Raw genomic sequence first — 112,486 nt, forward strand, 5'->3', positions numbered from 1 at the left:
TCGCGCGGCGGCACTTCCAAAAACAACGGCCGGCCGACGCGCGCGCGTTCGCACACGCCTTGCGTCAAGGCCGAGGCGTCGGCGCCTAAGACGGGCTCGAGCGCTTGTTCGAGCGGACAGCCAGGTTTGATGTCGTCGAGCACGTCGCGCTGTTCGGATCCTGCGCGGTCGATGATCGGCATGCCGGTGGGGCCGATCGCGGCGTCGAACGTGCGCGCGCGCAGATCGCCGACGATGACGTTGGCGGCCCATTCGTCCCAATCGGGCGGCTGGTTTTCGTGCGGACGCATGCCCCAGCGCACCAGCAGACGCCGGACAACGCAAGGTGTCGTCGATGCAGAATTGGCAGCGCCAATGCGCGGCGTTGCCTTGTGGCCTTCGGGCATAGGAATGGCCCCCCTTGGCCAAGCCGATCCGGAAAGCCCCCCTTCCGACAATCGACCTTATCCACAATCTAGCACAAATCAGCGCTGCTTGCGCTTTGTATTTGCACCGAAAACACGCTTGAACACGGTATCGACATGCTTGGTGTGGTAACCGAGGTCGAACAGCGCGTCGATTTGCTTGTGCGACAATTTAGCGGCCACGCGCGAGTCGGCTTTCAGCGACGCGGCGAAGTCGCCGCCGGCACGCCATATCGCCATCGCGGTCGCCTGCACAATTTGGTACGCGTCTTCGCGCGCCACACCGGCTTGCGTGAGGGCCAGCATCACGCGCTGCGAATGCACGAGGCCGCCGAGCGCGTCGAGATTGGCCTTCATGCGCTCGGGATAGATCGTCCATTTCTCGACGAGGCCGGCCGCGCGATGCAGCGCGAAATCGAGCGCGATCGTCGCGTCGGGTCCGAACACGCGCTCGACCGCCGAATGGGAGATGTCGCGCTCGTGCCACAGCGCCACGTTCTCGAGGGCGGGGGCCACGGCCGCGCGCACGATGCGCGACAGGCCCGTGAGATTTTCCGACAGCACCGGATTGCGCTTGTGCGGCATGGCCGACGAGCCCTTCTGGCCGGGGCTGAAAAACTCCTCGGCCTCGCGCACTTCGGTGCGCTGCAGATGGCGCACTTCGATCGCCAAACGCTCGATGGAAGCCGCGACGACGCCGAGCACGGCGAAAAACATCGCGTGCCGGTCGCGCGGGATCACCTGCGTCGAGACGGTCTCGGGCGTCAGCCCCATCTTCTTCGCGACATAGGCTTCGACGAACGGGTCGATGTTGGCGTAGGTGCCGACGGCCCCCGAAATGGCGCAGGTCGCGATTTCCGCGCGCGCCTGCACGAGGCGGCTGCGCGCGCGCGCGAACTCCGCATAGAAGCCCGCAAGCTTGAGCCCGAAGGTCGTGGGCTCGGCGTGGATCGCGTGGCTGCGGCCGATGGTCGGCGTGTATTTGTGCTCGAGTGCCCGCTTCTTGAGGGCCGCAAGCAGCCGGTCGAGCCCTTCGAGCAGCAGGTCGCTCGCGCGCGCGAGCTGCACGGCGAGCGTGGTGTCGAGCACATCGGACGATGTCATGCCCTGGTGCACGAACCGTGCGGAAGGGCCGACATGCTCCGCGAGGTTCGTCAGAAACGCGATGACGTCGTGTTTGGTTTCGCGCTCGATCTCGTCGATGCGCGCGATTTCCCATTTGCCCTTCTTCCAGATTTCTTTGGCCGCCTTCTTGGGCACGATGCCGAGTTCGGCCTGCGCGTCGCACGCATGGGCTTCGATTTCGAACCAGATGCGAAAGCGCGCTTCGGGCTCCCAGATGGCGGTCATTTGCGGGCGGGAATAGCGCGGAATCATGGGGCCTCGTGTCGGTCGGATGCAAAGAAGACAGAGGTTTAGGCGAGGTGCAGGTCTGCGGCAAGGGGCAGATGTGCGACCTGATTCAGCCGCCGATCCAGTCGACGATCGCGGCGATTGTCTGGGCCTCGATGCCGTTGAAACCGTGATAGGCAAAAGCTTCGCACGGATCGCCCTGCGTTATCCCGCCGTCCATCGCCATCAGCGCTTTGCGCGGGGCGGACGACACGCGCGCGAGCGTGGATTCGGCCGCGGCGAAATCGCAGATGCGGCACGCATCGCGACGATGGTGCACAAACAAAGTCGGCACGTCGATCCGATCGAGCGCCATCGCCGGTACGGCACGCGAGCGGTCGTCGCTGAAGATCGTCGATGTGAGCACGATGCCGTCGGCTCCGCCTTCCGTGCGGCGCATTTGCGTTGCGACATAGGCGACCGACTGCGTGCCGCGGCTTGTCCCCACCAGCCAGACTGGCAGGTTGGGGGCACGCGCGCGCAGCCACGCCATCGTGGCTTTGATGTCGGCGACATGCGCGTCCGTCTGCCGCACGCCGCCCAAATATGGAGCTGTCTGGCGATCCGAGGGGGCGTCGAACGCGACGGTCCAAAAGCCAGCCTTGGCGAATGCGGCACGTGTGCGGATCAGGAAATTGCCTCTGCCGCTCGTCAGGCTGCCGTCCGGTGCGATCGCCAAAATGCCGTTGCCGCCCGCGAACAGCAACAATATGCCGCGCGCGTCGCCCGGCGGCGGCGTGATCTCGACGCGGACATGCACGCCCGGGCGCGTCGGAATATCGGCGATGTTGGGAAGGGCCGATTGGGCGAAGGCGGGGGCTACCGCGAGCAGCGCCCAGATCGACAAAGCGAGGCGTTTGAGCATGGCACGCCTCGCGTTGGGCCGCGTCAGACGGTCGGCACGGTCGTGCCGATCAGGCTGTCGCGGCCCACGATTGCGGCAAGCTGTTCTTCGCTCCACCCGTCGGTGCCCGCCGGGCGTTTGGGCAGAACGAGATAGCGCATGTCGGCCGTCGAATCGACGACGCGGATTTCCACATTGTCGGGCAGATGCGTGCCAAATTCGGCCAGCACCTTGCGCGGCTCGAGCACGGCGCGCGCACGGTAGGCGCTCGATTTGTACCAAGCCGGCGGCACGCCGATGATCGCTTTGGGATAGCAGCTGCACAAGGTGCACACGACCATATGATGGAGCGTGTCGGTGTTCTCGAGGGCCACGACGATGGCCGTGTTCGACGTATCCACGCCGAACTCTTCGGCCGCCTTGCGCGCATCGGCAAGCAGGCGTGCTTTGAAAGCGGGATCGGTCCAGGCGCGCGCGACGATCTTGGCGCCGATGGCCGGCGAGCGGCTGTCCATCAGTTCGATCTGCGCGCGGATTTCGTCGGCCGTCAGCACGCCCTTGGCGATCAGCAATTCGCGCACCGCACGCTCGAGGCGGCGATATTCGGGCCGCGGCTCGTGCGCATGCACCGCATCGTGCGCATGGTCGTGATCGTGCCCGACATGGATATGGTCGTGATGGTCGCCGCTCATGGGGCCCCCTCGAGCCAGGATTCGTAGATGTCGGCGGTCAGGGTTTCGCGGCCCTGCACCGTGCCCGGAAACAGTTCCGCGCGCTCGAACCGCACCATGTAGAGGGCGAGTTTCGGCTGCCCGTCGCCGCCGGTCGCAAGCGTCTCGGGATTGCCGAAGCTGCCGAGCGCGCGCTCGACAGTCCCCACGGCCCCGCGCACGAAATGCGGCGTGCGCACATGCACTTTGCGGCCGGCAGCTTCGGGCCAGTCGTTGCGCACGCGCACGCGGGCACCCGGCGCGAAGCTCATTGTTCTTCGTCCGCCTGCTTGAGTTCGGCGAGCTTCAGCACGAGTTCTTCTTCGCCGATCACGTCTTTTTCGACCATCACGTTGGCGACCGCCTGGATCCATTTTTCGTAGTAGGCGAGATCGTCGTAGATGTCGGCAGGCAGGGACTCGATCGCGTTGCGCAGTTCGTCCGTGCGCATGAGGCGGCGGCTCGGATGGTTCAGGAGATTGACGAGCGCGTCGACCTGCTTGTCGAACTGCGACAATTCATGGTCGGTGCGGTCGATGGGCTGCGTCGCAAACGGTGCGACGCCGCCCATGTCGTGGTGCGATCGCGAAGGATGATTCATGAAAGAGAGTTTAGCGCCGCGCGTTTGCCAAGCCAAGAGCGGGTTGGAGCGGCGCCGCGTCCGTGGACGGGCCTGGACCAAAACGTGCGCAGGCGCGCAAGCCGCCTTGCGCGCGGTTCGCGACGACGAGGTCGCCGCCATGGGCGCGCGCAATTTCGCGCGAGATGGAAAGACCCAGACCCGTCCCAACGGGCCGCGCAGTGGCGATGTTCGGATCGCCGAACGGCTCCATCATCGTTTCGAGCTGATCGGCGGCAATGCCCGGACCTCGGTCGGCGACGCAAAGCTCGATCGCGCCTTCGAGGCTTCTCAGATGTACGTCGATCGTGCCGCCAGTCGGGCTGTGACGCACGGCATTGCTGAGTAGGTTGACGGCGACCTGAACAAACCGCATGCGGTCGAATTGTCCCACGAGCGGTTCGTTCGGCAGATCGCATGCGACGACGAGTTCCTTGCGGTCGGTCGCGTCGCGCACGATGGCGAGTGCGTCCCCAAGGGCTGCGTTCGCGTCGGCTTCGGCGATTTCCAGAGCCGCTGGATCGAGTTCGATGCGCGACATGTCGAGCAGGGTTGCGACGAGGCGGTCGAGATGCTTGGCCGAGCGCAAGACGAGATCGAGGCTTTCTTTGGAATCGTCCGAGACCGTTCCCTTGTAGCCGAGGCGCACCATTTCGGTGAAACCGATCATGGCATTGAGCGGCGTGCGCAGCTCGTGGCTGAGATTGGCCAGAAGTTTGGTTTTGCTGCGGTTCGCGCGTTCGGACTGGCGCATGGCGGTTTGGGCACGTTCGACCGAGGCTCGGAGTTCGCGAATAAGGCCGAGCCGCATGCGGTTTTCGCGTTCCACGAGGTAGCCGGTCGTCGCAAGAAGCGCCAGGGCGAGCCCGGCCGCGCCGATGGCCAAATACGCGTGCATGCGCGCCTCTTCGAGCAACGGACTGCGGTTTGCGCCAGCGGACACGAACACTGGAAATGCAGGATTGTTGCGCCACGCCCCGATCCTGGTCTCGCCATCGAAGGGCGAGACGGCCTTGAATGTGCCGCTCTCGCGCGCCGGATCGCGCTGCCTGATCGGCGGCAGCGCATCGTAGCGGACGCCGATCCGCACGTTGTCGTCTGTCGATGCCGCCAGCAGAACCCCGTCGTTGCGCCACAGACGCGCCGTGGCGCCGAGCGTGGCGAGCCGAGGGGCGAGCGCTTGCTTTAGTAGCGGCAGCGGAACGCCGACGGCGACGACGGCGATACGATTGCCGTCGATATCGAAGATCGATCGCGCGACCGGGATCAGGGTCGTCTTGAAAACCGCCGATTCGAATGGCGTACCGAGAACGTAGTCGGGCGCGTCGGGTTCACCCAGACGCCGAAAATAGTCGAGCGCGCTCAAATCACGCCCCAGCCCCTGGCGCGAGCCGCCGGTGAATTCGACGATGCCCCAGTTGTTCTGCACGACGACGCCCAAGACGACCGGATTGCGCAAAAGTGCTCTGTCGATCGTCGCATTGAGCGCGCGGTCGGCGTCCGCGCGCATTTCGCTGCCGCCCAATCTCACTTCCGTTTGCACGGCGATCGTGTCGAGCGTCTGCCGGGCACCCTCGAGCACGATTTGGATCTGGCGGTTGACGTGCAGGGCTTCGAGTTCGACTTGCTGGACGCTGAGGCTCTCGGCTTCGCCGAATTTGTTGCGCACATTCCAGTAGGTCCCGAGCACGATCAGCAACGCCAGAAGCGCGCGCATTGCGAAAGTTCCCCACCGCGTTTTGGGGCGGCCTATGCGGCCGAATTCGCTCTCGCTTCGCTGCTTGTCTGCGCTTCTGTCGTTCTGTCGAACCGGATTCTCTGTGCGCATTTTTTCTCGTTTTGGGCGGGCACGATGCAAGGACACGGTGCGGCGTTCTCCCCTTATATGCGCAGTATTGTTATTATGTTTATAACAAATTATTAACCGCGCAGTCAGATCAGCCCCAGGCTTTTGAAGCTGCTGTGACCGTTGCGGCCGATCACGAGATGGTCGTGGACCGCCACGCCGATCGCGGCGAGCGCTTTGGCGATGTCCTTCGTTATCGCAATGTCGGCCGGACTAGGCTTGGGATCGCCCGACGGGTGGTTGTGGACCAGGATGACGGCACTCGCCGACAGCTCGAGGCAGCGTTTGGCGACCTCGCGCGGATAGACGGGTGCGTGGTCGATCGTGCCGACTTGGTGCACCTCGTCGTGCACGAGCTGGTTTTTGCGGTCGAGGAACAGCAGCCGGAAGTGCTCTTTCTTGGCGCGCGCCATGTCGGCGCGGCAATAGTCGATGAGCTTGTTCCAGCTCGACAGGACGGGCTCTTCCATCGCCTCCTGGCGCGCCAAGCGTACGGCGGCCTCGCGCACAGCCAGCAGCGTGTCGATCGCGACCTCGCCGAGGCCGTCGATGCGCGTTAGCGCCGCGCGCTCGGCCGAAAGCACGTCGGCATAGCCGCCGAAGCGGTCGATCAGCGTTTTGGCGAGCGGCTTCACGTCGCGGCGCGGGATTGCGGCGAACAGCAGCAGTTCGAGGAGTTCATAGTCGTTGAGCGAAGCGGCCCCAGCGCGCCGGAAACGCTCGCGCAGGCGCTGGCGATGGCCGTGATAATGTGGCGCCCGGTCGTCGTCGTCCGGTTCGGCCTGCTCGCCCGGCACGCTCAGATCGCGTAGGGCGGCTTGTCGAGGCCGCGCGGCGAGGTGGTGAAAATCTCGTAGCCGGTTTGCGTCACGCCGATCGAGTGTTCGAACTGCGCCGACAGCGAGCGGTCTTTGGTCACGGCCGTCCAGCCGTCGGACAGCACCTTCACGCGCCAGTCGCCGGCATTGATCATCGGTTCGATCGTGAAGAACATGCCGGACACAAGCTTGAGCCCGGTTCCGGCCTTGCCGTAATGCAAGACCGAGGGCGCGTCGTGGAACACGCGGCCGAGCCCGTGGCCGCAGAAATCGCGCACGACCGAGAAGCGCTGGGCTTCGGCGTGGCGCTGGATCGCCGCTCCGATGTCGCCAAGCGTCGCACCTGGGCGCACGACGGCAATGCCCGCCATCATCGCCTCGTAGGTCGTGTCGATGAGTTTGCGCGCCTTGATGCCGACCTCGCCCACCAGAAACATGCGGCTCGTGTCGCCGTACCAGCCGTCGAGGATCGTCGTCACGTCGAGATTGACGATGTCGCCGTCTTCGAGCTGCTTGTCGCCTGGAATGCCGTGGCATACGACATGGTTCACCGACGTGCAGATCGATTTAGGGAAGCCCTTGTAGCCGAGCGGCGCGCAGATCGCACCGTGGCCGACGATGAATTCGTGGCACAGACGGTCGAGCTCGCCCGTGGTGATGCCCGGCTTTACGAAGGGCGCGATGTAGTCGAGCGTTTCGGCCGCCAAGCGGCCGGCCTTGCGCATGCCCTCGAAATCGGCAGCTGTGTGGCGCTTCACCGCACGGCCCTCGGAATCGATCAGCGGGGCGGCATCGACCAGCGATGCGGTATCTGAAATCTCGTCCATATTCGGCAATTTAGACTTTCGCCCCAGGCTGCACAAGCCGGGCTGCCGCAAAGGGGTCGCCGCCGGCGGCATAGTCGGCGGCGGCGTCCGGGTTTTCCTGCAGGATTGCGAGCGCCAACAGCAATTCGAGCGTTTCGGCGCTCATTCCGTGCGCGTTGAGCGCCTGGCCTAGACCCGCCAAGGTCGCATCGCCGAGCGACACGGGCTCGATCGGGATCGGCCGGTTCGGATCGACCGGCTCGTCGCGCACGCCCTCGTAGCGGCGCTGGCAGTAGGCGGCGTCGCGCGAATAGACGGCGCGGCAGCGATTGGGGCGCACTTCGTAGATGGCGCAGCCCGAAGCTTCCAGAAACGGGCAGGGCGTGCGCGCGGCCCGGCGCGCCTCGGCATCGAGCCCGAGCAGATCTGGAAGCAGGGCACGCAACCGCGTTTCGAGGGCGGTTCCGGCGATGAATTCTTGGACCGCGAGCGCTTCGGCCCCGAGGATCGCCACGTGTTGATGGCAGCACCAGTTGCAGCCGGCTTTGCAGGCGATGGCCCCCTCGGCCTCCACGTCGGCGCGCTCGTTGGCCCACGCACGGTCGAACATCGTGTGTGCCGCACGCGCGGCCGCAGCCGCGGCGGTGGGCGTATGGTTGCCCGCCAATGCGTCTTCCGCGCGGAACCGGGCGGCGAGGAGGGCTGCTTGCATCGTGCTTTGTGCCATGGCGGTCCTCGTTCTATTGTCCGCTCGCCGCCTTTTGGCAAGCAGGATTCGCGAAAGCAGCCCCGATATGGACCAACCGAGCCCCACCGCCTGCATCCTCGTCGTCGGCAACGAGATACTCTCGGGCCGCACGAAGGACACCAATTCGGGCTGGCTCGCCGAGCGCCTGACCACGCTCGGCATCCGCCTGCGCGAGATCCGCACGATCCCGGACGTGGCGGAAACGATCGTCGCGGTCGTCAACGAGGTACGCGCCAAATACACCTACGTGTTCACGAGCGGCGGTATCGGTCCGACGCACGACGACATTACGGCCGAATGCATCGCCAAAGCCTTCGGCGTGCCGTGGGAGCTGAATCTGGAGGCGCGCGCCATTCTGCGCAGCAACTACGCGTCGGACGACGACCTCACGCCCGCCCGCCTGCGCATGGCGACGTTGCCGCGCGGGGCCGCATTGATCGCCAACCCCGTCAGCAAGGCGCCGGGCTTCCGCATGGAAAACGTCTACACGATGGCGGGCGTGCCGCGCGTGCTGCATGCGATGTTCGACGGTATCGCGGGCGAACTCGTCGGCGGGCCCGTGCTGCTCGCCCACAGCGTGGTCGGCAACGTCGCCGAGGGGCGCATCGCCGACGGTCTTGCGGCCCTGCAGGCGCGCCATCCCGATCTCGATATCGGCTCCTATCCCAACGTTCGGCCCGACGGCAGTTTCCGCAACGCCGTTGTGCTGCGCGGCCCCGACCGTGCAAGATTGGCGACGGTCGCGCGCGAAGTCGTATCCCTCATCGAAGGGCTCGGCGGTACGGCCAGCGACGAGCCGCCGCTGTTATGACCTTGTCGCTCCGTCCCGGCTTGGCGGAATTGGTAGACGCAACGGACTTAAAATCCGTGGATCTTTCGATCGTACCGGTTCAAGTCCGGTAGCCGGGACCAACTTATCGCGGTGCACCGGCGTTCTTTGCGAATCTGGCTCGTGTGCTAGCGTAGTTTATCGGATTCGCGGGATGGCGCGCTCGGCGCTGCGGCAGGCAAAACGGATTTGGGCACACGAAGATGGGCTATCAGGGCTTCAATATGGCTTACGTACCGATGCTGAGCGAAGTCGCCTACGACTATCGCCCGCCCGACGCAGGCTGTTTCGTCTACGGTGCGGACACACCGTGGGGCCGGCTCGAGGTTGAAGTGACGGTGACCGACAGCGGCATCTACGCGGTCGAAGTGTTCCACACGCAAGACGGCGCTGCGCGCGCGCCGTTCCGCCCGGCCCTCGACGATGCTTACCATTGGTCCACGCTACATCCCGAGCAGGCGGCCTTGTTCGCCGCGACCGTGGCGGCGCGCTATCTCGAACAGCGCGCGACCGGCGAGGCGACGATGGATTTGGGCCAGCTGCAGCAATTGCTCGCCAAAATCGTCGGGCGCTAGACGGTCCGTCTTCCGGTCAAATCGTAGGCGTCGGCCGAGGCGATCGCGACTTTGACGATCTCGCCCACGCGCACGTCTTTGGCACCGCGGATCGTGACTTTGCCGTCGATCTCGGGCGCGTCGGCCTTCGAGCGGCCGATCGCGTTCTTGCCGTCGATGCTGTCGACCAGCACGTCGATCGTGCGCCCGACATAGCGCTTGAGGCGCTTGGCGCTGATCTTCTGCTGGGCGGCCATCAGGCGATGCCAGCGCTCTTCTTTGACCGCCTCGGGCACGGGGTTCGCAAGTTCGTTGGCGGCGGCACCGGCAACGGGCTCGTATTTGAAGCAGCCCACGCGGTCGAGTTCGGCTTCTTCGAGCCAGTCGAGCAGGAATTCGAAATCGGCCTCGGTCTCGCCGGGGAAACCCACGATGAAGGTCGAGCGAACGGTCATGTCGGGCACTTGGCGGCGCCAATCCTGGATGCGCTCGAGCACGCGTTCCTGGTTGGCGGGTCGGCGCATTGCTTTGAGCACGTTCGGTGCCGCGTGTTGGAACGGAATGTCGAGATAGGGCAGGATTTTGCCTGCCGCCATCAGCGGGATCACGTCGTCCACATGCGGATAGGGATAGACGTAGTGCAGGCGCACCCACACGCCGAGTTCGCCCAAGGCCTCGCAAAGATCGGTCATGTGCGCGCGCACCGGGCGTTTGCGCCACGGGCTCGTCGCGTGTTTGATGTCAACGCCGTAGGCCGACGTGTCTTGGCTGATCACGAGGAGCTCGCGCACGCCCGCAAGTGCGAGACGCTCGGCCTCGATCATCACGTCGCCTGCAGGCCGGCTCGCGAGTTTGCCGCGCATCGACGGGATGATGCAGAAGCTGCAGCTGTGGTTGCAGCCTTCCGAGATTTTGAGATAGGCGAAATGGCGCGGCGTGAGTTTGATGCCGTGTACGGGCACGAGATCGACATACGGGTTGTGACGCGGCGGTACCGCTTCGTGTACGGCGTTCACGACCGCTTCGTACTGGTGCGGGCCGCTCACCGACAGCACCTTGGGGTGCGTCTTGCGGATGAGGTCGCTTTCCGCACCCAGGCACCCAGTCACGATCACGCGGCCGTTTTCGGCCAGAGCTTCGCCGATCGCGTCGAGCGACTCCTGGCGGGCTGAATCGAGAAAGCCGCAGGTATTGACGATCACCGCGTCGGCGCCGTCGTAGGTCGGGGCGATTTCGTAGCCCTCGGCGCGCAGCTTGGTCAAAATGCGTTCGGAATCGACCAAGGCTTTCGGGCAGCCGAGGCTGACGATGCCAATGCGCGGGGCCGCGTTCGCGGATGCCTTTTTGGCGGAGGAGCGGGCGGGAGCGGAGGTTGGGGCCATTGCGGCGCCGTTATAGGGTGTTGCGCGCGCTTGCGCCAGTGCTGCCCTCAAGCGGCGCTTTAGCCGCTCGCTTCGGCGCGCGCGGGCGGCCGGTTGGCTTCTTCGTCGGTCGGCATTGCCGGCGGCGGGGCTTCTTCTTCCGACACGAAGTCTTTGCCGATGATCGCGCGCTCGGTCGGCGCGTTGCGCAGGCGCGTTTCGGTCCAGATCTCGACCAGTTCGGCGCGCCGCCGGTCGAACTGGATCGCGGTCAGTTTCTGGCGCGCCACGGCAATGCGCTCGCCAAGCCACGGGCACATCACGGCGATCGCGTAGCCGCCGAAGCTTGCCCCCAATGCGATCGCCCAGGACCTGAGTTCGGTGTGCACCGGGCGCTGCGGGTCGAACAGGCCGCCCGTGACGATGGGGGCGATCGCCGCGACCGTCACGGTCGCCGCCGCCCAGCTCAAAAACAGCCGTTCGGGATGGCGGATCGCAAACGGGATCGCAGCCGGCAGCAGGGCGCCGCCGATGAAGATCAACAGGGCCGGATGCACGAGCACGATCGCGAGCAGGATCATGCCGACGATGCCGGCGATCGCGGCGATCAGCGCCCACAGCAGCAAGCGGCGGGTCAGCGGGGTCTTGGGCTCGTTCATCGGGCGCTTAGTTCGACGAACATCATGACGATGAGCCCGCCCATGCACGCGATCGACAACAGCCCGTACGCCGCCTCGAGGCCGCGGTCGCGGCCCATGCGCTTGGCGCGCGCAAGCAGGCCTTCGCGGTCGGACAAGGCGGCGTCGAGCGCATCGAACTCCTGCTTGGCCTCGGCGAAGGCGCGCGCGTCGGCGGCGCGGATGTCTTCGTCCATCACGAGATCGAACATCTCCGACACGTCGCCGCTGCTGGCCTTCTGCACGATCTGCGCGCGCAGCTTCTCGCGCGTCTCGGGATGGTGGATGTCCTCGATGACCGTGTCGGCCATGCGCAGGCACACTTTGGCGAGATTGGGGAAGGCCTTGCCGTCGCAATCCTGCTGGAAGCGGCCCGCAACGCGCAGCACCGAGGGTGCGGCGGTCTTGGTCGGTTGGTTGAGCTTGTGCCAATGCTGGATGGCGCGGTCGGAGATCGCGGCGCGCGCGCCGAAAAAGCCGACCATGTGGCGGTCGAGCTTCGGCGCTTCGGGATCGCTGCAGGCTTTTTCGATGGGTTCGGCGAGATCGATATGGGTGCGCGCCCATTTTCCGGCCACGGCCGGCGACAGGCACGGCGCATCTGGGTTGAGCTTGTAGAGGGCGGCTTCCAGCGTGTCGCCGAAGCGCTCGTAGCTCTTTTCGATTTCCTGCAGGCGCTTGGTTTCGATGTCGACGAGGCCGAAGACGGCGGCCGTGCGCATCCACAGCGACACGAGCTTCGCGCCCAGCAATTCGCAGAATTCCTGGCGCCGCGGCGGATCGTTGATGATCTGCTGAAGCAAATGGCCGGCACCGGCCGGGAAAAAGGACAGCGACTTGTAGCGAATGGGGCCCGACGGATCGAGACGCATGATCGCTTTCGACAGTTCGACAGCCGCATCCGGCGCATCGTCGCTGCTCGATCGGCGCAACGCTGTGGCGGCGGTCGGTGCGGTGGGGACGGTCCCGACCGTCGAATTGTCCGCGATCCATTTGTCGATCGCGCCTTCGCGCACCAGCCGCATGCCTTCGGTCTGGTTGCTGAAAAGGGCCTGGGCAATTTCGCGCGCCGTGTCGCACTCGACGCTGCCGACCATGAAGGTCATGCGGCGGCGGCCGAGATTGGGGCGCTGGGTCTGGTCGGGGCGCCGACCGCTTGCCCATTCGCTGAGTTTCTGCAGGTCCCAGCGCAGGCGCACGTCGTCTTCGGTGAGGCCTGTGATCATGTCGATCATGTCGCGCGGGATCGAGGCAGTGTCGAGGAGGGCGGCTTGCGAACTGTAGCGCAGTCGACGCTGGATGATTTCGGCGTCCTCAGCACCTTCGCCCGGCATCTTGCCCGAGGCGAGCGCATAGATCGTGAGCCCAAGTGCGAACAGATCGTCGGCCGGGCCGGGCGAACCTTTGGACTCGCGCTTGGCAAGCGCCCGTTCGATCGTCTCGAATACGGACGGCTGGTCGTAGCCGGGCGGGCACAAGGTCGCAGGCCCAAGCGTGAACAGGGTCTGCTTCGTGTCCATCGAGAAGATGTTGTCGGGCCGGATGCTGCCATGCGCCTGGCCTGCGTCGAACAACGCCCCCAACGCCGCGATCGCGGGCCGGATCAAATTGGTGGTCAGGAGCTTGGCATTGTACGCGCCCCACATTCGGCGCGGCGGCGCGGGCGCTATCGGCTGTTCGTAGACGAAGCCGTAATGGTCGGGCTTGCCCGGCAGCGGCAAAGCATCGTGGTGGAGCAGCTTGAGCAGCCCCGCCCGGTCGATGGATTGCGAGCGGCGCGCCGCCTCGATGCGCACGCCCGGTGCCGGCGCGCAAATATAGGCCATCAGCGGCATGTCGGGATGGTCGACATGGCGTGCAGCAAAGCACGGCGCCCAAGCGCGCGAATAGTCGAGCAGCGGTTGGTCGAGCCGGATTTGGTAGTCGCTGCCGAAAGGCAGCAACATGTTCAGCGTCGAGCGCGGCGTGCTGGCAAAAACATCGGTCACTTAAACGGAAACCCTCTGGTCAGGGCGACGCCAATCTCTATGTTAGCTTTCTTGCTCGCACTATCAAGCCGGTCTTGCAAGAGATCGCCGTACCGCACACGCGTGTATGACGATTTTTCGGCTATGCGTGTGATTTTCGCTTCGTTTTTCGCGAAATGGAAATGGATTAGACAAGGCACGCGTGTGGTTGTTTTAGGGATTGCTGCCTGGAACAGTACCGGGCGGCAACGAAGCTGCGTGTTCGGCGATGGCGCCGGCTGTTGCGATCCAGATATCGGCCCGGTGCTTGGCGATATGCGCAAGTGCCCGGCGCAGATGGCGCAGGCGGTAGGGCTGGCCCACCAGATAGGGGTGCAAGGCGATCCCCATGACGAGCGGCATGGCCTTCGCCTGGGCCAGCATTTCGTCGAAATTGTCGATAATCATGTCAGCGAAGGCGTCGCCGCCGATTTTGCGCCCGACGATCATCGGTATGTCGTTGAGTTCCTGCGGGTAGGGCAGGGCCAAGATGCGGCCTTTGCGCGTACGCATCCACACCGGCTGGTCGTCCATGCACCAATCGAGCAGATAGCGGTAGCCTGCCTCCTGCAGCAGGTCGGGCGTGTGCGGGCTTTCGCTGATCCAGGGGCCAAGCCAGCCTGCGGGCGATTTGCCCGTCTGGCGGGCGAGGATTTCGGTTGCCTCGGCGATCAGGGCCGCCTCGGCTTCCGGCGCCAATGTGCCTTGGCGTTCGGCATTGCTGCGCCCGTGGCCGACGATTTCGTCGCCGCGAGCTGCAAAAGCGCGCATCAAGTCGGGTGCGTAGTCGTACATCGTGCTGTTGGCGAGCACCGAACAGGGCAGCGACAATTCGTCGAAAAGTTCGCGCATGCGCCAGGCGCCGACCCTGTTGCCGTAGTCGCGCCAGGCGAAATTCAGGATATCCGGCTGCGGGCCGCCGGGAGCAAGCTCGGCCCCGAGCCCCTCGCCGAACGCAAAATGTTCGAGATTGAGACCGAGATAGACGGCAAGGCGCGTGCCGTTGGGCCAATCGTAGACCGGGCGGCCGACGATGGGCTGGTAGTCGTAGCGCCCGTGTGTGGCGAGTTTCATGGGCCGCACAATAGGCAAAGCGAGTGTCCGCCGCCAAGCGTCCTGCGGCGTTTCAGGCCGGGAAAATGAAAAGGCCCCGACGCAGGGGGGGGTGCGTCGGGGCCGAAGGCTATCCGACCCAGGGGGGGGAGGGGCGGATACCAATGGCGAGCGGGGGGGTGCTCAACCATGAGCTAGCAAATGGGGTCGGTCCTCGAAATCGCAAGAGGGAGCCGCAACAAATTTTGAAAAAAGATAGCTAATATACATAGACTCAGTGTGATTCATAGATAGCCCAGCCAGGTGCGGCCGCATCGCTCGATAGCCGTTTGAGGTGTCGGGCAACGCCATAGAGGTCCCAGACGGCTTGGCATGCCTCGAAGCTCATTGAGCCGTCGCCTCCCCAAACCATGTAGTGGCTGCCGGCCGGCAGATGGCGCAATGCGGCGTCGACCCGCCGTGTCCAGAACGCGAGCGGCGTCTCCGGGGTTTGCGACAGCGGCTGCCAGCGATTGGCCATCAGCGAATGCACGAGCTGGTCGTCGATCGTATATTCGTCGAGACCGCGCGTCGGCGGATTGACGGCGGCGAAAAGCGGGGCATTGAACTTGATCCGGGGGGCGACGTCTTTCATGTCGGCGCAGAACAGTTTGGCCTTTGCCGGCCCGATCGCGTCGATGGCGGCGTTGAGATCGCGGACAAGCTGGCCGACCACCGCGGCCGGGCGGCGCGCGCGTGCCAGGTAAGGCCGCCAATCGGGATCGCGCAGCTTTTTGAGCTGGGCCGCATCGTGGCTGTAGAGGATCTCGAACCCGTCCTCGACCGAGCGCGCAAACCCGAGAGCCCAGCGCACGGCGAGATATTGCAGCCCGGCGCGTTCGGCAGCGGGGACCCGTGCGTGGTAGAGCCGGTCGAAGACGGCGCAAACCGGTTCGATCAGATAGTCGCAAGCGAAATGGAAAGTCGGCACGTGCGGGTGGAGGGCGGGACGCGCCGCCGCCAGCAGGGCTGCAACGCGGGCCGGATCGATCCGGCGCCCGCCGAACAGGAACTGCGCGGCCAGATGCGAGCGCGGCGCAAAATCGTTGACCGCCAAGCGGCGCACACCGCGTGCGGCAAACACCGTCGGCATCAGGCACGAGCCGGCCGTGAAATCGACCATGGCGAGGTCTTTCCACCGTGCTTGCGGCAATATGCGGGCATAGGCATCGACGATTTCGGGCACCCAATCGGCGATGGTGCCGTCGAGCGGCAGCATGGCGCGGCGCAGGATGGCGAGCGTTTTGGCGTTCATGGTTGGCGTTGCGACCCTGCAAGGAGAATGGCGGCAAGGGCAATGCCGCCGAAGAAACCGCCCAGATGCGCGACCCAGGCAATGGAACTGCCGTCCGTGCCGGGAAAGCCGAGAATGCCGAACAGCACCGTCGGGATCGCCCACATGGCGGCGGCCCCCAACAGCCAGCCGGGGCTGCCGCCATTGCCCTGGCGCATTGCCACGAGCACGCATCCGACTAGCCCCGAAATACCGCCCGACGCCCCGATCATCGGCTCGATGCTGTCGGCGTAGATCGCGAAATGGGCACCCGCCGCGATGGCGCCGCTCAACAGATAGAGCGACAGCATCGACGCCACCCCGAAGCGGCGCTCCACGCCCGACCCGAAGGCCGCCAGCATGACCATGTTGATCGCCAGATGCACCCAGTCGCCGTGCAGGAACATGTAGCTGAGCGGCGAGACGATTCCCGACAGTCCGAGAGCTGCATCGCCGGAGAATCGTGCCGGCGTGAAGCCGAAGGCGTCGTTTGCAAGCCACACTGTGCGCGATTCGAACAGGCGCAAGGCCCCGAAGATGCCGACATTGACCACGATCAATGCAAGCGTGAGCGGCGGCAGGTTAATTGCTGGTTCGCGTTGGCTGGTGGGCATTCGACCCGTTCGGAAGCAAGACTCGTAAGCCACGTTATATAGAGGGTTCCGTGCGCCCGGTCTTGCGCGTCGTGCGACGGGGCCTAGCGCTTCGACGGCAAAATAGGGCAATGTCGCGCCGGGCAAGGGGGCCCCGTACAAGGTTATGAGCAGCACTTCAAACGGCGCCGACTCACCCGACAAGCGCATTCTGGCTTTGGCCGTCGGCGCCATCGGCGTGGTGTTCGGCGATATTGGCACCTCGCCCCTCTACACGATGCGCGAGGCGTTCACCGGGCCGCATCCGATGACGCCGACATTGCCGCATGTGCTGGGCGTGCTGTCGCTGATCTTCTGGGCGCAGGTGATCGTCGTGACGATCAAATACGTCCTATACATCCTGCGCGCCGACAATCGCGGCGAGGGCGGCATGTTTGCGCTGATGGCGCTGGCCAGCAAGGCCGCCCCTGCGGGCGTGCATCGCGGCATCCCGATCGTGGCGGCGGGCCTGTTCGGGGCGGCCCTGTTCTTCGGCGATGCGATCATTACGCCGGCGATCTCGGTTCTGTCGGCGGTCGAGGGCCTCAAGGTTGCGGCACCTGAGTTCGGAAAATACGTCGTGCCGATCGCTTGCGTCATTCTGCTGGCGCTGTTCATGGTGCAAAGCAGCGGGACCGCGCGCATCGGCGCGTTTTTCGGGCCGGTCACGATCGTGTGGTTTGCGGTGCTGGCAATTCTGGGCGTCGTGTCGCTGGTGCAAACGCCCGGCGTGCTGGCAGCGCTCAATCCCTATTACGGGCTGGCGTTTTTGTGGAGCGACGGGTGGCGCGGCTTTCTGGTGCTGGGCGCCGTGTTTCTGGCGCTGACGGGGGCCGAGGCGCTTTATGCCGATATCGGGCATTTCGGCAAGCGGCCGATCCGGTTGGCGTGGTTGGGCTTTGTGCAGCCGGCCTTGGTGCTGAATTATTTCGGCCAGGGCGCTTTGCTCATGCGCAATCCTGCGGCTGCCGAAAATCCGTTCTATCTGATGGTGCCCGATTGGATGCTGCTGCCGACCGTGCTGCTGGCGACTGCGGCAACCGTGATTGCGTCGCAGGCCGTCATTACGGGGGCGTTTTCGCTGGCGCGCCAGGCGGTGCAGCTGGGCTATCTGCCGCGCATGGAGATCCGCCACACATCCGAAACCGAGATCGGCCAGATCTACATTCCGCGCGTCAACTGGATCTTGTGCGTTTGCGTGCTGGCGCTGGTGGTCACGTTCCAGTCGTCGAGCAATCTTGCCGCCGCCTACGGCGTGTCGGTGTCGGGCGAGATGTGCGTGGCGACGCTGATCGCCTATGTCGTGGCGCGCCATGTGTGGGGCTGGTCGCGGCTGCGGGCAGGGACGGTGACGGTGATCCTGCTGACGATCGATCTGTCGTTTTTCTTGGCCAATGTCGTCAAGATCGCCGACGGCGGCTGGCTGCCGCTGGTGGTCGGGGCTTGCCTCTATGCGATCTTCACGACCTGGAAGCGCGGCCGACGCATCCTGGTCGAGCGTCTGCACGAAAGCACCGTGCCGCTGGAGCCGTTCATTGCGCGCCTCAAAGACGGCAATCCGCCGCGCGTGGCGGGTACAGCCGTGTTCATGACCGGCACGCGCGACGGCGTGCCGTATGCGCTTTTGCACAATCTCAAACACAACAAAGTGCTGCACGACCGTGTGGTGCTGTTGACGGTCGTAACCGAACCCATCCCGCGGGTGGCCGAAAAAGACCGCATCCGTCTGGAGCCGCTTGAAAAGAATTTCTGGCGCCTGGTACTGCGCTACGGCTTCATGGAAATGCCCAACATCCCGCGCGTGCTGCGCCAGGCCGGTGCGACCGGGTTCAAGATCGAGATGATGGAAACCTCGTTCTTCTTCGGACGCGAGAACCTCGTGTCAAAAAGCAAGCCGCTGATGCCGCGCTGGCGCGAAAAGCTGTTTATAGCGCTGTCGAAGAATGCCTACAGTGCGACCGCGTTCTTCCGCATCCCGTCCAACCGAGTCGTCGAACTGGGCACGCAAGTGGAGATCTAGGCTATGGACCATCCTGCGACGGTCGATCCCAAGCAGCTGTTCCCGTTCGGCCATTCCCAGCGCCACACGGTGTTCCTGAAGCCGCTGCTCGACGAAATCGACCCGCCGCGTGCCAACATCTCGGTCGGCGACTATAGCTACTATTCGGATTTCGACGACGCGACGCAGTTTTTCCTGCGCAATGTGCGCTACGACTTCGCGCGCAGCAAAGCGCGCCTGGACATCGGCAAGTTCTGCGCTTTTGCGCACGACACCACCTTCGTGATGTCCGACGCCAACCACGCGATCGTAGGGCCGTCCACCTTTCCGTTCCCGATCTTCGGCGGGACGTGGGCTAAAGCCCTGTCGCCGGACGAAACGCCGTGGGCCAACAAGGGCAATACCAAGATCGGCAACGACGTGTGGTGCGGCTACAAGAGTACGATCATGCCGGGGGTAACGGTCGGCAGTGGGGCCATCGTGGCCGCCAACGCCGTCGTCAGCCGCGACGTGCCGGCTTACGCAATGGTGGCCGGCAACCCGGCTCGGGTCGTCAAGATGCGCTTCGACGATGCCACGGTGGCGAAGCTCCTTGCGCTCGCCTGGTGGGACTGGCCGGCGGCCAAAATCGCTGCCGCTGTGCCCGTTCTCGTCAAAGGCGATGTCGCCGCACTGGCGGCTTTGGCACCCTAAAGAGTTGCCGAATGCGCTGATGCCTGCTTGCCACGAGTCCACAAAAGCCGCCGGTTTTTCGGGCAATGGTGGAAAGTGACAAAAAAACGGGCGAAGTATCAGAATCAATTATCCATATAACCCATTGATTCAAAACGACCGTTAAAAATTCGATAAGTTTTTCGGGGGGGGTGAAGAAAAACGACTCCCACCCGCCGACGGCCTATGTTATCCCCAAACCGACTGCAATAAACCGAAACAATGATTCCGGCGGATTGGCAAAAGATGATCGAACTTCTTGTTGCCGTGGCAGTGGCCTCGCAAAGCCCCGATATGGGCCAGCGGGCGGACTCGCAAACGACGTCGTTCGCGGTTTCCGCCGAGACCGCTGCCGAAAACATCGTTGTTCTCGACAGCAACTTCCTGCTCGATCCGTCGTTGCCGTTCGTCTTCCTGCCAAACGCGCCGACGGCGGCGCCTGCGGCATCTGCCGGTGCCACGACCGGCCCCGAAGACGATCTCGAATTGCTGGCCGCGCGCGAGGCCGACAGTGCGAACCAAGCACCGCAATGGCAGAGCCGTCCCAAGGCGGCAACAAGCTTTGGGGCTGGCGCCAATCTGCGCAATGTGGCCGTCAATATCGCGCGCGCCAACACGCGCCTCAAGGTCGGCCAGCGCCAGATGACTCTCGAAATCTACCGCCCCGACACGGCCGGTGCACGGCCGGCGGTGCTGCTGCTGCACGGGGCCTCGGGCATGGGCAACGGCGCTTTCTACCGGGGGGCCGCCGAAGCTTTCGCCGAAGCGGGCTACGTCGTTTATCTCCCGCACTATCTGGGCGACCGCAACCGCAACCGGCCGCGCGGCCGCGCTCTGATCGCCGAGTTCGAACAGCAGCACGACGCGGTGCGCGCGACGCTCGATGCGATGGCTAAGGATCCGCGCGTCGACGAGGCGCGCTTGGCGGCTTTCGGTTTCTCGCTGGGCGGGTTCCAGGCATTGGGCCTGTCGAGCCGCGATGCGCGTGTGGCCGCCGTCGTCAATATGGGCGGCGGCATGCCCGGCAACGTCGCGGGTACCACCACGCGTCTGGCGCCGACATTGGTCATCCACGGCCAACGCGACCGCACGGTCCCGGTTGCCCGCGCCCTCCAGACGCGCGACATGCTGAAGCGCCTGTCGGTGCCGCACGAGATGGCGCTGTTTGCCGACCAGCAGCATTTCTTCCAAGGCGCGGCAAGCCGCACGGCCATCGAACGGTCGATCGCGTTCTTCGATCGCCAGATGCGCCCGGCCGTCTCGATCGGCACGGCCGACCTTCTCCAGGGGCGTTAATCCCCCCTGTTGCCGAAGCGCTAGCCTTCCCGAAAATCGCGCGGGCCCGCCTTTTTCTTTAACCGGACCATGCTAGATTGACGGCATGGGGATGTTCCGACTGGGTTTTATCGGCATTGCGGCCGGTCTTTTGTGGACGCTGCCGGGGGCCGCCGCCGTCCAAGGCGATCTGCGCCCAGTGCTGCGCGCGACCCTTGCCGCCTACGCCCCCACCGCGACCGAGACCGCTTCGATCGCCGAACGCCAGCGCCAAAGCCTGCTGGGGTTCTACGATGCGCGCGGCTTCGCCCCCATTTGGCTTGCCGACAATGCGCCTGCTGCCCGCGTCGGCCGCCTGATCGAACTGCTCAAAAGCGCGGACCGCCACGGCCTGTCGGCGATCGACTACAATGTCGCGGAACTCGAGCTGCTGCTGCACGCGGCCGACGCGCAGACCCTGGCACGGCTCGAATTCGCGCTGAGCCAGGCGGCCTTGCGCTACGCGGCCGATCTCTTGGGCGCGCGCGTGGCGTCGGTCGAATTGCCGGCCGACGTCAAGATCGCGCCGCGCCCGCTCGACGCCGAGCGGATCTTGCGCGAGCTTGCCCGCAGCGACGATCCGGCTGGCCCGCTCGAGGCGCTCGCCCCCGCCGATCCGGCTTACGTCCAACTGCGCGACTGGCTGGCCCAATACCGCGCCATCAAAGCGCGCGGCGGCTGGCGCAACATCGCGAGCGGCCCCACGCTCGACCCCGGCATGAGCGATCCGAGGGTTCCGGCCTTGCGCCGACGCCTGGCAATCACCGACGCAGCACCCGCAGAGCCGGCCGACGCGGATGCTGGCGAAATTTTCGACATCGATCTGGTTGCGGCCCTGATGCGCTTCCAGGCCCGCCACGGCCTGGCGCCGGACGGGCGGTTGGGGCGCCGCACGCTTGCCGCCCTCAACCGCTCGGTCGATGCGCGCATCGTGCAGATCGTCGCCAATCTCGACCGGCTGCGCGCCCGGCCCGCGGCCGAGGCGAATTTCATCGAGGTCAACGTGCCGGGCTTCAGCTTGCGCGCCGTCGAAGCGGGCGAGACCCGCCTCGAGATGCCCGTCGTCGTGGGCCGCGAAGCGCGCGCAACGCCGATCTTCTCGAGCCGCGTGACCGAGGTGATCTTCAACCCGAGCTGGACCGTGCCCGTCAAGCTCGTGCGCGAAGATCTGCTGCCGCGCCTGCGCGCCAATCCGCAGGCCTTGGTCGATCTCGGCTTCCGCTTCTATCGCGGTTCGGGCGACGAGCGCGTCGAGGTCGATCCGCGCAAGGTCGATTGGCGCAAGGTGAGCCCGCGCGCCGTGCCCTATTGGGTGCGCCAAGATCCGGGGCCCAAAAACGCGCTGGGCCAGGTCCGCCTGACTCTGCCCAACATCTACGACGTGTTCCTGCACGATACGCCCGATCGCCATTATTTCGCCCGCGCCGAACGCGCTTTGTCGTCGGGTTGCGTGCGGCTCGAGCGCCCCATCGACCTTGCCGAATGGGTTTTGCGCAACACGCCGGGCTGGACGCGCGAGGCGATCGAGGCGGCGGATGCCGACGCCGTCACCAAAAACGTTCAAGTGCGCCGGCCGATCCCGCTGCACTTCGTGTATTTCACGGCCTTCGTGCAGGATGGCGAGCTGCATCTGCGCGAAGACATCTACGGCGTGGATGCGCGCTTTGTGGCCGGCATCGAGCGGCGCCCGGTCGCCGACCTGCGCCTGCCGCGCGAAGGGGCGGCACCGCCCGCCACCCTCGCCCCGTGACGCCTTGCCCCTAAAACGGGCTTTTTGTCAGCCTCTTAAGCAGTTGTTTCAGATTGTTTCTTTGGGCTTGCCTTCGGCGGCTTGGCTGTGCATTCTGCGCATAACAGCTATGTGACGAACTCAATTACCAGGGAAGCAAGCCCCCCGCATGACCGATCCGAAGACCGTTCCGACGCGCCGGGGCTTTTTGCTTTTTGCCGGCGTTGCCGCCGCCAGCACGCTGCTGCCGCCTTCCCCGAGCTGGGCCAACGCAAAAACGGCAAGCGTCCCGCCGCCGCCGCGCCCGGCCCCGCGTCCGGCCACCTCGGCCGCCGGTCCTGCCGTCGGCACACGGCCCGCCGGAACACGCAGCCTGCGCATCCAGGTCGTCAATACGGGTGAACGCTGGGAAGGTGTTTACTGGCGCGACGGCGTTTATGTGCCCGAGGCTACACGCCGTCTCGATGCGTTGCTGCGCGACTTTCGCGCCGGCAAGGTCGCCCAGATGGATCCCAAGCTCTACGACCAATTGTGGGAACTGCACACGCGGTTGGGCTCGAGCGAGCCGTGGCGCGTGATCTCGGCCTACCGCTCGCCGCAGACCAATGCGGCCGCGCGCCGCACCCATCGCGGGGTGGCGCGCAACTCGTTCCACATCCAAGCCAAGGCTTTGGACGTGGATCTCACCGACCGCTCGGTCCGCGCCATCCGCGAGGCCGCGATCGGCCTGCAGGCGGGCGGGGTGGGGCAGTATCCGCGCAGCGACTTCGTCCATATCGACACCGGCCCCGTGCGCAGCTGGGGCTGAGTCTCCTCGACCGCCAACGCCGACGTTACGCAACATCCGCGCGACATAAGCGCGACATCGATGCGCCACTCGCGCGACATGTACGCAACATTTTCCGACTATTCGACTTTAGCTTTACGACTTAACTTATTGAATTTAAATGACAGTAATTTTCGTACGCAACCGAATCGCACGGAAAATCCCGTGTGCGCCGGGGCCGCGCCGGCGGTCGTTTCTCTTTTCACCATGTCAAACAGCGCCAAGCCCATTCTCATGAATGGTCTTATGAAGATAATATAACCTATAAAGAACTTAATTGGAACAATCTCTGGAGCGATCTCTGCGTGGCGTTTCGAAAGCGCCGCCGGAGCCGACGGTTTCGGCGTCCGTTTTGTCGAAGCTCGGCAATTGACGGCGGGGGCGCAGCTTCAGGCGGCGGGTTCGACCTTCAGCGACGCGGGCTCCACGGTCTTGAAGAAGCCCGACACGGTGGTGCCGTCGGCGGCGAGCGGCAGGATCAGGCGCGTATAGCCGTGGCGGTTGCCGTCGATCGTCACGTAGTCGCGGCGCGCGAGGCTCGGCTGCTTGGCGTCGGCGATGCGCACGAGGCTGTCGTAGACGATCGCGGCGTCGGTTTCGTTGAAGAAACCGCGCAAGCCGCGCCCGCTGTCCTTGAAGGTCGAGTGTTCGCCCACATAGAGGCCGGCCATGCGCACGCGCACGTCGCGAGCCGCCGGCAGATAGTCGAGCATCATCGTGTAGGGCAGCGTTTCGGCCGGGACGAGCCCGATATCGAGCGAGGCCGGCAGCCGGTCGCCCGCGCACGCCGCTTGCCAAACCCGGTAGCAGGCGGCGAGCACCGGATAGGCGTCGATCTCCGCCAGCGGCAATTCGACGTAACGCCCCAATTCGCGGATGGGCATCTGTTCACTCATTTCTCGGTACTCCCCAGCAACCGCCGACTTGCCAACAAACGCCTGGTCGAACTCAAACGCGGCCTGTCCATGAAGTCGGACAGGTCGCTCTTGCGCCACGCGAACCGGCCTGCGTCGAACGGCAGACGCACGGCCAAAAGACGCTGCATTTCGTCGAGCTCCTGGTCGTTCGGTCCGTTCGTCTGGCCGCGCGCTTCTTCCAGGCGCTCGCGCAGCGGTTCGAAATCGAGCAGGAAAGTGCGCAAGGCCGCCATTTTCGGCCACAGGCGCGCATGAAAATCGCCGATATTGCCGAATGCCCGCAGCGGATCGGCCGCGACCGCGTCGAGCTCGATCGCGATGGCCGACGACCATACCAGCGCTTCGCGCAAGCCCAACGCGATGGCGCGCGCACGCTCGCTGCGCCAGGCGTTTTGGCGCGCGGCGGCGATCTTGGCGATCGCACCCACATCCTGCTGCAGATCGACGATGCTGCGGCACAGCCGCTCGACGCGCGCGATATCGACCGCGACCGCAACGATGTCGTCGGCGACAAGGCCGAGCTTGCGCGGATTGGCGTAGGCGCCGACCCAATCGACCAAGGCTTCGAGCGCTTCATCCATCGAGTCCGCAGCCGACTGCAGCGCGCTGTCGGCCGGCAGGCCTCGAAACGGCAGCGGCGGGCCGCCGACGGCCGTCCCGATGCGCCGCACGGCGCGCACCACAAGATGCGGCTTGGGGTCCCACGAGGGCCGCCCGTCCACGGCTTCGCTCGGCAGTTTCTGGCCCGCTTTGAGCGTGCGGCAATAGCGCAGGGCCGTGGGCACAAGCGTGAGCAGCCGCGCGTCGCGCGAGCGGGCGGGCACTTCGAACAAGGCCGCAACATGGCCGAGATCGACGCTGGTTTTGGCCTCGCCGAGATCGATGCGGAACACGATTTTGCGGTAGTCGTCGACCGCAAAAAACGCATCGCCGCGCGCAAGGGCAGGCATTTCGAAACCGAAGATCAAGGACACGGAGCTATCTCTGCCTAGGGTTCGCCGGACGCGGGCACGAAAAGCAACCCGCGCGGAGAATTAGGACGCTGGTGCGCCGCCGTCCAGGGGGCGGGCGCGAAATTGCGACGCAAAATGGGAGGGGGCGGTGGCTTGCCCAGTTATGTCGATGCGGCAAACGGGTCGATTAGTTGGAGGACGAGCCCGTCGAAGTCCCTCGCGTTGCGGGTCGCGATCGGCATCCCGTGGACCATCGCAATGGCGGGGATGTAGCCATCATTGCTTGAGATTGGCTTGCGAAGCGTGCGGCGCGTAGAACTCTTCAGAGGCTTGATACGCGTAGCTCAGTCATTCAAGCATTTGCTGCGTGCGAATTGGATCGTCGATCAAGATTGTCTCTGGGCGTCCAACATGAAGATAGCTGATGACACTTGAAACAGCGATCGCCGACTCCAAATCCTTCAAAATACTCACGCGATCTAAGCCAGTGTTCGCCAGTGTGTCCACCACAACAGCGAAGGGATCTGAGACTCCACTATTGATCGCCATATTTCCGTCATTGTGAACGCTTATATAAGTAGCGTGTGTTATTTTTTCTTGCTTCTCAAGTAGGCGCAAAAAGTCGGTAAGTAACTGCATACGAATCATGCCAGACACAATCTCTAGCCATGTCAGCGCACGATCGAAAAACTTGATAGCAGGAGCGATGAAATCCGCGAGACGGTAAATCAGGCGTGCAGCAAACACTGCCGCGTCGTTTGCATGCAGCGGAAACACTGATGCAAGAACTGCGCGGGCCCCAATAGCAAGAAAACCATTAGCAATTGTAGCGTGATTTCGGTCGGCTGCATGAGTATCACATGCGCTTAAGATAACGATTGGAGGCATACGGGCGATTCTGCCTCGCAGGGTCCATACATTGATGGGCTCCTCTTGGAGATACAGTACTGCGGAAGAATCTTCGGCATGAGCTCCGTGGCCGTCGAACATGACAACTTGGCCATCGAACGCATTTATGGCGGCAACAAACTCCATTTCATTGGCCACTTCGACGAAATCTATACGTATCGTGTCTCTCCATGCCTGACTGAAAGACTCGAGTGCGACCTCGAACACTCGCTTAATTGGATCGTCACGTTTAAGGGCGCCTATAATCAAGATGTGATGGAGGTCGGCGGGTGTGAGTCTTAAGTGAGCGCGCGGCCCAACTGTTTCGATAAAAAGATTTCCTGGCGTTACAGGGATGCGGCAGACGTCTTTACGAATCAGGAGTGGCAGGCCGTCGACATCAAGCCATTCGAGGTGAGCATCGGCTACGATCCGCACTCCAGTTTCGGATCGGCGGACAAGATCGACAAATTCAGGTGGAACAGCATCGGCGAGTCGCTTCTGCACTGCGCGGAAGCCCAGCAACCGCTTACGGGACCTTGCTTCGCGCGCGCGATGCTGCTGCGCGAAGCTGCGAACCTGACCAGCACTCCGGTTGATATCGTTAGGTAGGCGAACGACCGCCGAAAAGTCCGACACTGCAAGAGCGCTAACTGCTTCGGTTCCAAGCTGAAGCTCTTGCGAGCGGATCAGCAGTAGCGGATGCGGGCGCGGCGGCACCTTAGGTCCATCTTCCTTGTCTTGCGGGCCTAAACTAAATACTGCTTTGATTTGCGATTTGTTCTTGAATTCAAAGCCGTAACCCTCCTGCCGGCGCAATGCCTCGAGTGTTTGTTCGAAGCCTTTTCTTTCGACCTGGTTGAGCTTTGCAGGCAGGGGCATTTGGAAGATGTGCGGGTAGATCGACGGCGCAAAAAGGTTCAGGTCGATCGTTTGTCGGAACGTTCGGAAGATGTCGCGGTTGCCAACCGCTCGGCGTTCTTCAAGGACGCTGTTTGCGGTTTGAACGATTTGATCTATGTAGGGTTGTTTGCCTCGGTTGATATTCTCGAATGGGCCGTAGACCAATTCGCAATATCCTGCCGAAGCGAGGACCGAAACGTTTGGAGCAACGCTGTTATGTCCGCCAACTTGGTACCCAATCTTGCGGTCCGTGGGTTCAATCCACGAACTCAACATTGCTTTTACAGTCTCAATATCTTTCGGAGTGATGGTTTCGGGAAGCTTATCGCAGCGGGTTAAGAATACTTTTCGCAATGTTTCCGGGTTTAGATCCTTCATACAAATCTCGCCGTCCCGCTCGGCAACTATGACCGGAGGGACTCTGCACGACGCGGACCACTCGAAGTATTCTTTTGCATCTTCTTCGGGGCTTACTAGGATCACGTTGAATGGCACCATCGGAGGCGGTTGCAACGAGCGAACTGCCCGGGGCGACTGACAGTACCAATTCACAGGATTGATCCCTGCGATTCGTCGGGTTCGCAGTGTTTTTTGACCATTCTTTGTGAGATCATAAATCGTAGAAGGAAGCATCGAAGCAACGCGTAACCTCCCGTTATGACGACAAAGACTTGGCGCAAAACCTTGAGTAACCGATGCTTCCTCGGGTGCGCTATCGGATACAGTGATGACAAAATAAATTCGAAGATCAAGCAGATATGTTTCGCCGTCAGGCGGCACGACATCTGCTTTCAGGCCCGGTGGCACGAATGCGGTTTGTTTTTCGGTCATTGACTTTGAACTGGCCAAAATATTTGTCTATAAACTTTAGGTTATCAACTTTCTTGAAACACTGCACGTAGTTTCTGACAAGCTGCCGCAGGCGGGATATTTGAGCTCTCGGAACAGAATATTGGATTACATTAGTTCGGCCTTATTTGTGTCAGCCGCCCTCACGGTGCAGCCAACACCGCCGCACATTGTGCCGGGAGTTTCGGGCGCGGCGGGGCGGACTGGCGCGGGCGGGGCGTTGCCGGGGCCGCCGTCGCCGCCTTACGGCGTTCTTCGGCGTCGGCGAACCACCAGTCGAGTGTGGCGTCGCAACCGTCGCCTTGTGGGATGGCGGCTTGGGGTTGGCAATTCGGGCTGCCGGTGGGGCAGGCGAGGCGCACGTGGAAATGTTCGTTGTGGCCTACCCACGGGCGCAGTTTGCGCAGCCAGCCGCGTTCGGCCGGGGGCAGGGTTTCGCACAGGTGCTTTTTGATCGCGTAATGCACGAGTACGCGGTCCACGTTGGCGGGGGCTGCCGCCATCTGCAGCAGGCGCACATGTTCGGGGCGGAATTGGGCGGGCTCGATGCGTTTCTCGTCGGCCGTGACCAAGCGCACGATCTCGATGATTTCGCGTTGGCTCGCCGGCAACTGCGGTTTCGGATTCAGGTTGAACCAAATATCGACGTCGGTGCCGTTCTGGTGCGAGGCGTGGCCGTCGCGCATCGGGCCGCCGCGCGGCTGCGACAGGTCGCCGACATAAAACGGTGCGAGCCCGGCAGCCTGGGCGCGCGCACCGAGATCGCGAACGTAAGAAACGGTCTGCGGATGGCTCCAATTGCGGTTGCGCGACAGGCGCACGGCTTGATAGCCCGGCCCGTCTGGCGGCAAGGCTTGCGCACCCGCAATGCAGCCATTGGCAGGGCCGCCGAAAATCTCGGTGGGTCCGCGCGTCGGCAATTTGGGCTCGTGCCATTCTTTGGCCGCCAGCGGGGCCGCCCAGGCGAGGGCCGCCAGAAATGCGGCGAGGCGAAAGCTAGGCCGCATCCGCCTGTTCCAACGCTTCGGCTGCAAGCATCCAGCGCGCTTCGGCGGCTTCGAGGATGGAAGCATGCGCCTTCTGGCGCTTGGCAAGCTCGGCGGCTTTGCGCGGATCGTTGTAGGTGGCGGGCAAGGTTGCTTCGCGCTCGAGCTTTTTGCTTTCTTCGGTCGCACGCGCGAGGGCGTCTTCGGCCGCCTTCAGCTCTTTTTTGAGGGCGGCGAGATTCTCAGGCGGCGCTTTGGCGGCGGGTGCGGCGGCCTTTGGCTTTTCGGCCGCTTGGCGTTGCGCGCGCCGTTCGGCCAACGCGAGCGACCGGTATTCGTCGAGATCGCCCTCGAACGGTGTCACCTTGCCGTTGGCGACGAGCCACAGCCGGTCGCAGGTGAGTTCGAGCAGGCTCCAATCGTGCGTGACGAGAATGACTGTGCCCGCGAATTCGTTGATCGCCGTCACAAGCCGCTCGCGGCTCGCCATGTCGAGATGGTTCGTGGGCTCGTCGAGGATCAGCAATTGGGGCGCGTGCGCGGTCGCAAGCGCAAACGCCAGGCGCGCTTTTTCCCCGCCCGACAGCACGTCGGCTTTCACGTCGGCCTTGTTGCCCGAAAAGCCGAAGCGGCCGAGGCGCGCGCGCAGCGCTTCGGGCTTGGCGGTCGGCATGGCGTCGCCGAGCAGCTGGAAGGGCGAGCGGTTCGGGTCGATGTCTTCGATCTGGTGCTGCGCGAAAAACCCGGTCTGGAGTTTGCTGGCACGCGTGGTGCCGCCGGTCATCGGCTGCAGGCGGCCCGCGAACAATTTCGCGAGCGTGGATTTGCCGTTGCCGTTGGCCCCCAACAGGCCGATGCGGTCTTCGGGATCGAGCCGCAGATCCACGTTGGTGAGCACGGGCTTGCCCGGCGTGTAGCCAACCGATGCGCGGTCGAAGGTGACCAGCGGCGGTTTCGGCAGTTCGACCTCGGGGAATTCGAAGCGCACGGCGTCTTCGTCTTTCTCGACGAAGACGGGCGTGAGCTTTGCCAACGCCTTGAGGCGCGACTGCGCTTGGCGCGCTTTGGACGCCTTGGCGCGGAAGCGATCGACGAAGGCTTGCATGTGCTTGCGCTGGGCATCGACCTTGGAAGCCATCGCGGCCTGGAGGGCGAGGCGCTCCTGGCGCAGCACTTCGAAACGGTCGTAGTCGCCCGTGTAGAGCGTCATCTTGCGGCTGTCGAGATGCAGGATGTGCGTGCACACGGCGTTGAGCAGGCGGCGGTCGTGGCTCACGACCATCAGCGTGCCGGGCCAGCGCTGCAGATAGTCTTCGAGCCACAAGGCGCTCTCGAGATCGAGATGGTTCGTGGGCTCGTCGAGCAGCAGAATATCGGGGCGCGCGAACAGCACGGCGGCAAGGGCCACGCGCATGCGCCAGCCGCCCGAAAATTCGGAGAGCGCGCGGTCCTGCATTGCCGCATCGAAGCCGAGGCCCGCGAGGATCGAGGCCGCGCGGGGCACGGCCGTGTAGGCGTCGATCTCGGCCAGCCGCATATGGATGTCGGCAATACGTTCGCCGTCTTCGGTGGTCTCTTCCTCGGCGAGCAGCGAGGCGCGCTCTTCGTCGGCCGCGAGCACGGCTTCGAGCGGGGTCGTGGTGCCGCCGGGGGCTTCCTGTGCGACAAAGCCCACGCGCGCGCGTTTGGGCATCGAGATGCTGCCGCGATCGGGTGCGATCCGGCCCAGAATCGCGTCGAGCAGCGTGGATTTGCCGGCCCCGTTGCGGCCGATGAGGCCCACACGGCGGCCTTCGGGCACAAGGGCGCTGGCGTCTTCGAGGAGCGTGAGGCCGCCGATGCGCAGCGTGAGGTTTTCGATCGCGATCATGGGGCTTCCCTCTAGCAGATCGGGCGCGTAACGTCGCGTGCCATGACGCAAAAAATCGATGAGGCGGGGCTCGCCGCCCGCTACCACGCAATGGTCGGCATCGCCCGCGCGGCGGGCGATCTGCAGCGCCGCTATTTCGCCGACCGCGCGACGCTCGCCACGAGCTTCAAAGGCCCGCAAGACTATCTGACCGTGGCCGACGGGGCCGTCGAGCGGCTGGTCGTGGCCTCCTTGCAAGGTGCTTTCCCCGGCGACGGCGTTTTGGGCGAGGAAGGCGGGGGCAGTCACGATCCGTCGGCCCTCTGGGTCATCGATCCCATCGACGGCACGGCGAATTTCGCCAACGGAATCGCGCATTTCTGCATTTCGATCGCGTTCGTGGCGCAAGGCCGCGAGGAGATGGGGGCCATCTACGATCCCATAAGGGGCGACATGTTTTTGGCGCGCCGCGGCTTCGGTGCCACCTGCAACGGCCGGCCGATGAAGACGACGAAGATCGACGATCCCGCGCGCGCGCAGATCGAGCTTGGCTGGTCGAACCGGCGGCCGATGGCGGCTTATACGGCGGCCCTCGAAAAACTCGTAGCGGCCGGTGCGTCGTTTCGCCGCGCAGGCTCGGGCGCTTTGGGTCTCGCTTACGTGGCCGACGGCCGCAGCGACGGCTATGCGGAACTGCACATCAATTCGTGGGATTGCCTTGCGGGCCTGCTGATGGTGCGCGAGGCGGGCGGGCGCACGAACGATTTTCTCGGCATGGGCGGGCTGATCGAGGGGGCACCCGTGCTCGCGGCCGGGCCCGGCCTTTACGATGCGATCGGGCGCCTCGTCGGCCTCGACGACGTTCCGTCGCTCTAGTCTTCGATGCTGCGCATCGGACATGCCGGGCACGGCGAACGGCCGCTCGAAACCGCTGCCTTGCTCGACCGCTTGGCCGAGGCCGAGGGCACAAACGTGCTCGTGCTGCAGCTCGATGCAGGCGACGTCGAGCGCGCCCTTGGCGATCTTCTCGTGCCGCTCCTGTCCAAGCGCGTGCGGCTCGTCGTCGAAGTGCCGGACGGCGATCCGATCGCCGTCGCAAATGCGCTGACGGGGCTTGCCGCACGGCTCGGCAAACGGCGGCCGCGCGTGGGCGTGCTCGAGGGCCACAATCTGTTGGCCACGCAATTGCCGGCGGTCCTCGTGGCTTTGCGCTGCGACCCGCCGCCGCCGCCGGGTTTTGCGCTGGCGACGGCTGAAGTCGAGCTTGGCAGCGAACCGCTGTTGGGGCTCATCGCCAAAGGATCCGAGATTTTGGTGACGGGCACGGTCGCGGCCTCGTGCGTCGCGATCGCGTTTGCGCGCCATGTGCATCGTTGGCAGGCCGGCGATTTCGACCGGCTCGCGGCGGCGGCTTGCGTCGGGCGCATTTTGCGCAGCGGTGCGGCCGCCGTGGGCGGCGATCTCGACGAGACGGTGCCGCTTTCGGGCCTGCCATATGCCGACATCGCACCCGACGGGGGCGTGCGCTTCATTGCGACGCATGCGGGGCCCGTGCGCGTGGCGGGGCTCGCGTTGGCGTTGCTCGACGGGCTTGCGGCACCCGCGCAATGGATCGAGCCCGACGTGACGGTCGATCTCGGCAATGCCGTTCTGCACGGGCCGCAGCTCGAAGGTGTCGTGGGCGGGCCTGCGGCCAATTGGGTTGCGGGGCGCTTCGTGTTCGAAGGCGGCTTCGAGGGGGCGGCCGAGATCGCCTATGGCGGCGGTGGGGCGGCCGCACGCGGGCTTGCGGCGGCGCGCGAACTCGAAACGCGGCTCGCCGCGTTGCCGGGCGATGCGCGCGCGCGCGTCGAGATCGTCGGCTTCGATGCAGCGGCCAAAGCGGCGGGCGAGCAGGTGCGCGATTTGGCCGTCGCACCGGGCCGCGACGTGCGCGTGCGGCTTGCGGTGCGCGGCGAAACGGGGGCTCAAGTGCAGGCAGCCCTTGCCGAGGCACGCGGCCTCGTGCGCTTCGGGCCGGCCGGCGGGGCATTGCTCTATGCGACGGCGGCGCGCGAGCGCCGCGTTTGCGCCGCGCGCGTCGACAAGATTTTTGTGGCCCCGCGCGCAACCCAGATGACGGGGGATCTGTGAGCCTTACGGTTACGCACCCGGTTCCGTTGCGCGAATTCTGCCATGCGCGTGCGCATGTCGCAGGCAGTGCCTTGGTGATCGTGCTCGCTTTGCGCGATCCGCAGGATTGGCGCCTCGTGCGCGAAGGGGCCAGCCTTGCGCGCGTGCGCGCGTGGCTCGGCGCCTTGCGCGCAGGCAATGTGCGGCGCCTCGAACTGCCGGGGCTGGCAGCATTGCACTTCCTGTTCGAGGCTGCCGCCGGGGCCGGGCGCGGCCACGATCTGTCGGCCGATCCGACGGGGCGCGCCTTCGCCCAGCGTTTGCTCGACATGCCGGTGCCGGTTGCGCCAAACTAGGCTTTCTTGTTCCACCCCCCGGAGTTGCCGATGCCCGAAGATATTGTCCGCGAAGTCGATCCGCTCGAAGCCAAAAGACAGATCGATGCGGGGGCGGCCGTGCTGATCGACGTGCGCGAAGCCGAAGAATACGCGGCAGCACGCATCGACGGTTCGGCGCTCTTTCCGCTGTCGGCGTTCGATCCCAATGCGCACGCGTCGCTGAAGGGCAAGCAGGTGATCGTGCATTGCCTGATGGGCGGGCGCTCGATGCGCGCGGCCCAAGCACTCGCCCCCGTGCTGGGAGCTGCAAACGTGCGCTCGATGGCGGGCGGGCTCAATGCGTGGCAGGCCATGGGCCTGCCGGTCAAGAACGGCTGAGGCATCCCCTTGGATCTCGCACAAATCCTCGACCTGATCCGTAATCAGGGCGACGCGGCCTACGCGCTTATCGTCTCGGGCTCGGCGTGGAACTCGCTGCTGCTGCCGCTGTTTGCGGGCTATGCGGTGAAGCTCGATGCGCTCGCCTACATACCCACCGTCGTTGCCGTGTGGGCGGGCGGGTTCCTGGGCGACGAATTGCGCTTCTGGCTCGCCCGCCGCTACGGCAGTGCTTTGTTCGAGCAGATGCCGCGCATCCGCGTCGGCGTCGAGCGTGCCGCGCGCGTGATCGATCGCCACGGCGATTGGCTCATTTTCGTCTATCGCTATCCGCACGGCATTCGCGGGCTTGCGGCGTTTGCGTTCGGGCTGTCGCAGATGGCGCGGCTGCGCTTCACGATCCTCAATTTTCTGTCGGCGGGCGTGTGGGCCAATACCGTGGTCGGAACGGGCTACGCGTTCGGCCATCTTTCCGACAAAGCTTTGGGCGAGGTTGCAACACAAGCGGCCTTGGGCCTGCTCGTGGCGTTCCTCGTGCTCGCGTGGCTCCTGTCCAAGCGGCTCGAGAAAAGCCTGTAGCGGCGGCATTGTCGGTTGGCGGCACGCCGCCGCTCGCCTAAGATCGAAATGCGTTAAAGCAACCTTGGTGGATTCGCGTGCTCAGAACGACCAAACGCCCGCTTGCCTTCGTGCTTACGGCCGCCAACCACGGCTCGATGCTCGTGAACCGCAACGATTCGTACACGAACGCGGTCGAGACGATCGGCGTGGGCTACAATATCTTTCTGAACTCTTCCTGCGGCCAGGAAGAGATCGACGCGGCGTTGCAGCTGCTCGATTCGCGCCGCAAGCATTACGGCGACGGCGTGTTCGCCCTCGATTGCGGTGCGAATATCGGCGTGCACATCGTCGAATGGGCGCGCCACATGCACGGCTGGGGCGAAGCGCTCGCCTTCGAAGCGCAGGAGCGGATTTTCTACGCGCTCGCGGGCAATCTCACGCTCAACAACTGCTTCAATGCGCGCGCATTGTGGGCGGCCGTGGGTGCGCATGCGGGCGAAATCCGCGTGCCGGAGCCCGATTATCTTGCGGCCGGCAGCTTCGGCAGCCTGGAAATCCGCAAGACCGAGAAGACCGAATTCATCGGCCAAGCGATCGACTACAGCGATGCGCAAACGCGGCCCGTGCGCATGCTCGCGATCGACGATCTCGATCTGCCGCGCCTCGACCTCATCAAGATCGACATCGAGGGCATGGAGCTCGAAGCGCTCGCCGGTGCCCGCAAGACGATCGCGCGCCACAAGCCGCAGATGCTGATCGAGCGCATCAAGACCGACCAGCTCGCACTCAATGCGGTCCTGCTCGAGCACGGCTATAAGCTGTTCGCCTTCGGCGTCAATCTACTGGCGATCCACGAATCCGACCCGTTCGCGACCCAAGTCGTGATCAACCGCTGACCGCACCGGAGACCGGCGTGCTCAAAACCACCAAACGCCCCGTGGCCTTCGTGCTGGTTGCGACGAACCATGGCACGATGATGGTCAACCGCAACGACCACCACACCGACGCCTTCGCGACCTTCGGCGTCGGCCACGAAATCTTCCACACGTCGGGCTGCGGGCAGGAAGAGATCGACGTGGCCTTGCAGCTGCTCGACGCGCGCAAGGAGTATTTCGGCGCCGGCGTCGTCGCCCTCGATTGCGGGGCCAATATCGGCGTGCATACGATCGAGTGGGCCAAGCACATGCATGGCTGGGGCACGGTCACGGCTTTCGAAGCGCAGGAGAAGATCTACTACGCGCTCGCCGGCAACATCGCCATGAACAACTGCTTCAACGCGCGCGCCGTGTGGACCGCCATCGGTGCCGCCGATGGCACGATTCGCGTGCCCGTGCCCGACTATTTGAAGCCGTCGAGCTTCGGCAGCCTCGAGATCCGCAAGACCGAGAAGACCGAATTCATCGGCCAGGACGTCGACTACAGTGCCGCCAAAACCGTCGAAACCACGATGCGCGCGATCGACAGTTTTGCGCTGCCGCGCCTCGATTTCATCAAGATCGACATCGAGGGCATGGAGATGGAGGCGCTGGCGGGTGCCCGCAACACGATCGCGGCGCACAAGCCGATGATGCTGATCGAAGGCATCAAGACGGACCTGGGCGCTCTCACCACGTATCTGAACGAGATGGGCTACCGCTATTTCACCTTCGGCATCAATGTGATTGCGATCCACACGAGCGACCCCTATTCGGCGCGCGTGATCACGAAGAAATAGCGGCCCTCAAGGGAACCGCGCGAGCGCGTAGGCGCACATCGTTTGGTAGAGGGCGCGCAGGAACGCCGTGTTCGCTTCGGTTTTGGCAAGCGCGCTGCCGGCCGTGACCGCCTCGTGCACCGCCACAAGCTCGGCCGACGGAATCTGCGGCGGCTTGCCGTCGGGCCAGGTCGCGCGGGCGGGCACGGCGCGCACAAAAGCAAGCAGCAGGCGCAGGCGCTGGGAAAGCTCGGGGCTCGCCTCCGCCAGATGGGTGTCGAGCTGATTGGGCGAGATCGCGACGCAATTCGCCGTTGCGAGCGCCACGGCCGAGGCCGTGCGCGGCAGCCCGTCGATCAGCGCAAGTTCGCCGAACATGGCCCCGGCACCGATCTGCGCGATTTCGATTTCCGTCTCAAGCCCTTTGCCAGCGCGTCGCTGGCGGATCGCCACGCGCCCGCTTTCGACGACGAAGGCAAGGTCGCCCGGATCGCCTTGCGCGAAGATCCGCACGCCGGGTGCGAAACGGAAGCGCTGCAGCCGCGGCCCTGTGGTGACGGTGGTTTCGCGCAATTGCCCGTCCACGCCTTTGAGGGCGAGGGTCTGTTTGCGCTCGAACCGGATATTGGCGTCTTCGGCCACGGGGGGCGCTCGCTTCCTTAAAGCGCGTTCTCGAGGCCGGCGGTGCCGCGCGTATCGGCCCCCGTCAGCACGGCCCCGCGCAGATCGGCCCCCGAAAAATCGCAATCGAGCAGGATCGCGTCGGTAAGGTTCGCTTCGCGCAGATCGGCGCGGCGCAGAACCGAACCCGTCAGATCGGCTTTCGACAGATTGGCGCCGCGCAGATCGGCCCCGCTCAAATTGGCCTCTTTCATCTTTGTGTTCCACACACGCTGATTGAGCGTGTCGACCGGCATGGGTGCAAGGTCCGCGTCGCGCAGCTTGGCGCCCGTCAAGGTCGCCTTGTCGAGCTTGGAGCCCTGGAGCTTCGCCCCCGAAAGATCGCAGCCCGCCATGAAGGCCGACGAAAAATCTGCGACCTGAAAATAGCTGCCCGCGAGCTTGGCATTGCGAAGAATGCAGAGCGCCAAGCGCCCGGCCGAAAGATTGACGCCGGGCGCGTCGAGATCGGCCAGATTGACGCGCTCGAAGTCGGCCTGGTGGCCGGTGCGCCCCTCGGTCTTGAGCCAGTCGAGATGGTCGATGAAAATCTGCTGCACGGATTTTTCGAGCTTGTCGATCGACACCGGCAGCACGGCCTTCGACGTGTCGACGCGCGCCAGATCCTGCGTGCCGAAATTGGACGCGGTGAGGTCGGCCCCGTCGAGATTGGTATTGTCGAGCAGAGCGCCCGCAAGCGTGGCGCCGTGCAGGATGCAGTTCGACAGATTGGCGTTGGTGAGGTCGGCCCCGGTGAGCACCACGCCGCTCAAGTCCGAGTTCGAGAGATCGGCCTGGCGCAGGATCGCACCGCGCATGATGCAGCCCGTAAGGTCGGTGCGCGGCCCGAACACGCGGCTCATCTTCGCGTTCGTCATGTCGGCATGCGCGAATTTGGCGTCGGTCAGCACGGCCCCTTGCGGCTGGTTATTGTGGTAGCTGAAGTTGCCGTCCTTGTCGCGCACGATGATGAAGCCGTCGCGGATGTCGGCGGCGGTGAGGTTCGCGCGCTCGAGATTGGCGCGCTTGAGCTGCACGCCGCGGAGATCGGCTTTCGACAAGTCTGTGTCCGACATGTCGCAGCCCGTGAGATCGGCGCCGAACAGATTGGCGCGCGTCATCTTGGCGTGCGCGAAGGTCGACTCGCACAGGAACGCGCCGACGAGTTCAGCCTCGCTTAGATCGCGATTGCGGAAATCCATGCGCTCGGCAACCTTGAACGACAGCGCCAGACGCACGCCGCCGGTCTTGCCCTTGGCCATCTTTTCGTGGAGGGCGACGGCGGTGTTGATGTCGTGTTGGCTTACTTTGGTGGGGGGCGGCATCGTTGGCTTGCTCGCTTTCTGCGGAAGGCGCAATAATGCGCGCAAAAGACGTGAACGAACAAGCCCGCATGCGACGGAACCGCCCCGATGCGCCATCTCAAGGTCTTCGCCCTCGCGGCGTTTTTCGGGCTGTGCGCCTATGCGGTCGTGCGCGGGCTCGTCTATGTGAGCGCCAAGACCGGATTGCTCGCCTGGCTGGCGTCGTAGCGGTGACAAGATGAACCTCGCTGCCCATCTCGTGCGCAATGCCACACGCATCCCCGATCGCCCGGCCTTGGCGCTGGGCACGCAAACGGTCGCGACCTGGGCGCAGATGGCGGCTCGAGTTGCTTCGCTCGCCGGCGGTTTGCGCGCGGCTGGCCTTGAAGCGGGCGCGCGCGTTGCGATCGTGGCCGAAAACACGCCGGATTATGCGCTCGCCTTCTATGCGATCTGGCATGCGGGCCTGGCGGCCGTACCGCTCAATAGCAAGCTGCACGCAAAAGAACTCGCCTATTGCTTCGACCATTCCGAGGCGGCGTTGGTACTGCATTCGAAGGACATGGCAGCGACTGTTGCCGATGCGCACCCACGCTCAAAAACCATGCAGATGGGCGGTGCCGATTGGCAAGCGCTTGCGGCAAGTCCGCCGATCGCGATGGCCGATGCGGCGGCAGACGATATGGCTTGGCTCTTCTACACGAGCGGAACCACCGGCAAGCCCAAGGGGGCCATGCTCACGCACGGCAATCTGCTGGCGATGGCGCTTAGCTATTTTGTGGATATCGATCCGCCCAGCCCCGGCGGTGCGATTCTGCATGCGGCACCCATGTCGCACGGCTCGGGCCTCTACATGCTGCCGATGGTGCTTATCGGCAATACGCAAGTGATTCCCGCAAGCGGCCATTTCGATCCGGCCGAGATTGCGGGCCTGTTCCAGCATTGGCCGGACGTGACGATGTTTGCGGCCCCCACGATGGTCAAGCGCTTGGTCACGCACGAAGGTGCGCGCGATCCGGGCAATCTGCGCACCATCGTGTGGGGCGGGGCGCCGATGTATGTGGCCGATCTCGAGTTCGCGATCCAGCGCTACGGCTATCGCTTCGCGCAGCTCTACGGCCAGGGCGAATCGCCGATGTGTATCTCAGGCCTCACGCGTGCGGCGATCGAAGCGGCGCACAAAGCGGGCGATGTGGGGCTGCTGGCGTCGGCGGGCACGGCGCAATCGGTCGTCGAGATTCGCATTGCAGATGAAGGCGAGATTTGCGTACGCGGCCAAAGCGTGATGAAGGGCTATTGGCGCGATGGGGCCGCAACCGCGCGCGCGTTGCGCGACGGTTGGCTGCACACGGGCGACATCGGCGAAATCGACGCGCGCGGCGTGCTCACGCTCAAGGACCGCTCGAAGGATCTCATCATCTCGGGCGGCTCCAACATCTATCCGCGCGAGGTCGAAGAGGTGCTCCAGGCGCATCCGGCCGTGGCCGAAGTGTCGGTCGTGGGTGCCCCCGATGCCGAGTGGGGCGAGCAGGTCGTGGCGTATGTGGTGCTGTGCCCCGGCGTTTCGGCGACACAAGCCGAGCTCGATGCTTTGTGCTTGGCGCAGATCGCGCGCTTCAAGCGGCCCAAGCGCTATCGGTTCGTGGCTGCTTTGCCGAAAAACGCCTACGGCAAGATTCTGAAGACCGAGTTGCGCAAGCAGGAGCAAGCAAATGCCGAAGCGCCTTGAAGGCAAGACCGCGATCGTCACCGGGGCGGGCACCTCCGGCCCCGGCTGGGGCAACGGCAAGGCGGCGGCGGTCTTGTTCGCGCGCGAAGGTGCGAAAGTCTGCTGCGTCGACGTCAATGCGGATGCGGGCGCGGCGACGGCATCGCTGATCCGCGAAGAAGGCGGGCAGGCGATTTCGGTCGCGTGCGACGTGTCGAAGAGTGCGGCTGTGGCCGACATGGTCGCGCAATGCCGGGCTTCGTTCGGCTCGATCGACATTCTGCACAACAATGTCGGCATCCTTGCGCATGGCGGGCCGGTCGAACTCGCCGAGGAAGATTGGGACCGCGTGCTGCGCGTCAATCTCAAATCGATGTATCTGACCGCCAAGCACGTGCTGCCGGTGTTCCTCGAACAGTTTGCAGCGACCGGCAAGGGCGGGGCCATCGTCAACATCGCGTCGATCGCAGGGATCCGCTATCTCGGCATTCCCTACATCGCCTACAGCACCACGAAGGGTGCCATCGTGCCGTTCACGCAGAGCTTGGCCGTGCAGTACGCGGCCAAGGGCATTCGCGCCAACTGCATCCTGCCGGGCCTCATGAACACGCCGATGATCGTCGAGCCGTTGCGCGCGGCCTATGGCGGGGACGTGGCGCACATGATCGCGGTGCGCGACGCGCAATGCCCCACCGGCAAGATGGGCGACGCATGGGACGTGGCCTATGCGGCCCTGTTCCTGGCGTCGGACGAAGCCAAATACGTGACCGGCGTTGCCCTGCCGGTCGATGGCGGCATTACGCTCAAAGTGTCTTGAGATCGGGCGGCGTTTTGGGGGCGAAGAAGCGCCGGTAGATCAAGGGTGCGAACGTGACCACGATCACGATCCGGTAGAGATGGTGGCCGGCGACGACGGCCGGATCGATGCCCAGTGCCAGCGCCACAAGGCTCATCTCGGCAAAGCCGCCGGGGGCAAAAGCGAGCACGAGGCCCGGCAGCGTCTGGCCGGTGACTTGCGCCAGCACGGCCGAAAACGCGATCGTGAGTGCGAGCATCAAAGCACCCGCCGCCATCGCATGCAGAACCGTGACGCCGATCACGCGCAGTTTCATGCCCGCAAAACGCTGGCCGATTGCGGCCCCCAGCACGATCTGCGCTGCCGCCGTCACCACATAGGGCGGCTGCGTGTCGGTGATGCCGGCAAGATGCACCGCGGCCGAGCAGACCATCGGCCCCAGCATGTTCGCCGCCGGCAAGCGCAGGCGTTTGGCCACGACCGCACCGCCGACAGCGCAGGTGCCGAGGATCAGATAGTCGATCGCCGAAATGTCGAAGATGCCGACCAGCGCTTGCGTCGGCGCACTGCCGAGCGCGCCGTCGAGCCGGAACCAGATCGGCAAGACCAGCACCACAAGCATGATGCGCGCGGTGTGGCTGAGTGCCAGCGTCTGCAGATGGCCGCCATATTGCGATCCCACCATCGTCATTTCGGCAAGTCCGCCGGGCGTGGCCGCGAAAAACGCCGTGGTGGGATCGTAGTGCGCCACGCGGCGCATGTAGAAATAGGCCACACCGCCGGCAAGCACGGCCCACACGGCAAGGGCCGCCATCGTGACGATCCATTCCGGCATGCGCGCGAGGATCGCGGGCGTGAAGCCCGCCCCGAGCAGCACGCCCAGCACGGTCAAAAACCAGTCGCGCACGCGCCGGGGCATCGCGACTTTGGCCCCCGACACGGCCGCAACCGTGGTGAAGCACATGGCACCCAGCATCCACGGCAGCGGAATGCTGAGCGCCTTGAACACCGCCCCGCCCACCGTGCCCAGCACGACCGCCGTCGCGAGGGCTCGCCAATCGACTTGAAGCGTCACGCGATTTCGCGGCCGAGCCGCACCGCCGTCTGGCCGCGGCCCAAGCGGCGCGTGGGCATGATCAAAACGCAATTGTCGTAAGGTGCGAGCACGGGCGTGCCGCCGTCGTCGGCAATCGGATCGCCTTTGCGCGCGATTTTCTCAAGGCCCTTGAACGGGCTCGCGAAGCGGAATGCGTCGGTCTTGATCGTCACGGCCTCGGTCACTTCGATGAGGCGCTGTGCGGGTGCGGCTGCGGCCGGCAGATGCTTGGCCGCCCAGTCCGCATTTGCGGCCCCCGTCGCCGCCAGGAAGCGTACGAGGCAGGTACGCGCCATATCGGCAGAGGCTTTCTCCCAATGCTGGCCGCACTCGATGAGCAGCGCGTTTTTCGCACTCGCCGGATTGCCGAAATCGCCGTAGTCGCGCATGCGCTTGCCCGCCGCGTGGCCTTCGTCGCTGACGACGATCTCGGGCACGCCGATCGCGCGCGCGAAGCGGCGCCCTTTGTCGAGCGGCCCGCACAGCATCAAAGCGGGGGTGGCGTGCTGCATCGAATGGATGTCGAGCAGGAGATCGGCCGAGGCCACGAGCGGGCGGATCTGGCGCGCGCGCGCAAGCTCCTGCGACTGGCGCGGGCCGTCGAGCGTGGACTCGTTCCAGACGCGGTTGAAATCTTCGTTGAGGAAGCGACTTGCCTGCGGGTTCTGCGGATCGAAGCTCCGGTAGGCGGCGACGTTGCAGAACAGCAAGGTGAGCTTGCCCTGCACGGGGCGGAAATTCTGCTTGAACAGCCAGTCGAGGGCGATCGCGCCGCAAATTTCGTTGCCGTGCACGAGGGCCGTCACCAGCACATGCGGGCCACTGCGTCCGCTGTCGAAGCTCGTGGCGTAGTCGATGCCGACATTGCCTTTGGCGTAGGCCGAAATGTCGGGTGCGGTGAGTTCGATCGGATAGGCTTCGTTGTCCATAGCTAGTCCCCCGTACGCGCGAGTTTAAGCGGCCCCTAGAGAAAACCCAAGTTTTCGAGGTCGCGGTGCAACGCAGGCGGCGCCGCAAAATGGTGGGCGGTGAAACCGAGCTTGCGCGCACTCGCGATATTGGCCGCACTGTCGTCGATGAAAAAGCACGCGTGCGCGGGCTTGCCGACGACCTTCAGCAGATGATGGAAAATCGCGGGATCGGGTTTCACGAGGCCGAGCTCGCCCGACACCACGATGTCGCGGAACAGTTCGAGAAACGGGAAGTTCGGACGCGCCATCGCGAAGGTTTCGGCCGACCAGTTGGTGAGCGCATAGAGCGGTATGCCTTTGGAATGCAGCGCCTCGAGCAGCATGACCGTGCCCGCGATCGGCCCCGACAGCATTTCCATGAAGCGCCCGTAATAGGCGCGGATGAGGTCGGCGCGATCGGGGAAGCGTGCGAGGAGTTCGGCTTCGGCCTCGCGGATCGGCCGGCCGGCATCCTGCTGGACGTTCCATTCATGCGTGCACACTTCGGCGAGGAACGCTTCCATCGCCGCTTCGTCAGCGAAGAGCTTGCGGTAGAGATTGCGCGGGTCCCAGCCGATCAGCACGTTGCCGAGATCGAATACGACGGTATCGGGTTTCATGGCCGGCTTTCGAAACGCTCGACCAGGCGGCGCAGGAACTGTTCGCAAAGTGCGATCTGTTCGAGGGCCACGAACTCGTCGGGCTTGTGCGCCTGGTCGATGTCGCCGGGGCCACAGATCACGGTCGGGATGCCGCGCGCTTCGAACAGGCCCGCCTCGGTGCCGAATGCAACTTTGGCCGTGGCGTTGCCGCCCGAGGCCGCTTTGGCCGCCTGCACGACGTCGCTGTCCTCGTCGCCGCCGAGACCCGGGAAGCTCGAGATTTCCTCGAATGAGAAGCCCGTGTCGGCATTGACGGCGCGCATCTTGGGCTCGAGCTCGCGCCGCACGAAGGCTTCGAATTCGGCGAACAGCGTGCGCGGATCGTGGACCGGCAGATGGCGGAACTCGAAATCGAACTGGCAGTCCTTCGGCACGATATTGAGCGCCGTGCCGCCGCGGATCGTGCCGACATGCACGGTCGTGAACGGAATGTCGAATTCGCGGTCGAACGGGCCGTCGGCGGCGAGCTTGTCGCCCATGCGCACGAGCTCGGCGATCGCGCGCGCGGCATACTGGATCGCGTTCACGCCGCGCGGGGCAAGTGAGGAATGGCATTCGAAGCCGCGCACATGTGCGCGCACCGAGATCTTGCCCTTGTGCGCGCGGATCACCTTCATGCTGGTGGGCTCGCCCACGACGCAGCCCATCGGCTTGATCCCGCGCGCCTCGAGATCGTCGAGCAGGCGTCGCACGCCCAGGCACCCGACCTCCTCGTCGTAGGAGAACGCAAAATGGATCGGCGTCTTGAGCTTGGCTTGCTGGAAATGCGGGGCGAGGGCCAAGCACACGCCGACGAAGCTCTTCATGTCGGTGGTGCCGCGGCCGTAAAGTTTGCCGTCTTTGACCGAAGGTTCGAAGGGGGCGACCGTCCATTCCTGGCCGTCGATGGGCACGACGTCCGTATGGCCCGAGAGGACCAAGCCAGGCCGGTCGGCCGGGCCGATCGTCGCCCACAAATTGGCCTTTTTGCCTGTCGCGTCGAACACGAGATGGCTTTCGATGCCGAGCTTGGAAAGATAGCCGCGCACCCAGTCGATCAAAGCGAGATTGCTGTCGCGGCTGGTCGTGTCGAAGGCGACGAGGCGTTTGACGATCTCGAGCGTGGCGGGCTGGGGCAGGGTGGTTTGGGTGTCCGACATGGTATTCGACCGGGCTCCAGGGGCAAATGCGGTCTTTCACCTGACACAGCCGTCGTCCCGCGACCAGCCGAAAAATTCGATGGCGGTATCGCGCGGTACGACGGGCGAAGACGGCGCTTGCCCCCGAGACTTGCCCGAGACTTGCAAGCCTTCTGGCGATCTGCAAACCTGTCCGGTGCGCGAAACAAAGCGCCAAAGGGAGTGAGATGCGCGTCGTCCTGTGCCGCCCGATGATCGGAATTGCCGTCGCCACGTTTGCGGCGGTCGCGATGGCTTTCCTGCCGGCGGCGGGGCAGGCCCAGGATTTGACCGTGGGCCTCGGCGGCAACGTCACTTCGATCGACCCGCATTTCCACAATTTGTCGCCAAACAACGGCGTTGCCGCCCATATCTTCGACCGGCTCGTGCACCAGGACCCGCAGCAGCGCCTGGTCCCCGGCCTTGCGACCGAATGGACCGTGCTCGACGACACGACGTGGGAATTCAAGCTGCGCCAGAACGTGCGCTTCCACGACGGCACGCCGTTCGACGCCGAAGACGTCGTCGCCTCTTTGAAGCGCGTCGCTTGGGTGCCCAATTCGCCGTCGTCGTTTCTGATCTCGACGCGTGCCATCGCCGAGACGATCGTCGTGGACAGCCACACGATCCGCTTCCGCACGGCACGGCCCGCACCGTTGCTGCCGATCGATCTTTCGAGCGTGAATATCGTCAGCAAGCGGCACGTCGAAAGCCCGACTGGCGACTTCAACCAAGGGCGTGCCGCCGTGGGCACGGGACCGTTCCGCTTCGTCGATTTCGCGCCCGGCGATCGTGTCGTGCTTGCGCGCAACGACAATTACTGGGGCCCGAAGCCGCACTGGGCGCGCGTGACGTTGCGCATCGTCGCCAATCCGTCGGCGCGCACGGCGGCGCTGCTGGCGGGCGACGTGCAGATCATCGACCAGGTGCTGACCGCCGATCTGCCGCGCTTGCGCGGCAATCCGCAGATCGCCCTTGCGCGCGTGACCTCGAACCGTCTCATCTTCCTCGCCCTCGACCAGAGCCGCGACCAGTCGCCCTTCATCACCGACAAGCAGGGCGCTTTGCTGCCCAACAACCCGCTCAAGAATCGGCGCGTGCGCCAGGCTTTGTCGCGCGCGATCAACCGGGCCGGCATCGTGCAGCGCGTGTTCGACGGCGAAGCGATCCCGGCGGGCGGCTTGCTGCCCGAGGGATTCTTCGGCGTGTCGGACAAGCTCAAGCCCGACGCGTTCGATCCGGAAGCGGCCCGCCGTCTGCTCGCCGAAGCCGGATATCCCAACGGCTTTGCCATGACGATCCATGGCCCCAACGACCGCTATCCCGAAGACGAAAAGGTGCTGCAGGCGATCGGGCCCATGTTCTCGCGCGTCGGCATCGATACGCGCGTGGTCACGCAGCCTTGGGCGACCTATGCGAGCGTGTCGAGCGCACCCACCTACGCCTACAGCATCATGCTGTTCGGCTGGGGGGCGGCGACCGGCGAGGTCTCCTCGCCGCTGCGCTCGCTGCTCGCAACGCCCAATCGCGATCTCGGCACGGGGGCGTCCAATCGCGGCCGCTATTCGAACCCGCAGGTGGACGAGCTTCTGGCGCGCGCAATGGCGACGGTTGCAGACCCCGCGCGCGCCAAGCTGCTCGCCGAAGCCTCCGAAGCGGCGTTGGCCGACCAGGGGCTGATCCCGCTCTATTACCAGATCAATCTCTGGGGCATGCGCAAAGGGATCGGCTACGAGCCGCGCGCGGACGAAACCACGCTGGCGCAATTCGTGCGCCCCGCCAACTGAGGCGGCCCGTAAATTGGCACGCTTCACTTGAATCTCCGGGCGTTGCGCGTGCTGCGGGCAGTTGCGGCCAGCGGCAGCCAAGCGGCTGCCAGCCGCACGCTGAATGTGGCCCCCTCGGCCATCAGCCGAACGATCGTGGAGCTTGAAGCCGAGTTGGGCTTTGCGCTGTTCCGGCGCGACAAAGGCCGCTTGATCCCGACCCAGACCGGACGCGCTTTTGCGCTTGAGGTCGAGCGCGTTTTCCGCGACGTCGACATGCTGGCCGATACAGCACGGGCCTTGCGCGCGGCCGGCGGCGATCGCTTGCGCGCCATCGTCCCGCCGAGCCTGTCGCATCGGTTTTTGCCCGAAACGTTGCGGCGTTTCGTGGCAGCACATCCCGAAACGCGGCTCGATATCGATTACGGTCCGGCCGCCGCAGGCATGGCCGCCTTGGCGCAAGCGCGCGCGGACATTGCCGTGCTGTCGCTGCCGATCGATACGGCCGGGTTCGAGGTTGTACCTCTTATCGACGTGGAAACAGTTTGCCTCGTGCCGGCCGACCATAAGCTTGCGGCCAAAGCCGCGATTTCGCCCGCCGATCTCGACCGGCAGAAGGTGGTGCTGATCGACCGCCGCTTTGCCTTGCGCGAAAAGCTCGACGATTTGTTCAGGCGGGCAGGGGCCATCCCCGATATCCGCGTGGAAACCTCGTCGGGTGCTGCCGCAGCGGGCTGCGCGCAGGCCGGGATCGGCATTGCCGTGGTGAGCCGCCTCATCGCGGGCCAAGCCGAGGGCGATCCGCAAATCGTGGTGCGCCCCTTCCGCCCGACGGTTTGGCAGAAATTTGCGGCGGCGATCGGTCCTGGTGTCGAGGGTCCGGCGGTCGAGGGGTTCGTGAAGGCGCTCAAAGCCACGTCCGCCGACTATCGGCGCAAGGCTTCCCGAACACGGTGACGCAATACGAGCACCCCGTCGCGAAATTCGATGCGACAAACGCTTGGCCTTCGTCTAAATGTATGGCCATGCGTCAGACGCCCGCCATAGGGCGCGTCGTTTTTCCAGTCTGGACCGGGAGACTTCGAATGCAAAAAGCCACGCTTAAGGCCTTCGCCTTTGCCGCCGCATTGGCGGTCGCAACACCCTTCGCGGGCCTGCCCGTACCGGCGGCAGCGCAGACGCTGACTGTCGGTGTTGGCGGCAACATCACCTCGATGGACCCGCATTTCCACAATCTTGGGCCCAACAACAATATCGCCCAGTATTTCTTCGACCGTCTCGTGCATTTCGACGCGCAGCAGAAGCCGATCCCGGGCCTCGCCGAAAGCTGGCGCTCGATCGACGACAATACGTGGGAGTTCAAGCTGCGCCGCGGCGTGAAGTTCCACGACGGCAGCGATTTCGACGCGCAAGACGTGGTCGCGACCTTCAAGCGCGTGCCGTGGGTGCCCAATTCGCCGTCCTCGTTCGTGGCCTTCGTGCTCGGCCTCGAAACCACGGTCGTCGACTCGCACACGCTGCGCTTTCGCACGCCCGCCCCGCGGCCGTTGATGCCGATCGATTTTGCGGTCGTTAACATCGTCAACCGCAAGAACGCCGAATCGCCGACGGCCGATTTCAATTCGGGTGCCGCCATGAACGGCACGGGCCCGTTCCGCTTTGGCCAGTTCGCGCCCGGCGACCGCGTGGCGATGACGCGCAACGACGCCTATTGGGGCGAGAAGTCGCATTGGGCGAGTGTCACCACGCGCATCATCACCAACCCGTCGGCGCGCACGGCAGCCCTGCTTGCGGGCGACGTGCAGATCATCGACCAGGTGCAGACGGCCGATCTGCCGCGCCTCAAGCAGAACACGAATCTGCGGCTCGAGCGCGTGATCGGCAACCGCCTCATCTATCTGCATCTCGACCACAACCGCGACCAGACGCCGTTCCTTTTCGACAAGGCGAGCGGCCAGCCGCTGCCGACCAATCCGCTCAAGGACGTGCGCGTGCGCCAGGCGCTGTCGAAGTCGATCAACCGCCAAGCGCTCGCCGAGCGCATCTTCGACGGCGAAGCGATCCCGGCCGGCGGCTTGCTGCCCGACGGCTTCTACGGCGCATCGCCGAAGCTGAAGCCCGAAGCGCAGGATCTGGCCGGTGCCCAGCGTCTCTTGCGCGAAGCGGGCTTCCCCAACGGCCTGAAGATGACGCTGCACGGGCCCAACGACCGCTATCCGGAAGACGACAAGGTGCTGCAGGCGCTCGGGCCCATGTTCACGCGCGCAGGCATCGAAACCTCGGTCGTGCCGATGCCGTGGGCGACCTACGCCTCGCAGTCGAGCGCGCCGACCTTCGCCTTCTCGGTGATGCTGGTGGGCTGGGGCTCGGACACGGGCGAAACCTCGTCGCCGCTGCGTGCGCTTCTTGCCACGCGTTCGCCGGGCTTCGGGGCGTCCAACCGCGGCCGCTACTCGAACCCGACGATGGACGCGTTGCTCAACCGCGCCTTGCAGACCGTCGATCCGGTCGCACGCGAGAAGATCCTGTTCGAGGCCTCGGAACTTGCCGTCGGCGACGTCGGCATCATTCCGCTCTACTACCAGGTCAACCTCTGGGGTCTGCGCGCGAACCTGACCTATCAGGCGCGCACCGACGAATACACGCTGGCGCATCTCGTCAAGCCGCGTTGAGACAAGGCTCTAGCGGCGCGAATATCCGGGCGACCGGCTATTCGCGCCGCCGCGGTCCTTCCAAGCCATGAGCGTTTTCATCATCCGCCGACTGTCGCAGAGCGCGCTTGTTCTGCTGATCATGTCGTTGCTGGTCTTCTTCGGCGTGTTCGCGATCGGGGATCCGATCGAGATTTTCATCGCCGCCGACGCGGACCAAGCCGAGCGCGAACGCGCCATCGCCGCCCTCGGTCTCGACAAGCCGATTTGGCTGCAATATTTCTTTTTCCTGTCGAACGCGCTTGCCGGCGATCTCGGCCGCTCGTTCGTGTTCAACATTCCCGCGATCGACCTCATTCTGCTGCGCCTGCCGGCCACGCTTGAACTCGCCTTCTGTGCGGTGTTCCTGTCGGTCGCGTTCGGCATTCCGCTCGGCATGTATGCCGGATACCGGCCGGAATCGCGCGCGGCCAAGACGATCATGGCGACCTCGATCGCGGGCTTCAGCCTGCCCACCTTCTGGGTCGGGCTTATGATGATCCTCGTCTTCGCGGTCGAACTCGGCTGGCTGCCGGCGAGCGGGCGCGGCGAGCTCGGCTCGTTCCTGGGCATCCAGTCGAGCCTGTTCACGCTCAACGGGCTTGCGCATCTGGCGTTGCCCGCCCTCAATCTCGCCCTCTTCAACATCTCGCTCGTCATTCGCCTCACGCGGGCCGGCATGCGCGAGAACATGCCGATGGACTACGTCAAATTCGCACGCGCCAAGGGGCTCACGCAGCGCCGCGTGGTGTTCGTGCATGTGATGAAAAACATCATGATCCCTGTCGTGACCGTGATCGGGCTCGAAATCGGCCAGGTCATCGCGTTTGCGGTCGTTACCGAGACGATCTTCGCGTGGCCCGGCATGGGCAAGCTCATCATCGACAGCATCAACAATCTCGACCGGCCGGTGATCGTCGCTTATCTGCTGATCATCGTGCTCATGTTCATCATGATCAATCTCGTGGTGGACGTGCTCTATTCGGTGCTCGATCCGCGCGTGCGGCTCAGCGATACGGGCAAATAGCATGGCCGATCTCGACACACCCTTCCGGCGCTTCGTCGCCGATTTCCGCGAAGACAAAGTCGCCGTGGGCGCGGGCGTGCTGTTCGTTGCGATCTTCGCGGCCGCGATGGCGTGCGCTTATATCAGCCCGCAGAACCCCTACGATCTGCGCCAGCTCGACATCATGGACGGCAAAATGCCGCCCGGAAAAGCGTCGATGGACGGGCTTGTTTTCTGGCTCGGCTCCGACGGCCAGGGCCGCGACATGGTCTCGGCCATTCTCTACGGCCTTCGCACCTCGTTCCTGGTCGCGGTCACATCGGGCTTCATCGCCGCTGCCGTCGGTACGGCTGTCGGGCTTGCGGCCGCCTATTACGGCGGCTTGGTCGATACGCTCTTGATGCGCACGGTCGACATCAAACTCTCGTTCCCGGCAATTTTGATCGCCCTCGTGCTGCTGGCCGTGTTCGGGCAGGGGACGGGCAAAATCGTGATCGCCCTCGTGGTGATCCAGTGGGCCTATTATGCGCGCACGGTGCGCGCCTCGGCGCTGGTCGAGCGGCGCAAGGAATACGTGGAAGCCGCTCAGTGCCTCGCACTGCCGCAGCGGCGCATCCTGTTTCGCCATATTTTGCCCAACTGCCTGCCGCCGTTGATCGTGGTCGGCACCATCCAGATCGCCAATTCGATTGCCCTGGAAGCGACCTTGTCGTTCCTGGGCGTGGGCTTGCCGATTACCGAGCCTTCGCTTGGCCTGCTCATTGCAAACGGTTTTGAGTACATTCTGTCGGGCGTGTACTGGATCAGCTTCTTCCCTGGCGTCGCCTTGCTGGTCACCATCGTGTCGATCAACCTCGTCGGCGACCGTCTGCGCGACGTTCTCAACCCGCGGCTCCAGAAATGACGAACGAAGCAACATTGCGCGTCGAGAATCTGCAGACGCATTTCGACACCAAAGCCGGCACCGTGCGCGCCGTCGACGGCGTGTCGTTCGATGTGCGCCAGGGCCAGATTCTGGGCCTCGTGGGCGAGTCCGGCTCGGGCAAGTCGGTCACCGGCTTCTCGATCATGGGGCTCGTCGATCCGCCGGGCCGCATTGCGGGCGGGCGCGTGCTGTTCCAGGGCCGCGACATCGCCAAGATGGGCGAGGAGGAGCTGCGCCAATTGCGCGGCAACCGCATCGCGATGATCTTCCAGGACCCGATGATGACGCTCAATCCGGTCCTCAAAGTGGAAACCCAGATGATCGAAGCCGTGCAGGCGCACGGCAACGTGGACCGCAAAACCGCCTGGACGCGCGCGCGCGATGCGCTCGGCCAAGTCGGTATCCCGAGCCCCGAAGAGCGGCTCAATTCGTATCCGCACCAGTTTTCGGGCGGCATGCGCCAGCGTGTCGCGATCGCGATCGCGCTTCTGAACAAGCCCGATCTCATCGTCGCCGACGAGCCGACCACGGCCCTCGACGTGACGATCCAGGGCCAGATCCTCTACGAGGTGCAGAAGCTCGCGCGCGAAACGCGCACGGCGCTCATCTGGATCACGCACGATCTGTCGGTCGTGGCCTCGCTCGCCGACGAGATTTGCGTGATGTATGCGGGCCGCATCGTCGAGCGCGGCTCTGTCGACCAGGTGCTTGATGCGCCCGCACATCCCTACACGGCCGGTCTCATCGGTTCGGTGCCGAGCCGCAACGTCAAAGGCACTAAGCTTGTGCAGATACCGGGCGTGATGCCGTCGATGCTGAACCTGCCCTCGGGCTGCGCGTTCCGCCTGCGCTGCACGCATGCCGACGCGACATGCGAAGCGTCGGCCCCCCCGGCATCGGGCGGCTTGCGCCAAGTGCGCTGCTTCCATCCGCTGACCGAGGTGGCGTGATGGCAACCCCTATCGTCGAACTCAAGGACGTCTCCAAGCGCTTCGTCAAATCGCTCGATATGGCGGGCAAGCTCGCCGCCAAGCTCGGCGCCAATGTGCGCGAGGAGACCGTGCATGCGGTCGATCGCGTGTCGCTGTCGGTCGCCGAGGGCGAGGTCGTGGGCCTCGTGGGCGAAAGCGGGTGCGGCAAATCCACGCTCGGGCGCATCGTCGCGGGTATCCTGCCGCAGACGCAAGGCGAAGTACTCTATCGCGGTCAACCGCTTTCGGCGCTGTCCGGGCAGGCGCGCGTGAAGGCCGCCCTTGCCGTGCAGATGATCTTTCAGGACCCGTACGCCTCGCTCAATCCGCGCATGCGGGTGGCCGACATCATCGGCGAGGCGCCGCTCTATCACGGCCTCACCGACAAAGCGGGCGAGGTGGCCTATCTCGACGAGACGATGCGCCGCGTGGGCCTCGATCCGGCCTACAAGAAGCGCTATCCGCATCAATTCTCGGGCGGCCAGCGCCAGCGCATCGGCATTGCGCGCGCCCTTGCGGTCAAGCCCGAATTCGTCGTGTGCGACGAGTCCGTGGCCGCGCTCGACGTGTCGATCCAAGCGCAGATCCTCAATCTGTTCATGGAACTGCGCGCCGCCCTCAATCTCACGTATCTCTTCATCAGCCACGACCTCGGCGTGGTGCGCCATCTCTCGGACCGCGTCGTGATCATGTATCTGGGCCGCGTGGTCGAAGAGGGGGCTACGGACGACCTTTTCGCCAACCCCAACCACCCCTACACGATCGCGTTGCTGGGCGAGATCCCGCGCCTCGATACGCGCAAGCGCGTGTTCGTGCCGGTCAAAGGCGAAATTCCCTCGCCGCTCAACCCGCCGGGCGGCTGCCATTTCCATCCGCGCTGCCCGCACGCAATGCCGCGCTGCAGCGTCGAAGCGCCGATCTTGCGCGAGATTGCACCGGGCCGCCGGTCGGCCTGCCATCTCAACGACGCCAGCTGAAAGGATTTCATGCGATGGCACATCGTCTGTCGTCGCTGAAACCGGGCAAGCGTTTTCCCGACCGTGCTGCGTACGAAGCCGAGTTGGCCGTGCTGCAAGCGCGCATGTTGGCACTCCAGCAGACCTACTGGCACGAAAAGCGGCGCGGCATCGTCGTGTTCGAGGGCTGGGATGCGGCCGGCAAGGGCGGGGCGATCCGCCGCATGGTGCAGATGCTCGATCCGCGCGGCGTCTATGTGTGGCCCATTGCCGCCCCGCAAGAAGACGAGCAGGCGCGCCACTATCTTTACCGCTTCTGGCAGAGGCTGCCGCTGCCCGGATCGCTCGCCGTGTTCGACCGCTCCTGGTACGGGCGCGTGCTGGTCGAGCGCGTGGACAAGCTCTGCGCGCCCAAAGACTGGAAGCGCGCCTATCGCGAGATCGTCGAGTTCGAACGCCAGCTCGCAGCGGACGGCGTGCGCATCGCCAAAGTGTTTCTGCACATCACGCCGAAGGTCCAGCTCAAGCGCTTCGCCGATCGGCTCGAAGACCCAACCAAGCGCTGGAAGCTGACCCAGGCCGATCTCGACGCCTATCGGCAGCGCGACGCCTACGCGCACGCAGCCGACGAAATGTTCGAGCGCACGGACTGGAAGCACGCGCGCTGGCGCCTCGTGCAGGCCGACAGCAAATGGCGCGCACGCGTCGATGCGATTTCGCACGTGCTCGACGTGCTCGGCAAAGGCATCGACACGCGCCCGCCGCCGATCGATCCGAAGTTCCTTGCGGCCGCGCGCAAGATGCTGAAGGCGAGCGTCTAGGCTTTTCGCGCGACGAAACTCGAGAGCACGCGTTTGCCGCGATGTTTGGCAAGCTTCGGCACAAGCACGATATGGTCGTCGGCGGCCCATTCGACGATCTCGCAAGGTGCAAACCCGGCGGCTGCAAGGGCCGCACGGAACTCGACGACGTCGTGGCGGAAGCTCGGCAGGCGATGGATCTTCCCGTCTTTCTCGAAATGCGCCCCCGTGCCCGCCGCCGCCAAATCCGCATGCATTTCGGCCACGAACAGCACGCCGCCGCTTTTGAGCAGCGTTGCCGCCTGCGCCACGATCGGCGTGACGGTTTGGAAATGTTCGAGAACCAGCGAGATGCAGGCAACGTCGAAAGGTGCGCCCGGCAAACGCGGCCAGGCGCCGGCCAAATCGGCTTCGACGAGGGTTGCGGCTCCGGCGAGCCGGACCTGCGCCTGGGCCAGCATGCCGCTCGAGCCGTCGATGCCGACGAGCAGGGAAGCGCCGCCTTCGCGCGCGAGCCCGAGATTGCGCCCGGTGCCGCAGCCGATATCGAGGAACGCGGCCCCCTTAAGCCGCAGCTTCGCTTGCGCGAAGGCGAGGGCGGCCAGCGCCACCATCGGATTGTCGAAACGGTCGTAGTCGCTGGCCCAGCTGTCGTAGCCCGCGCGCACGTCGACGGTGTCGGTCACGGCGCGAATTGTTCTTTCAGCACGCGTTCTTCGAACGAGTGCTCGGGGTCGAACAGCAGCGTGAGGCGCTTGGTGCGGTCTTCGGCGACTTCGACATGGATTACGTCGCGGATTTCGGTGTGGTCGGCGGTCGCACTGACCGGGCGCTTGTCGGCTTCGAGCACGTCGAACGTGACCTTGGCGCGTGCGGGCAGCAAAGCGCCGCGCCAGCGCCGCGGGCGAAACGCCGTGATCGGCGTGAGTGCGAGCAACTCGGCGCCCATCGGCACAATGGGGCCATGGGCCGAAAGATTGTAGGCGGTCGATCCGGCGGGCGTGGAGACGAGCACGCCGTCGGCGATGAGTTCTTCGAGCCGCACCACGCCGTCGATCGACACGCGGATTTTGGCCGCCTGGCGCAATTGGCGCAGCAAGCTCACTTCGTTGATCGCGACGGCGGTTTCGGTTTTGCCGTTCTTGCAGCGCACGGTCATGCGCAACGGGTGCAAGGTCACGCGATGCGCGGCTTTGAGGCGGGCGATGAGCCCCAGCGGTCGGAAATCGTTCATCAGGAACCCGACCGAGCCGCGATGCATGCCGAAGACGGGCACGCCGCGCGCCAGCGACCGGTGCAGCGTTTGCAGCACAAAGCCGTCGCCGCCCAGCGCCACGACGAGGTCGGCCTTGTCGAACGGCACGTTCGCGTAGCGTTTTTTGAGGCGCGCGAGCGCTTCGGCCGCCTGCGGCGTATCGGCGGCAACAAACGCAATTTTGGACGGCGTGTCGGACATGGGCGAGATGTTTACGCCAGCCGCCCGTGCCGTTCCAGGGGCTTGTCGGGGACTAGCCGCCGGTGACCGACATATGGCGGGCGACGGCGGGCGCCTTGTGGCGCCGGTCGATGACAAAATCGTGGCCTTTGGGCTTGCGCGCGATCGCATTGCGGATCGCCGTGTCGAGGGCGGCGTCGTCCGCCGACGCACGCAAGGGCGTGCGCAGATCGGCCGCGTCGTCTTGGCCCAGGCACATATAGAGCGTGCCGGTGCAAGTGAGCCGCACGCGGTTGCAGCTTTCGCAGAAATTGTGCGTGAGCGGCGTGATGAAGCCCAAACGCCGGCCGGTTTCGCGCACCGTGAAATAGCGCGCAGGCCCGCCGGTGCGGTAGTCGGTCTCGTCGAGCGTCCAGTTCTTGGCAAGCGACGCGCGCACGAGCGACAGCGGCAGATATTGGTCGAGGCGCGCTTCGCCGCCGATGTCGCCCATCGGCATCACTTCGATGAAGACGAGATCGAAACCCTCTTCGCCCGACCAGGCGACGAGACGGTCGAATTCGTCGTCGTTGCCGCCTTTGAGGGCGACCGCGTTGATCTTGACGGCGAGCCCCGCCTGTTTGGCGGCCTTGAGGCCGTCCAGCACCTGGTCGAGCTTGCCCCAGCGCGTGAGGGCGGTGAATTTGGCCGGGTCCAGCGTGTCGAGCGACACGTTGATGCGGCGCACGCCGGCGTCGCGGAGCTCGTGCGCATACTTCGCGAGCTGCGAGCCGTTGGTGGTGAGGGTGAGTTCGTCGAGTGCTCCCGCCTCGATATGGCGGCCGAGATTGCGCACGAGGCTCATCACGTTGCGCCGCACGAGCGGCTCGCCGCCAGTGAGGCGTAGCTTGCGCACACCCAGGCGCACGAACGCCGAGCACAGCCGGTCGAGTTCCTCGAGCGACAGGATCTCGGCCTTGGGCAGGAACGTCATGTTTTCGGACATGCAATAGACGCAGCGAAAATCGCAGCGATCCGTGACCGACACGCGCAGATACGAGATCGCGCGCGCAAACGGATCGACGAGTTTTTCGGCTCCAGGTGCGGCCGGGGGGGCGAGGCCAGTATCCATCGAAATTCCGAATCCTTGCGTTATGTCCGGCGGAATATAGCGCCTGTCCGCCGACTTGTCGCGTTTAGCGCTTGGGCGTGGTCTGCTGCTCGGCCGCGCGCTTGGCGCGCTCGTTTTCGCGCAGATCGTCTTCGGTCGTGCGCGTGAGCGGGCGCGGCGGGCCCGCAAACGGATCGATCGCGGCTTCGGCCTGGCGGATCAGGCGGCAGTCCTCGCACATGCGGATGCGCTCGACCACTTCGGGCTTCTGGAACATCCAATGTTTGTCGGCGAGTTTGGCCGTGACGTTTTCGATCGCCGACAGCGTGCCGAAGGGCTTGCCGCAACGCACGCAGCAGGCGGGCTCTTCTTCTTTGACGAGGGCAGGCGACTTTGCGACCGAGGTGAAATCGAGCTGCGGCTTCAGCTGAATGACCTTCTCGGGGCATGTCGCCTTGCACAGGCCGCACTGCACGCAAGCTTCCTGGATGAAGCGCAGCTGCGGCATGTCGGGATTGTCGATGAGCGCACCTGTCGGGCACGTGCCCACGCACGAGAGGCACAACGTGCAGCCGGCCGTGTCGATCGCGAGCGTGCCGAAGGGCGAGCCTGCGGCCAGCGGCAGCACATCGACGGGGGCAGGCGCCACCTCGTGCAGATGGCGCAAGGCGAGCAAGGTCACTTCGCGCTTACCGCCCGTGGGCAGGAAGCCGCCTTGCTTGGGTGCGGCCGCAACCTTTGTGCCGTAGAGCAAAGCTTCGACCGTTTCGGGATCGGCATCGTCGATGATCGCAACGCGCCCTTCGCCGAAGCCGAGGCCCGACATGGCCGTCTCGGCAAGGCCGATTTGGCCTGCGAGGCCCGCAAGCTCGTCGCGCTTTTCGGGATCGACGAGCAGGCGCACTTGGGCGGCCCCGAAGGCCAATGCGCAGGCCATAAAGTCGAAACCTACTTGCGTGATTTCGTTGACCGCAAACGGCAGCACATGGGCGGGCAGGCCGCGGCCGTGGCGCGCGATCATGTCGATCACTTCTTCGCCGTGCTTGCCGTCATGCACGAGCAGCACCGCACGACTGCCGCCAGCACGCCCATAGGCCACGAGCAGCGTGCGCAACCGATCGAGCACCGTGTCTTTTTCCGGCAGCGCGTAGGTCGCAGCCCCCGTCGGGCACACGGACGCACAACTGCCGCAGCCCGCGCACACATACGGATCGATGTCGACATGGTCGCCCGCCGAGGCGATGGCACCGGTCGGGCACACATCGAGGCAGCGATTGCAGCCTTTCTTGGTGTTGCGGCTATGCGTGCAGATATCGGCCTGGTAGGCGATGTAGCGCGGCTTCTCGAACTCGCCGATCATGTCGGACGCGGCGTAGATTGCGCGCTCGACGGCGGCGGGGTCCTTGGGATCGGCGCGGAAATAGCCGTCGCGCTTTTCGTGCGCCTGGAACAAAGGCGTTCCGCCGGTGAGGTCGAGGATGATGTCGCATTTGGACGACGCCCCGTCGCGCGCGCGTTCGAAACCGAGTTGGCCGCGCGAAGCGGGCAGGGCCGGCGCATAGTCGTCGACGGTGATTTCGAAAGCGCCCAGATGGCCCTTGGCGCGCGCGATGGTGCCGCGGAAGATCGGCACGTCGGTCAGGCGCGGCGGTGCCACGGAGGCGGGCTTGGTCAGCAGCACCGTGCAGTCGAGGCGGGCACCCAAGCGCTTGGCCGCCGCGATCGCGGTCTCGTCGCGCCCGTAGACGAGGGCGATCCCTTGCGAGCGCATCGACACGCTTGCAGTGGGCGGCACGTCGATCGCGGCTTCGGCCAGCAATGCCGCGATCTTCGGCATGGCCTTGTCGGCTTCCTCCGACCAGCCCGCGCGCTCGCGGATATTGACGAAGCGAATATTGTTGTCGAGCCCGAGCTCGGCGCGCGTCTCGGCGAAGAAGGGGGCTTCCTGTGTGCACGCGACCACGAGCTCGCGGCCCTTCTTGAGGGCGGCTTCGAAATTGCCGATCTGCGCGCGGCACAACAGCGTACCGGGGGCGACTTCGCCGACGTCGTTGCCGACGGCCGCCGTGCAGGCTTTGCGCAGGGCCTTGCCGTCGAGCGGCATGGTGCCCGTGCAGTCGCAGACCAGAACCGTTTTGCCGTCGATTTCCATGGGTGCTTTCGGGGGGCGGAATCCTCGGCCGTTATGTGGCAAAGCCGGGCGGTACGATCAAGGCGTTTCTTTGGCAACGCACCCCTTGAACCGCCGCACATTGGGGGCCATTCTCGCGCGCATGGCAAACGAATTCCTGCTTATGCCCGATCCCGCCGATGCGCGGCTCGTGGCGCGCGTCTCCGGCATCGACCAGACGGGGGCGGCCGTCGAAACCTCGGTCGTCGCCGAAAAGCCGCTCACGCTCTATTTGAATGCGCGCGAGATCGTCACGATGATGACGATCGGCGACTATCCCGAATATCTCGCCCTTGGCTATCTCCTGAACCAGAACATGCTGCCCGCCGACGCGCGCGTGACGGGTGTCGAGTTCGATGCCGAGCTCGACGTGGTCGTGGTGCGCACGGATCGCGAGACCGACTTCGAAGACAAGCTGCGCAAGAAGACGCTGACCTCGGGCTGCGCGCAAGGGACCGCATTCGGCGATCTCATGGAAAAATTCGACAATGTCGCCCTCGACAAAGCGGCACGGCTCAAGACCTCGCAGCTCTACCGCCTGTTGCGCACGATCAACACCGCTCCCTCGCTCTATCTTGAAGCAGGGGCGATACATGGCTGCGTGCTGTGTGCGGCCGACCGCGCCCTTGTCTATATGGAGGATGTCGGGCGCCACAATGCGGTCGACAAGATCGCGGGCTACATGTATCGCCACGACCTTGCGCCGCACGACAAGATTTTCTACACGACCGGCCGTCTGACGTCGGAAATGGTGATCAAGACCGTGCAGATGGGGATTCCGATTTTGGTGTCGCGTTCGGGCTTCACGGCCTGGGGGGTCGAGCTTGCGCGCAAAGCCGGGCTCACATTGATCGGCCGCGCGCGCGGCAGCCGTTTTGTCGTGCTGGCGGCGCCCGAGCGCATCGTGTTCGACGCCAGTGCGCGCGAAGCGGCCGAAGAAGACGCCAAGCTGCGTCGCAAGGGCTCGGAAGATGGCTGAGGCGATCGCGGGCGTGGTGTTGGCGGGCGGCCAGTCGACGCGCATGGGCGGGGGCGACAAATGCCTGCGCGATCTGGGCGGCCAGCCGATCCTGGCGCATATTCTGGCGCGCGCCGCACCGCAGGTTTCCGCCCTCGTGCTGAACGCCAATGGCGACGCTTCGCGTTTTTCGGCCTTTGGCCTGCCGGTCGTTGGCGACAGCGTGCCAGATTTCGCAGGCCCGCTTGCCGGCATTCTGGCTGGGCTCGATTGGGCGGCGGTGCACGCGCCTGCGTCCCGCTATGTCGCGAGCTTTGCGGCCGACGCCCCCTTCTTGCCGCGCGATCTCGTGGCACGTTTTGCGGCGGCGGTTGCGCACGAAGGGGCGGACCTTGCATGTGCGATGTCCGGCGGCCAAGCGCATCCGGTATTCGGCCTGTGGCGCGTCGATCTGCGCGAAGCGCTGCGCCATGCGCTTGTGACCGAAAAAATCTTCAAGGTCGATCGCTGGACGGCGCGGTATAAGGTTGCCATGGTTACGTTCGACACGAAACCCTTCGATCCGTTTTTCAACGCCAATCGGCCCGACGATCTGGCGGCCGCCCACGATCTGCTGGCGCTTGCAAACACATGAACACGCCCGATCCGCAAATCATTCCGCCTAAAGACGCGCAGCTTTCGATCGGCGTGCTCGTGGCCCAGTCGCCGCCGCGCACCGCGTGGGGCGAACCGCAATGGCGGCCGCATTCGGTCGTGCTGGGCGGCGTTTCGTTGGCCCCCTGGACTGAATTGCGCCGCGAAGAAGATACGACGATCTGGTATGCGGGCGAGTTCCCGATCGCGTTGTTCGTGGCCGAGACCGTGACATATCGCATGAACCTCGCCGAGCCGGTGCCGGCCGTCTATGTCGTGCTGCGCCGCGATCCGTCGCTGCCGCCGCCCGGCATTGTCGTGCGTCACGTCACGGTCAGTCCCGGCGAGGCGGAAGCCTATTCGGTCGACGGCGAGCATATCGTCGAGAAAGTGCCGATGCCCGAAGCGCTGATGGCGTGGCTCGGCGACTATGTACGCGCCTACCATGTCGAAGAAGTGTTCAAGAAGCGCAAGCGCACGCGCATCGATCCGAACAAAGGTTTCGCCAAGGGGGCGGAGGGCAACGAGTACGGCGCTTCCTTCGCGCAGAAGGAAAACAATGGCTGACGCCGAGCGCCCGCGCGAAGGTTTTGCCGGCCGCTGGTCGCGCCTCAAAGCCGAGGCGCGCGCCGTACCGCCCGCACCGGCACCTGCGGCCGAAGCCGAGCCTGTACCGGCCGCAATCGCGCTCGCGACCGAAACAACGCCGCCGGAGAAATCCGAAAAACCGGCGGAGACGGCCGTCACGCCGAAGACCGAATTGCCGCCGCTTGAGACGCTGACCAAGGATTCGGATTTTTCGCTGTTTATGAACAAGGACGTCGCCGACGACACGCGCAAGCTTGCCTTGCGCAAGCTGTGGACGATGGATCCGCATTTCGCGACGATCGACATTTCCGAATGCCATTCGATCGATTTCAATGCCGTTCCGACTTTCCCGAACGGGCTGTTGAACACAATTTATCGTGTGGGGTCGGGCATGGTTGAAGCGGTCGAGGAGATCGAACGCAAGGAAGCGGCCGACAAAATTGCCGCTGACAAGGCTGCCGCCGCACAAATCGCAACGGCACCGGCGGATTCGCAGGCCAAGGCCACCGACGAACCGAGTTGAGGGCCTTTGCTGCATTGCAGCAATTCTGCGTATCAAGGCCCGTCAACAAACGCTTTTGTATGCTGCACTGCACACGGTATCCGGCGATGTTGCGGCCTCTTGACAGCGGTATCGTGCTGTCGCATAGGTTAGGTGTCTGATCGTTGAAACTACACAACAAAAACGCGTTTCGCGGTCTGCAAGTTCCGGTACCAAGAAGCAAGAACACACGCGAGAAACTGACAGTTTTCAATGCCAGTGCGTCCAGTCGAAATCGTTGCGTTTGGCGTTACAAACCGCTTTGTGGGGCAACCCCGGTGAGCGAGAGCCCAGCCATTGTGCGCAGCCTTGCGGCCCTTGAGCTCGCGATCGAGCGAGCGGGGGGGCAGTCGGCATTGGCGCGCGCCATCGGCAAATCGCAGGGCCATGTGTGGCATTGGGTAAAGGTCGCCAAACGCGCGCCGGCCGAAGCCGTACTCGCCATTGAAACCGCAACCGGCGTATCGCGTTCGGAACTGCGCCCCGACGTTTATCCGTCGACAAGCATCGACGCATCCGACTTTATCGTGACGCCCGCCGCCGTCGAAGCCGAGGAAATCGAAATCGACGAAGACGAGTTGCTGCGCGCGCAATGGTACGCGTTGCTCGGCGAATTGTTGGCGCAAGCGCCGGACGAAGCGTTCCTGGCACGCCTTGCCGCCCTCGGCGGCGACGACAGCGAGCTTGGCGGCCATGTCGCAGCTCTTGCCAAGACAGCGCAACGCACGACGGTCGAGCAGGTGCGCGAGGAATTCCACGATCTGTTCATCGGCCTGTCGCAGGGCGAGCTTTTGCCCTACGCGTCCTACTATCTGACGGGCTTCCTGCACGAAAAGCCGCTCGCCAATTTGCGCGGCGCCATGGCCGAACTGGGCATCGTGCGCGCGTCCAACCGCCCCGAGCCCGAGGACCACATCGCCTCTTTGTGCGAGACCATGGCCGGGCTCATCGTTGGCGCTTTCGGCAAGCCCGCGTCGCTTGCGACGCAGCGCGCGTTCTTCGCGGCGCATATTGCGCCGTGGGCAGAAAAACTCTTCGCCGATTTGGCGGCCGCCAAATCGGCCCGGCTCTACATGCCGGTCGGCCAGATCGGCCGCATCTTCATCGAGATCGAAAACGCCGCCTTCGCAATGGACGAAGGCGACCAACCGCACGAACCGAATAACGGATAGAGGGGCGAGGCAGACCATGAGCAACAACCCAGACACCAAAGCGGCCAATCGCCGCCAGTTCTTCAAAGTCGCAGGACTTGGCGCCGTTGCGGCCGGTGCCGCAGGTGCGGGCACGATCGCGGCCCCTGCCGCCGCCAAAGCGGCCGAACCGGCGCAGGCAAGCGCCGGCTATTCGGAAACCGCGCATGTGAAGACCTATTACGCGCTCGCGAAGTAAGGAGAGCCATTCGATGCTGACCAAGAAATCTTCGGGCAAGGCCGTCGGCGCGCGTTTGACCGCCGCTCTTGCAGGGGCTGCCGGTGCGGCGATGGATCGTCGCGCCTTCATGCGCCGTTCGGGTCTCGTGGCGGGCGGCATTGCCGCCGCCGCCTCGCTGCAGCTCAAGACCGTCGAAGCCGCCGGTGCGGCAGCCGGTGCGCCCAAATTCGGCGTTGCCACCAAGATCGTCAAAAACATGTGCACCCACTGCTCGGTCGGTTGCACGGTGACGGCCGAAGTGCAGAACGGCGTGTGGACGGGCCAAGAGCCGTCGTTCGACTCGCCGATCAACCTGGGTGCGCATTGCGCCAAGGGTGCGGCCATCCGCGAACTCGTGCATGGCGACCGCCGTCTCAAATATCCGATGAAGCTCGTTGCCGGCAAATGGCAGCGCATGACCTGGGACCAGGCCGTTACGGAAGTGGGCGACCGCCTGCTGAAGATCCGCGAAGAGGCGGGCCCTGACTCGGTCTATTGGCTGGGTTCGGCCAAATTCACGAACGAAGCAGCATATCTCAACCGCAAATTCGCCGCCTTCTGGGGCACGAACAACATTGACCACCAGGCGCGCATTTGCCACTCGACGACGGTGGCGGGCGTTGCCCAGTCGTGGGGCTACGGTGCCCAGACCAACTCCTACAACGACATCCAGAACTCGCGCTCGATCTTCCTGATCGGCGGCAATCCGGCCGAAGCGCATCCGGTGTCGCTGTTGCACGTGCTGCGCGGCAAGGAAAACAACCAAGCGCCGTTCATCGTGTGCGACCCGCGCTTCACGCGCACGGCCGCCCACTCGACCGAGCATGTGCGCCTGCGTCCGGGTACGGACATTCCGCTGATCTGGGGCATTCTCTGGCACGCGTTCGAAAACGGCTGGACGGACGAAGAGTTCGTCAAGCGCCGCGTCTATGGCTGGGATGACGTCAAGAAGGAAGTCGCCAAGTACAACCCCGCCGAAGTCGAGCGCATCACCGGCGTGCCGGGCACCCAGCTGCGCCGCGTGGCGCAGACGCTGTGGAACAACCGGCCCTTCACCGTGATCTGGTGCATGGGCGGCACGCAGCACACGGTGGGTTCGGCCAACGTGCGCGCCTACTGCATCCTCAACATGAACTACGGCACGATCGGCGTGGCGGGCGGCGGTACCAACATCTTCCGCGGCCACTGCAACGTGCAGGGTGCGACCGACCTCGGCCTCGATGTCTTGAACCTGCCGAACTATTACGGCCTCACCGAACAAGCGTGGCGCCATTTTGCGCGCGGCTGGGGCGTGCCGTACGAGTACATGCTCGGCCGCTTCCGCTCGAAGGCGCTCATGGAAATGCCGGGCACACCGCAGTCGCGTTGGCATGACTTGGCACTCGAGGCCAAGGCAAACCTCACGGGCCAGCCCGACAACATCAAGGCGATGGTGTTCTGGGGCCACGGGGCCAACACGCAGACGCGCGGTCCCGACGGCAAGAAGGCGATGGAGAAGGTCGACACGCTCGTCGTGATCGATCCGCATCCGGTCCAGATCCCGGTCATGGCGGCCGACCGCAAGGACGGCGTCTATCTGCTGCCGGCCTGCACCTCGCTTGAAATGCGCGGCAGCCGCACGGCCTCGAACCGGTCGCTGCAGTGGGGCGAGCAGGTCGTCGATCCGATCTTCGAATCGAAGAACGACTACGAGATCATGTATCTCCTCGCCAAGAAGTTCGGTTTCGCCGAGCAGATGTTCAAGAATATCAAGGTCGACGGCAACGTGCCGGAAGCCGAGAGCATCCTGCGCGAAATCAACCGCACTTGCTTTACGGCCGGCTATTCGGGCCAGAGCCCGGAACGCCTCAAGGCGCACATGGCGAACCAAGACGCGTTCGACCGGGTGAACCTCAAGGCGCTCAAGGACATCCCGGCCAAGGACGGCATGGCCGAAATCAAGAAGGGCGAGTTCTACGGTCTGCCGTGGCCGTGCTGGGGCAAGCCCGAACATCGCCACACCGGCACGCACATCCTCTACGACCAGTCGGTTCCGGTGGCTGAAGGTGGCGGCAATTTCCGCGTGCTGTTCGGCGCCGAGCGCGAGGGCGTGAGCCTGCTCGCCGACGGCCTGTTCTCGAAGGGCTCGGAGATCAAGGACGGGTACCCGGCATTTAGCTACGGCATGCTGAAGCGTCTGGGCTGGGAAGGCGAACTCACCGACGCCGAACGCGCCGAAATCCTCGAGATCGGCACGATGGTGTTCGGCGGCAACGCCGACAACGTGCCCTGGAACTTCGACACGTCGGGCGGCCTCATGCGTGTTGCGATCGCCCACGGGTGCGACCCCAAGGGCAATGCGCGCGCGCGCGCCAACGTGTGGAACTTCCCCGATCCGGTGCCGACGCACCGCGAGCCGCTCTATTCGGCGGACCGCGAAATGGTGCGCAAGTATCCGACCTACACCGACCGCGTGCTGCACCGTCTGCCGACCCTGTTCAAGTCGATTCAGGATCGCGACGTCTCCAAGCAGTTTCCGACGATCCTCACCTCGGGCCGTCTGGTCGAGTACGAGGGCGGGGGCGACGAAACGCGTTCGAACAAGTGGCTCGCCGAACTGCAGCAGAGCATGTTCGTCGAAATCCATCCGGCCGACGCGCGCCGGATCGGCGCCAAGAACAACGACGATGTGTGGGTGTTCGGGCCCGAGAACAACGCCAAGATCAAGGTCAAAGCGCTCGTCACTGAGCGCGTGGGCCAGGGCGTTGCCTGGATGCCCTTCCACTTCGCGGGCCATTGGATGGGCAAGGACATGCGTTCGTCCTACCCGCAAGGCACGGACCCCATCGTGCTGGGCGAAGCGGTCAACACCGTCACCACGTACGGCTACGATCCCGTAACCCAGATGCAAGAAACCAAAACCACCTTGTGCCGCATCGAGAAGGCCTAAGGCTTAGGGAGCGACAGACATGGCTCGCATGAAATTCCTGCTCGACGCCGAACGCTGCATCGAATGCAACGCTTGCGTCACCGCCTGCAAAAACGAACACGAAGTGCCGTGGGGCATCAACCGCCGCCGCGTCGTGACGCTCAACGACGGCAAACCCGGCGAGCGTTCGATCTCGATGGCGTGCATGCACTGCACGGACGCGCCCTGCATGGCCGTCTGCCCGGTCGACTGCTTCTACAAGACGGCCGAAGGCGTGGTGCTGCACTCGAAGGATCTGTGCATCGGCTGCGGCTACTGCTTCTACGCCTGCCCGTTCGGCGCACCCCAGTATCCGCAGGCCGGCAATTTCGGCACGCGCGGCAAGATGGACAAGTGCACCTTCTGTGCTGGCGGTCCCGAGGCTTCGACCACGGACGCCAGCTTCGCCAAGTACGGTCGCAACCGTCTGGCCGAAGGCAAGCTGCCGCTGTGCGCCGAAATGTGCTCGACCAAAGCGCTGCTCGGCGGTGACGGCGACGTCATCGCGGGCATCTACCGCGAGCGTGTGGCCACGCGTGGCTACGGCTCGGGCGCTTGGGGCTGGGCCACGGCCTACGGCGATCCGTCGCGCACCTGATCTCGAAATCCGGCCGCAAGGGGCCCCCTCGAAAGAGAAGCCCCTTGCGGCCGGCCGCATTGCCAAGAAGGACTTGAAGCAAAATGTCATCCGGTCAACGCAGCATTCTCTGGGTCGTCTTCGCGCTGTTGCTGATATCTGCCGCCGCGTTCAGCGCACGCGACCCCGGCATCCGCGAAGGTGCGCAAGGCTCGTATCTGGGGCGCAGCGTCGCTGCACCCGCCGTGCCCGCCAATGCGCGCGACATGCTCGAAAACCGCGCCAATTCCGGCCAGCGCTACTAGCGTCGGCAGGGGGGAGAGAAACCATGAAATCCGCCAACATTCTTCGTTCGCTCGTCGTCGGTGCCGCCCTGCTGGTTGCGGGCGTCGCATCGGCGCAAGCGCCGGCACCGGCACCTGCGGCACCCGCTGCAGCACCGCCGCCGGTCGTCTCGACGGCCGCACCGCCGGTGAGCCGCCTCGACGGCGTCAATCTGCCGCCCGCAGGCCCCGGCAGCTACCAGAGTCCGAGCATGCGCCCGGAAGCGGGGCTGATGTCGAACGATGCTGAATTGCTGCGCGCGTTGGCACCCACGCGCGGCCAGGTCACGATTCCGGACCAGAAGCTCGCCACGCTGATCCAGCCCGCAGGCCGCGACTGGCGTGCGGCCGTCAAGGGCCCGATCCGCGTTTGGGGCTCGTGGCTGATTCTCGGCATGTGCTGCTTGTTGATCGCGTTCTATCTGCTGCGCGGCAAGATCATGATCGACAGCGGCATGTCGGGCCGCACGGTCGAGCGCTTCAATTCGTTCGAGCGTTTCGTGCACTGGATGACGGCGGGCGCCTTCGTGGTGCTGGCGATCACCGGCCTCAACATCACCTACGGGCGCTATCTGCTGCTGCCGCTGCTGGGCCCCGACGCGTTCACGTCCATCTCGGTCGCGTTCAAGTATCTGCACAACTACCTCGCCTTCGGCTTCATGCTCGGCGTGGTGCTGATGTTCGTGCTGTGGGTGCGCCACAACATTCCGTCCAAGGTCGATCTGCAGTGGATCGCAGTCGGCGGCGGGCTGTTCACGAAGGGCGTGCATCCGCCGGCCGAGAAGTTCAATGCCGGCCAGAAAATCATCTTCTGGTCGGTGATCACGGGCGGCGTTGCCCTCAGCGTCTCGGGCGTGTGGCTGATGTTCCCGTTCTTCCTCGGCGACGTGGCCTCGATGCAGCTCATGCAGGTGATCCACGCCGTCGTCAGCCTCGTGCTGACGGCGATCGTGATCGCGCACATCTATATCGGCTCGCTCGGCATGGAGCAGGCGTTCGACGCGATGGGCACGGGTCTCGTCGACGAGAACTGGGCCAAGGAGCATCACGGCCTGTGGCTTGCCAAACTCAAGGGCCAGGCCGCACCGCAATACAAGATGGGCCACGACTGAAGGGCCTGCATTTCGTAGACTTCCGGCCCGCGCCAGACCATCGGCGCGGGCCTTTTTCTTTGGCGAGATCCGAACATGCGCATTCGTGCCTTGATTGCCGCCTTGCTGCTGGTGACGACCCCGGCCGCAGCCGAACTTGCCGGGCACGGCGCCATGGTCAATGCCGTTGCGGTGTCGGCCGACGGCAAGCAGGTGCTGACCGGCTCGTGGGACTATTCGGTGCGGCTGTGGGATCTGCCCACGCAGCGCGAACTCAAACTGTTCGACGAGCATGTCGCATCGGTCAATGGCGTGGCGTTCGTGCCGGGCACATCGTTCGCTTTGTCGGGCAGCTGGGATGCGACTCTGAAATTGTGGGACCTCGGCAGCGGCAAGCTCGTGCGCAGTTTCGAGGGGCACAAGGCCAACGTGGCCGCCGTCGCCGTGTCGCGCGACGGCAAACGTGCGGCATCCGCAAGCTGGGACCGCAGTATCGCGATCTGGGACATCGCAACGGGTCGGCTGCTTCGCAGCCTGAACGGCCACACGGCCAACGTGATGTCGGTCGCGTTCTTGCCCGACGGGCGCACGCTCTTGTCGGGCAGCTACGATCTCACGCTGCGCCTGTGGGACAGCGAGACGGGCCGCGAAGTTGCAATGCTCGAAGGCCACGTCAACAGCGTGAACGGTGTGGCCGTCTCGGGCGACGGCAAACTTGCTGCCTCGGCCTCGACCGACGGCACGGTGCGGCTGTGGGACTTGGACCAGCGCCAGGAGCGCCGCGTGCTCGAAGGCCATCGCGGGTTCGTCACGTCGGTTGCCTTGTCGGCCGACGGAACGCAGCTTCTGTCCGGCGGCGGCGACCGCACGATGCGGCTGTGGCGCGTAGCCGACGGGCGCGAGCAGCGCCAGTTTCTCGGCCACAAGCGGCCGGTTTGGGCGGTGGCGTTGGTGCCGGGCGGCAAGCTCGGCATTTCGGCCGGTTACGACGAGGTCGCGAAAATCTGGGACCTCGAAACCGGCAGCGAGATCGACGCGCCCCCGTGAATCAAAAACGGCCCGCCAAAGGCGGGCCGTTCGAATCTAGCCGCAAAGCCGAAGCTTAGAGGCGTACGCTCGAGGCGACCGAATAGCGGTCGGCGGTCGAGGTCTGCACGCTGTCGAGCACAAAATGCGCGCCGATCGCGATGACGATGGCAGCTGCAAATCCGGCAAACATGGCTTTCATGTGAGACTCCGCAAACGAGGCTTTTTGTTGGGTCTGAATTTACCACAATTGCGCGCCTGCGCAAGCGGATACAAAGCTGACGCAGGCGCCCCTAGGGCGCCGTCGCGCGCCGCAGGTAAGCAATCAAATCGGCGCGATCCTGGTCGATCGCAAGGCCGCCATACATCTTGGTGCCGGGCACGAAGGCTTCGGAATCCTTGAGGAAGCCGTCGAGCGTGGTTTCGTCCCATACGAGGCCGGAATTCTTGAGGGCTGCGGTGTAGCGAAAATCGCCGACCGCACCGGCCTGGCGGCCGAACAGCCCATGCAGACGCGGCCCCACGCGGTTGCGCCCACCGGCCTCGAGCGTGTGGCATGCCGCGCATTTGCGGAACACGGCCTCGCCGCGTGCTGGGTCCGCGTCGGCGAAAGCCGGGGCGGGGAGGGCCGCGGCGGCCAAGAGACCGGCAATAAGAAGCAAAACAGCGCGCATGGTCTAAAGCGTTTTGACGGCCAGTTCGGCCTGCGGATCGACGCGCACGAGCGTCACGTGCTCGGCATCGATCAGCAATTTGCCGACATGTTCGAAATTGACGGTCACGCGCATGCCGATCGCGGATTGGACTTGGCCAATGCCCCAATCGGGGCGGTCGGGATGGCAGACATAGGTGCCGGGCGAAAGACGGGTCATCGTTAACGAAGTATAGACCAATTCTGCGGCATGAAGAACCCTGTACGATACCGTGTCTTTGGAAGCGGTGAAGGGACAATGTCGCAGAATTTGGAATTGCGTTTGGCCGAGCTGATTGCAGCGCGCATGAGCCACGATCTTGTCGGGCCCGTCGGGGCGTCGGTCAACGGCGTCGAACTGCTTGCCGAGGATGGTGCCGGCGATCCCGACGTCGTGAGCATGATCGGCCAGGCCGCACGCCAGGCAAGCCGCCGTCTGCAAGTGTTCCGCGCCGTCTACGGCACGCCGGGCGCTTTGCCGGCTGGTGCCCCCTTTGCTGCGGCGCACAAGCTGTTTGCGGCCTTGCTCGAGGGCGACAAGGCCGCCCTCTCGGCCTGGAATTCCGCACCCGAGCTCGAAGCCGAAGCCGGCCGCCGGGGGGCCCGCATCGCATTGCTCGCGGGCTTCGTTCTGTCGGAAGGTTTGCCGCGCGGCGGCGATCTTTATTTCGACGGCGCCATTGCCGCCGGGCGTGCAGCACTCGAATGGCGCGCGGTCGGCACGGGTGCACGCCTTTTCGAAGAGGTCGAAGCCACGCTTGCCGGCAAAGTCCCGATCGACGAATTGACGCCCAAAGCCGCACCGGCGGCCGTTCTGCAGCGTCTTGTCGCCGAACTGGGCGGCAAAACGACATATGTTCCGGCCAAAGATGCGTTGACGTTGGCGATGGCTTTCAAAGCGCCAGGCGACGCTTGAAGAGTGGCCGGGAGGTGCGCGCCCAAGAAGTGGTGTTGGCGCTGGCGCTCGGCTCGGCTATATGTGGGGGTAGTCGATCAGCCGATGCTCGGTTTGTGCGCGGCGGAGACGGAGGACGTTAATGAAGTCGTTTCTGGTGGTCGACGATTCCCGGGTCATTCGGAATGTCGCGCGCCGCATCCTTGAAGCTTTCGGCTTCAAGATCGAAGAGGCCGCCGACGGCCAGCAGGCACTCGAAGCCTGCAAGCGCGCGATGCCGGACGGCATCCTGCTCGACTGGAACATGCCGGTGATGAACGGCATCGAATTTCTGCGCGCTTTGCGCGCCTCCCCCGGCGGCAACGCGCCCATCGTTCTGTTCTGCACGACCGAAACCGAGATGACGAAGATCCAGCAGGCGATCGAAGCCGGGGCCAACGAATACATCATGAAGCCGTTCGACAGCGAGATCGTCGAATCGAAGCTTACGCAAGTCGGCCTGCTCTAGATGGCGCTCCATTCCGAACCGCCGAAGCCGGGTGCGGGCGCGCCGTCGCAGGTTCGCGTGATGGTCGTGGACGATTCGGCCGTCATCCGCGGCCTCATCACGCGCGCCCTCGAAGCCGATCCGGGCGTGCAGGTGGTGGCGACCGTCGGCAACGGCCAACTCGCCGTGGGCCAGCTCGGGCGCACCGACGTGGACGTGATCGTGCTCGACATCGAAATGCCGGTTATGGACGGGCTCACGGCGATCCCGAAGCTTCTCGAAGTCGCACCCGACGTCAAAATCATCATGGCTTCGACGCTGACCCAGCGCAACGCGCAGTCGAGCATCGAGGCGATGAACAAGGGGGCGGCCGACTACATCCCGAAGCCGTCTTCCACGGGCGAAATCCACGGCTCGACCGATTTCAAGCGCGAACTCACCGACAAGGTCAAAGCGCTCGGCCGCGCGCGGCGCGACAAGCGCGACCGCAGCCGCGCGGCGGGCGTGCCCGAAACGCGCCCGCAGTCGACCGAGACCACGCGGGCTGCCTCGGCTGCGGGCGTGCAGTCGCCGTCGGCGCGCAGCTCGCTTCTGTCGCCGCAGACGCCGATCCAACTGCGCGCGGCCGGCCGCACGGTGCCGCAAATCGTTGCCATCGGCAGTTCGACCGGGGGTCCGCAAGCGCTGTTTGCGGTGCTGGGCGCGCTTCCCGCCGCAATGCGCCTGCCGATCGTTATCACGCAGCACATGCCGGCCACCTTCACGACCATTTTGGCCGAGCATATCCAACGCACTGCCAAGCGGCCTTGCGCCGAAGGCGTGGACGGCCAGACGCTCGAAGCGGGCCGCATCTATCTCGCGCCCGGCGACAACCACATGAAGATCGAAAGCCAAGGGACGCAGAAAATCATTCGCATCACCAAAGAGCCGCCCGAGAATTTCTGCCGCCCGGCCGTCGATCCGATGTTCCGCAGCGTGGCGGCCGCGTTCGGCCCTGCCGTGCTCGGCGTCGTGCTGACCGGCATGGGTTCGGACGGCGCCAAGGGCGGCAAGGTGCTGGTCGAGGCGGGCGGCACCGTGATTGCCCAGGACGAAGCCACGAGCGTGGTGTGGGGCATGCCGGGGGCCGCTGCCATGGCGGGCATTTGTGCGGCCGTCCTGCCGATCGAAAAGATTGCGGGCGAAATTGCCAAGATCGCGGGAGTGCGCGCGTGAAACCCGACGATTTCGCCTATTTCACCAAATACATCTACGACCAGACCGGGCTCGTGCTGGGGCCGGACAAGATGTATCTGATCGAAAGCCGTTTGGCGCCGCTCGCGCGCAAATGGAACGTCGCGACGATCGATCTGCTGGTGGGCCAGTTGCGTTCGGCGCGCGATCCGGCCCTGCAGCGCGACGTCGTCGATGCGATGATGACGAACGAGTCGTTCTTCTTCCGCGACGGCAAGCCGTTCGACCAGTTCCGCCAACTGATCTTGCCGGCATTGCTGCAGTCGCGCGCGGCCAAGAAGAGCTTCCGCATCTGGTGTGCGGCCGCATCGACCGGCCAAGAGCCCTACACGCTCGCAATGATCCTCAAAGAGGAAGCGGCCAAGCTCGCGGGCTGGCGCGTCGATATCGTCGGCACCGACATCAGCCACGAAGCGCTCGAGCGCGCCAAGGCCGGGATCTACACGCAATTCGAAGTGCAGCGCGGCCTGCCGATCACGCTGTTGGTCAAGTATTTCAAACAGCAGGGCGACAAATGGGGCATCGCCCCGGAGATTCGCTCGGCCGTGCAGTATCGCAGCTTCAACCTGCTCAGCGAATTTGCGTCGCTGGGCTCGTTCGACGTGATCTTCTGCCGCAATGTGCTGATCTATTTCGACCAGAAGACAAAGGGTCAGATCCTCGACCGCATGGCCAAGCTGATGCCGGCCGATGGCGTGCTGTATCTGGGCGGTGCGGAGACGGTGCTGGGCGTTACGGAGCGTTTCCAGCCGATGCCGGGCCAGCGCGGCATCTACCAGGTCGTGGCGCCCGGCGGCGGCGCCAAGGTCGGGTAGTTAGGCGGCCTTCCCCTTGGCGGGCGGATCGCGCAGCACGTAGCCGCGGCCCCAGACCGTTTCGATGTAGTTTTCGCCGTCGCAGGCGCCCGAAAGTTTTTTGCGCAGCTTGCACACGAACACGTCGATGATCTTGAGCTCGGGCTCGTCGATGCCGCCGTAGAGATGGTTCAAGAACATCTCCTTGGTGAGCGTCGTGCCCTTGCGCAGGCTCAGCAATTCGAGGATCGCGTATTCCTTGCCCGTGAGGTGCAAGGGCCGCGTACCCGCTTCGACCGTGCGCGCCTCGAGATTGACCATGAGCTTGCCGGTTTTGATGATCGACTGCGAATGGCCCTTGGAGCGGCGCACGATCGCGTGGATGCGCGCGATCAGTTCGCGTTTGTCGAAGGGCTTGGTCAGATAGTCGTCCGCGCCGAAGCCGAGGCCTTTGATCTTGGCGTCGAGTTCGGTAAGGCCCGACAGGATCAGGATCGGCGTTTTGATGCGACCGGCGCGGAAGCGGCGCAGTACTTCGTAGCCGTCCATGTCGGGCAGCATCAGATCGAGCAGGATGATGTCGTAATCGTAGAGTTTGCCGACCTCGAGCCCGTCTTCGCCGAGGGCACTCGTGTCGCAGACAAAACCTTCTTGCTTCAGCATCAGCTCGATCGAGCGAGACGTTGCCTGATCGTCTTCAACCAGCAGCACGCGCATCAGCAGGGCCTCCCGAAAATTGGTTAACAAGGTATCATGGGAGCTACCTTGTTAACAATTCCAAACAAACCGCGTTATTTATCAAATCTTTATGCAGAAATTTACGCAACGTTAATCAAACTTGGCTACATTCCGTGGCTCTCCGCAACCCTCGGATTTTACGCAAGCTTGTTGGGACGGGTGACAGCTCCAATGTCCGCACATGAACTGGTTGCCGCCGTCGAGCGCATCCCAACCTATCGCTATTACGGCCGCGTTTCGGCCGTGCAAGGCATGCTGCTCGAGATCGGCGGCGTGGACGATCTGCTGGCCGTCGGTTCGCGCTGTTTTGTCGGCACGCGCGACCGCCGCCGTGTGCCCTGCGAGGTTGTGGGCTTTCGCCAGGGCCGCGCGCTTTTGATGGCGTTCGGTACGGTGGACGGCATCGGCGTGGGCAGCCGTGCGGAAATCGCCGATTCAGATCCCGTTATCTATCCGCATCGTTCGTGGCTGGGGCGCGTCGTGAATGCGCTCGGCGAACCGCTCGACGGCAAAGGGCCGCTGCCGATGGGCCCGGCCCCTTATGCGATCAAAGCCTCGCCGCCCGCCGCCCATAAGCGCCAACGCGTGCGCGGCAAGATCGATTTGGGCATCCGTGCCATCAACACGTTTCTCACCTGCTGCCGCGGCCAGCGCATGGGCATTTTCGCAGGCTCGGGCGTAGGCAAATCCTCGGTCATGTCGATGATGACGCGCTATACGGCGGCCGATGTTGTCGTGATCGGCCTCATCGGCGAGCGCGGCCGCGAAGTGCAGGAGTTCATCCAGGACGATCTGGGGCCTGAAGGCCTCGCACGCTCGGTCGTGGTCGTGGCAACGGGCGACGAAAGCCCGCTGATGCGCCGTCAGGCGGCTTATATGACTTTGGCGATCGCCGAATATTTCCGCGATCTTGACCGCGACGTTCTGTGCCTCATGGACTCGGTCACGCGCTTTGCGATGGCGCAGCGCGAGATCGGCCTGTCGGCGGGCGAGCCGCCGGCCTCCAAGGGCTATACGCCATCGGTGTTTGCCGAATTGCCGCGATTGCTCGAGCGCGCCGGGCCTGGAACGGGGCAGGGCAGTGTCACGGGCCTCTTCACCGTGCTCGTCGAAGGCGACGACACGAACGAGCCGATCTCGGACGCGGTGCGCGGCATCGTCGACGGGCACATCGTGCTCGAGCGCGCGATCGGCGAACGCGGCCGCTATCCCGCCATCAATATTCTGCGTTCGGTTTCGCGAACCATGCCGGGCTGCAATACGCCGTCCGAAAACGCGCTCGTGGCGCGCGCGCGCCAGCTGATGGCGCAGTACGAAGACATGGCGGAAATGATCCGCCTGGGTGCGTATCGGCGCGGCTCGGACGCACTCGTGGACGAAGCCATCCACTACCAGCCCGAAATCGAGAATTTCCTGAAGCAGGGCAAGCGCGAGCAGGCCCTGCTGGCGCAAGGCTATGCCGGACTTGCCGAGATTCTCGGCATGCCGGATCCCGCCGCTGCAGGCGAAAGCGCCGAAGAGCCGGCCCTTGCCGGTTGAGAACCGCTAGATGGCGGCCAAAACCAAGGGCCTGCGTTCGCTCATTCGGCTGGCCGAAGCCGATCTCGACGACAAGCGCCGCGTGCTCGTTGAAATCGAGCAGCAGGAAGCGACGCTGCAGGCGCGTGCCGTTGCCCTCGAAGCCGAGAAGGACCAAGAGCAGCGCCATGCGCGCGAACTCGAGGTGGGCATGTTCGCGTATGCGGGCTATGCGCGCGGCGTAATCGAGCGTCGCGCGCGCCTGGCCGCACAGATCGCGGGCATGCAACCGCAATTGGAAGAGGCGCGACAGGCCGTGTCGGACGCGTTCCAGACGCTGAAGCGCTACGAAACCGCGTTGGCGGCCCGGATCAAGGCCGACAAAGACGCGGCCGAGCGCAAAGACCAGCAGAATATGGACGAAATCAGCTTGAACGCCCATCGCCGCCGCCAGTTGGCCGAAGCCACGCCGGGGGCAACCTCAAGCGTATCGCGACAATCGCGGGCTTGAAGCGCCCGCTTGCCCTTGCGACACTGTTCCATTGAAGTCTGGGGGGCGAAATGGAACGCAAAAGCAGCTACCTGACGATCCTGATCTGCGGATCTCTGGTGCTTACCGTGATGATGGGCCTGCGCCAGACGCTCGGCTTGTTCCTCAAACCCATGACGATCGATCTCGGCGTCGGGCGCGAAGTGTTTGCGTTCGGGCTTGCGGTTTCCAACTTGCTGTGGGGGGCCGCCGGGCCGTTTGCCGGGGCGGTCGCCGACAAGTTCGGCACCGCGCGCGCGGTTTTGATCGGCGGCTTGCTCTATGCGGGCGGCTTTTGGGCGCTCTCGAATGCGCAGGACGGCACGCTGATCCTGGTCGGCAATACGCTGCAGGGTTTGGCGATGGCCGGAGCCGGCTTCTCGATCATCCTCGGTGCCGTGGGCCGTGCGGCCCCGCCCGAAAAACGTTCGCTGGCCCTTGGCATCGTTGCGGCCGGCGGCTCGTTCGGGCAATTCGCCTGCATGCCGTACGCGCAGGTGCTGCTCGACATGCTGGATTGGCGCGGGGCACTGTTTGTGATCGCGCTCAGCGCTTTGGCGATCCTGCCGCTTGCCTATGGCTTGCGGGGCTTGGCAGCCCCGGCAGCCGCCCAATCGCAGCAGACATTGGGCGCAGCACTCAAAGAAGCGATGGGCCATTCGGGTTTTTGGCTGCTCACGATCGGCTTTTTCGTCTGCGGCTTCCAAGTCGTATTCGTGGGCGTGCATTTGCCCGCCTACGTCGCCGACAAGGGTCTGCCCGGTTGGGTGGGTGCTTGGTCGCTCGCCCTCGTCGGGCTCTTCAACATCGTGGGCACTTACACGGCGGGCGTGCTCGGCCAGTTGCGGCGCAAGAAATATCTGCTGGCGGGCATCTATATCGGGCGCTCGCTCGTGTTCATCGTGTTTCTGCTGACGCCGATCAGCGAAGCGAGCGTGATGATCTTCGCCTCGGCGTTGGGGCTGTTCTGGCTGTCGACCGTGCCGCTCACCTCGGGCTTGGTGGCGCAGATTTTCGGCACCACCTACATGTCCACGCTCTACGGCATCGTTTTTTTCTCGCACCAAATCGGCAGCTTTATGGGCGCTTGGCTGGGTGGTAAGGTCTACGACATGTACGGATCCTACGACGTCGTTTGGGGGCTTTGCGTGGCGACGGGCTTCATCGCGGCCGCCTTGCATTGGCCGCTGCGCGATGCCCCTCAGCCGCGTCTGGCAGCGGCAGGCTGAGGGCAAAACATGCGCCTCAATGCGGCACAATCCGGGCTGATGGCGGGCGGGGCTTTGCTGTTCGCAGGCGCCGTATATCTTTGGGTCGTGCGGGGGCCTGCGATCCTGCTCGATCTTGCGTTCATTGCGTGTCTTTGAAGGAGTTTTGGGTATGACCAATCTGGCATTTCTGGGTTTGGGTGTGATGGGTTTCCCGATGGCAGGCCATCTGCAGAAGGCCGGCCACAGCGTGACGGTCTACAACCGCAGTGCGGCCAAAGCCGCCGCGTGGGTGGCCAAGCACGGCGGCAAGGCGGCCGCGACGCCGGCCGAAGCCGCCAAGGGGGCCGACATCGTGCTCGCTTGCGTCGGCAACGACGACGATCTGCGCTCGGTCGTGTACGGCGACAAGGGTGCTTTTGCGGGCATGACGAAGGGTACGATTTTCGTCGACCACACGACAGCGTCGGCCCTTGTGGCGCGCGAACTCGACAAGGCGGCGACGGAAAAAGGCTTCGGCTTTCTCGATGCGCCCGTGTCGGGCGGCCAGGCGGGGGCCGAAAACGGCCAGCTCGGCATCATGGTCGGCGGCGCCGATGCGGTGTTCGCCAAGGCCGAGCCCGTGCTCAAGATCTACGCCAAGGCGCTCACCTTGATGGGCCCGGCAGGGGCCGGCCAGCTCACCAAGATGGTGAACCAGATCTGCATTGCTGGCCTTGTGCAGGGCTTGTCCGAGGGCATGAATTTTGCGGTCCAGGCCGGGCTCGACACCGAAAAGGTGCTGTCGGTCATCACCAAGGGTGCGGCCGGTTCCTGGCAGATGGAAAACCGCGCCAAGACAATGGTGCAGGGCAAGTTCGATTTCGGCTTCGCGGTCGATTGGATGCGCAAGGACTTGGCGATCTGCCTCGAGGAAGCCAAGACCAACAAAGCGCGCCTGCCGATGACGGCCGTGATCGACCAGTTCTATGCGGCCGTGCAGGCGCGCGGCGGCGGGCGCTGGGATACGTCGTCGCTGATCAATCTGCTCGCAAAACCTTAGCGAGTTCGGCCATCCGGTCGATGACCACGGCACCGGTCGCGGCAAGTTCGCCGCGATCGGTGTGGCCGGCCCCGGCATAGGCATAGGCCTTCATGCCAGCGGCCTTGGCGGCCGCGAGCCCGGCGAGCGTGTCTTCGACCACGACGCAGTCGGCCGCTGCAAAACCCATCTGCTCGGCTGCGAACAAAAACAAATCCGGGGCGGGTTTGCCGTTGGCTACCTGCGTGGCGCTGAAACAGTGCCCCTCGAAAAAGCCCAAGAGGCCGCACAATTCGAGGCTGCGCTTGATGCGCGGCGGATCGCTCGACGAGGCGAGGCAGAAGGGCAAGTCCAAGCCTTCGAGCAATTCCGGCACGCCTTCGACGGCCTGCAATTCGCCCTCGTAGGCGGCCAGAACTTTTGCGCGTTCGGTTTCGGCGAAGTCCGGCGGCAGTACGATGCCGAAGCTCTTATCAATGTCCGCGACCGCAAACGCCATGCTGCGCCCGACATAGCGGCGCGTGGTTTGTTCGAGCGTGAGAGGCACGCCGTGTTCGGCAAGGCAGGCGTGGAAGATGCGGTTGGCGATGCGTTCGGAATCGACGAGCACGCCGTCCATGTCGAACACGACGAGGCCGGGCCTCATGCGCCGATGGCGCCGGGTTTGGCCCAAACGAAGCGCAGCACCTGATGCTCGGTGCCGTCGACCGCGCGATAGGCGTGCGGTGCGCCAGCGACCCCGCCCATGCGCCGGTAGAAGCCGACGGCATTTTCGTTGGCGAGATAGACCGTGAGATGCATGGCCGTGCCCGGGAGATTGGCCGCGACCCAGGCGCCAGCGTGCCGCAAAAGCTGGCGCCCGATGCCGCCGCGTTTGATGTCGGGCCGCACATGCAGATTGTCGAGGAGTGCGCCGTGCTCGGGCTCGGCATCGGCCATCACGCAGGCAAAGCCGAGCGCTTCGCCGTTCCGCTCGGCGAGAGAGAGAAAGCTGCGCGCCGGGTTCCAAGCCGCCATGCGCGCCTGCCAGTGCTGCGCACGCTCGACATGCGCGTTCGCGAGATAGGCCTCGCTCAGAATATCGCGATAGGCCGTGCGCCAGCTCGCGGTGTGGAGGCCAGCGACGGCCGGTGCGTCGGCAGGCCCAGCGCTGCGGATCGAAAGCGGGTCCATATCAGTTGCTGCGGCGGCGCAGATCGCGTTCGATGTCGAAAGCGGTCTGGGTGGGGGCGATGTTGCGGCGATAGACCTGCAGATTTTCCATCACGCGCTGCACGTAGCCGCGCGTTTCCTCGAACGGAATCATTTCGATCCAGTCGACGACGTCGACGTCCGGCTGGCGCGGATCGCCGAAATTGCGCATCCATTCGCGCGCGCGCCCCGGCCCGGCATTGTAGGACGCGATCGCCAGCACGTAGGAGCCGCCGAAATCGTCGATGAGCGAGGCGAGATACGAGCGGCCGAGGCGGATATTGTAGGCGGGCTCGAACAGTCTTGCGTCGGTGTGGTTGCCGAGCGTGTTCTCGGCTTTGGCCACGCCGCGCGCGGTGGCGGGCATCAGCTGCATGAGGCCGCGCGCGCCCGCCGAGCTCACAACCTCGGGCTCGAATTGGCTTTCCTGGCGGATGATCGCAAAGGTCAAAGCGCGCTCGGGCCGCTCGCCCGTCATCGGCAGGACGGGCCAGCCGAGATCGTGGAGCTGCACGCCTGCGGCCTGCGCCGAGCGCTTCGAGACGACGACGGCAAGATCGTTGCGGCCAAGCTGGTGCGCGAATTCGGCGACCAGCGCATGCTGGCCGGGCGTGCGCGCCACGCTCGCCAGGCGCACGAGGAACGGCCGCACGCGCTCGGGCTTTTCGCGCGTTTCAAGCAGGATGCGGGCTGCGATCACAGCTTCGTTGCGCGCGAAGGCTTGACGGTCTTCGGCCGTGGCGAGGATGGGGCCGGGCCAGGTTGGGCGCGCGGGGCTTTTGCTGCGCGCGGCGGCGAGCTGACCGTAGTAGGTGGTATGGAACGCGGCACCACGATTGTACCAATCGTTGGCGGCGGCCATTTGGTTCTGCGCTTCGAGCGCACGGCCGATCCAATAGGCGCCGCGCGCGCGCGACACGGGGAAGCGCGCGGCTTCGTGCACGCGTTCGAAATGCGCTTGGGCGCCCTTGGCGTCGTTGAGGCGGCGCAATGCGATCCAGCCCGCAAGGAATTCGGCCTCGAGGAAATTCGCACCGTGCGAGGGCGCCATGCGGTGGTCGCGGGCGAGGCGATAGGCTTCCGCCGCATCGCCGGCCAGGATCGAGCGGCGCGCGAGCACGGCGCGCTCGTTCCACCAAATCTCGGGCCGGCCCAGATCGCGCGGCAGATTGCGCATCGCATCGCGCGCGGCCGCTTCGCGATTGGCGCGGCGGAAGGCGCGCACGCGGTCGTAGATCAGGCCCGGATCGTTGGCGAGGCTTTCGGGCACGCGCTTGGCTTGCGCTTCCACATTGCCGCCAGCGCGGATGCGCAATCTTGCGTCGGCCAGCGTGCGCCGCTCCGGCGGGACGAGCGGGAACACGCGCCGCGCTTCTTCGGCCTTGCCGTCCCACACGAGGCGGTCGAGCTTGGCGGCGTGGTGCTGCGGCTCCAGCATGCCGCGATAGCGCTCGAGCCAGCGCTTGTGCTGCACATCGTTGAATGTGCCCGAGACCCAATGCTCGCGGATCACGCGCAAGGCCCGCTCGCGTTCGCCCGACGCGGTCAGCGCGTCGGCAAAGCGCATCGCACCGTCGGGCGTGAGCGGATTGCGCGTGCCGAACCAAGCCAGCACCAGCGTGTTGTTGCTGGGCCGGTCGAGCAGCGCTTCTTCGGCCCGGCGCGAGATGGTTTCGAGCGACGGCCAGTCCGGATTCTGGTCGACGAACTGGACGATGTCTTCGAACGCAATACCCGAGCGCGGCAGCTGCAATTCGAGCCAGCGAAAGAGCTTGTTGGCGACCGGATGGTCGCCGCGCGCCAGCAGCGTGCGGGCGGCTTCCCAGCGCCCGGATTCGACGGCTGCGAAGGCTTGCGTATAGAGCTCGCGCTGGCGCGCATTGAGCACGGGTGCCCCGATCGGCTGGATCGTGCGCGCGGCCGTGACGATGGGCCCGGTCGGCGGCCCGGCCGCGAGGTTTGCGACCGCTTGCGCCAGCAGCGTATCGCCGCCTTCGCCTGCATTGGCGCCGCCCGCGGCTGCGACCTGCACGGGTTCGGCCGTTTGCGCTTCCGCCACGATTGCAGCGGGGGGCACGACGGCCGCATCGCTGCGCGCACAGGCGGCGAGTGCCAGCGGCAAGCAGAGGGCGGCCAACCCAACCCTCCAGTCGAATCGAAAACGCGTATTCATGGCACGCAGTTAAGACCGCGAGGCCGCCCCAGCGCAAGCCAAAGGCATTTGTTGCGAAAGCGGGGCGGGAGGTCTAATTTCGCGCTCCTTTTAAGGCCACCGTTTAAGGCCACCGCCGACCTTCAAGTTTCAAGCCGGAGATCCGCCATGTTCAAGGGTTCGTTCGTCGCGCTCATCACGCCGTTCCGCAACGGGCAGGTCGACGAGCCGGCGTTCCGCAAATTCGTGGCCTGGCAGGTTCGCGAGGGAACCGACGGCTTGGTGCCGTGCGGCACCACCGGCGAATCGCCGACCTTGAGCCATGAAGAGCACGAAGCCGTGATCGAGATGTGCGTGGCGGCATCCAAAGGCCGCGTGCCCGTGATGGCGGGGACGGGCTCGAACTCGACCGACGAGGCGATTAGCCTCACGCGCCATGCCGAGCGCGTGGGCTGCGACGCCGCCCTCGTGGTGACGCCCTACTACAACAAGCCGACGCAGGAAGGCCTCTATCTGCACTACAAGGCTATCGCCAAGTCGGTGAAGATCCCGATCTTCATCTACAACATCCCGGGCCGCTGTGCGGTCGACATGTCGGTCGAAACGATGGGTCGGCTTGCGCAGATCAAAAATATCGTCGGCGTCAAAGACGCGACCGGCGATCTCACGCGCCCCGGCCTGCAGCGCTTGGCCTGCGGCCCCGATTTCTGCCAGCTCGACGGCGACGACGGCACGGCGCTGGCGTTCAACGCCACCGGCGGCGTGGGCTGCATTTCCGTGACTGGAAACATCGCCCCCAAGCTCGTGGCCAAGATGCAGGCTGCCTCGCTCAAGGGCGACGGCAAGACGGCCTTGAAGCTGCAGGACCGTTTGATGCCGCTGCACAAGGCGCTGTTCGCCGAGACGAGCCCCGGCCCCGTGAAATATGCGGCTTCGCTTCTGGGCCTGTGCAGCGACGAAGTGCGCCTGCCGCTGGGGCCGATCGCCCCTCAGACCAAAGAGCGCGTGAAGGCGGCCCTCAAGGGGGCCGGCCTGTTGAGCTGAATGCCGGCACCCGACCAAGGCCGCAAGGTCGCCGCGACCAATCGCAAGGCGCGGCACGATTTTGCGATCGAACGCACGCTCGAGGCGGGCCTCGTGCTGACCGGCACCGAGGTCAAATCGCTGCGCGCGGCGGGCGGGATCGCGATCGGCGAGGCGCATGCGGTCGAGCGCAACGGCGAATTGTGGCTGATCGACGCGCATATCCCCGAATATGCCGGCGGCAATCGCCAGAACCACGCGCCGCGCCGCGCACGCAAGCTGCTGGTGAGCCGGGTGGAGATGAACAAGCTCATCGGTGCTGTGACTCGCGAGGGCATGGCGCTCGTGCCCTTGCAGCTCTATTTCAACGCGCGCGGCATCGCCAAGCTCGAGCTCGGCCTCGCCAAGGGCCGCAAGAAGGCCGACAAGCGCGAGGCGATCGCGACGCGCGACTGGAAACGCAGCCAGGCCCGGCTGCTCTCCGCACGGCGCTAGCAGCCGGGAAGGGCGGTCGGGCCGCGATGCGCCAGCTGACCGATCTCTACGTGCCCAACGATGTGCGGCTGCAAACGCCGCGGCTGACCCTCGAACCGCTGCGCACGAACCACGCGTCGGCTTTTGCGGCCTTGTTGGGGCCGGATCCGGGCGCCATCGCCATGCTCTCGCACATGCCCGAGCCGCTGACGGCGAAGGCGGCTGCCGAATGGATCGAACTGCGCACCGGCCCCGGCGGGCATGTGTTTGCGCTGTTCCTGGCCGACGGCAGCTTCATCGGCACCAGCGGCTTCGGCGGCCCGCGCGACGGGGTGCCCGGCTTCGGCTACTGGATCGGGGCCGCCTATCGTGGCCTCGGCTACGCGACTGAGGCAGGCCAGGCCTGCATCGCCCGCGCCCGCACCCTGGGGGCGCGCCAGATGGTGGCCGAGACCTTCCCCGGCAATCGGGCGTCGGAGCGCGTGCTGGCCAAGCTCGGCTTCGTGCCGCAAGGGCCGGTCGAGCGCCATTACCCGCTGCGCGGCGGCTGGCGGCGCTTGACCTTCCACAGCCTCAAAATCGGCTGACGCTGCCTTGAAATAGGTGACGGCGATCGGCGACAATAGGTTACCAAAGGCGTCAGAATAGGTTGCCCTAGGTTACATTTGTATGAGAAGTGGCCTGTAAAACACTGTTTTTGAAAGATTAACTTTTGAAATAGGCGACATGTGACGAAGTTTTTTGTCGGTCCCTAAAGCAGGCATTTCAGGCCCGCAAGATTCACAATGTCAAACAGCGCACCCGCCTCGGCGGTTGCCGAAAAAAGCTAATAATCACTTTAGTCTAAATTTCCTTAACATTCAATGTTCGTATAAAGTTTTGATGACCGAGCACGATGGCGCCGAGTGCCGCCAACGTGGCGGCGGCGATCGGCCAATTGGGCTGGGTCACGATGTTCGTAAACGCGATCGCGACCAGCGCCCAACCGAACGCGAACACGAACCAGCCGTTGGCACGGCGCGCCAGGATCGTTGCCATGGCAAGCACGGTCGCGGGCAACAGGGTGGCAAGCGCATAGACGCTCATCGAGAGGCCGAACGGCTCGGCCGTGCTACCGCGCAGAACCGAAGTCGTGTTCAGCATGATGGCGGCCGTAAGCCAGCCGCCTTGCAACCCCAGCAAGGCGGGCAGCAGGTGCCGCAGGCGCCCCTCGAGTGCCAAGCCAGCGAGGCCGGTACGCGCCAGCGCCGAACTCGCGACCATCGTGGCCGCATACATGCCGAAGATCAGCGGCAGCAGGACGACGGAAGAGCCGAAAATCTGCGTCCACAGCATCCATACGGTTCCGGCCGCGAACATGGCCGCCGTCGCCGCCCCGATGCGCCGATAGACCGGGTTTTCCCGCTCGCTCGGCAGTGCCTGATGCACCGCGTAGGCGAGGCCGAGGGCGAAGATCGGGAACCAGATCGAAAACGCCCAACCGGCCGGCTGCTCGGGGGCCAAGAACCCGTCGTCGACGGCGCGCCGTCCGATCGGCCCGCCAATGCCGGTGACGGCATGGAAGCCGGGGGCAGCAAACTGCGCCACGGCAAGCACAAGATTGAGAATCTGGCGAAGGCGGTCGTTCATGGTTTTATGGTACGCGCGCGCCTGGCTGTTGGATCAAGCCAGCTTGGATCAAGGCGGCTTGGATCAAGGCGGCGGCACGCAAGGCAACGGCCCGTGATCCACAAGGATCAGCTCTTCAGTCGGAAAACCGAGCCCGCGCGCTTGTTCCACAAGCCGGTTGCGGATCTCGGGCGACAGATCCGGCTGGCGGGCCAGGAGCCACAGATAGCCGCGCGTGGGGCCTGAGACCAGCGCCCAGCGATAATCCGGTTTGTCGAGCGCAAGCACATGGTAGCCGCCGGCAAACGGCCAGAAGAACGTGACCGACAGGCTTGCGGTTTCGGGCGCCCCTTGGAACACGGCGCGACCCGTGGCTTCTTTCCAGCGGCAATTCTTGGCGTCGAACCCGCGATTGATTACGCCGACCGAGCCGTCGTCGTGCAGCGTGTAGGTGGCGGTCACGTTCGAAAGCCCGCGCTCGAAACTATGGTCGAGCCGCATGATCTCGAACCATTCGCCCTTGTAGCGCTGTACGTCGAACCCTTCGACGGGTGCGACACCCTTGGGAATGCCCGTGCACGCACCTGCTGCCAACGCGAGCAGCAGCACGCCGATAACCGCGCGCATGCGCGCAGGAGCGAAGTTCAATAGACGGAGCGAAGAATATGCCATGCCCCCACCATACGCAGGTTTACTAGGTGCGGAGCAAGGGCGCAGAAGCAATGCGTGCTTTGCCGCTTTATGCCGCCTTTACTTTTTCAAGGAACGCGTGGATCTCCGACGCCAGATCGGCGGTCTGCACGCCGACGTCCTTGGACGCGGACAGGACATCCGTGGAACTCGTGCCGGTGCGTTCGGCCGCTTGCCTGACCCCGGTGATCGAGCGGTTGGTCTCTTCGACGCCCGCGGCGGCCTGCGCCACGTTGCGCCCGATTTCCTTCGTGGCGGCGGTTTGCTCCTCGATAGCGGCCGACACGGCTGCCGTCATCTGCGATATGGTCAGCACGGATTCGCCGATCCTCGACATGGCTTCGACGACGCCGTCGGTCTGTGATTGGATCTCTTGGACCTGCTCCGCGATGTCGCTCGTCGCTTTGGCGGTCTGCGAGGCAAGCTGTTTGACCTCGCTCGCGACGACGGCAAAGCCTTTGCCGGCCTCGCCCGCGCGCGCAGCCTCGATCGTGGCGTTGAGTGCGAGCAGATTGGTCTGCGATGCGATCGCGTTGATCAAGGTCACCACACTGTCGATCTTCCGGGCGACCTCGCTGAGCTTGCGGACCTTCTCCTCGCTCTGCTTGGCAAGATCGGCGGTTTGGTCCGCACTTTGGCTGGACGCCACGATCTGGCGCGAAATTTCGCCGATCGACGCGGTCAGTTGTTCGGCTGCAGCCGTGACCGTTTGGACATTGGTCGAGGCTTCGTTCGCGCCCGACGCGGCACTCACCGAAAGATCGAGTGCGGTCGCGGAAATGCGCGTGAGTTCGTCGGATGTCGTGCGCAGGCCGTCGACAGACGCGCCCGTCGCGTCGACGAGGCTTGCGACTTTCTTGCTGAAGAAGTCGGTCGCTTCGGCGATCTTCTTCGTGCGCGCAAGCTCCGCCGCCTGCCGTTCGTCGGCGGCTGCTTCGAGTGCGCGCTGCTTCACGAGATTGTCGCGGAACACGAGCAGGGAGCGCGCCATGTCGGCGATTTCGTCCTTGCCATTTGTATCGACCGAAAGGTCGGTCTCGCCCGTCCCAAGGCGGCCCATCTCGGTCGAAATAGAAACCATCGATTTCGTGATGGCGGTCGCGATCGCAATGGTCAGCAGCACGACGAGGGCCGAGATTGCGGCAACCGTGCCGAAGACCACATTGCGCAGTACCGCCAGCCTTTGGTCGATGCGTGCCTCGAATGCCAGATGCGCGCGCTCTTCGGCGGCGCCCGCCGCGTTTATGATCGGCTCGATAGCGGCATAGGCGCTGCTCAAGGCGGACACTTGCGCATTTTTCTGGGCAGTGCCGGCGACGAGCGATTTGAAACTTGCGCCATAGCTATCGACAAGGCCGGTCAGCGCTTGGGTCTGCGCGGCCGTAAGGCCAGACTGGGCCAGAAGGGTCAAGAGGCTCGCCGTGTTGCGCGCATGCGTATCGGCTTCGGCCTGGGTTTCGCGAAGCTGGAAATCCTTTTCGTTGCGCCGCAGCTGCAGGACCCCGACTGTGATCCTGTCGGCTTCCAGTTTGAGAAGCTCGGCTTCCGCGGCGCGCACGGCTGTTCGCATGCGCCCCTGCAGGCCGTCGTTCTCCGTTACGCCGATTTCGCGCACCGTGCGCACGAGGACCGCGAAGGCCTCGTTGTAGGCTGCAAGCCCGGCTTCGATTTTGCGGTATTCTTCGGCGAGTTCTGGGGCTGCACCGACGCGGATTTCGGCCAACGTCTTTTGGATCTTGGCCATCGTCGTCGCGTGCGCATCGACGGATGCCGCAGTGCGGCGCAACAGGAAGTCCTTTTCGTGCCGTCGCGCTTGGAGAAGCTCCAGCGCAAAATCGGCGAGATTGTCGGCTCGCTTGTCCGCCGTCTGCCGCAGTTCGCGCGCCGAGCTGAGTTCGCTGTCTTGGTAGACAAGCACGCCGCAGACGAACAGGAAGCCGACGACGGCAAGTCCGCCGAGTAGGCCGAGCTTCGCGCCGACGCGAAGATTGCCGAGGAACCGCGAAACAAAGTTGCTCAATGGACTCCCCTTTCGATAATAATTCGTCTGGTCTATTTGAGTAGCTTCAATTTCGTTAAAAAATCATTATACCAATAAACAAAATAACCAGATTTTTCGTTTTTTTGCGTTTCTGGTGCAGTCGCCTTCGCCGCGCGCTACAGCCTCGCCTTGAGGCCGGCGAACACGGCTTCGAACATCGCTGGCGTCAGCACGCCGGTGTTCGTGTTGTAGCGCGAGCAATGGTAGCTGTCGGCGAGGATCAGGCCGCCGGGCAGATCGTGCCCGTGCAATTCGTGAAGGGCACCATGCGCGAATTTTGCTTGGGACGCTTTGAGGGCGAGCGTTTTCAAGACCGCATTGTGGGCGAGATGGCCCAAGGCCAGGATCGCTTTCAGCTTCGGCATTGCCGAAAACTCGCCCGCCAAAAATGGGCGGCAGGCTTTTTCCTCATCCGGCAGCGGCTTGTTGGCCGGCGGCAGGCAGCGCACGGCATTCGTGATGCGCGCATCGACCAGGGCCACATTGTCCGGCACCCACGCCGCATCTTCGCGGCCCGCAATGTAGGTGCCGGTCGCGAAGCCGAATTTCTGGAGCGTGGCGAACAAGAGATCGCCCGCAAAATCGCCCGTGAAAGGGCGGCCCGTGCGGTTGGCACCTTTGAGCCCCGGCGCGAGGCCCAAGATCAGCAGGCGTGCCGTTGCAGGGCCGAAACCGGGGACGGGCGCGTTATGCCAAGTTGGGTGCTGGGCACGTAACGCGTCGCGGAACGCCGCCAGCCTGGGGCAGAGCGGGCAGTCCCGTGACGGTTCGTTGCTGGGCAAGCGGCTGCCTTTTTATGCGGGCGGTACTTCGCTCGGCGGCAGCGTATTGGGCTGGCCGCTGGCGCCGTCGCGACCGCCGGGCCGCGAGATGTGGGCGGCGAGGTCGAACAGATCGACGAACATGTCGGCTTGGCGGCGCAGATCGTCCGACGCCATCGGCGGCTGCGAGCGGATCGTCGAGACGACCGTCACGCGCACGCCGCGCCGCTGCACGGCTTCCACGAGGCGGCAGAAATCGCCGTCGCCCGAAAACAGCACGACATGGTCGAGCTTGTCGGCCAGATCCATCATGTCGACGGCCAGTTCGATGTCCATGCTGCCGCGGAAGCGGCGGCGGCCCGTGGCGTCGGTGAATTCCTTCATCGGCTTCGTCACCATCGTGAAGCCGTTATAGTCGAGCCAGTCGACGAGCGGGCGGATCGGCGAGTAGTCCTGTTCTTCGGCCAGCGCCGTGTAGTAGAAGGCGCGGATGAGGCGGCCTTTGCTCTGGAACAGCTGCAGGAGCCGCCGATAGTCGATGTCGAAATTGAGGCCGCGTGCGGCGTTGTAGAGATTGGGCCCGTCGATGAACAGCGCCAGACGTTCCTGGGGATAGAAGGCCATGCGAATTTCCTTTTGCAAAAGCGAATATGCGCGCGTTTCAAAATGCGTCGCGCGTTCTTTAGCGCCATTGGCGGGCGTGTTCAACATGGAGTTTGGCGTTTGATCCTCGTCGCCCTCGGCGCCAATCTGCCCGGCCCCGCAGGCTCTGCGGCTGCAACCGTGCGTGCGGCGGCGGCACGGCTCGATGCGGGTGCGACGCGCGTGGCGAGCGTCTCGCGCATCTGGGAAAGCCCGCCTTGGCCGCCGTCGGATCAGCCTTGGTACGCCAACGCCGTTGTGCGCCTCGAAACCGCGCTCGATGCGGCGGCGTTGCTCGCCCATCTGCACGCGCTCGAGATCGCGTTCGGCCGCGTGCGGGGCATGCGCAATGCCGCGCGCACGCTCGATCTCGATCTGCTCGACTACGACGGTATGCTGCGCGCCCCGCCGCAACCGGCACCCGAATTGCCCCATCCGCGCATGGCGGCACGCGCCTTCGTGCTGTTGCCGCTCGCTGAAATCGCGCCCGATTGGCGCCATCCCGGCAGCGGTGCAAGCATCGCGGATTTGATTGCGGGCTTGCCCGCCGATACGATCTGCCGCCCGCTGCCGGCACCAAGCCCTTGAGGGTGCTGCGGTTTTCGGCGCGAAAAGGGGTTGTGTTGCGCTGCAACGGCTTGTATATTCTTTGCCCCTGTTTGGCGCATAAGCGCTTTTGATTTGTGGAGTTTGCTCGCATGGCTCGCGTAACCGTCGAAGATTGCGTTGTCCGCATCCCCAACCGATTCGAACTGGTGATGCTTGCGGCCCAGCGCGCGCGCGAAATCCAGGCGGGCTCGCCGCTGACGGTCGAGAAGGACAACGACAAGAACCCGGTCATCGCATTGCGCGAAATCGCCGAGAACTCGCTCGACCTCGACATTCTGCGCCAGTCGGTCGTGCAGGGTCTGCAGCGCCAGGTCGAAAGCGAAGAGCCGGAAGACGACGCGATGGAACTGCTCGCTGCCGACCGCGACATTGCGGGCGTGCCGGAAGACGCGACGCGCGACGGTATTGAAGACGAAATGGAAATCGAAGACGCCGAGGAGAAGCTGGCAGGCGGCGCCGAAGAAGCCGATGCCGGTGCCGACGTCTAAGCGCCTGCACACGAGGCACGCTTGAGCGCCGACGGCGGCGACGCAAGCCCGGCGGCCGAGGCGCCGTCGGCTGCGGCTGCCGAGGTTCTTTCCAAAGAAGCCGGGGCGAAAGAAGCAGCGCCCAAGCGCGTGCGGCCCGCGATGATGCGGGTCTTCGAACTCGTCGAGCGCGTCAAAGCCTACGATCCCGAAGCCGACGAAGACCTCATCAACCGCGCCTACGTTTATTCGATGAAGGTGCATGGGGCCCAGACGCGCGCGTCGGGCGATCCGTATTTTTCGCACCCGCTCGAAGTGGCGGGCATCCTCACGGGCTATCGGCTCGATACCGCGACGATCGTGACGGCGTTGCTGCACGACACGGTCGAAGACACGCTTGCGAGCATCGACGATATCGAGCGCGTGTTCGGGCCCGAGATCGCAAGGTTGGTCGATGGCGTTACCAAGCTCTCGCGCCTCGAGCTGCAGGCGCAGTCCGACAAGGCGAAGCAAGCCGAGAATTTCCGCAAGCTCCTGCTCGCAATGTCGGAAGACATCCGCGTGCTGCTCGTGAAGCTCGCCGACCGGCTCCACAATATGCGCACGCTGGGATTCATCCCGAAGCCCGAGAAGCGCCAGCGCATCGCGCGCGAGACGATGGAGATCTACGCACCCCTCGCCGAGCGCATCGGCATGCGGCGCATCCAGGAAGAACTCGAAGATTTGGCCTTCGCGCAGCTCAACACCGACGCGCGCGAGTCGATCGTGCTGCGCTTGCAAGCGCTACGCGCGCGCGGCCAGGACGTCGTCGCGCGCATCGCCGACCAGATCGTCGCGACCTTGGCCGAAGAGGGCGTCACGGCGCAGGTCTCGGGCCGCGAGAAGACGCCCTATTCGATCTGGCGCAAGACGCAGACCAAAAACGTCGCGTTCGAACAGCTCTCCGACATCATGGCGTTTCGCGTGATCGTCGCCGACACGGCCGGATGCTACCGCGCACTCGGCGTGATCCATTCGCGCTGGCCCGTGGTGCCGGGGCGCTTCAAGGACTACATCTCGGTCCAGAAGCCCAACGGCTACCGCTCGCTGCATACCGGCATCTTCGGGCCCGAGCGCCAGCGCATCGAAATCCAGATCCGCACGCGCGACATGCACGACGTGGCGGAATCGGGCGTGGCCGCACACTGGTCCTACAAGGACGGCCGACCCGCCGCCGCCGACGCGAAGGGGACCTATCGCTGGCTGCGCGAACTGCTCGACATTCTCGAGCACGCGTCCAACCCCGAAGAATTCCTCGAGCACACCAAGCTCGAAATGTACCAGGACCAGTGTTTCTGCTTCACGCCCAAGGGCGATCTGATCGCCTTGCCGCGCGGGGCAACGCCGGTCGATTTCGCCTATGCCGTGCATAGCCAAGTCGGCGACCATTGCGTGGGTGCAAAGATCAACGGTCGCATGATGCCGCTGCGCACCGCACTCGCGAACGGCGACCAAGTCGAGATCGTGACGTCGAAGGCGCAAGTGCCTTCGCCGACGTGGGAGCGCTTCGTCGTGACCGGCAAGGCGCGCGCGCGCATCCGCCGTTTCATCCGCGCCCAGCAGCGCCAGCAATTCATCGATCTCGGCCGCTCGATCCTGCAGAAGGCCTTCAAGAGCGAAGGCTACGAATATGCCGACAAGTCGCTCGAAGGGGCGGTCAAGCCGCTGAAGGCCGAAGACGTCGAGGATCTGATCGAGCGCGTGGGGGCAGGGCAGACGGGCGAGCGCGAAGTGCTCGGCATTCTGTTCCCCGAAAGCCGTGTGCCGCCCAAGGCTCCCAACGTCGTCTCGCTGCGCAAGGGCAAAGCCAAGGACAGCAGCTCGAGCCATGCGCAAGTGCCGATCAAGGGCCTCATCCCCGGCATGGCGATCCATTATGCGGGCTGCTGCCATCCGCTGCCCGGCGACCGCATCGTCGGCATCGTCACGACGGGGCGCGGCGTCACCGTGCACACGATCGATTGCGACACGCTCGAGCAGTTCGCCGACCAGCCCGCACGCTGGCTCGACGTGGGCTGGGACGTCGAAGACGCATCGGGCGAGGCGTTTGTGGGCCGCGTGGCGATGGTTGTGCGCAACGAGTCCGGGTCGCTTGGCGCGCTGTCGACCGTGATCGCCAAAAATGCCGGCAACATCACCAATCTCAAGATCGTGAACCGCACCGCCGAATTCTGGGAAATGATCATCGACGTCGAAGTGCGCGACGTGAAACACCTCACCAACGTGATTGCGGCCTTGCGCGCCACGCCCGTGATCAACTCGGCCGAGCGGGCGCGCGGATGATCCTCGGTCTCGGGTCCGACCTCGTCGATATCCGCCGCATCGAGAGCACGCTCGAGCGCTTCGGCCAGCGCTTCACGCACCGCATTTTCACGGCGGCCGAGCGCGACAAGTCCGAGCGGCGGGCCGCACGGGCGGCCAGCTACGCGCGGCGCTTTGCCGCCAAAGAAGCCTGCGCCAAAGCACTCGGCACAGGTTTTCGCAAGGCCGTCTATTGGCGCGACATGGAAGTGGTCAATCTGCCGGGCGGCAAACCGTCGATGCGGCTCACAGGCGGCGCACTCGCACGCCTTGCGAGCCTGGTGCCCAAAGGCATGCGCGCCCAGATCGATGTGAGCCTAACCGACGACCCGCCGATCGCCCAGGCGATCGTGATTATTACAGCCTTGCCGGATCAAGCCGCCCCGGCTTGACACGGGCGGCCCTTGCTGGGCCATATCCCGCCCGTCCGGAGTCCGATTTCCAGAAAGTTCCAGGCCCTTTCCATGTCGCTGCCGCCGATCGCAAAAACGCAAAAGCCCGACACGCTGGTCGAACTCGTGAAGACCGTCGTCTATGCGGTGCTGATTGCGCTGGGCATTCGCACGTTCTTCTTCGAGCCGTTCAATATTCCCTCGGCCTCGATGGTGCCCACGCTGCTCGTGGGCGACTACCTGTTCGTGTCGAAATTCTCGTTCGGCTATTCTTTCGCTTCGATGCCCTATTCGGTGAAGCTGTTCGACGGGCGCGTGGGCGCATCCGAGCCCGAACGCGGCGACGTCGTCGTCTTCAAGCTGCCGCGCGACGGCAAGACCGACTACATCAAGCGCATCGTGGGCCTCCCCGGCGACCGCATCCAGGTCACGCGCGGCGTGCTGCTGATCAACGGCGAGGCGGCCAAGCTCGAGCGCATCGAGGATTTCGTCGAGAGCGACGGCGGCTTCGTGCGCCGCGTGCCGCAGTTCGTGGAGACGCTGCCGGGCGGGCGCCAGCATCGCGTGCTCAAGATCCACAACGACGGCTTCTACAACAACACGCCCGAATTCACCGTGCCGGCCGGCCATTATTTCGCCATGGGCGACCATCGCGACAATTCGCAAGACAGCCGCGACGCGAGTGCGGTGGGCTTCGTGCCGTTCGAAAATCTCGTCGGGCGCGCGCAGATCCTGTTCTTCTCGACCGACGGCACGGCCAATCTGTTCTTGCCGTGGACGTGGGTGACGGCCGCGCGCTACGGTCGCCTGCTCGACCGGGTGCGCTAGGCAAGACGCCGTGCAGGGTGCTCGCGCCAAGCTCGAGGCCGCGATCGGCTATCGCTTCGTCGATGCCGACCGTTTGATCGCAGCACTCTCGCATTCCTCGCTCGGAAGGCGCGGCAATGCGCGCAGCTCCGGGGCCGATTTCGAACGGCTCGAATTTCTGGGCGACCGCGTGGTGTCGCTCGCGGTCGCCGAAATGCTCGCGCAATCGTACCCTGCCGAAAACGAGGGCGACCTTGCCAAGCGCCATGCGTCCCTGGTGCGACGCGAGCAGCTTGCTGCCCATGCGCGCACGATCGGGCTTGGCGAAGCGTTGACCTTGTCGAACAGCGAATTGCAGGGCGGCGGGCGCGACAATCCGGCAGTCCTCGCCGACGCGTTCGAAGCGCTGGTCGCCGCCATCCATCTCGACGGCGGCTACGCGCCTGCCCAAGCGCTCGTGCGCCGCCTGTTCGAGCCGCTCATTCAGCCGCAATCGGAATTGCCGCGCGAGCCCAAGACCGCGCTGCAGGAATGGGCGCAAGGGCGCGGCCTTGGCCTGCCGGTCTATCGCGTGACGACGCAAGACGGCCTGGCGCATGCGCCGCGTTTCGTCGTCGAAGTTTCGGTTGCCGACTATCCGCCCGCCACGGCCGAGGGAAGTTCGAAACGTTTGGCCGAGCGCGCGGCGGCGTTGGCCCTGCTGCAACGGCTGGAGGCCGCAAAACCATGACCGAGCCCATCACGAACACGCGCTGCGGCTTTGTGGCCCTGCTGGGTGCCCCCAACGCCGGAAAATCGACGCTGGTGAACCGCATGGTGGGGGCCAAAGTCGCGATCGTGTCGCCCAAAGTGCAGACGACGCGCAGCCGCGTGACCGGCATTCTCGTCGAGGGCACAGCACAAGCCGTGTTCCTCGACCTGCCGGGCGTGTTTGCACCCAAGCGCCGCCTCGACCGCGCGATGGTCGCGGCCGCATGGCGCGGTGTGGAAGAGGCCGAGCAGCGCTGGCTCGTCGTCGATGCCGCGCGCAGCGACGCCGACGAAACGGCGCTGATTCTCGACGGCCTCAAGTCGCGAAATCTCAAAGCCGACATCGTGCTGAACAAGACGGACCTCATCGATCCGCCGAAATTGCTCACGTTGGCGCAGTTCTACGCAAGTTCGGGGCTCGCAGGCGAAGTGTTCATGGTGTCGGCCGAAACCGGCGACGGCTGCATGCGTCTCAAGGACCATCTGCTGCAGAATCTGCCGTCGGGCCCGTTCCTCTATCCCGAGGACGATATCTCCGACTTGCCCGCACGCCTGCTGGCGGCCGAGGTCACGCGCGAGCAGATCTATCGCCAGCTCCACCAGGAATTGCCCTACGCGTCGGCGGTCGAGACGGAAAAATTCGAAGACCGGCCGGACGGCTCGGCGCGCATCGAGCAGACGATCTACGTGGCGCGCGAAGGCCAGCGCAAAATCGTGATCGGCTCGGGCGGCGAGCGCATCAAAAAGATCGGCGAGTCCGCGCGCATCGAACTCACAAAACTCCTCGACCGCAAAGTGCATCTTTTCTTGCACGTCAAAGTGCAGGAAAAATGGGACGAGAAGCGCGATTTCTACAAAGCCTGGGGGCTAGAATACGAGGTGTGAGGGGCGGGGACTAACGCCGCTTCGCTAGCCTTTCGCCGGACATTCTTCGGCGAACAGCCTGTCTGCGCTGCATAAGCGCGAGATAAGTTTTTTGTTCCCAAAACTCGAATGTCGGCCTCGTTCAGCTCGCGAGTCAGTCGATTGATCTCGACCGGGCTATCGACGAGCCGCATCAAGAACGGCCGGCGCGATCGCGGCGATTTTTTGTTTGGGCTTTTTGCGCGATGCCTGCATGCGCGTCGCGTTCCGGCGTTGGGTCGGCCGACGATCCGCCGGTCGGCGCGGCGGCGGCCGGTACCTGCCTCGCCACCAACTGCCGATAGGCGGTGGCGGAAATCAGCACCGAATTGTCCCGCCCGTGCGATGTGACGGTCACGGGGCCTTCGGCAGCGTGGCGCAAGAAGGTGCCGATATTGCGGATCAAGTCGGTGGCTGCGATGCGTTTCATTGTGCAGTCCTAGTCGATCCCTTCGAATCATTCAAACGATTGTCGAACGATGCGCGCGTCATTTCTTGAACGCATAGGCACTCGCACCCTTCACGTTCACGTCGATATCGAGGCGGTGCTGGAGCGGCGGGTAGGCACGTTGGCGGCAATTTTCGCGTTCGCACACGCGGCAGCCCACGCCGATATCCACGACATGGCCGAGTTTCTCGAGATCGATGCCGTCGGCATAGACGAGCTCGTGTGCGTTGGCGATTTCGCAGCCGATCCCGACCGCGAGCAGGCTTTGCGGCTCGAGGAAGCCGCCGCCGGTTTTGGCGACGGTGCGCGCCACGCAGAAGAACGTCGCACCGTCGGGCAGGCGGGCGGCTTGCGTGAGGATGCGGCCCGGGCTCGTGAAAGCCTCGTGCACGATCCAGCGCGGGCACGAGCCGCCGAATCGCGAAAAATGGAAACCGGCGGCCGAGAAACGTTTAGAGACATTGCCCGCGATGTCCACGCGCACGAGCCACAAGGGCACGCCTTTGTCGCCGGGGCGTTGAAGTGTGGAGAGGCGATGGCAGGCTTGTTCGAAGCTCACGCCGAAATGGTTGGCGAGCAGTTCGATGTCGTAGCGCCGTTCGCGGGCCGCCGCGAGATACGGCGTATACGGCATCAGCACGGCACCGGCGAAGTAGTTGTAGAGGCCGACGCGCACCAGCGTTTCGGTTTCCTTCGAGGCGAGCTTTGCCGTCGCCACGATGAGATCGACTTGTTTGCGCGCGGCAAACAGGCCGATCTGGTAGGCGAGATGGAAGCGGCGCGAGGCGCGCGGCAAGGTCTCGCTGAGTTGCAGCGTTTTGGTCTTGGTGTCGTAGCGGCGCACGCCACCCGCCAACGCGGCAGGCTCGACGATTTCGACCGCGATCGAAAACCGCGTCTTGGCGTAATCGACGAGACCGCGCCAGGCTTCGCCGATGGGGACACCGGCTTGTGCGACGACCGCTTCGGCGGCCTCTTCGATATCGGAAAAATAGTTCGTGCGGTCGTGGAAGAAATCGCGTGCTTCTTCGGCGGGCAACACCATCTTGCGCGTGTTGCCGCTCGGCAGGCCCAAGGTCATCGATTGCGCATCGTCGCGCGCGAGGCGATAGGCGCGATAGAGCTCAAGGATCGCCTTGGCCGCATTGGGGGCGGCTTCGGCAAGCGCTTTGATCTCTTCGGGCGCGATCCCCTGGGCCGCAAGCGTGCCGTCGGCGAACACTTCGCGCAGGCCCGTGGCGAGCTTGCGGTCGTCGTCGTCCGAGAGGTCGGTCAATTCGATGTCGAACTGCTTGCCGAGTTTCAGCAGCAGGGCGACCGTCACCGGCCGCTGGTCGTGTTCGATGAGGTTGAGGTAGCTCGCCGAGATGCCGAGCTGCTCGGCCATGCGCGCTTGCGTGAGGTTTGCCTGCTCGCGCAAGCGGCGGATTTTGTTGCCCAGCAGCGTTTTGCGCGCCATCGCCTGCCTCACCTCAACGTTATTTACAAACTTTACACCGCACTGCCGAAACTTGCAAATCCAGCGACCAGTTTACGGTTTTGGGCCGTTTTTGGGCTGTCTTGCACGCACCCGCACTGTGAAGATGTTTACATCGAATCTCGGCTCATGGAGGGCGACATGCAAAACGACTGGACCACCAACCCGCGTTGGGAAGGCATCAAGCGCGACTACACGGCCGCCGACGTTGCCAAGCTCGCCGGCTCCATGCGCGTCGAGCACACGCTGGCGCGCCGCGGGGCCGAGCGTCTGTGGAACCTTTTGAAGACCGAGCCTTACGTGAACACGCTGGGCGCACTCACCGGCAACCAGGCCATGCAGCAGGTCAAGGCGGGCTTGAAGGCGATCTATCTGTCGGGTTGGCAGGTTGCGGCCGATGCCAACAATGCGGGCCAGATGTATCCCGACCAGTCGCTCTATCCGGTCTCCTCGGTGCCGGACGTGGTCAAGCGCATCAACAACGCGCTGCGCCGCGCCGACCAGATCCAGACCATGGAAGGCAAGGGCGACACATATTGGTTCGCCCCGATCATCGCGGATGCCGAAGCAGGCTTCGGCGGTGCGCTCAACGCCTACGAACTCATGAAGTCGATGATCGAGGCGGGTGCTTCGGGCGTGCATTTCGAAGACCAGCTCGCGTCGGAAAAGAAGTGCGGCCATCTCGGCGGCAAGGTGCTCGTGCCCATCAGCCAGCATTGCCGCACGCTGAACGCCGCGCGCCTCGCCGCCGACGTCGAGGGTGTGCCGACCGTGCTGCTCGCGCGCACGGATGCGCACTCGGCCCAGCTCATCACCTCGGACGTCGACGAGCGCGACCGGCCGTTCCTCACGGGCGAGCGCACGCCGGAAGGCTTCTTCCGCATCAAGGAAGGCAAGGGCGTCGAATACGCGATCGCGCGCGGCCTCGCGTATGCGCCCTATTCGGATCTGCTGTGGTGGGAGACGTCCGAGCCGGATCTCGGCGAAGCACGCGAATTTGCGACCGAGCTGCGCCGCCAGTTCCCGGGCAAGATGCTCGCCTATAATTGCTCGCCCTCGTTCAACTGGCGCAAGAAGCTCGACCCGAAGACGATCGAGACCTTCCAGCAGCAAATCGGCGAGATGGGCTACAAGTTCCAGTTCGTGACCCTCGCGGGCTTCCACGCGCTGAACTACTCGATGTACGAGCTGGCGCGCGGCTACGCCAAGCGCGGCATGGGGGCCTATTCGGAACTGCAGCAGGCCGAGTTCGACGCCGAGAAGCACGGCTACACCGCCACGCGCCATCAGCGCGAAGTGGGTACGAGCTATTTCGACGCGGTCGCGGTCGCGATTTCGGCCGGCAAAGCTTCGACGACGGCGATGGCCGGTTCGACCGAAACCGACCAGTTCCACGACGCGCCAAAAGGTGCCGGGCCCAAAGCCGTACCGCACGCGGCGGAATAACAGAAAAACGAGGAAACGCCCCCCGGCGAAGGGCTGGTACCGAAAGGTGCCGGCCCTTTTGCTTTCAAGGGCTGCGAAGAAACGTCAGCTTGCCGCCGGTGGCGAGATAGACGCCCACGCTGATCGTCGCCACGCCGAGCCAGTCGAGCGGCTGCGGCCATTCGCCGAGCAGCGGGATCGCGAAGACGGTCGCAAGGACCGGCACCAGCGAGGCGAGGGCGGCACCGCGCGACGCCCCCAGCAGCTGCAAAGCGCGGTTGTAGGCGATCAGCGACACGACGCTCGACAGAACGCCCTGGATCAGGATCTGGAAGCCGATTTCGCCCCAGCCGGCCCTCGCGAGATTGGCGCCGTGGAACAGCGCGTAATAGGGCAGGTACAGAACCGCCGACCACACGCTCACGAGGGCCGCCGCCGCGATCGGCGACAGGCCGCTTTTGCGCATCGCGACCGTGTAGCTCGCCCACAGCATGGCGCCGCAAACGAACAGCAGCTGGCCGCGCCATTCGCCGCCCGCCCCGTGCGCAAGCCCGGCCCCGGCAAGGGTGCCCACGCCGAGAGGGATCAATAGGAAGCCGAGCCGCCTTGTGCCCGCGATTTTCTCGCCGAGGATCAGCACCGACAAGAGTGCGACGAACAGCGACATGGTGCCCGGCATCAAGACCGCGCCGTGGGCGATGGGCGCGAACATAAAGGCCGACGCGGCGACGAGTTGGTAGACGAAGCCTGCCCCCAGCAACATCGCCGCCCAGATCGCTATCCCGGTGCCGCCGCCGGGGCCGACGCGGCGCGGATCAAGGCCGCTGCGCCAGGCGACGGGCAGCAGAATCAGGCCCGCCGTGCCGAAGCGCAGGGCCGTGAGGTCCCAAAAATCGAGCGTGCTTTTCACGCCCCAGCGCGTTGCGAGCATCCAGGCGACCCAGATCGAAATCGCAAACAAGCCCCACGCGAAGCCGCGAAACGTCGCCGAAGCGCTGTACATTATTTGGTTCGCCGCAGTTTAATCATTTGTTAAATTCAATGGACTCTGGCGCTCCGTGCTATAAGCTTACCGAATGGATGCGCGAATCTGTAATTAGAGAGAATCATAGTCGGATGAGCACTTCAAGCATCAATGTCGGGCAGTTGCGCGCTTTCCTTGCGGTTTTGGACGAGGGCGGATTTACGGCTGCCGCGCATAAACTCGGTCTGACCCAGTCGGGCGTGAGCCAGGCGGTGGCGGCCCTCGAGGAGTCGCTGGGCGTGGTGCTGCTGCTGCGCACGCGCGGCCGCGTGGCGGCGACGGCGCCTGGGGCGGCGATCCAGGCCGATGCGCGTGCGGCTCTCGATGCGATCGAGCGGGTGCGCACGCGCGCCCAGGCTTTGACGGGCCTCCAGAGCGGGCGCGTGCGCGTGGGCAGCGTTTCGAGTGCGGCCACGCGCCTGCTGCCGCCGATCATCAAGAATTTCAGCACGCGCTATCCCGGCATCGAAGTGGTGCTGATCGAGGGGACCGACCACGAGGTACGTGATTGGGTCGTCGGCAGCACCGTCGATATCGGGCTTACGGCTGAATTGCCGCGCGATTTCGACACGATTCCGGTCGCCGAAGACGATCTGCTCGCGATCATGCCCAAGCGCCATCGGCTCGCCAATTCCGAGAAAGTGTCGCCGGCCGATCTCGCCGACGAAAGTTTCGTGATGCCCAACGGCGGTTCGGAAGCCGACATCCGCGCGCTGTTCGCGCGCGAAGCAATCGTGCCGCGCGTTGCCTTCTCGGTGCGCGACCAGACCGCTTTGATGGCGATGGTGCGCGAAGGGGTGGGCGTGTCGATCGTGCCCGAATTGAGCGTGCCGTCGGGCGAACGGCGCCTGGCAGTGGTCCCGCTCGATCCGCCCGCCAAACGGCGCCTGTGCGCGGTCACCCCGCGCGAAGGCCTGTCGCCGGCCGCCGGCGCTTTCCTGGACTCGCTCGCCGCCGCCGGCCGCCAGTTCCAGGGCCGCGCCTAAAAGACGCGCCCTATCTGCATTCGATCTGGAAGGTGAAGCTGCGCGACAGGTCGGCGACGTCGGCTGCTTTCATGTCGCGTTGCGAGGGCGCTTCGGCATAGCGCTGGCCGCCGGCGTCCAGGAACAGGCGCGCGACCGCCCCCTGCACGGCGAAGTTCACGTTCTGCGGAATGTCGCCCGTCGCTTGCGCCACGCGCTGCGCATTAAGTTTGCTAACCACCACGCCCACGAGATTGCCCGAAAGATCGAGCAGCGGCCCGCCCGAATTGCCGGGCTGCACGGGCGCCGTGATCTGCATGAGCGCGATATTGCCGCCAAGGCCCGACATGGCGCTCACATTGCCGGTCGTGATGTTGAGCCCGTTCTGCAGCAACGTGGGCAGCGGAAAGCCCGAAACCACGATGTCGTCGCCCGCCCGGATCGAGGGCTGGGCGCGGAAGCGCACGAACGGCACGGTGCCGCGCACGTCCACCTTGATCAAGGCAAGATCGTTGCGCTCGTCCTTGCGCACGAGCTGGGCCGCGACGCGGCCGGTTTCCAACATCACGCCGATGCGCTGGCAATCGCCGGCAACATGCGCGTTCGTGAGCATGTGGCCTTGCGCCGATATGAAAAAGCCGGTGCCGAAAGATTGTTCGGTGCCGCGCGCTTGCCCCCCGCTGTCGGGCGCAGATGCGTTCGGCGGGCCCGATGCGCGCGCACTCGACGCGTCGAACGCGACTTCGGCGACCGCGCACAGATCCTGGCTGCGCCGTTCTTCGCGCCGGTCGTCGTCGTAGACGACCGCGATGTCCCACTGGCAGGGGCCTTGCGGCAGGGGTACGTCGAAGCGCCGGCCGGCGGCGAGCACATTGTCGCCGAGACGGTCGCGGCCCCAATCGGTTTCGGTCGCGCGCGACACGTAGAGCTGTGCGATTGTGCGCGGCGAGCGGTTGACCAGCGCAAAACTCGGATCGCCCGTGGCCGCCTGGGCATTGCCGCGCGCGGCCGGCGGGGCGGCACCGCGCACGCGTGCGGTCGAAGCGTCGAACGCAAGCTCGGTCACGTTGCACAAATTGAGGGACTGTTTTTCCTCGCGCCGGTCGTCGGCATAGACGACCGCGATGTCCCACACGCAATCGCCGTTGGGCAGCGTCACCTGGAAGCGGCGGCCCGCGCCCAACACGTCGGTGCCCAGCCGGTCCTGGCCCCAATTGCGTTCGCGCGAAAGGGAAGCGTAGATCTGCGTGATCGTCGATCGAGAGGCGTTGACGAGTTCGAAGCTCGGATCGCCGCGTTCGGATGTCTGCGGTGCCGCGGCGGCAGGCGCACCGCCGTCGAACGCCATTTCTGACAATTGGCAGAGATTCTGGCGCCGCCGCTCTTCGGCTTGGCCGCCGCGATAGACGATGCGCACGTCGAAGACGCAGTCGGTGGCCGCCGGCCGCACTGTCTTGCGCGCACCGGGCAGGATCACGTCGTTGCGCAGCACGTCCTGCCCCCAATCGTCGAGCGACGATGGCGAGACATAGACCTCGAAGATTGGCACACGCGCGCGGTTCACGATTTCGAACGTCGTGTCGTTCTGTGCTTGCGCGCTGCCGGCAAACGCGGCGACCGCGAACAACAGCAATGCCAAAAAGCGACCGGTACGCCCCATCGAATCCCCGCAGTCTCGCGACGAATTCGACGCGATAGAGAAGTCGTAGCGCGCGAGGCGCGTTCTGGCAATCCGGTGCGTCAGCCGCGCTTCCAGCGCGCGAGGGCGTAGATCGCGCCGCCTGCGATCAAGCCCCAGAAAGCGCCGCTCACCCCGCCGAACGAAACGCCCGAGGCGGTCACAAGGAACGTGACGATCGCGGCTTCGCGATCTTCGGGCGCTTGCATGGCCCCCAGCAAGGCACTGGCAAGTGCGCCCAGCAATGCCAAGCCCGCCACGGCCTGGATCAGCACCGGCGGGGCGGCCGCGATGAAGGCGGTTGCAGCCCCGGCCAGCAAGCCGAAGGCGAGATAGCCGATACCGCAGAAGCCCGCCGCCCAATAGCGGCGCGCAGGATCGGGGTGCGCGTCGGGCCCGGTGCACATCGCCGCCGTAAGCGCCGAGAGATTGACCGCATGGCCGCCGAAAAACGATGCCCCCATCGTGAAGAGGCCTGTGAGGCGGAACAAGGGGGCAGGGGCGGGCGTATAACCGTTCACCTTCAGCACGGCAAAGCCCGGAATGTTCTGCGATGCCATCGTGACGATGAAAAGCGGGATCGCAATGCCGATCGTGGCGTCGAGCGTGAAGACGGGCATGCCGAATTCGATCTGCGGTACGAGGCTGATCGCCGCGAAATTGCCGGCAGGTGTTTGCGCCCAAATGATCGCGACCGTCACGGCAACGGCGGCCGGTACGGCATAAAGGCGGCTCAGCTTGGCGACGAGCGCCCACGTCACGACGATCGCCAAACCTTGCCACGGCAATTGCGCCACGGCCTTGACCGGTGCCAGGCACAGGCCCAACAGAATGCCCGCCAGCATCGCATTGGCAAGCGAGGCCGGGATCGCCGACACCCAGGTTCCGAGGCGTTGCCAATAGGCGCAGGCCAAGATCAGCAAGCCGCAAACAAGAAATGCGCCGGTCGCCGCGGCAAAGCCGCCAGACAAAACGCCGGACGTAGCGAGCAACGCAGCACCAGGCGTGGACCACGCGATGGCAACCGGCGTGCGGCTCGAGAAACTCGTCCATACGGTGGCAAGCCCCATCGCGAGCGAGACGGCGAGCAGGCCGGATGCGGCTTGTGCGGGCGAAGCGCCCACGGCCGTGAGGCCCTGCACGATGACGGCAAAGGAACTTGCACAACCGACAAACGCGGCGAGCAGCCCCATGGTCATGGCTTGCGTCGAGAAATCCTTGAACATGGCGCGTTGCATAGCCAAACGCCGGCTGTTTTGCAAAGCCCAACGTTTTGCAATTCAGGGCGAATCGGCTGGTGTCGAGCGCTATGCCTCGGCTTCGAGCCGATACCCAAGCCCGCGCTGGGTCTTGATAAGGCGGATCGCGTGTCCTTCGTCGATTTTGCTGCGCAGGCGGCCAATATAGACGTCGACGACGTTTGTCAGAGGATCCTCGTTCAAACCCCATATGTTCGACAGGATGCGTTCTCTGCTGAAAAGCTTGCCCGGCGAATTCATCAAGAGTTCGAGAAGCGCCAATTCCTTTGCGGTCAGGGAAATCGGCCGGCCTGCGCGGCTCGCCTTCATAGTCGTGCGGTCGAGTTGGAGGTCGGCGACGCGAAGTATCGTCTCTGCAGGCTTCTTGATTTCGCGGCCGCGCCGACCGAGCGCCTGGAGCCTTGCGAGCAGTTCGTCGAAATCGAACGGTTTGCACAGATAGTCGTCTGCGCCCAGCCGCAAGCCGGAAATCCGATCTTCGACCGTCGACATGGCGGTCAGCATGAGGATCGGAAGCTGGATGTTCTGCGCGCGCAGCGTTTGGCAAACGTCGAGGCCGCTCAGATCGGGAAGCATCAGATCGAGGACAAGTATTGTGCTTTCCCCGTCGGACATGAAGCTCTGCCAGGCTTGCTGCGCCAACTCGATTCCGTCGCGACCGGTGCATGCGACGCGAACCGACATGCTCTCTGCGCTCAGTCCCCGCTGAAGAAAGTCGGCAATCCTGCGGTCGTCTTCGATCAGAAGGATTTTCATGCGGGACGTCCGCCTTGCGCGATTGCGAGCGGCAGCGACACGATCGCGGAAGTGCCGCAGTTAAGAGCGCTCTTCAGCACGATGTCGCCGCCGTGGCCGCGCGCAAGGACCCGAGCGATAGGCAAACCCAGACCGCTTCCATCGGCGCAGTGCGTCTTGGCATTGAGCGCGCGATGGCCGCGATCGAAGACTTTGGCCAACTCGCTTTCGTCGATGCCGATTCCGTCGTCGCTGACGGTCAATTCGGCCCAGGGAACCCCGCGCTCCGTGCGGCATGCCGAAAGAGTGACGGTTCCGCCGGGCCGCGAGTATCGGACGGCATTGTCGATAAGGACGAGAAGCAGCTGTTTCAGCCGTTCCGCGTCGCCGAGCATCGTCATCCTGGTCGGCCACGGTTCCCGCGCAAGGTCGATTCCGCGCGCGAACGCCAGTGCCCGCCCGAGCCAAAAAACCTCTTCCAGAACGTCGTCGATGTCTACGGGAACTCTGCGCAACGAAAGCGAATCGATGTCGCTGCGCGCCATCGTCAGCAGGTCGTCGATGCTAGCGGCGAGCTGCCGCGAATAGTCCTCGACGCGCTGCAGAGACTCTCGGTACTCGCTCGTCGGCTTCGCGCCGCCGCGCAGCGCGATCTGCGCCTCGCCGCGAATCGCAGTCGTCGGCGTTCGCAGCTCGTGGCTGATGTCCGCAAACAGCTGGCGACGCCGCGACTCGGCTTCGCTTTGCGCGGCGAGCGCGACCGTGAGTTCGGCCGTGCGGCGCGCGACGCGATCTTCAAGAGCCTCGCGCGCTTCGTTCTCGCGCGCGCGATGGGCCGAAAGCTCCGCCGCCATGGCATTCATGCTCTGCGCGACCCTGCCGAATTCGTCGGAGACGTCGAGCGATATCCGGTGCGAGAGTCGGCCGCTGCGCAAGGCTTCGGCGCCCTCGGCCAGTGCGGCGAGGGGCTTGCGCAAGGCGCGCGCGAAAACGGCCGCAAGGACAAATGCAGCGAAGATGAGGGCGGCGGTCGTCCCGATCCAAAGCCGTCGCAGCCATGCCAGCGCGCGGTCCGTGTCTGCTCGCTTTTCGTCGAGGGAGAGCTGTTCGCGCGCGAGGCTTTCCTGCAGCAGCGACCGCAAGTCGCGTCCGTCGGCGGTGTCGAAGAGATCGTCGGCGATGCGCCATGCGGATGTCGCGTCGAGCGCTGCCGCGGGCGGGTTTGGCCCCGCGAGGCCGCGCGCCAGCTGTTCTACGCTCGCGGACAGGATCGCCAGCGCATTGCGGCGTTCCGCCTGCCTTTGGCGGGCCGGGATCCCGTCGTCGAGCAAGCTGGCCTGTGCATCGAGCGCTTTCAGATGCGCCAGCGTCTTCTGCATGCTTGCGATGATCTCGTCGCGCCGGTCGGGCAGCGCGCCGCTGCCGAACTGTTTCTGCGCTGCCCAGCTTCGCAGCTTTTGTTTGTCCAGCCACAGATCGGTGAAGCTCTGCTTGATGTCCGCTGCAACCCGCCCGCGCAGGACATGATGCTCCGCCAGCCCAACCGCCCAGACGGCGAATGCCCCTTGCAGGAACGCGATAGCGGCAAGGGTCGCCAATGCGACCGTGATTCGCCGTCGGAACGTGCTCGAATGGCTGGGGCCGGGAAGCTCGTTCATCGCGCGTTCATCTTGCTGTGAGGCTTCCGTAATTTGCCGTTCAGAGCGGCGTCAGCCGGACCCATTAGATAAGGGCTGTCCGGCGAACGCAAGTTCGACACGGAGCAAACGACGAACTCAAACCCCAATCTGGAGATGCTATGTCCATCCGCCATTCTCTTCTCGCCGCTGCCATGCTCGCTGCCGTCTCTTCCGCCGGCGAAGCGAACGCCCAAACGGCGACCGTCAACCGGGGCATTGCCGAAGCCGAAGTGCTCGCAGCACAGAGAGCCTGGTGCGGCGCGCTCGTCGACATCAGCAAGACCGGGGAGACCCAGGGCCGGGCTGCAGCCAAAGCGCTCGCCGAGCGCGTGATCGACGCTGCGTATGGCTACCAGATGGGCACGGTCCTCTTCAAGCCGACGCTGACGGTATCGCCGCAGACGTTCCGCACGACGCGCGCCGGCGCGCTCGCGTACTTTGTCGGCGGCGACTCCGCTTTCCCGGCGGATACCGGTTTCGCGCTGAAGGGCTGGACCAGGTGCGACGTCGCCAACAGCGCGATCTTCATCGCCGGGGACTCCGCAGCGACCATGGGCAACGTGAACATTACCGGCAAGGACGGCAAGGTCACGACCGTCGACAAGACCTGGATGTTCGTTAAGGACGATTCGGGCAAGCTCCGTATCGTGGTCCACCATTCGTCGCTGCCCTATACGGGCAACTGACCGAAGCTTCGGGGCGGGGTTGCGAAAGCAATCCCGTCCCGAAGGCGGGGCGTGCGCGCGAATGGCTGTTTTCTTTGCGCGCGTCCTGCCGGCACTTGTTTTCGCTAAACCGGACGCTTTTGCAATGCCGCCCGAATCGGCCCATGTCTAGAAAATGGAATGGACAGACGACGGTATCGTGCTGGGGCGGCGCGTGCATGGCGAGCATGCGGCGGTGGTGACGTTGTTCACGCCGACTTACGGGCGTCATTTGGGCCTTGCGCGCGGCGGCGGGCATGGGCGCGGGGCAGCCCTCTACGAGATCGGCAATGTCGTGCGCGCGACGTGGCGCGCCCGTTTGCCCGAGCATCTCGGCAATTACAGCGCCGAGCTTGCGCGCACCGTGGGTGCCTTGCTGCTCGACGATGCAGAGCGGCTCGATGCGCTGTCGGCGGCGACGTCGCTGCTCGAACTGGTGCTGCCCGAGCGCGAGGCGCATGCCGATCTCTATGCGGCCACACTCGGCTTTGTTTGCGCGCTCGAAACGCCCCACTGGGCGGCGGCCTATGTGCGCTGGGAGTGCCGGTGCCTGGCCGAGCTTGGATTCGGCCTCGATCTGTCGCGCTGTGCAGTCACCGGCGCGGTTGCCGATCTGCGCTATGTAAGCCCGCGTACGGGCCGCGCCGTCTCGGGTGCTGCAGGGGCGGAACTCGCCGCCAAGCTCTTCCGATTGCCCGCTTTTTTGCTTGGCGAAGCCTCCGCCACGACCGCCGATTTGGTGGCCGGACTCGAGATTTCCGGCCATTTTCTGCTGCGCTATGCACTGGCACCGAACGGGCAGGGCTTGCCCCCGCCCCGAGTCCGGCTCTATGAGCGCTGGCGCAAGTCTTTGCCGCCTGAAACCACGAGAACCGATCCGACATGACCGCCAGTTTTGCCGCCGACATCCGCCCCGTCGATCTCAAGGACGCGTTGGGCGAACGCTATTTGGCCTATGCGCTGTCCACGATCATGGCGCGCTCGCTGCCCGACGTGCGCGACGGCCTCAAGCCCGTGCATCGCCGCCTCTTGTGGGCGATGCAGCAGTTGAAACTCGATCCCGCTTCGGGATTCAAGAAGTGCGCGCGCGTCGTCGGCGACGTGATCGGCAAATACCATCCGCACGGCGACCAATCGGTTTACGACGCGCTCGTGCGTCTGGCGCAGGATTTTGCGCAGCGCTATCCGCTCGTGGATGGACAAGGCAATTTCGGCAATATCGACGGCGACAACGCAGCGGCCATGCGCTACACCGAGGCGCGACTTACGGAAGTCGCGGCCGAATTGCTGCGCGGGCTCGACGAAAACGCCGTCGATTTCCGCGCGACCTACGACGGCGAAGGCGAAGAGCCGCTTGTTCTTCCTGCCGCTTTCCCCAATCTGCTGGCGAACGGGGCTGCCGGCATTGCGGTCGGCATGGCGACGAACGTGCCGCCGCACAATATCGTCGAAATCTGCAACGCGCTTTTGCATCTGATCAAGACGCCCAATGCGCGCGTTGCGACCCTCGTGGATCTGATGCCGGGCCCGGATTTCCCGACCGGCGGCATTCTCGTGGAAAACCGCGAAACGCTCGTGGCGGCGTACGAAACCGGACGCGGCAGCCTGCGCTTGCGCGCCAAATGGGCGGTCGAAGAACTGCCGCGCGGCATGTGGCAGATCGTGGTCACGGAAATTCCGTACCAGGTGCAGAAATCGAAGCTGATCGAAAAGATCGCCGAATTGCTGCATGCCAAGCGCCTGATGCTGCTTGCCGACGTGCGCGACGAGTCGGACGAAAACGTGCGCGTGGTGCTCGAGCCCAAGACCAAGCTCGTGGACGCCAAGCTCCTGATGGAATCGCTTTTCCGCAACACCGAGCTCGAGACGCGCTTCGCGCTGAACATGAACGTGCTCGACGCGACGGGCACGCCGCGCGTGATGAATCTGAAGGAAGTGCTGCAAGCCTTCCTCGACCATCGCCAGGTCGTGCTGCAGCGCCGCGCCTTGCACCGGCTCGACCAGATCGCGCGCCGGCTCGAGATCCTCGGCGGCCTGCTTGTGGCCTATCTCAATATCGATGCGGTGATCAAAATCATCCGCAACGAGGACGAGCCCAAGCCGATCATGATCAAGAAGTGGGATCTGACCGAGGTGCAGGCCGAGGCGATCTTGAACATGCGGCTGCGCTCGCTGCGCAAGCTTGAGGAATTCGAGATCCGCAAGGAAAACGACTCCCTCACGAAAGAGAAAAAAGAACTCGAAAGCCTGCTGAAAAGCGAAGACAAGCGCTGGGCGGCGATCGCCGAAGAAGTGCAGGGCATCAAGACCAAGTTCGGCCCGCGCACGCCGCTCGGCAAACGGCGCACGGAAGTGGCCGACGCGCCCGCCGATCTCATCGTGCCCGTCGATGCGCTCATCGAACGCGAGGACCTGACGGTCGTGTGCTCGGACAAGGGCTGGGTGCGCGCCTTCAAGGGCCATCTCGACGAAACGGCCGCGCGCGAAATCCGCTACAAGGACGGCGACAAGGAAGGCTACGTGATCCGCACGCAGTCGACCGAGAAGCTTATGGTGTTCGCGACCAACGGGCGTTTCTACACGCTGGGCTGCGACAAGCTGCCGCGCGGGCGCGGCGACGGCGAGCCGCTCAAAGTGACGCTCGAGCTTGCCAACGACGTCGACGTCATCAATGTCTTCATCCACAAGCCCGACCGCAAGCTTGTGGTCGCGTCGTCAGACGGGCGCGGCTTCGTGGTGCCCGAGGCCGCGTGCGTGGCGCAGACGCGCCAGGGCAAGCAGGTGCTCAATCTGGGCGAGGGCTCGGAAGCCAAGGCGATGTGCACGGTCGACGGCGACACGCTCGCGGTGCAGGGCAGCAACAAGAAGCTGTTGCTGTTCCCGCTTTCGGAACTGCCCGAGATGGAGCGCGGCCGCGGCGTGATCCTGCAGCAATACGCCAAGGGCGGCTCGCTCTACCATATCCGCACCTTCACGATGGCCAAGGGCTGGCCGATGGGCTTCGCGCGCTCGGACGAGCGCGAGAACGCGCCGAAGAATTGGCTCGGCAAGCGGGCCCAAGCGGGCCTGCTGCCGCCCAAGGGGTTCAGGTTCGGCTAGGCGCTACTGCGGCGTGCCGCAATAGGCTTCGATCCGGTAACCGTCCGGATCGAAGATGTAGGCCGCGTAGTAGTTCGCGTCGTAGTCGGCCCTGAGGCCGGGTTTGCCGTTGTCCGCACCGCCAGCGGCGAGTGCCGCTTTGTGGAACGCATCCACATTTTTGCGCGTGGCGGCCGCGAAGCAGAAATGCAGACCCGATTCCATGTCGGCCGGGACGGGGCGGGCCGCAAGGCCGATCCACAAAGCGACCGTTTCTTTGCCGTAGCCGAGCGAGGTTTCGCCCGTGCTCAAGCGCGCGTAGCCGAGCGGCTTCAGGCACGCATCGTAGAATTTTTTGGCTTTCGCGATGTCGCGAACGCCGATCGAGATATGGTCGAACATTGGTCTTCTCCTGTGCGGTGTCGAGGTGCGGATATGGCGCCTGCGCGCGTTTGCGCGCTTGGGGAAAATTGCTAAAATCGGCACCATGGCGACTGTCGATCCGAGTTCCGCCCCGAATCTCGCAGCGCGTCCGTTCGGCAGCCGGGTTCTGGCTTCCGGCTGCTGCTGGCGTTTGAGCGAGTTCGTGTGCACGGCGGGGCCCGGCGACCGCGCCTTCGAAGAACGCCACGGCGACATGTCCATCTCCGCCGTGGTCGAAGGCACGTTCAACTACCGAAGTGCCGTCGGTCGCGCGACGCTGCATCCGGGCGCGTTGCTGCTCGGCAATGCCGGAGCCGGCTTCGAATGCGGCCACGACCACAGTGCGGGCGACCGCTGCATCTCATTCCAGATCGCACAAGATGCGTTCGAAGAGGTGGCGGCGAGCGTTGCGCGCCGAGGGCGCTTCCGCTTTCCGGTTGCGATGCTGCCCGCTTTCAGCGGCCGTCTGCCGCTTTTGGCGCGCATCGAAAATTTTGCCGCAAAGGCGGATCCGCTGGCGCTCGATGGGTTTGCCTATGGCCTCGCCGAAGACGCGATTGCTGCCGCATCGGGGATGGCGCTCAACGCGCTGCATCCGTCGGCGCGCGACGAGCGCCGCATCGGTGCGGCCTTGCGCCATATCGAAGCGCATCTCGAGGAAGCGTTGAGCCTCGATGCGCTCGCAAGTACTGCGGCGACAAGCAAGTACCATTTCCTGCGCATGTTCCGGCAGATCGTGGGGACGACACCGCACCAGTATGTGCTGGCCCAGCGGCTGCGGCGTGCGGCAAGGCGTCTGGCGCAGTCGGCCGAGAGCGTTTCGGCGATCGCGTTCGAAGCGGGCTTCGGCGACCTGTCGACCTTCAATGCCCGCTTCCGCGCCGTGTTCGGCGCCAGCCCTACGAACTACCGACGCACCTGCTTGCAAGTGCCGGGGCTGCGCGCTAAGCCTTGAATCCCGACATTGGAGATCCGCACAATGAACACCCATCCGACCTTGATCGAAACCTTGTGGCCTGCGGGTCAGCGCAGCACAGCGCGCGCCGTGTTGCTGGCCGTTCTCGGCTCTGGCTTGCTGTGGGCGTCGGCCAAAGCGCAGGTGCCGATGTGGCCTGTTCCCATGACGATGCAGTCGATGGTCGTGATGCTGATCGGCTTTGCCTACGGTTCGCGCCTCGGCGCGGCGACCGTGGCGCTCTATCTGTTCCAGGGGGCTGTCGGCCTTCCAGTCTTTGCGGGCACGCCCGAAAAGGGCATCGGCCTTGCCTATATGGTCGGCACGACGGGCGGCTTCCTGTTCGGCTTCGTGCTCGTCGCCGGCGTGATGGGTTGGCTCGCCGAGCGCGGCTGGGGCCGAACCCTGGTGGGCACGGCGGCGGCGATGGTCGTGGGCTCGGTCCTGCTGTTTGTGCCCGGCGTTGCGTGGCTCGCGACGTTCGTTGGCTTCGAGAAGGCGCTCGCGTTCGGCCTGATGCCGTTTGTTGCAGGGGCGGTAGTCAAAGCCGCACTTGCGGTTGCGATCGTCGCTGCTGCTTCGCGAGTTGTCTCACAAAAGTCTGTGAAATAACAAAAGCTTTAGGGCTTGATCGGTGCTGTAGCGCCGCCCTATAAGGCGTTTCGGTCTCGGCCGGAGCGCCTTTTTTGTTGGCCGCTTCGACCGTCTCGAACGGATCCAAAAAAGCCCGCCTTTGCGGGCCTGACAGGGTGGAGCTAGCACGTCGATGGGCTTTCTCGAATCCTATATCCGCATTGTCGACGCGACGAACTCGGCGATCGGGAAGGTCGTGGCGTGGCTGACTTTCGGCACGGTCGTCACCTGCTTTGCGACCGTGTATTTCCGCTACGCGCTCGACAGCGGCTTCATCTGGATGCAGGAAGCCTATGTCTGGCAGCACGCGATCGTGTTCCTGGTCGGGGCGGGCTACACGCTGCTGCATGGCGGCCATGTGCGCGTCGATATTTTCTATGCGCGCATGACGGCCCGCAACCAAGCGCGCGTCGAAATCTTCGGCACGCTTGCGTTCATGATGCCGTTCCTGTGGGTCATGTTCGACAAAGCCTGGCCGTTTTTCGTGACGTCGTTCGTGGGCCGCGAAGGCTCGCAGCAGCCCGACGGCATCCAGAATGTGTGGCTTCTCAAATCGACGCTCGTGCTGTTCTGCGTGCTGGTGGGGGCGCAAGGCCTCGCAGGAGTCGCGCGCGCGTTGCTGTTCTTGAATGGGCGCAGCGAATTCGCGCCGAGTAAGACCAGCCACTGAGTCCGTTCATCCCCCCAAACATAGCCGAACCGGATCGACAAAATGGGCGCTGAAAGCCATCTGCTGGGAGAGTTGCTGTCCGTCGCGATGTTCGTGACGATCGTGGCACTGCTGATGCTGGGCTATCCGGTGGCGTTTTCGCTGGGCGGCATTGCGCTTGCCTTCGGCGGCATCGGCTGGCTGTTGGGCACGTTCGATCCCAACTTCCTGACCGCGATCCCGACGCGCATCTGGGGCGTCATGAACAACGAGATTCTCGTTGCCGTCCCCTTGTTCGTGTTCATGGGCGTGATGCTCGAACGCAGCCGCATCGCCGAAGTGCTGCTGACGACGATGGGCCAGCTCTTCGGCGGCGTGCGCGGCGGCCTTGGCTATTCGGTCATCATCGTGGGCACGCTGCTTGCGGCTTCGACCGGCATCGTGGGTGCGACCGTCGTGACCATGGGCCTGCTGTCGCTGCCCGCCATGATGCGCGCAGGGTACGATCCCAAGCTTGCGACCGGCATCATCTGCGCGTCCGGCACGCTCGGGCAGATCATTCCGCCGTCGACCGTGCTGATCTTCCTCGGCGACATTTTGCAGGGTGCGAACCAGCAGGCGCAGCTGTCGCTCGGCAATTTCTCGCCCGATTCGGTGTCGGTCGGCGACCTGTTCGCGGGCGCCTTCATCCCCGGCCTGATGCTGTCGTTCCTCTATGCGTGCTGGGTGTTCTATCGCTCGGTGTCGGACCCGGAATCGTGCCCGCCCTTGAAGATGACCGACGAAGAGCGTGCCGGCCTCGGGCGGCGCGTCGTAATCGCGCTGGTGCCGCCGATCTTCCTGATCGTGGCGGTGCTGGGCTCGATCCTCGCAGGCGTTGCGACACCGACGGAATCGGCCTCGGTCGGCTCGCTGGGGGCGGTGTTCCTCACCGTCGTCAAAATGGTCGCCGACCGTCTGGCGACGTCGGAAGACCGCGTGGCGCTCGAAAAGCAGCTCGCCGTGTTCTGGGTCGCTTTCATCCTGTTCTTGGGTGCGGTCGGCTATGCCTACGGGGCCACGGGCTTGCTCACGGCCCTCGTCGTGGTGCTGGTGATCGGCAGCCTCTATCTGCTCGCGATCGGGGCGGCTCGCCGCGAATATGTCGGCGTGCTGACCGAGGTGTCGCGCTCGACCATGACGATCTCGTCGATGGTTTTCGTGATCCTGATCGGGGCATCGATCTTCAGCCTCGTGTTCCGCGGGCTTGGCGGCGAATATCTCGTGCACGACACGCTGTCGAACATGCCGGGCGGCAAGGATGCGGCGCTGCTCGTGGTTATGGCGCTGATGTTCGCGCTCGGCTTCTTCCTCGACACGTTCGAGATCATCTTCATCACCGTGCCGATCGCGGGCCCGATCCTGTTGAAGATGGGTTTCGATCCGGTGTGGCTCGGCGTGCTGATGGGGGTCAATCTGCAGACCTCGTTCCTGACGCCGCCCTTCGGCTTCGCGCTGTTCTATCTGCGCGGCGTGGCCCCGCCCTCGATCACGACGC

At 64.6% G+C, this 112,486-nt stretch carries 112 protein-coding genes, 1 tRNA gene and 2 pseudogenes (2 of these 115 only partly in view); 65 read left to right on the plus strand and 50 right to left on the minus strand.

Going from position 1 to position 112,486, the window contains the following annotated elements; genetic code table 11:
• From O9320_09130 to O9320_09170, 9 genes and pseudogenes are all read right to left on the minus strand, one after another.
• A protein-coding gene (locus O9320_09130) for a hypothetical protein (GenBank protein ID MCZ8311005.1) crosses the window boundary here: on the minus strand, window positions 1-386 show its 5' portion. 94 nt of this gene lie to the left of the window's left edge; only the first 386 of its 480 coding nucleotides appear in the window; it begins with the start codon at window positions 384-386; its stop codon lies beyond the left edge, outside the window.
• 78 nt (window positions 387-464) lie between these two features.
• Window positions 465-1,781 carry an adenylosuccinate lyase gene (gene purB / locus O9320_09135; GenBank protein MCZ8311006.1) on the minus strand — a complete coding sequence of 439 codons (1,317 nt, stop codon included), beginning with the start codon at window positions 1,779-1,781 and terminating at the stop codon, window positions 465-467.
• A gap of 85 nt (window positions 1,782-1,866) precedes the next feature.
• Window positions 1,867-2,661, minus strand: a complete 795-nt coding sequence (locus O9320_09140; protein MCZ8311007.1) for an alpha/beta hydrolase — start codon at window positions 2,659-2,661, stop codon at window positions 1,867-1,869.
• A gap of 23 nt (window positions 2,662-2,684) precedes the next feature.
• Window positions 2,685-3,332 carry a nitrile hydratase subunit alpha gene (gene nthA / locus O9320_09145; protein ID MCZ8311008.1) on the minus strand — a complete coding sequence of 216 codons (648 nt, stop codon included), beginning with the start codon at window positions 3,330-3,332 and terminating at the stop codon, window positions 2,685-2,687.
• Window positions 3,329-3,921, minus strand: a pseudogene (locus O9320_09150) (nitrile hydratase subunit beta). Before O9320_09150 ends, nthA begins: the two are co-directional and overlap by 4 nt.
• A 40-nt stretch (window positions 3,922-3,961) precedes the next feature.
• Window positions 3,962-5,686: a sensor histidine kinase gene (locus O9320_09155; GenBank protein ID MCZ8311009.1), complete on the minus strand. Its 1,725-nt coding sequence runs from the start codon at window positions 5,684-5,686 to the stop codon at window positions 3,962-3,964.
• A gap of 215 nt (window positions 5,687-5,901) precedes the next feature.
• Complete coding sequence (gene radC / locus O9320_09160; GenBank protein ID MCZ8311010.1) at window positions 5,902-6,612, minus strand: DNA repair protein RadC; 711 nt, start codon at window positions 6,610-6,612, stop codon at window positions 5,902-5,904.
• A 2-nt stretch (window positions 6,613-6,614) separates the two neighbouring features.
• A complete protein-coding gene (map, locus tag O9320_09165) occupies window positions 6,615-7,460 on the minus strand; it encodes a type I methionyl aminopeptidase (protein ID MCZ8311011.1) in 846 nt (281 codons plus the stop codon).
• Between the two features lie 10 nt (window positions 7,461-7,470).
• Window positions 7,471-8,166 (minus strand): YkgJ family cysteine cluster protein, encoded by a 696-nt coding sequence (locus O9320_09170; GenBank protein ID MCZ8311012.1) that lies wholly within the window; start codon window positions 8,164-8,166, stop codon window positions 7,471-7,473.
• Between the two features lie 67 nt (window positions 8,167-8,233).
• Here O9320_09170 and O9320_09175 point away from each other — a divergent pair, with 67 nt between their 5' ends.
• From O9320_09175 to O9320_09185, 3 genes are all read left to right on the plus strand, one after another.
• Complete coding sequence (locus O9320_09175; protein MCZ8311013.1) at window positions 8,234-8,998, plus strand: molybdopterin-binding protein; 765 nt, start codon at window positions 8,234-8,236, stop codon at window positions 8,996-8,998.
• A gap of 14 nt (window positions 8,999-9,012) precedes the next feature.
• A tRNA-Leu gene (locus tag O9320_09180) sits at window positions 9,013-9,099 on the plus strand.
• A 120-nt stretch (window positions 9,100-9,219) separates the two neighbouring features.
• On the plus strand, window positions 9,220-9,591 hold the full coding sequence (locus O9320_09185; GenBank protein MCZ8311014.1) for a hypothetical protein: 372 nt from the start codon (window positions 9,220-9,222) through the stop codon (window positions 9,589-9,591).
• Here O9320_09185 and rimO read toward each other — a convergent pair.
• The 6 genes from rimO to O9320_09215 all read right to left on the minus strand — a co-directional run bounded on the left by rimO (window position 9,588) and on the right by O9320_09215 (window position 16,593).
• A complete protein-coding gene (rimO, locus tag O9320_09190; GenBank protein ID MCZ8311015.1) occupies window positions 9,588-10,952 on the minus strand; it encodes a 30S ribosomal protein S12 methylthiotransferase RimO in 1,365 nt (454 codons plus the stop codon). The genes O9320_09185 and rimO overlap by 4 nt on opposite strands.
• A 59-nt stretch (window positions 10,953-11,011) precedes the next feature.
• Complete coding sequence (locus O9320_09195) at window positions 11,012-11,590, minus strand: hypothetical protein (GenBank protein ID MCZ8311016.1); 579 nt, start codon at window positions 11,588-11,590, stop codon at window positions 11,012-11,014.
• On the minus strand, window positions 11,587-13,596 hold the full coding sequence (locus O9320_09200) for a hypothetical protein (protein MCZ8311017.1): 2,010 nt from the start codon (window positions 13,594-13,596) through the stop codon (window positions 11,587-11,589). Before O9320_09200 ends, O9320_09195 begins: the two co-directional genes overlap by 4 nt.
• A 192-nt stretch (window positions 13,597-13,788) precedes the next feature.
• The gene (locus O9320_09205) at window positions 13,789-14,688 is read right to left on the minus strand and encodes a polysaccharide deacetylase family protein (protein MCZ8311018.1); all 900 of its coding nucleotides are present in this window, start codon (window positions 14,686-14,688) and stop codon (window positions 13,789-13,791) included.
• 253 nt (window positions 14,689-14,941) lie between these two features.
• Window positions 14,942-15,961: a hypothetical protein gene (locus O9320_09210; protein ID MCZ8311019.1), complete on the minus strand. Its 1,020-nt coding sequence runs from the start codon at window positions 15,959-15,961 to the stop codon at window positions 14,942-14,944.
• Window positions 15,958-16,593 carry a rhomboid family intramembrane serine protease gene (locus O9320_09215; GenBank protein MCZ8311020.1) on the minus strand — a complete coding sequence of 212 codons (636 nt, stop codon included), beginning with the start codon at window positions 16,591-16,593 and terminating at the stop codon, window positions 15,958-15,960. The genes O9320_09210 and O9320_09215 overlap by 4 nt, the downstream gene beginning before the upstream one ends.
• 145 nt (window positions 16,594-16,738) lie before the next feature.
• On the opposite strand from O9320_09215, the gene O9320_09220 reads away from it, so the two are divergent.
• From O9320_09220 to O9320_09240, 5 genes are all read left to right on the plus strand, one after another.
• Window positions 16,739-18,631: a potassium transporter Kup gene (locus O9320_09220; protein MCZ8311021.1), complete on the plus strand. Its 1,893-nt coding sequence runs from the start codon at window positions 16,739-16,741 to the stop codon at window positions 18,629-18,631.
• Window positions 18,632-18,634: 3 nt separating this feature from the next.
• Window positions 18,635-19,303: a CatB-related O-acetyltransferase gene (locus O9320_09225; protein MCZ8311022.1), complete on the plus strand. Its 669-nt coding sequence runs from the start codon at window positions 18,635-18,637 to the stop codon at window positions 19,301-19,303.
• A gap of 264 nt (window positions 19,304-19,567) precedes the next feature.
• A complete protein-coding gene (locus O9320_09230; GenBank protein ID MCZ8311023.1) occupies window positions 19,568-20,617 on the plus strand; it encodes a dienelactone hydrolase family protein in 1,050 nt (349 codons plus the stop codon).
• Between the two features lie 85 nt (window positions 20,618-20,702).
• Entirely contained in the window at window positions 20,703-22,385 is a 1,683-nt protein-coding gene (locus tag O9320_09235) for a L,D-transpeptidase family protein (GenBank protein ID MCZ8311024.1), read from the plus strand.
• A gap of 148 nt (window positions 22,386-22,533) precedes the next feature.
• Complete coding sequence (locus O9320_09240; GenBank protein ID MCZ8311025.1) at window positions 22,534-23,172, plus strand: DUF882 domain-containing protein; 639 nt, start codon at window positions 22,534-22,536, stop codon at window positions 23,170-23,172.
• 407 nt (window positions 23,173-23,579) lie between these two features.
• On the opposite strand, the gene O9320_09245 is transcribed toward O9320_09240, so the two are convergent.
• From O9320_09245 to O9320_09265, 5 genes are all read right to left on the minus strand, one after another.
• A complete protein-coding gene (locus tag O9320_09245; GenBank protein MCZ8311026.1) occupies window positions 23,580-24,086 on the minus strand; it encodes a hypothetical protein in 507 nt (168 codons plus the stop codon).
• The gene (locus O9320_09250) at window positions 24,083-25,081 is read right to left on the minus strand and encodes a hypothetical protein (GenBank protein MCZ8311027.1); all 999 of its coding nucleotides are present in this window, start codon (window positions 25,079-25,081) and stop codon (window positions 24,083-24,085) included. Before O9320_09250 ends, O9320_09245 begins: the two co-directional genes overlap by 4 nt.
• A gap of 327 nt (window positions 25,082-25,408) precedes the next feature.
• Window positions 25,409-27,682: a CHAT domain-containing protein gene (locus O9320_09255; protein MCZ8311028.1), complete on the minus strand. Its 2,274-nt coding sequence runs from the start codon at window positions 27,680-27,682 to the stop codon at window positions 25,409-25,411.
• A gap of 161 nt (window positions 27,683-27,843) precedes the next feature.
• On the minus strand, window positions 27,844-28,707 hold the full coding sequence (gene mepA, locus O9320_09260) for a penicillin-insensitive murein endopeptidase (protein ID MCZ8311029.1): 864 nt from the start codon (window positions 28,705-28,707) through the stop codon (window positions 27,844-27,846).
• Window positions 28,697-30,556 (minus strand): ABC-F family ATP-binding cassette domain-containing protein, encoded by a 1,860-nt coding sequence (locus tag O9320_09265; GenBank protein MCZ8311030.1) that lies wholly within the window; start codon window positions 30,554-30,556, stop codon window positions 28,697-28,699. Before O9320_09265 ends, mepA begins: the two co-directional genes overlap by 11 nt.
• Before the next feature lie 42 nt (window positions 30,557-30,598).
• Between O9320_09265 and O9320_09270 the strand changes: the two genes are divergently transcribed.
• The 7 genes from O9320_09270 to O9320_09300 all read left to right on the plus strand — a co-directional run bounded on the left by O9320_09270 (window position 30,599) and on the right by O9320_09300 (window position 35,638).
• On the plus strand, window positions 30,599-31,411 hold the full coding sequence (locus O9320_09270; GenBank protein MCZ8311031.1) for an inositol monophosphatase family protein: 813 nt from the start codon (window positions 30,599-30,601) through the stop codon (window positions 31,409-31,411).
• Window positions 31,412-31,417: 6 nt separating this feature from the next.
• Window positions 31,418-32,668, plus strand: coding sequence for an acyclic terpene utilization AtuA family protein (locus O9320_09275; GenBank protein MCZ8311032.1), 1,251 nt, complete (start codon window positions 31,418-31,420; stop codon window positions 32,666-32,668).
• Window positions 32,665-33,003 carry a hypothetical protein gene (locus O9320_09280; GenBank protein MCZ8311033.1) on the plus strand — a complete coding sequence of 113 codons (339 nt, stop codon included), beginning with the start codon at window positions 32,665-32,667 and terminating at the stop codon, window positions 33,001-33,003. Before O9320_09275 ends, O9320_09280 begins: the two co-directional genes overlap by 4 nt.
• A 30-nt stretch (window positions 33,004-33,033) precedes the next feature.
• On the plus strand, window positions 33,034-33,363 hold the full coding sequence (locus O9320_09285; GenBank protein MCZ8311034.1) for a rhodanese-like domain-containing protein: 330 nt from the start codon (window positions 33,034-33,036) through the stop codon (window positions 33,361-33,363).
• 9 nt (window positions 33,364-33,372) lie between these two features.
• Window positions 33,373-33,942, plus strand: a complete 570-nt coding sequence (locus tag O9320_09290) for a VTT domain-containing protein (GenBank protein MCZ8311035.1) — start codon at window positions 33,373-33,375, stop codon at window positions 33,940-33,942.
• 77 nt (window positions 33,943-34,019) lie between these two features.
• Window positions 34,020-34,820, plus strand: coding sequence for an FkbM family methyltransferase (locus O9320_09295; protein ID MCZ8311036.1), 801 nt, complete (start codon window positions 34,020-34,022; stop codon window positions 34,818-34,820).
• A 17-nt stretch (window positions 34,821-34,837) separates the two neighbouring features.
• The gene (locus O9320_09300; GenBank protein ID MCZ8311037.1) at window positions 34,838-35,638 is read left to right on the plus strand and encodes an FkbM family methyltransferase; all 801 of its coding nucleotides are present in this window, start codon (window positions 34,838-34,840) and stop codon (window positions 35,636-35,638) included.
• A 6-nt stretch (window positions 35,639-35,644) separates the two neighbouring features.
• Here O9320_09300 and O9320_09305 read toward each other — a convergent pair whose 3' ends face one another.
• A complete protein-coding gene (locus O9320_09305; GenBank protein MCZ8311038.1) occupies window positions 35,645-36,259 on the minus strand; it encodes a cyclic nucleotide-binding domain-containing protein in 615 nt (204 codons plus the stop codon).
• Between the two features lie 17 nt (window positions 36,260-36,276).
• Window positions 36,277-37,602, minus strand: coding sequence for a pentapeptide repeat-containing protein (locus O9320_09310; GenBank protein ID MCZ8311039.1), 1,326 nt, complete (start codon window positions 37,600-37,602; stop codon window positions 36,277-36,279).
• 217 nt (window positions 37,603-37,819) lie between these two features.
• Between O9320_09310 and O9320_09315 the strand changes: the two genes are divergently transcribed.
• Both O9320_09315 and O9320_09320 read left to right on the plus strand, forming a co-directional pair.
• Window positions 37,820-39,310, plus strand: a complete 1,491-nt coding sequence (locus O9320_09315) for an AMP-binding protein (GenBank protein MCZ8311040.1) — start codon at window positions 37,820-37,822, stop codon at window positions 39,308-39,310.
• Entirely contained in the window at window positions 39,294-40,106 is an 813-nt protein-coding gene (locus O9320_09320; protein MCZ8311041.1) for an SDR family oxidoreductase, read from the plus strand. The genes O9320_09315 and O9320_09320 overlap by 17 nt, the downstream gene beginning before the upstream one ends.
• Here the strand turns inward: O9320_09320 and O9320_09325 are convergent.
• Genes O9320_09325 through argE form a run of 4 tightly spaced genes read right to left on the minus strand, consistent with a single transcriptional unit; the run spans window position 40,093 to window position 43,932 of the window.
• Window positions 40,093-41,160 (minus strand): AbrB family transcriptional regulator, encoded by a 1,068-nt coding sequence (locus O9320_09325; protein ID MCZ8311042.1) that lies wholly within the window; start codon window positions 41,158-41,160, stop codon window positions 40,093-40,095. The genes O9320_09320 and O9320_09325 overlap by 14 nt on opposite strands.
• Window positions 41,157-42,110 (minus strand): M14 family metallopeptidase, encoded by a 954-nt coding sequence (locus O9320_09330; GenBank protein MCZ8311043.1) that lies wholly within the window; start codon window positions 42,108-42,110, stop codon window positions 41,157-41,159. Before O9320_09330 ends, O9320_09325 begins: the two co-directional genes overlap by 4 nt.
• A 35-nt stretch (window positions 42,111-42,145) precedes the next feature.
• Complete coding sequence (locus tag O9320_09335; GenBank protein MCZ8311044.1) at window positions 42,146-42,751, minus strand: HAD family phosphatase; 606 nt, start codon at window positions 42,749-42,751, stop codon at window positions 42,146-42,148.
• Window positions 42,748-43,932, minus strand: a complete 1,185-nt coding sequence (gene argE / locus O9320_09340; GenBank protein MCZ8311045.1) for an acetylornithine deacetylase — start codon at window positions 43,930-43,932, stop codon at window positions 42,748-42,750. The genes O9320_09335 and argE overlap by 4 nt, the downstream gene beginning before the upstream one ends.
• Window positions 43,933-44,138: 206 nt before the next feature.
• On the opposite strand from argE, the gene O9320_09345 reads away from it, so the two are divergent.
• The 8 genes from O9320_09345 to O9320_09380 all read left to right on the plus strand — a co-directional run bounded on the left by O9320_09345 (window position 44,139) and on the right by O9320_09380 (window position 53,085).
• A complete protein-coding gene (locus O9320_09345) occupies window positions 44,139-45,737 on the plus strand; it encodes an ABC transporter substrate-binding protein (protein ID MCZ8311046.1) in 1,599 nt (532 codons plus the stop codon).
• 27 nt (window positions 45,738-45,764) lie between these two features.
• Complete coding sequence (locus tag O9320_09350; protein MCZ8311047.1) at window positions 45,765-46,673, plus strand: LysR substrate-binding domain-containing protein; 909 nt, start codon at window positions 45,765-45,767, stop codon at window positions 46,671-46,673.
• Window positions 46,674-46,801: 128 nt separating this feature from the next.
• Complete coding sequence (locus O9320_09355) at window positions 46,802-48,388, plus strand: ABC transporter substrate-binding protein (protein MCZ8311048.1); 1,587 nt, start codon at window positions 46,802-46,804, stop codon at window positions 48,386-48,388.
• Between the two features lie 67 nt (window positions 48,389-48,455).
• Window positions 48,456-49,433 (plus strand): ABC transporter permease, encoded by a 978-nt coding sequence (locus O9320_09360; GenBank protein ID MCZ8311049.1) that lies wholly within the window; start codon window positions 48,456-48,458, stop codon window positions 49,431-49,433.
• Window position 49,434: 1 nt separating this feature from the next.
• A complete protein-coding gene (locus O9320_09365) occupies window positions 49,435-50,316 on the plus strand; it encodes an ABC transporter permease (protein MCZ8311050.1) in 882 nt (293 codons plus the stop codon).
• Entirely contained in the window at window positions 50,313-51,287 is a 975-nt protein-coding gene (locus O9320_09370) for an ABC transporter ATP-binding protein (protein MCZ8311051.1), read from the plus strand. The genes O9320_09365 and O9320_09370 overlap by 4 nt, the downstream gene beginning before the upstream one ends.
• Entirely contained in the window at window positions 51,287-52,285 is a 999-nt protein-coding gene (locus tag O9320_09375; GenBank protein ID MCZ8311052.1) for an ABC transporter ATP-binding protein, read from the plus strand. Before O9320_09370 ends, O9320_09375 begins: the two co-directional genes overlap by 1 nt.
• Before the next feature lie 14 nt (window positions 52,286-52,299).
• A complete protein-coding gene (locus tag O9320_09380; GenBank protein ID MCZ8311053.1) occupies window positions 52,300-53,085 on the plus strand; it encodes a polyphosphate kinase in 786 nt (261 codons plus the stop codon).
• Here O9320_09380 and O9320_09385 read toward each other — a convergent pair.
• The 4 genes from O9320_09385 to O9320_09400 all read right to left on the minus strand — a co-directional run bounded on the left by O9320_09385 (window position 53,082) and on the right by O9320_09400 (window position 57,741).
• Complete coding sequence (locus tag O9320_09385; protein ID MCZ8311054.1) at window positions 53,082-53,750, minus strand: class I SAM-dependent methyltransferase; 669 nt, start codon at window positions 53,748-53,750, stop codon at window positions 53,082-53,084. The genes O9320_09380 and O9320_09385 overlap by 4 nt on opposite strands.
• Window positions 53,747-54,520 (minus strand): NAD kinase, encoded by a 774-nt coding sequence (locus O9320_09390; GenBank protein ID MCZ8311055.1) that lies wholly within the window; start codon window positions 54,518-54,520, stop codon window positions 53,747-53,749. The genes O9320_09385 and O9320_09390 overlap by 4 nt, the downstream gene beginning before the upstream one ends.
• 52 nt (window positions 54,521-54,572) lie before the next feature.
• Window positions 54,573-55,610 (minus strand): GTP 3',8-cyclase MoaA, encoded by a 1,038-nt coding sequence (gene moaA, locus O9320_09395; protein MCZ8311056.1) that lies wholly within the window; start codon window positions 55,608-55,610, stop codon window positions 54,573-54,575.
• A 64-nt stretch (window positions 55,611-55,674) separates the two neighbouring features.
• Window positions 55,675-57,741: a 4Fe-4S binding protein gene (locus O9320_09400; GenBank protein ID MCZ8311057.1), complete on the minus strand. Its 2,067-nt coding sequence runs from the start codon at window positions 57,739-57,741 to the stop codon at window positions 55,675-55,677.
• 121 nt (window positions 57,742-57,862) lie between these two features.
• Here O9320_09400 and fdhD point away from each other — a divergent pair, with 121 nt between their 5' ends.
• The 12 genes and pseudogenes from fdhD to O9320_09460 all read left to right on the plus strand — a co-directional run bounded on the left by fdhD (window position 57,863) and on the right by O9320_09460 (window position 67,874).
• Window positions 57,863-58,738 carry a formate dehydrogenase accessory sulfurtransferase FdhD gene (gene fdhD / locus O9320_09405; GenBank protein ID MCZ8311058.1) on the plus strand — a complete coding sequence of 292 codons (876 nt, stop codon included), beginning with the start codon at window positions 57,863-57,865 and terminating at the stop codon, window positions 58,736-58,738.
• Complete coding sequence (mobA, locus tag O9320_09410) at window positions 58,731-59,351, plus strand: molybdenum cofactor guanylyltransferase MobA (GenBank protein ID MCZ8311059.1); 621 nt, start codon at window positions 58,731-58,733, stop codon at window positions 59,349-59,351. The genes fdhD and mobA overlap by 8 nt, the downstream gene beginning before the upstream one ends.
• Window positions 59,348-59,917, plus strand: a complete 570-nt coding sequence (locus tag O9320_09415) for a DUF3305 domain-containing protein (protein ID MCZ8311060.1) — start codon at window positions 59,348-59,350, stop codon at window positions 59,915-59,917. Before mobA ends, O9320_09415 begins: the two co-directional genes overlap by 4 nt.
• Complete coding sequence (locus O9320_09420) at window positions 59,910-60,461, plus strand: DUF3306 domain-containing protein (protein ID MCZ8311061.1); 552 nt, start codon at window positions 59,910-59,912, stop codon at window positions 60,459-60,461. The genes O9320_09415 and O9320_09420 overlap by 8 nt, the downstream gene beginning before the upstream one ends.
• A 317-nt stretch (window positions 60,462-60,778) precedes the next feature.
• Window positions 60,779-60,964: pseudogene (locus tag O9320_09425) on the plus strand (YdaS family helix-turn-helix protein).
• A gap of 42 nt (window positions 60,965-61,006) precedes the next feature.
• Window positions 61,007-61,651 carry a molecular chaperone TorD family protein gene (locus O9320_09430; protein MCZ8311062.1) on the plus strand — a complete coding sequence of 215 codons (645 nt, stop codon included), beginning with the start codon at window positions 61,007-61,009 and terminating at the stop codon, window positions 61,649-61,651.
• A 16-nt stretch (window positions 61,652-61,667) separates the two neighbouring features.
• Window positions 61,668-61,868, plus strand: coding sequence for a formate dehydrogenase (locus O9320_09435; protein ID MCZ8311063.1), 201 nt, complete (start codon window positions 61,668-61,670; stop codon window positions 61,866-61,868).
• A gap of 13 nt (window positions 61,869-61,881) precedes the next feature.
• Window positions 61,882-64,818, plus strand: coding sequence for a formate dehydrogenase subunit alpha (locus O9320_09440; protein MCZ8311064.1), 2,937 nt, complete (start codon window positions 61,882-61,884; stop codon window positions 64,816-64,818).
• Window positions 64,819-64,837: 19 nt separating this feature from the next.
• The gene (gene fdh3B / locus O9320_09445) at window positions 64,838-65,434 is read left to right on the plus strand and encodes a formate dehydrogenase FDH3 subunit beta (GenBank protein ID MCZ8311065.1); all 597 of its coding nucleotides are present in this window, start codon (window positions 64,838-64,840) and stop codon (window positions 65,432-65,434) included.
• An 83-nt stretch (window positions 65,435-65,517) separates the two neighbouring features.
• Window positions 65,518-65,718 (plus strand): hypothetical protein, encoded by a 201-nt coding sequence (locus O9320_09450; GenBank protein MCZ8311066.1) that lies wholly within the window; start codon window positions 65,518-65,520, stop codon window positions 65,716-65,718.
• Between the two features lie 23 nt (window positions 65,719-65,741).
• On the plus strand, window positions 65,742-66,848 hold the full coding sequence (locus tag O9320_09455; GenBank protein ID MCZ8311067.1) for a formate dehydrogenase subunit gamma: 1,107 nt from the start codon (window positions 65,742-65,744) through the stop codon (window positions 66,846-66,848).
• A gap of 75 nt (window positions 66,849-66,923) precedes the next feature.
• Window positions 66,924-67,874 carry a WD40 repeat domain-containing protein gene (locus O9320_09460; GenBank protein MCZ8311068.1) on the plus strand — a complete coding sequence of 317 codons (951 nt, stop codon included), beginning with the start codon at window positions 66,924-66,926 and terminating at the stop codon, window positions 67,872-67,874.
• A 55-nt stretch (window positions 67,875-67,929) separates the two neighbouring features.
• Here the strand turns inward: O9320_09460 and O9320_09465 are convergent, their stop codons facing one another.
• From O9320_09465 to O9320_09475, 3 genes are all read right to left on the minus strand, one after another.
• On the minus strand, window positions 67,930-68,055 hold the full coding sequence (locus O9320_09465; protein ID MCZ8311069.1) for a hypothetical protein: 126 nt from the start codon (window positions 68,053-68,055) through the stop codon (window positions 67,930-67,932).
• A 91-nt stretch (window positions 68,056-68,146) separates the two neighbouring features.
• The gene (locus tag O9320_09470; protein MCZ8311070.1) at window positions 68,147-68,527 is read right to left on the minus strand and encodes a cytochrome c family protein; all 381 of its coding nucleotides are present in this window, start codon (window positions 68,525-68,527) and stop codon (window positions 68,147-68,149) included.
• A gap of 3 nt (window positions 68,528-68,530) precedes the next feature.
• Window positions 68,531-68,725, minus strand: coding sequence for a DUF3553 domain-containing protein (locus tag O9320_09475; GenBank protein ID MCZ8311071.1), 195 nt, complete (start codon window positions 68,723-68,725; stop codon window positions 68,531-68,533).
• 78 nt (window positions 68,726-68,803) lie between these two features.
• Here O9320_09475 and O9320_09480 point away from each other — a divergent pair, with 78 nt between their 5' ends.
• The 4 genes from O9320_09480 to O9320_09495 all read left to right on the plus strand — a co-directional run bounded on the left by O9320_09480 (window position 68,804) and on the right by O9320_09495 (window position 71,974).
• Window positions 68,804-69,460, plus strand: a complete 657-nt coding sequence (locus O9320_09480) for a histidine phosphotransferase family protein (protein ID MCZ8311072.1) — start codon at window positions 68,804-68,806, stop codon at window positions 69,458-69,460.
• Between the two features lie 121 nt (window positions 69,461-69,581).
• Complete coding sequence (locus O9320_09485; GenBank protein MCZ8311073.1) at window positions 69,582-69,947, plus strand: response regulator; 366 nt, start codon at window positions 69,582-69,584, stop codon at window positions 69,945-69,947.
• A complete protein-coding gene (locus O9320_09490) occupies window positions 69,948-71,141 on the plus strand; it encodes a chemotaxis response regulator protein-glutamate methylesterase (GenBank protein MCZ8311074.1) in 1,194 nt (397 codons plus the stop codon).
• Window positions 71,138-71,974: a protein-glutamate O-methyltransferase gene (locus tag O9320_09495; protein MCZ8311075.1), complete on the plus strand. Its 837-nt coding sequence runs from the start codon at window positions 71,138-71,140 to the stop codon at window positions 71,972-71,974. The genes O9320_09490 and O9320_09495 overlap by 4 nt, the downstream gene beginning before the upstream one ends.
• On the opposite strand, the gene O9320_09500 is transcribed toward O9320_09495, so the two are convergent.
• Window positions 71,975-72,670 (minus strand): response regulator transcription factor, encoded by a 696-nt coding sequence (locus tag O9320_09500; protein ID MCZ8311076.1) that lies wholly within the window; start codon window positions 72,668-72,670, stop codon window positions 71,975-71,977.
• Between the two features lie 192 nt (window positions 72,671-72,862).
• On the opposite strand from O9320_09500, the gene fliI reads away from it, so the two are divergent.
• The 5 genes from fliI to O9320_09525 are packed head-to-tail and all read left to right on the plus strand — an operon-like array spanning window position 72,863 to window position 76,988.
• A complete protein-coding gene (gene fliI, locus O9320_09505; protein ID MCZ8311077.1) occupies window positions 72,863-74,230 on the plus strand; it encodes a flagellar protein export ATPase FliI in 1,368 nt (455 codons plus the stop codon).
• A 10-nt stretch (window positions 74,231-74,240) separates the two neighbouring features.
• On the plus strand, window positions 74,241-74,720 hold the full coding sequence (locus O9320_09510; protein ID MCZ8311078.1) for a flagellar FliJ family protein: 480 nt from the start codon (window positions 74,241-74,243) through the stop codon (window positions 74,718-74,720).
• A 50-nt stretch (window positions 74,721-74,770) separates the two neighbouring features.
• Complete coding sequence (locus O9320_09515; protein ID MCZ8311079.1) at window positions 74,771-75,967, plus strand: MFS transporter; 1,197 nt, start codon at window positions 74,771-74,773, stop codon at window positions 75,965-75,967.
• 9 nt (window positions 75,968-75,976) lie between these two features.
• Window positions 75,977-76,105, plus strand: coding sequence for a hypothetical protein (locus O9320_09520; protein MCZ8311080.1), 129 nt, complete (start codon window positions 75,977-75,979; stop codon window positions 76,103-76,105).
• Window positions 76,106-76,118: 13 nt separating this feature from the next.
• Window positions 76,119-76,988: an NAD(P)-dependent oxidoreductase gene (locus tag O9320_09525; GenBank protein ID MCZ8311081.1), complete on the plus strand. Its 870-nt coding sequence runs from the start codon at window positions 76,119-76,121 to the stop codon at window positions 76,986-76,988.
• Here the strand turns inward: O9320_09525 and O9320_09530 are convergent.
• From O9320_09530 to O9320_09540, 3 genes are read right to left on the minus strand one after another with little or no spacing between them, the layout of a single operon-like run.
• Window positions 76,966-77,613: an HAD-IA family hydrolase gene (locus tag O9320_09530; GenBank protein ID MCZ8311082.1), complete on the minus strand. Its 648-nt coding sequence runs from the start codon at window positions 77,611-77,613 to the stop codon at window positions 76,966-76,968. The genes O9320_09525 and O9320_09530 overlap by 23 nt on opposite strands.
• A complete protein-coding gene (locus tag O9320_09535; GenBank protein ID MCZ8311083.1) occupies window positions 77,610-78,140 on the minus strand; it encodes a GNAT family N-acetyltransferase in 531 nt (176 codons plus the stop codon). Before O9320_09535 ends, O9320_09530 begins: the two co-directional genes overlap by 4 nt.
• Window position 78,141: 1 nt before the next feature.
• Complete coding sequence (locus tag O9320_09540; protein ID MCZ8311084.1) at window positions 78,142-80,295, minus strand: lytic transglycosylase domain-containing protein; 2,154 nt, start codon at window positions 80,293-80,295, stop codon at window positions 78,142-78,144.
• A 183-nt stretch (window positions 80,296-80,478) separates the two neighbouring features.
• On the opposite strand from O9320_09540, the gene dapA reads away from it, so the two are divergent.
• The 3 genes from dapA to O9320_09555 are packed head-to-tail and all read left to right on the plus strand — an operon-like array spanning window position 80,479 to window position 82,394.
• Window positions 80,479-81,354: a 4-hydroxy-tetrahydrodipicolinate synthase gene (dapA, locus tag O9320_09545; protein MCZ8311085.1), complete on the plus strand. Its 876-nt coding sequence runs from the start codon at window positions 80,479-80,481 to the stop codon at window positions 81,352-81,354.
• Window positions 81,355-81,828 (plus strand): SsrA-binding protein SmpB, encoded by a 474-nt coding sequence (gene smpB / locus O9320_09550; GenBank protein MCZ8311086.1) that lies wholly within the window; start codon window positions 81,355-81,357, stop codon window positions 81,826-81,828.
• Between the two features lie 26 nt (window positions 81,829-81,854).
• Window positions 81,855-82,394 (plus strand): GNAT family N-acetyltransferase, encoded by a 540-nt coding sequence (locus O9320_09555; GenBank protein MCZ8311087.1) that lies wholly within the window; start codon window positions 81,855-81,857, stop codon window positions 82,392-82,394.
• Between the two features lie 256 nt (window positions 82,395-82,650).
• Here O9320_09555 and O9320_09560 read toward each other — a convergent pair whose 3' ends face one another.
• From O9320_09560 to O9320_09580, 5 genes are all read right to left on the minus strand, one after another.
• Window positions 82,651-83,436, minus strand: coding sequence for a hypothetical protein (locus O9320_09560; protein MCZ8311088.1), 786 nt, complete (start codon window positions 83,434-83,436; stop codon window positions 82,651-82,653).
• A gap of 63 nt (window positions 83,437-83,499) precedes the next feature.
• On the minus strand, window positions 83,500-84,087 hold the full coding sequence (locus O9320_09565; protein ID MCZ8311089.1) for a lipocalin family protein: 588 nt from the start codon (window positions 84,085-84,087) through the stop codon (window positions 83,500-83,502).
• 67 nt (window positions 84,088-84,154) lie between these two features.
• Window positions 84,155-86,125, minus strand: a complete 1,971-nt coding sequence (locus tag O9320_09570) for a HAMP domain-containing methyl-accepting chemotaxis protein (protein ID MCZ8311090.1) — start codon at window positions 86,123-86,125, stop codon at window positions 84,155-84,157.
• Window positions 86,126-86,262: 137 nt separating this feature from the next.
• On the minus strand, window positions 86,263-86,928 hold the full coding sequence (locus O9320_09575; GenBank protein ID MCZ8311091.1) for a uracil-DNA glycosylase: 666 nt from the start codon (window positions 86,926-86,928) through the stop codon (window positions 86,263-86,265).
• A gap of 12 nt (window positions 86,929-86,940) precedes the next feature.
• A complete protein-coding gene (locus O9320_09580; protein ID MCZ8311092.1) occupies window positions 86,941-87,531 on the minus strand; it encodes an NYN domain-containing protein in 591 nt (196 codons plus the stop codon).
• 99 nt (window positions 87,532-87,630) lie between these two features.
• Between O9320_09580 and folK the strand changes: the two genes are divergently transcribed.
• From folK to era, 7 genes are all read left to right on the plus strand, one after another.
• Window positions 87,631-88,137, plus strand: coding sequence for a 2-amino-4-hydroxy-6-hydroxymethyldihydropteridine diphosphokinase (gene folK / locus O9320_09585; GenBank protein ID MCZ8311093.1), 507 nt, complete (start codon window positions 87,631-87,633; stop codon window positions 88,135-88,137).
• 110 nt (window positions 88,138-88,247) lie between these two features.
• Window positions 88,248-88,646, plus strand: a complete 399-nt coding sequence (rpoZ, locus tag O9320_09590; GenBank protein ID MCZ8311094.1) for a DNA-directed RNA polymerase subunit omega — start codon at window positions 88,248-88,250, stop codon at window positions 88,644-88,646.
• Between the two features lie 141 nt (window positions 88,647-88,787).
• Window positions 88,788-90,947: a bifunctional (p)ppGpp synthetase/guanosine-3',5'-bis(diphosphate) 3'-pyrophosphohydrolase gene (locus O9320_09595; GenBank protein MCZ8311095.1), complete on the plus strand. Its 2,160-nt coding sequence runs from the start codon at window positions 88,788-88,790 to the stop codon at window positions 90,945-90,947.
• A complete protein-coding gene (gene acpS, locus O9320_09600) occupies window positions 90,944-91,357 on the plus strand; it encodes a holo-ACP synthase (GenBank protein MCZ8311096.1) in 414 nt (137 codons plus the stop codon). The genes O9320_09595 and acpS overlap by 4 nt, the downstream gene beginning before the upstream one ends.
• Window positions 91,358-91,429: 72 nt before the next feature.
• Window positions 91,430-92,185 (plus strand): signal peptidase I, encoded by a 756-nt coding sequence (gene lepB / locus O9320_09605; GenBank protein MCZ8311097.1) that lies wholly within the window; start codon window positions 91,430-91,432, stop codon window positions 92,183-92,185.
• Between the two features lie 10 nt (window positions 92,186-92,195).
• Entirely contained in the window at window positions 92,196-92,894 is a 699-nt protein-coding gene (gene rnc, locus O9320_09610) for a ribonuclease III (GenBank protein ID MCZ8311098.1), read from the plus strand.
• On the plus strand, window positions 92,891-93,799 hold the full coding sequence (era, locus tag O9320_09615) for a GTPase Era (protein MCZ8311099.1): 909 nt from the start codon (window positions 92,891-92,893) through the stop codon (window positions 93,797-93,799). The genes rnc and era overlap by 4 nt, the downstream gene beginning before the upstream one ends.
• Window positions 93,800-93,971: 172 nt before the next feature.
• Here the strand turns inward: era and O9320_09620 are convergent, their stop codons facing one another.
• Complete coding sequence (locus tag O9320_09620) at window positions 93,972-94,247, minus strand: type II toxin-antitoxin system prevent-host-death family antitoxin (GenBank protein ID MCZ8311100.1); 276 nt, start codon at window positions 94,245-94,247, stop codon at window positions 93,972-93,974.
• A gap of 58 nt (window positions 94,248-94,305) precedes the next feature.
• The gene (locus O9320_09625) at window positions 94,306-95,724 is read right to left on the minus strand and encodes a short-chain fatty acyl-CoA regulator family protein (GenBank protein MCZ8311101.1); all 1,419 of its coding nucleotides are present in this window, start codon (window positions 95,722-95,724) and stop codon (window positions 94,306-94,308) included.
• A 159-nt stretch (window positions 95,725-95,883) separates the two neighbouring features.
• Here O9320_09625 and aceA point away from each other — a divergent pair, with 159 nt between their 5' ends.
• Complete coding sequence (gene aceA / locus O9320_09630) at window positions 95,884-97,188, plus strand: isocitrate lyase (protein ID MCZ8311102.1); 1,305 nt, start codon at window positions 95,884-95,886, stop codon at window positions 97,186-97,188.
• A 64-nt stretch (window positions 97,189-97,252) separates the two neighbouring features.
• Here the strand turns inward: aceA and O9320_09635 are convergent, their stop codons facing one another.
• Window positions 97,253-98,170, minus strand: a complete 918-nt coding sequence (locus tag O9320_09635) for a DMT family transporter (GenBank protein MCZ8311103.1) — start codon at window positions 98,168-98,170, stop codon at window positions 97,253-97,255.
• A 113-nt stretch (window positions 98,171-98,283) separates the two neighbouring features.
• On the opposite strand from O9320_09635, the gene O9320_09640 reads away from it, so the two are divergent.
• Window positions 98,284-99,177 carry a LysR family transcriptional regulator gene (locus tag O9320_09640; protein ID MCZ8311104.1) on the plus strand — a complete coding sequence of 298 codons (894 nt, stop codon included), beginning with the start codon at window positions 98,284-98,286 and terminating at the stop codon, window positions 99,175-99,177.
• A 10-nt stretch (window positions 99,178-99,187) separates the two neighbouring features.
• Here the strand turns inward: O9320_09640 and O9320_09645 are convergent, their stop codons facing one another.
• The 4 genes from O9320_09645 to O9320_09660 all read right to left on the minus strand — a co-directional run bounded on the left by O9320_09645 (window position 99,188) and on the right by O9320_09660 (window position 104,486).
• Window positions 99,188-100,816, minus strand: a complete 1,629-nt coding sequence (locus O9320_09645) for a serine protease (protein MCZ8311105.1) — start codon at window positions 100,814-100,816, stop codon at window positions 99,188-99,190.
• A gap of 80 nt (window positions 100,817-100,896) precedes the next feature.
• Window positions 100,897-102,072, minus strand: coding sequence for a benzoate/H(+) symporter BenE family transporter (locus tag O9320_09650; GenBank protein MCZ8311106.1), 1,176 nt, complete (start codon window positions 102,070-102,072; stop codon window positions 100,897-100,899).
• A 69-nt stretch (window positions 102,073-102,141) separates the two neighbouring features.
• Window positions 102,142-102,849 (minus strand): response regulator transcription factor, encoded by a 708-nt coding sequence (locus O9320_09655; GenBank protein MCZ8311107.1) that lies wholly within the window; start codon window positions 102,847-102,849, stop codon window positions 102,142-102,144.
• Entirely contained in the window at window positions 102,846-104,486 is a 1,641-nt protein-coding gene (locus O9320_09660; protein ID MCZ8311108.1) for a HAMP domain-containing sensor histidine kinase, read from the minus strand. Before O9320_09660 ends, O9320_09655 begins: the two co-directional genes overlap by 4 nt.
• A gap of 140 nt (window positions 104,487-104,626) precedes the next feature.
• Between O9320_09660 and O9320_09665 the strand changes: the two genes are divergently transcribed.
• The 3 genes from O9320_09665 (at window position 104,627) to parC (ending at window position 108,310) form a co-directional block, all read left to right on the plus strand.
• Window positions 104,627-105,193 carry a phosphoribosyl-AMP cyclohydrolase gene (locus O9320_09665; GenBank protein MCZ8311109.1) on the plus strand — a complete coding sequence of 189 codons (567 nt, stop codon included), beginning with the start codon at window positions 104,627-104,629 and terminating at the stop codon, window positions 105,191-105,193.
• Between the two features lie 154 nt (window positions 105,194-105,347).
• A complete protein-coding gene (gene recO / locus O9320_09670) occupies window positions 105,348-106,097 on the plus strand; it encodes a DNA repair protein RecO (protein MCZ8311110.1) in 750 nt (249 codons plus the stop codon).
• Window positions 106,094-108,310 carry a DNA topoisomerase IV subunit A gene (gene parC, locus O9320_09675; protein MCZ8311111.1) on the plus strand — a complete coding sequence of 739 codons (2,217 nt, stop codon included), beginning with the start codon at window positions 106,094-106,096 and terminating at the stop codon, window positions 108,308-108,310. Before recO ends, parC begins: the two co-directional genes overlap by 4 nt.
• Window positions 108,311-108,313: 3 nt before the next feature.
• On the opposite strand, the gene O9320_09680 is transcribed toward parC, so the two are convergent.
• Window positions 108,314-108,691 (minus strand): VOC family protein, encoded by a 378-nt coding sequence (locus O9320_09680; GenBank protein MCZ8311112.1) that lies wholly within the window; start codon window positions 108,689-108,691, stop codon window positions 108,314-108,316.
• Between the two features lie 85 nt (window positions 108,692-108,776).
• Between O9320_09680 and O9320_09685 the strand changes: the two genes are divergently transcribed.
• From O9320_09685 to O9320_09700, 4 genes are all read left to right on the plus strand, one after another.
• Window positions 108,777-109,667 carry an AraC family transcriptional regulator gene (locus O9320_09685; protein ID MCZ8311113.1) on the plus strand — a complete coding sequence of 297 codons (891 nt, stop codon included), beginning with the start codon at window positions 108,777-108,779 and terminating at the stop codon, window positions 109,665-109,667.
• A gap of 24 nt (window positions 109,668-109,691) precedes the next feature.
• Window positions 109,692-110,279: a biotin transporter BioY gene (locus tag O9320_09690; GenBank protein MCZ8311114.1), complete on the plus strand. Its 588-nt coding sequence runs from the start codon at window positions 109,692-109,694 to the stop codon at window positions 110,277-110,279.
• Between the two features lie 154 nt (window positions 110,280-110,433).
• On the plus strand, window positions 110,434-110,970 hold the full coding sequence (locus O9320_09695; protein MCZ8311115.1) for a TRAP transporter small permease subunit: 537 nt from the start codon (window positions 110,434-110,436) through the stop codon (window positions 110,968-110,970).
• A 42-nt stretch (window positions 110,971-111,012) separates the two neighbouring features.
• On the plus strand, window positions 111,013-112,486 hold the 5' portion of the coding sequence (locus O9320_09700; protein MCZ8311116.1) for a TRAP transporter large permease subunit. The gene runs 218 nt beyond the window's last position; 1,474 of the gene's 1,692 nt are visible here — the first part of the coding sequence; its start codon is at window positions 111,013-111,015; the stop codon falls past the right edge of the window.

This window comes from Magnetospirillum sp., assembly GCA_027532905.1.
In the GTDB taxonomy this organism is placed as follows: domain Bacteria; phylum Pseudomonadota; class Alphaproteobacteria; order CACIAM-22H2; family CACIAM-22H2; genus Tagaea.

Excerpts from the sequence above, each read along its gene's own strand:
- purB (MCZ8311006.1), bottom strand. The coding sequence starts at position 1,781 with ATGATTCCGCGCTATTCCCGCCCGCAAATGACCGCCATCTGGGAGCCC.
- O9320_09140 (MCZ8311007.1), bottom strand. The coding sequence starts at position 2,661 with ATGCTCAAACGCCTCGCTTTGTCGATCTGGGCGCTGCTCGCGGTAGCC.
- nthA (MCZ8311008.1), bottom strand. The coding sequence starts at position 3,332 with ATGAGCGGCGACCATCACGACCATATCCATGTCGGGCACGATCACGAC.
- O9320_09155 (MCZ8311009.1), bottom strand. The coding sequence starts at position 5,686 with ATGCGCGCGCTTCTGGCGTTGCTGATCGTGCTCGGGACCTACTGGAAT.
- map (MCZ8311011.1), bottom strand. The coding sequence starts at position 7,460 with ATGGACGAGATTTCAGATACCGCATCGCTGGTCGATGCCGCCCCGCTG.
- O9320_09170 (MCZ8311012.1), bottom strand. The coding sequence starts at position 8,166 with ATGGCACAAAGCACGATGCAAGCAGCCCTCCTCGCCGCCCGGTTCCGC.
- O9320_09175 (MCZ8311013.1), top strand. The coding sequence starts at position 8,234 with ATGGACCAACCGAGCCCCACCGCCTGCATCCTCGTCGTCGGCAACGAG.
- O9320_09185 (MCZ8311014.1), top strand. The coding sequence starts at position 9,220 with ATGGGCTATCAGGGCTTCAATATGGCTTACGTACCGATGCTGAGCGAA.
- rimO (MCZ8311015.1), bottom strand. The coding sequence starts at position 10,952 with ATGGCCCCAACCTCCGCTCCCGCCCGCTCCTCCGCCAAAAAGGCATCC.
- O9320_09195 (MCZ8311016.1), bottom strand. The coding sequence starts at position 11,590 with ATGAACGAGCCCAAGACCCCGCTGACCCGCCGCTTGCTGCTGTGGGCG.
- O9320_09205 (MCZ8311018.1), bottom strand. The coding sequence starts at position 14,688 with ATGAAACTCGCCACACACGGGCGCTACGACTACCAGCCCATCGTCGGC.
- O9320_09210 (MCZ8311019.1), bottom strand. The coding sequence starts at position 15,961 with ATGAACGCCAAAACGCTCGCCATCCTGCGCCGCGCCATGCTGCCGCTC.
- O9320_09215 (MCZ8311020.1), bottom strand. The coding sequence starts at position 16,593 with ATGCCCACCAGCCAACGCGAACCAGCAATTAACCTGCCGCCGCTCACG.
- O9320_09220 (MCZ8311021.1), top strand. The coding sequence starts at position 16,739 with ATGAGCAGCACTTCAAACGGCGCCGACTCACCCGACAAGCGCATTCTG.
- O9320_09225 (MCZ8311022.1), top strand. The coding sequence starts at position 18,635 with ATGGACCATCCTGCGACGGTCGATCCCAAGCAGCTGTTCCCGTTCGGC.
- O9320_09230 (MCZ8311023.1), top strand. The coding sequence starts at position 19,568 with ATGATCGAACTTCTTGTTGCCGTGGCAGTGGCCTCGCAAAGCCCCGAT.
- O9320_09235 (MCZ8311024.1), top strand. The coding sequence starts at position 20,703 with ATGGGGATGTTCCGACTGGGTTTTATCGGCATTGCGGCCGGTCTTTTG.
- O9320_09240 (MCZ8311025.1), top strand. The coding sequence starts at position 22,534 with ATGACCGATCCGAAGACCGTTCCGACGCGCCGGGGCTTTTTGCTTTTT.
- O9320_09245 (MCZ8311026.1), bottom strand. The coding sequence starts at position 24,086 with ATGAGTGAACAGATGCCCATCCGCGAATTGGGGCGTTACGTCGAATTG.
- O9320_09255 (MCZ8311028.1), bottom strand. The coding sequence starts at position 27,682 with ATGACCGAAAAACAAACCGCATTCGTGCCACCGGGCCTGAAAGCAGAT.
- mepA (MCZ8311029.1), bottom strand. The coding sequence starts at position 28,707 with ATGCGGCCTAGCTTTCGCCTCGCCGCATTTCTGGCGGCCCTCGCCTGG.
- O9320_09265 (MCZ8311030.1), bottom strand. The coding sequence starts at position 30,556 with ATGATCGCGATCGAAAACCTCACGCTGCGCATCGGCGGCCTCACGCTC.
- O9320_09270 (MCZ8311031.1), top strand. The coding sequence starts at position 30,599 with ATGACGCAAAAAATCGATGAGGCGGGGCTCGCCGCCCGCTACCACGCA.
- O9320_09275 (MCZ8311032.1), top strand. The coding sequence starts at position 31,418 with ATGCTGCGCATCGGACATGCCGGGCACGGCGAACGGCCGCTCGAAACC.
- O9320_09285 (MCZ8311034.1), top strand. The coding sequence starts at position 33,034 with ATGCCCGAAGATATTGTCCGCGAAGTCGATCCGCTCGAAGCCAAAAGA.
- O9320_09310 (MCZ8311039.1), bottom strand. The coding sequence starts at position 37,602 with ATGCCGCCCCCCACCAAAGTAAGCCAACACGACATCAACACCGCCGTC.
- O9320_09315 (MCZ8311040.1), top strand. The coding sequence starts at position 37,820 with ATGAACCTCGCTGCCCATCTCGTGCGCAATGCCACACGCATCCCCGAT.
- O9320_09320 (MCZ8311041.1), top strand. The coding sequence starts at position 39,294 with ATGCCGAAGCGCCTTGAAGGCAAGACCGCGATCGTCACCGGGGCGGGC.
- O9320_09330 (MCZ8311043.1), bottom strand. The coding sequence starts at position 42,110 with ATGGACAACGAAGCCTATCCGATCGAACTCACCGCACCCGACATTTCG.
- O9320_09335 (MCZ8311044.1), bottom strand. The coding sequence starts at position 42,751 with ATGAAACCCGATACCGTCGTATTCGATCTCGGCAACGTGCTGATCGGC.
- argE (MCZ8311045.1), bottom strand. The coding sequence starts at position 43,932 with ATGTCGGACACCCAAACCACCCTGCCCCAGCCCGCCACGCTCGAGATC.
- O9320_09345 (MCZ8311046.1), top strand. The coding sequence starts at position 44,139 with ATGCGCGTCGTCCTGTGCCGCCCGATGATCGGAATTGCCGTCGCCACG.
- O9320_09355 (MCZ8311048.1), top strand. The coding sequence starts at position 46,802 with ATGCAAAAAGCCACGCTTAAGGCCTTCGCCTTTGCCGCCGCATTGGCG.
- O9320_09360 (MCZ8311049.1), top strand. The coding sequence starts at position 48,456 with ATGAGCGTTTTCATCATCCGCCGACTGTCGCAGAGCGCGCTTGTTCTG.
- O9320_09365 (MCZ8311050.1), top strand. The coding sequence starts at position 49,435 with ATGGCCGATCTCGACACACCCTTCCGGCGCTTCGTCGCCGATTTCCGC.
- O9320_09370 (MCZ8311051.1), top strand. The coding sequence starts at position 50,313 with ATGACGAACGAAGCAACATTGCGCGTCGAGAATCTGCAGACGCATTTC.
- O9320_09375 (MCZ8311052.1), top strand. The coding sequence starts at position 51,287 with ATGGCAACCCCTATCGTCGAACTCAAGGACGTCTCCAAGCGCTTCGTC.
- O9320_09380 (MCZ8311053.1), top strand. The coding sequence starts at position 52,300 with ATGGCACATCGTCTGTCGTCGCTGAAACCGGGCAAGCGTTTTCCCGAC.
- O9320_09390 (MCZ8311055.1), bottom strand. The coding sequence starts at position 54,520 with ATGTCCGACACGCCGTCCAAAATTGCGTTTGTTGCCGCCGATACGCCG.
- moaA (MCZ8311056.1), bottom strand. The coding sequence starts at position 55,610 with ATGGATACTGGCCTCGCCCCCCCGGCCGCACCTGGAGCCGAAAAACTC.
- O9320_09400 (MCZ8311057.1), bottom strand. The coding sequence starts at position 57,741 with ATGGAAATCGACGGCAAAACGGTTCTGGTCTGCGACTGCACGGGCACC.
- fdhD (MCZ8311058.1), top strand. The coding sequence starts at position 57,863 with ATGGCAAACGAATTCCTGCTTATGCCCGATCCCGCCGATGCGCGGCTC.
- mobA (MCZ8311059.1), top strand. The coding sequence starts at position 58,731 with ATGGCTGAGGCGATCGCGGGCGTGGTGTTGGCGGGCGGCCAGTCGACG.
- O9320_09415 (MCZ8311060.1), top strand. The coding sequence starts at position 59,348 with ATGAACACGCCCGATCCGCAAATCATTCCGCCTAAAGACGCGCAGCTT.
- O9320_09420 (MCZ8311061.1), top strand. The coding sequence starts at position 59,910 with ATGGCTGACGCCGAGCGCCCGCGCGAAGGTTTTGCCGGCCGCTGGTCG.
- O9320_09435 (MCZ8311063.1), top strand. The coding sequence starts at position 61,668 with ATGAGCAACAACCCAGACACCAAAGCGGCCAATCGCCGCCAGTTCTTC.
- O9320_09440 (MCZ8311064.1), top strand. The coding sequence starts at position 61,882 with ATGCTGACCAAGAAATCTTCGGGCAAGGCCGTCGGCGCGCGTTTGACC.
- fdh3B (MCZ8311065.1), top strand. The coding sequence starts at position 64,838 with ATGGCTCGCATGAAATTCCTGCTCGACGCCGAACGCTGCATCGAATGC.
- O9320_09450 (MCZ8311066.1), top strand. The coding sequence starts at position 65,518 with ATGTCATCCGGTCAACGCAGCATTCTCTGGGTCGTCTTCGCGCTGTTG.
- O9320_09455 (MCZ8311067.1), top strand. The coding sequence starts at position 65,742 with ATGAAATCCGCCAACATTCTTCGTTCGCTCGTCGTCGGTGCCGCCCTG.
- O9320_09460 (MCZ8311068.1), top strand. The coding sequence starts at position 66,924 with ATGCGCATTCGTGCCTTGATTGCCGCCTTGCTGCTGGTGACGACCCCG.
- O9320_09465 (MCZ8311069.1), bottom strand. The coding sequence starts at position 68,055 with ATGAAAGCCATGTTTGCCGGATTTGCAGCTGCCATCGTCATCGCGATC.
- O9320_09470 (MCZ8311070.1), bottom strand. The coding sequence starts at position 68,527 with ATGCGCGCTGTTTTGCTTCTTATTGCCGGTCTCTTGGCCGCCGCGGCC.
- O9320_09475 (MCZ8311071.1), bottom strand. The coding sequence starts at position 68,725 with ATGACCCGTCTTTCGCCCGGCACCTATGTCTGCCATCCCGACCGCCCC.
- O9320_09480 (MCZ8311072.1), top strand. The coding sequence starts at position 68,804 with ATGTCGCAGAATTTGGAATTGCGTTTGGCCGAGCTGATTGCAGCGCGC.
- O9320_09485 (MCZ8311073.1), top strand. The coding sequence starts at position 69,582 with ATGAAGTCGTTTCTGGTGGTCGACGATTCCCGGGTCATTCGGAATGTC.
- O9320_09490 (MCZ8311074.1), top strand. The coding sequence starts at position 69,948 with ATGGCGCTCCATTCCGAACCGCCGAAGCCGGGTGCGGGCGCGCCGTCG.
- O9320_09500 (MCZ8311076.1), bottom strand. The coding sequence starts at position 72,670 with ATGCGCGTGCTGCTGGTTGAAGACGATCAGGCAACGTCTCGCTCGATC.
- fliI (MCZ8311077.1), top strand. The coding sequence starts at position 72,863 with ATGTCCGCACATGAACTGGTTGCCGCCGTCGAGCGCATCCCAACCTAT.
- O9320_09510 (MCZ8311078.1), top strand. The coding sequence starts at position 74,241 with ATGGCGGCCAAAACCAAGGGCCTGCGTTCGCTCATTCGGCTGGCCGAA.
- O9320_09515 (MCZ8311079.1), top strand. The coding sequence starts at position 74,771 with ATGGAACGCAAAAGCAGCTACCTGACGATCCTGATCTGCGGATCTCTG.
- O9320_09520 (MCZ8311080.1), top strand. The coding sequence starts at position 75,977 with ATGCGCCTCAATGCGGCACAATCCGGGCTGATGGCGGGCGGGGCTTTG.
- O9320_09525 (MCZ8311081.1), top strand. The coding sequence starts at position 76,119 with ATGACCAATCTGGCATTTCTGGGTTTGGGTGTGATGGGTTTCCCGATG.
- O9320_09530 (MCZ8311082.1), bottom strand. The coding sequence starts at position 77,613 with ATGAGGCCCGGCCTCGTCGTGTTCGACATGGACGGCGTGCTCGTCGAT.
- O9320_09535 (MCZ8311083.1), bottom strand. The coding sequence starts at position 78,140 with ATGGACCCGCTTTCGATCCGCAGCGCTGGGCCTGCCGACGCACCGGCC.
- dapA (MCZ8311085.1), top strand. The coding sequence starts at position 80,479 with ATGTTCAAGGGTTCGTTCGTCGCGCTCATCACGCCGTTCCGCAACGGG.
- smpB (MCZ8311086.1), top strand. The coding sequence starts at position 81,355 with ATGCCGGCACCCGACCAAGGCCGCAAGGTCGCCGCGACCAATCGCAAG.
- O9320_09555 (MCZ8311087.1), top strand. The coding sequence starts at position 81,855 with ATGCGCCAGCTGACCGATCTCTACGTGCCCAACGATGTGCGGCTGCAA.
- O9320_09560 (MCZ8311088.1), bottom strand. The coding sequence starts at position 83,436 with ATGAACGACCGCCTTCGCCAGATTCTCAATCTTGTGCTTGCCGTGGCG.
- O9320_09565 (MCZ8311089.1), bottom strand. The coding sequence starts at position 84,087 with ATGGCATATTCTTCGCTCCGTCTATTGAACTTCGCTCCTGCGCGCATG.
- O9320_09580 (MCZ8311092.1), bottom strand. The coding sequence starts at position 87,531 with ATGGCCTTCTATCCCCAGGAACGTCTGGCGCTGTTCATCGACGGGCCC.
- rpoZ (MCZ8311094.1), top strand. The coding sequence starts at position 88,248 with ATGGCTCGCGTAACCGTCGAAGATTGCGTTGTCCGCATCCCCAACCGA.
- O9320_09595 (MCZ8311095.1), top strand. The coding sequence starts at position 88,788 with ATGATGCGGGTCTTCGAACTCGTCGAGCGCGTCAAAGCCTACGATCCC.
- acpS (MCZ8311096.1), top strand. The coding sequence starts at position 90,944 with ATGATCCTCGGTCTCGGGTCCGACCTCGTCGATATCCGCCGCATCGAG.
- lepB (MCZ8311097.1), top strand. The coding sequence starts at position 91,430 with ATGTCGCTGCCGCCGATCGCAAAAACGCAAAAGCCCGACACGCTGGTC.
- era (MCZ8311099.1), top strand. The coding sequence starts at position 92,891 with ATGACCGAGCCCATCACGAACACGCGCTGCGGCTTTGTGGCCCTGCTG.
- O9320_09620 (MCZ8311100.1), bottom strand. The coding sequence starts at position 94,247 with ATGAAACGCATCGCAGCCACCGACTTGATCCGCAATATCGGCACCTTC.
- O9320_09625 (MCZ8311101.1), bottom strand. The coding sequence starts at position 95,724 with ATGGCGCGCAAAACGCTGCTGGGCAACAAAATCCGCCGCTTGCGCGAG.
- aceA (MCZ8311102.1), top strand. The coding sequence starts at position 95,884 with ATGCAAAACGACTGGACCACCAACCCGCGTTGGGAAGGCATCAAGCGC.
- O9320_09635 (MCZ8311103.1), bottom strand. The coding sequence starts at position 98,170 with ATGTACAGCGCTTCGGCGACGTTTCGCGGCTTCGCGTGGGGCTTGTTT.
- O9320_09640 (MCZ8311104.1), top strand. The coding sequence starts at position 98,284 with ATGAGCACTTCAAGCATCAATGTCGGGCAGTTGCGCGCTTTCCTTGCG.
- O9320_09645 (MCZ8311105.1), bottom strand. The coding sequence starts at position 100,816 with ATGGGGCGTACCGGTCGCTTTTTGGCATTGCTGTTGTTCGCGGTCGCC.
- O9320_09650 (MCZ8311106.1), bottom strand. The coding sequence starts at position 102,072 with ATGCAACGCGCCATGTTCAAGGATTTCTCGACGCAAGCCATGACCATG.
- O9320_09655 (MCZ8311107.1), bottom strand. The coding sequence starts at position 102,849 with ATGAAAATCCTTCTGATCGAAGACGACCGCAGGATTGCCGACTTTCTT.
- O9320_09660 (MCZ8311108.1), bottom strand. The coding sequence starts at position 104,486 with ATGAACGAGCTTCCCGGCCCCAGCCATTCGAGCACGTTCCGACGGCGA.
- O9320_09665 (MCZ8311109.1), top strand. The coding sequence starts at position 104,627 with ATGTCCATCCGCCATTCTCTTCTCGCCGCTGCCATGCTCGCTGCCGTC.
- recO (MCZ8311110.1), top strand. The coding sequence starts at position 105,348 with ATGGAATGGACAGACGACGGTATCGTGCTGGGGCGGCGCGTGCATGGC.
- parC (MCZ8311111.1), top strand. The coding sequence starts at position 106,094 with ATGACCGCCAGTTTTGCCGCCGACATCCGCCCCGTCGATCTCAAGGAC.
- O9320_09680 (MCZ8311112.1), bottom strand. The coding sequence starts at position 108,691 with ATGTTCGACCATATCTCGATCGGCGTTCGCGACATCGCGAAAGCCAAA.
- O9320_09685 (MCZ8311113.1), top strand. The coding sequence starts at position 108,777 with ATGGCGACTGTCGATCCGAGTTCCGCCCCGAATCTCGCAGCGCGTCCG.
- O9320_09690 (MCZ8311114.1), top strand. The coding sequence starts at position 109,692 with ATGAACACCCATCCGACCTTGATCGAAACCTTGTGGCCTGCGGGTCAG.
- O9320_09695 (MCZ8311115.1), top strand. The coding sequence starts at position 110,434 with ATGGGCTTTCTCGAATCCTATATCCGCATTGTCGACGCGACGAACTCG.